Annotated in this window: 60 protein-coding genes; 31 read left to right on the top strand and 29 right to left on the bottom strand. The window is 59.0% G+C overall.

Annotated elements, in window-relative coordinates; all coding sequences use genetic code 11:
* Positions 1–1055: 1055 nt before the first annotated feature.
* From LAP85_19085 to LAP85_19055, 7 genes are all read left to right on the top strand, one after another.
* Entirely contained in the window at positions 1056–3875 is a 2820-nt protein-coding gene (locus tag LAP85_19085; protein MBZ5498510.1) for a hypothetical protein, read from the top strand.
* 15 nt (positions 3876–3890) lie between these two features.
* On the top strand, positions 3891–4733 hold the full coding sequence (locus LAP85_19080; protein MBZ5498509.1) for a class I SAM-dependent methyltransferase: 843 nt from the start codon (positions 3891–3893) through the stop codon (positions 4731–4733).
* A gap of 12 nt (positions 4734–4745) precedes the next feature.
* A complete protein-coding gene (locus LAP85_19075) occupies positions 4746–5489 on the top strand; it encodes a class I SAM-dependent methyltransferase (protein MBZ5498508.1) in 744 nt (247 codons plus the stop codon).
* 3 nt (positions 5490–5492) lie between these two features.
* Complete coding sequence (gene asnB, locus LAP85_19070; protein ID MBZ5498507.1) at positions 5493–7433, top strand: asparagine synthase (glutamine-hydrolyzing); 1941 nt, start codon at positions 5493–5495, stop codon at positions 7431–7433.
* 175 nt (positions 7434–7608) lie between these two features.
* Positions 7609–8562 (top strand): hypothetical protein, encoded by a 954-nt coding sequence (locus LAP85_19065; protein ID MBZ5498506.1) that lies wholly within the window; start codon positions 7609–7611, stop codon positions 8560–8562.
* A 261-nt stretch (positions 8563–8823) separates the two neighbouring features.
* Positions 8824–10266 (top strand): B12-binding domain-containing radical SAM protein, encoded by a 1443-nt coding sequence (locus tag LAP85_19060; protein MBZ5498505.1) that lies wholly within the window; start codon positions 8824–8826, stop codon positions 10264–10266.
* A gap of 68 nt (positions 10267–10334) precedes the next feature.
* Positions 10335–11210, top strand: a complete 876-nt coding sequence (locus LAP85_19055; GenBank protein MBZ5498504.1) for a glycosyltransferase family 2 protein — start codon at positions 10335–10337, stop codon at positions 11208–11210.
* A gap of 286 nt (positions 11211–11496) precedes the next feature.
* Here the strand turns inward: LAP85_19055 and LAP85_19050 are convergent, their stop codons facing one another.
* Positions 11497–13386 carry a hypothetical protein gene (locus tag LAP85_19050; protein ID MBZ5498503.1) on the bottom strand — a complete coding sequence of 630 codons (1890 nt, stop codon included), beginning with the start codon at positions 13384–13386 and terminating at the stop codon, positions 11497–11499.
* 510 nt (positions 13387–13896) lie between these two features.
* Between LAP85_19050 and LAP85_19045 the strand changes: the two genes are divergently transcribed.
* A complete protein-coding gene (locus tag LAP85_19045; protein ID MBZ5498502.1) occupies positions 13897–15024 on the top strand; it encodes a glycosyltransferase in 1128 nt (375 codons plus the stop codon).
* Between the two features lie 81 nt (positions 15025–15105).
* Positions 15106–17052, top strand: coding sequence for an asparagine synthase (glutamine-hydrolyzing) (gene asnB / locus LAP85_19040; GenBank protein MBZ5498501.1), 1947 nt, complete (start codon positions 15106–15108; stop codon positions 17050–17052).
* Between the two features lie 400 nt (positions 17053–17452).
* On the opposite strand, the gene LAP85_19035 is transcribed toward asnB (LAP85_19040), so the two are convergent.
* The 4 genes from LAP85_19035 to LAP85_19020 form a co-directional block, all read right to left on the bottom strand.
* On the bottom strand, positions 17453–18364 hold the full coding sequence (locus tag LAP85_19035; protein ID MBZ5498500.1) for a cyanophycinase: 912 nt from the start codon (positions 18362–18364) through the stop codon (positions 17453–17455).
* A 72-nt stretch (positions 18365–18436) separates the two neighbouring features.
* Positions 18437–20359: a polysaccharide biosynthesis protein gene (locus tag LAP85_19030; protein ID MBZ5498499.1), complete on the bottom strand. Its 1923-nt coding sequence runs from the start codon at positions 20357–20359 to the stop codon at positions 18437–18439.
* A gap of 101 nt (positions 20360–20460) precedes the next feature.
* Positions 20461–21528: a glycosyltransferase family 4 protein gene (locus tag LAP85_19025; protein MBZ5498498.1), complete on the bottom strand. Its 1068-nt coding sequence runs from the start codon at positions 21526–21528 to the stop codon at positions 20461–20463.
* 378 nt (positions 21529–21906) lie between these two features.
* Positions 21907–22227, bottom strand: coding sequence for a hypothetical protein (locus tag LAP85_19020; protein ID MBZ5498497.1), 321 nt, complete (start codon positions 22225–22227; stop codon positions 21907–21909).
* Positions 22228–22272: 45 nt separating this feature from the next.
* Here LAP85_19020 and LAP85_19015 point away from each other — a divergent pair, with 45 nt between their 5' ends.
* The 4 genes from LAP85_19015 to LAP85_19000 all read left to right on the top strand — a co-directional run bounded on the left by LAP85_19015 (position 22273) and on the right by LAP85_19000 (position 26019).
* Positions 22273–22830 carry a sigma-70 family RNA polymerase sigma factor gene (locus tag LAP85_19015; GenBank protein ID MBZ5498496.1) on the top strand — a complete coding sequence of 186 codons (558 nt, stop codon included), beginning with the start codon at positions 22273–22275 and terminating at the stop codon, positions 22828–22830.
* On the top strand, positions 22823–23587 hold the full coding sequence (locus LAP85_19010) for a zf-HC2 domain-containing protein (GenBank protein ID MBZ5498495.1): 765 nt from the start codon (positions 22823–22825) through the stop codon (positions 23585–23587). Before LAP85_19015 ends, LAP85_19010 begins: the two co-directional genes overlap by 8 nt.
* Before the next feature lie 135 nt (positions 23588–23722).
* A complete protein-coding gene (locus tag LAP85_19005) occupies positions 23723–24604 on the top strand; it encodes a tetratricopeptide repeat protein (protein ID MBZ5498494.1) in 882 nt (293 codons plus the stop codon).
* 374 nt (positions 24605–24978) lie between these two features.
* Positions 24979–26019, top strand: a complete 1041-nt coding sequence (locus tag LAP85_19000) for a tetratricopeptide repeat protein (protein MBZ5498493.1) — start codon at positions 24979–24981, stop codon at positions 26017–26019.
* Positions 26020–26096: 77 nt separating this feature from the next.
* Here the strand turns inward: LAP85_19000 and LAP85_18995 are convergent, their stop codons facing one another.
* Both LAP85_18995 and arfB read right to left on the bottom strand, forming a co-directional pair.
* A complete protein-coding gene (locus LAP85_18995) occupies positions 26097–27212 on the bottom strand; it encodes an aminotransferase class V-fold PLP-dependent enzyme (protein ID MBZ5498492.1) in 1116 nt (371 codons plus the stop codon).
* A gap of 133 nt (positions 27213–27345) precedes the next feature.
* Positions 27346–27780, bottom strand: coding sequence for an aminoacyl-tRNA hydrolase (gene arfB, locus LAP85_18990; protein ID MBZ5498491.1), 435 nt, complete (start codon positions 27778–27780; stop codon positions 27346–27348).
* A gap of 197 nt (positions 27781–27977) precedes the next feature.
* Here arfB and LAP85_18985 point away from each other — a divergent pair, with 197 nt between their 5' ends.
* Positions 27978–28355, top strand: coding sequence for a hypothetical protein (locus LAP85_18985; GenBank protein ID MBZ5498490.1), 378 nt, complete (start codon positions 27978–27980; stop codon positions 28353–28355).
* Positions 28356–28607: 252 nt separating this feature from the next.
* On the opposite strand, the gene dgt is transcribed toward LAP85_18985, so the two are convergent.
* The 4 genes from dgt to LAP85_18965 all read right to left on the bottom strand — a co-directional run bounded on the left by dgt (position 28608) and on the right by LAP85_18965 (position 33279).
* On the bottom strand, positions 28608–29948 hold the full coding sequence (gene dgt, locus LAP85_18980; protein MBZ5498489.1) for a dNTP triphosphohydrolase: 1341 nt from the start codon (positions 29946–29948) through the stop codon (positions 28608–28610).
* Between the two features lie 132 nt (positions 29949–30080).
* Complete coding sequence (locus LAP85_18975) at positions 30081–30926, bottom strand: LOG family protein (GenBank protein MBZ5498488.1); 846 nt, start codon at positions 30924–30926, stop codon at positions 30081–30083.
* A 203-nt stretch (positions 30927–31129) separates the two neighbouring features.
* Positions 31130–31909: a bifunctional hydroxymethylpyrimidine kinase/phosphomethylpyrimidine kinase gene (thiD, locus tag LAP85_18970; protein ID MBZ5498487.1), complete on the bottom strand. Its 780-nt coding sequence runs from the start codon at positions 31907–31909 to the stop codon at positions 31130–31132.
* A gap of 206 nt (positions 31910–32115) precedes the next feature.
* Complete coding sequence (locus LAP85_18965; GenBank protein MBZ5498486.1) at positions 32116–33279, bottom strand: hypothetical protein; 1164 nt, start codon at positions 33277–33279, stop codon at positions 32116–32118.
* A gap of 402 nt (positions 33280–33681) precedes the next feature.
* Between LAP85_18965 and LAP85_18960 the strand changes: the two genes are divergently transcribed.
* The 4 genes from LAP85_18960 (at position 33682) to LAP85_18945 (ending at position 38710) form a co-directional block, all read left to right on the top strand.
* The gene (locus LAP85_18960) at positions 33682–35931 is read left to right on the top strand and encodes a M28 family peptidase (GenBank protein MBZ5498485.1); all 2250 of its coding nucleotides are present in this window, start codon (positions 33682–33684) and stop codon (positions 35929–35931) included.
* A 216-nt stretch (positions 35932–36147) separates the two neighbouring features.
* Complete coding sequence (lysC, locus tag LAP85_18955; protein ID MBZ5498484.1) at positions 36148–37521, top strand: lysine-sensitive aspartokinase 3; 1374 nt, start codon at positions 36148–36150, stop codon at positions 37519–37521.
* A gap of 113 nt (positions 37522–37634) precedes the next feature.
* Positions 37635–38525, top strand: a complete 891-nt coding sequence (locus LAP85_18950) for an isoaspartyl peptidase/L-asparaginase (protein MBZ5498483.1) — start codon at positions 37635–37637, stop codon at positions 38523–38525.
* A 74-nt stretch (positions 38526–38599) separates the two neighbouring features.
* A complete protein-coding gene (locus tag LAP85_18945; protein MBZ5498482.1) occupies positions 38600–38710 on the top strand; it encodes a DinB family protein in 111 nt (36 codons plus the stop codon).
* A gap of 234 nt (positions 38711–38944) precedes the next feature.
* Here LAP85_18945 and nth read toward each other — a convergent pair whose 3' ends face one another.
* Positions 38945–39607 (bottom strand): endonuclease III, encoded by a 663-nt coding sequence (gene nth / locus LAP85_18940; protein MBZ5498481.1) that lies wholly within the window; start codon positions 39605–39607, stop codon positions 38945–38947.
* Positions 39608–39690: 83 nt separating this feature from the next.
* Here nth and LAP85_18935 point away from each other — a divergent pair, with 83 nt between their 5' ends.
* From LAP85_18935 to LAP85_18925, 3 genes are all read left to right on the top strand, one after another.
* Positions 39691–40569, top strand: a complete 879-nt coding sequence (locus tag LAP85_18935; protein MBZ5498480.1) for a hypothetical protein — start codon at positions 39691–39693, stop codon at positions 40567–40569.
* 126 nt (positions 40570–40695) lie between these two features.
* Entirely contained in the window at positions 40696–41091 is a 396-nt protein-coding gene (locus LAP85_18930) for a DUF2914 domain-containing protein (GenBank protein MBZ5498479.1), read from the top strand.
* A gap of 164 nt (positions 41092–41255) precedes the next feature.
* Positions 41256–41816: a NifU N-terminal domain-containing protein gene (locus tag LAP85_18925; GenBank protein MBZ5498478.1), complete on the top strand. Its 561-nt coding sequence runs from the start codon at positions 41256–41258 to the stop codon at positions 41814–41816.
* A gap of 557 nt (positions 41817–42373) precedes the next feature.
* On the opposite strand, the gene LAP85_18920 is transcribed toward LAP85_18925, so the two are convergent.
* Together LAP85_18920 and LAP85_18915 are read right to left on the bottom strand one after the other, a co-directional pair.
* Positions 42374–43708, bottom strand: a complete 1335-nt coding sequence (locus tag LAP85_18920) for a TldD/PmbA family protein (protein ID MBZ5498477.1) — start codon at positions 43706–43708, stop codon at positions 42374–42376.
* 31 nt (positions 43709–43739) lie between these two features.
* Positions 43740–45272: a TldD/PmbA family protein gene (locus tag LAP85_18915; protein MBZ5498476.1), complete on the bottom strand. Its 1533-nt coding sequence runs from the start codon at positions 45270–45272 to the stop codon at positions 43740–43742.
* Positions 45273–45553: 281 nt separating this feature from the next.
* On the opposite strand from LAP85_18915, the gene LAP85_18910 reads away from it, so the two are divergent.
* The 3 genes from LAP85_18910 to LAP85_18900 all read left to right on the top strand — a co-directional run bounded on the left by LAP85_18910 (position 45554) and on the right by LAP85_18900 (position 48701).
* Positions 45554–45898 carry a metalloregulator ArsR/SmtB family transcription factor gene (locus LAP85_18910; protein MBZ5498475.1) on the top strand — a complete coding sequence of 115 codons (345 nt, stop codon included), beginning with the start codon at positions 45554–45556 and terminating at the stop codon, positions 45896–45898.
* Positions 45899–45906: 8 nt separating this feature from the next.
* Complete coding sequence (locus LAP85_18905; protein MBZ5498474.1) at positions 45907–46737, top strand: arsenite methyltransferase; 831 nt, start codon at positions 45907–45909, stop codon at positions 46735–46737.
* Positions 46738–47264: 527 nt separating this feature from the next.
* Positions 47265–48701: an amidohydrolase gene (locus LAP85_18900; protein MBZ5498473.1), complete on the top strand. Its 1437-nt coding sequence runs from the start codon at positions 47265–47267 to the stop codon at positions 48699–48701.
* Positions 48702–48803: 102 nt separating this feature from the next.
* Here LAP85_18900 and LAP85_18895 read toward each other — a convergent pair whose 3' ends face one another.
* The 3 genes from LAP85_18895 to LAP85_18885 all read right to left on the bottom strand — a co-directional run bounded on the left by LAP85_18895 (position 48804) and on the right by LAP85_18885 (position 52655).
* Positions 48804–49883 carry a protein kinase gene (locus tag LAP85_18895; GenBank protein ID MBZ5498472.1) on the bottom strand — a complete coding sequence of 360 codons (1080 nt, stop codon included), beginning with the start codon at positions 49881–49883 and terminating at the stop codon, positions 48804–48806.
* A gap of 139 nt (positions 49884–50022) precedes the next feature.
* A complete protein-coding gene (locus LAP85_18890; protein ID MBZ5498471.1) occupies positions 50023–51036 on the bottom strand; it encodes a hypothetical protein in 1014 nt (337 codons plus the stop codon).
* Between the two features lie 308 nt (positions 51037–51344).
* Positions 51345–52655, bottom strand: coding sequence for an NCS2 family nucleobase:cation symporter (locus LAP85_18885; protein ID MBZ5498470.1), 1311 nt, complete (start codon positions 52653–52655; stop codon positions 51345–51347).
* Between the two features lie 544 nt (positions 52656–53199).
* Here LAP85_18885 and LAP85_18880 point away from each other — a divergent pair.
* The gene (locus LAP85_18880) at positions 53200–53661 is read left to right on the top strand and encodes a dual specificity protein phosphatase family protein (GenBank protein ID MBZ5498469.1); all 462 of its coding nucleotides are present in this window, start codon (positions 53200–53202) and stop codon (positions 53659–53661) included.
* Between the two features lie 113 nt (positions 53662–53774).
* Here LAP85_18880 and LAP85_18875 read toward each other — a convergent pair whose 3' ends face one another.
* The 4 genes from LAP85_18875 to LAP85_18860 form a co-directional block, all read right to left on the bottom strand.
* Positions 53775–54902 (bottom strand): hypothetical protein, encoded by a 1128-nt coding sequence (locus LAP85_18875; GenBank protein MBZ5498468.1) that lies wholly within the window; start codon positions 54900–54902, stop codon positions 53775–53777.
* A gap of 169 nt (positions 54903–55071) precedes the next feature.
* Positions 55072–55686: a DUF1579 domain-containing protein gene (locus LAP85_18870; GenBank protein MBZ5498467.1), complete on the bottom strand. Its 615-nt coding sequence runs from the start codon at positions 55684–55686 to the stop codon at positions 55072–55074.
* A 125-nt stretch (positions 55687–55811) separates the two neighbouring features.
* Positions 55812–56372 (bottom strand): permease prefix domain 1-containing protein, encoded by a 561-nt coding sequence (locus LAP85_18865; protein ID MBZ5498466.1) that lies wholly within the window; start codon positions 56370–56372, stop codon positions 55812–55814.
* A gap of 12 nt (positions 56373–56384) precedes the next feature.
* Positions 56385–56684 (bottom strand): PadR family transcriptional regulator, encoded by a 300-nt coding sequence (locus LAP85_18860; GenBank protein MBZ5498465.1) that lies wholly within the window; start codon positions 56682–56684, stop codon positions 56385–56387.
* A 612-nt stretch (positions 56685–57296) separates the two neighbouring features.
* Between LAP85_18860 and LAP85_18855 the strand changes: the two genes are divergently transcribed.
* From LAP85_18855 to LAP85_18835, 5 genes are all read left to right on the top strand, one after another.
* On the top strand, positions 57297–62354 hold the full coding sequence (locus tag LAP85_18855; protein MBZ5498464.1) for a tetratricopeptide repeat protein: 5058 nt from the start codon (positions 57297–57299) through the stop codon (positions 62352–62354).
* A 1-nt stretch (position 62355) separates the two neighbouring features.
* Positions 62356–63237: a VWA domain-containing protein gene (locus LAP85_18850; protein MBZ5498463.1), complete on the top strand. Its 882-nt coding sequence runs from the start codon at positions 62356–62358 to the stop codon at positions 63235–63237.
* 716 nt (positions 63238–63953) lie between these two features.
* A complete protein-coding gene (locus LAP85_18845) occupies positions 63954–67019 on the top strand; it encodes a glycosyl hydrolase (protein MBZ5498462.1) in 3066 nt (1021 codons plus the stop codon).
* 495 nt (positions 67020–67514) lie between these two features.
* The gene (locus LAP85_18840; GenBank protein ID MBZ5498461.1) at positions 67515–69854 is read left to right on the top strand and encodes a hypothetical protein; all 2340 of its coding nucleotides are present in this window, start codon (positions 67515–67517) and stop codon (positions 69852–69854) included.
* A gap of 415 nt (positions 69855–70269) precedes the next feature.
* A complete protein-coding gene (locus tag LAP85_18835; protein ID MBZ5498460.1) occupies positions 70270–72057 on the top strand; it encodes a VWA domain-containing protein in 1788 nt (595 codons plus the stop codon).
* 372 nt (positions 72058–72429) lie between these two features.
* Here LAP85_18835 and LAP85_18830 read toward each other — a convergent pair whose 3' ends face one another.
* The 5 genes from LAP85_18830 to LAP85_18810 form a co-directional block, all read right to left on the bottom strand.
* Positions 72430–73674 carry a hypothetical protein gene (locus LAP85_18830; GenBank protein ID MBZ5498459.1) on the bottom strand — a complete coding sequence of 415 codons (1245 nt, stop codon included), beginning with the start codon at positions 73672–73674 and terminating at the stop codon, positions 72430–72432.
* A 341-nt stretch (positions 73675–74015) separates the two neighbouring features.
* The gene (locus LAP85_18825; protein ID MBZ5498458.1) at positions 74016–74525 is read right to left on the bottom strand and encodes a hypothetical protein; all 510 of its coding nucleotides are present in this window, start codon (positions 74523–74525) and stop codon (positions 74016–74018) included.
* A 284-nt stretch (positions 74526–74809) separates the two neighbouring features.
* Complete coding sequence (locus LAP85_18820) at positions 74810–76156, bottom strand: efflux transporter outer membrane subunit (GenBank protein MBZ5498457.1); 1347 nt, start codon at positions 76154–76156, stop codon at positions 74810–74812.
* Positions 76149–79337 carry an efflux RND transporter permease subunit gene (locus tag LAP85_18815; GenBank protein ID MBZ5498456.1) on the bottom strand — a complete coding sequence of 1063 codons (3189 nt, stop codon included), beginning with the start codon at positions 79335–79337 and terminating at the stop codon, positions 76149–76151. The genes LAP85_18820 and LAP85_18815 overlap by 8 nt, the downstream gene beginning before the upstream one ends.
* Before the next feature lie 10 nt (positions 79338–79347).
* Positions 79348–80625, bottom strand: coding sequence for an efflux RND transporter periplasmic adaptor subunit (locus LAP85_18810; GenBank protein ID MBZ5498455.1), 1278 nt, complete (start codon positions 80623–80625; stop codon positions 79348–79350).
* 184 nt (positions 80626–80809) lie between these two features.
* Between LAP85_18810 and LAP85_18805 the strand changes: the two genes are divergently transcribed.
* Complete coding sequence (locus tag LAP85_18805) at positions 80810–82846, top strand: sigma 54-interacting transcriptional regulator (GenBank protein MBZ5498454.1); 2037 nt, start codon at positions 80810–80812, stop codon at positions 82844–82846.
* Between the two features lie 763 nt (positions 82847–83609).
* Here the strand turns inward: LAP85_18805 and LAP85_18800 are convergent.
* From LAP85_18800 to LAP85_18790, 3 genes are all read right to left on the bottom strand, one after another.
* The gene (locus LAP85_18800; GenBank protein ID MBZ5498453.1) at positions 83610–85400 is read right to left on the bottom strand and encodes an IS1634 family transposase; all 1791 of its coding nucleotides are present in this window, start codon (positions 85398–85400) and stop codon (positions 83610–83612) included.
* 138 nt (positions 85401–85538) lie between these two features.
* Positions 85539–85904 carry a hypothetical protein gene (locus LAP85_18795; protein ID MBZ5498452.1) on the bottom strand — a complete coding sequence of 122 codons (366 nt, stop codon included), beginning with the start codon at positions 85902–85904 and terminating at the stop codon, positions 85539–85541.
* Positions 85901–86185, bottom strand: a complete 285-nt coding sequence (locus tag LAP85_18790; protein MBZ5498451.1) for a transposase — start codon at positions 86183–86185, stop codon at positions 85901–85903. Before LAP85_18790 ends, LAP85_18795 begins: the two co-directional genes overlap by 4 nt.
* Positions 86186–86508: the final 323 nt, after the last annotated feature.

Genomic DNA, 86508 nt, shown 5'->3' with positions numbered 1-86508 from the left:
TATTAGAAGATGGATCAGATATAGATCGTCAATCCTGGGGCATTCTGGACGGTGATATTTCCAGCGAGGTGGGGCAAGTTCTCAGAAACGACATTAAATTCGAGTCAGAGGTGTCTCAAAATCATTGACAAGTTCCGACTTGCGATTGCGCTCAACGAGCCCGCGCGACGTGGGGGATGGAGAATATTCAGTGACGATGGGGCTCGGGCGCAAGGATTCGGCCCGTTAGCCGGACCCCCAAAAGGTTGAAATCCAGGTATCTGGCAGGCAGGCTGGAGAAGTGTCGGCGGGTCTTTAACTCTTCCGTGCGAGTTGGATGCCGCCGTTTCTCATCCAGTTCGATCGGGGTCATCGGCCTCAGAGGGCTATGGCAGCTCATCTGTTATCATTAAAAATCCTGTCGATGTGAGCACCCAGTTCCCTCGCCAGGCCGCGCCTGCAACCGTTTTGTGGATGGGAAAGTCAGACGAGCGGACGAAGCGACCGTCCATGGTTCTCGTGCTTGCGCGCAAACTGCCGGATCGTGCGGTGCGGGAGGATGTCAAGGGGCCCAGGCCGTCGGATAAGATTTTGTCGATGATTTTGACGAGATAGATTATATTTTGCCGCTGGGTATCAGGGAGCTTGTCGCATCGCCTGAGCAGTAGCCGCGGTGTTTTGTGTCAACGTTGCTCCTCATGAAACAAATGGCGGCGCGACCTCGTTTCCGGCACGAAGGAGCATGTCGCATTCCTGGTTTCATTGCAGCAGCAGAGAGATCCGGGTATGGAACCTGATCGACAGCCAACCTTGTCACCGTTGCAGAGGGTGCGCGGTCTCCACGATTGTGAAGAAGTCCGCAAATGCTTCTTCCGGGAGCAGCTTTTCCCGGCATTGGGCGACAATTGGTTTTTTCGCATCATCCTTGCGGCAAACTCTGTTCCCGATGGTGTTCCACGACCGGCCGAGTGTCGGATTGCTCCGTCCGTCAAGTGTCTCCGGCCGCGCGAACTGGCTCTGGCAGATTTCATTAAGGGCAGGCGGATGAGATCGTGGAACTCGGGAGGAGGGAATCCTTGTTGAAGTCGGTGGGACCCTCACTTTCATTGGTGATTGTGGGTTGCTGCCTCGCTTTCCTGGCGGGCGCGTCTTTGCTGGTGTATCTCAACAGAGCGCAGATTCTCCTTGGTTCCCAGCACAGCGCGCCGCTCACGGACATCCGAAAGGAGCATGGCTTCGCCTATACGGCAATGACGCACCACCCCGAGTTGAGTTCTCACGAACAACCCTCCAACGCACAGGTATTGGAGGACGGCAGGCCGCTGCCGGGGCCGGCGAACTCGCTGCACGAAGATATCCGCACAACCGGCAAGGGGCGCTACTCTTTCTGGCACGCATATGTGTATTTCGCGACCTCCGACAATACCGATCCGCGCACCAACGACCGTGTCTACACACTCCGTTACACCACAACCGTCGGAGCAGCTTGGGCCTCATTGCTGTATGCATCAACCATCCTGCTGTGCGCGGTGGCGGCAATTCTTGTTTTCAGGACGGACGGGATTTATGTGCTGTTTGCGCGGCTCAAGACGCCGGTTTGGATCATTTTGCTGGTACTCTTCCTGATCGCCGGAACTGGCCTGGCCGTCCACAATTATGAGAATGCGTCCAGAATCTATCTCGCTGTGGCGGCACTGTTGATTTTCGTGCTGGCGGGCGCGGCCACTCTGGGTACCTTCACCTTTTTCTGTATACCTCCCCTGGTACCTCTGCGAGCCGCCCTGCGGGCGGTCCTGTTGTGGTTCGCCTTTTTTTCGATGCTCTGCTGGCTGCTATGGTCAAACCCCGTCGTTACCCGACTGTACGGCGTTTTCGCGCTTTCACCGTGGCTGTTGCGCGCGGCTTTGCCCGGTGCGCTGACGGCTATGCTCTGCTTCCTCGCCCTCGAACAAGCCTCCAGGCGCCGGGTATGGGAGCAAATTGTTGCCTTGAGTTCCCATAAATGGTTCGGCAAGATTCGAGCCAGACACGTCGCGCTCGTCCTCATCCTGTTTATGGCCCTGTTATCAACGCTCCATATGATTATGCACTACTGGGACACTTCGCCTTGGATGGATTCGAACGGATATGACACACTTGCCCATGAGCTGGCCCTCGGCCACGGTTTCCACACACAGTTTTATATGCCCTTGTACGTCGTCTGGCTGGCGGGCCTGTTCTATTTCTTCGGGCATTTTTACTTTGTAGTACAGCTGGCCAATATCCTGCTCGTTTTGGCCACCATCGCCATTTTTTACGCGGCCATGAGGGCATGGACTGATAGTACGGCCGTTGCCTTGCTCACCGCTCTCTTCCTCGCAACCAGCATGAGCATCATCAGCGTCTATGTCCACGTCTCGCAGATTGAAACGTTCAACGAACTGCTGGTGGCTGTAAACTTCTATATATTTGTGATGCTATTGAAAAAGATCCGCCCGGAGATTTGGTTCCTTTGGGGACTTTCAGCTTCTCTGCTTCTCCTGAGCCGCATGCAGAATTTCGGCTTGTTGCTCGGTGAGTTGGTTGTTTTCCTGGTGATGATGAATTCCCCCCGCCGGGCTGGATTTTGGACCTCACTGAAGCAGAAAGTGGTTCCACTGTGCGTGGCGTTCCTCGGCCTCCTTCTGCCTCTTGCGGCCTGGGGCGTGCGAAACCGGATCGTCGAGGGCCAATTCAGGATCACAACTACGGCCGCCGTCTGGCAACTGGCATTAGGGAATCACCCCGACACGAGGGGAGGAGTTGACTATCGAAGTTATTATCATCTCCAAGCGGAGTACGATAGAAAGTATCCCGATCCTAAGGAGAAGGACGCTGCATACCGGCGCGACGGAATCCGCTTCTTGATTGAGAGCCCTCGCCGCACCTTGTACAACTTCTGGACCAGAACCAAGGTGTTCCTGGATCTCTTGGAACCGGGTTTTTGGCGAAACCGCCCAACTGTCTGGGCCACGGAGTGGAACTCCTTTGTCGTATGGCACCTGCAGCCCATCCTGGCGTTGACCGCTGTTTTGTTTCTCATCATTTTCCACCGGGGCCGCCTCCTATGGGTTTCTCTGCTTCTCGTAATCCTCTATTTATTGCCGTTTTTGCCGTTCCCCGCGCTTGAGAGCCGGATTCGGTTTCCGATCGATCACGTTTTCCTCCTGGGGATTGCTGCCATGATTCGCTATGCTGCGACCGAGCAGCGCACGAAGCTGGCCTGCTCCTGGCCTCCCGCGCCGGTATCGAATCTTGTCGGTCGCCGGGGCCTGCTTTCTTATTTGCGCCATCCCGATGAGGGAGAACCGCGCGCGCCCGATCTCCATCTTTATCGAAGAGTGGTGGCGGTTGTCTCTGTTGTGATTGTACTTATTTTGTGCCGCTCGCTGATCGGCGCACCCAATGCCCGCAGGTTACTAAAAGCCGCCGGTGCCACGAAGGTCGCCCAAGTTTCCAGTGACACTCAGTCCCCCGGTACGCGACCATGGGAGGATCTGGCACGGAGCGCTTCGAAGGATGGACTCCTCGGAGCCACGGTTGAAATGCATGCCACAGTGTCGAACCAGGGGTGGCCATCGGAATGGATCGCGCAGCTATCGCCGAACTATTTCCCCGAATTCTGCCGGGACGCTGGCAATGGATGTTATCAGGTTAGCGTTGTTTGGCGTCAGCCCCAGGTACCGGGCGAACCCCGCATGGATGCGGCCGCACAGGTGAGCGTATCCTACAAGGGCGCTTTGGTTGATCGCAGGCTACGAGAGGGGGATCGAGCCTGGATCCTGGGAAGAATCACTCAAATCCGAGATTTCGATGCTTATGAAAGCCCGTATCCCGCAATCTACATTGAAGTGATCAAGGCGAAAAAGATCGAATAGCTGTGGGAGCGATTCATGAATCCGTATCAGAAACCGGCGAAACAACATGTGAGGGAGTTCTGGGAAAAACACCCCTTGTGCAGTTACGAGATTGCCGCGAGCACGGGGGACAAGGTGTTTTTTGAGGAACACGACCGGCTCAAGCGTGAGGACACCGATTTGTTCTGCATGCACTTGTGGCGCTTCGATCAAATGGCCGGGAAGAAAGTTCTGGATGTCGGTTGTGGCCCGGGCTGGCTGGTGCGCAACTATGCACGCACAGCCGCTTTGATTGTCGGCATTGATTTGACGTTTCAGGCGGCCCAAATGACGAAACGCTCTCTGGATCTACAAGGTTTGAAGGGTTGCGTCGTACAGGCCGACGCAGAACGCCTGCCCTTCAGGAGCAACGCTTTTGATTTTGTTTCGAGCAGTGGGGTGCTGCATCACACGCCGGACACGCAAAAGGCCATCTCCGAATGCCATAGGACTCTCAAATCAGGCGGGGATTCCGTGATCAGCTTGTATTACAGAAACATCCTGTTGCGGCGAGCCACATTCCCATTGCTCAAGCAATGCCTCCGTCTGCTCAAAGATGTCCCAGGGCGCCGAAAATTGAAAAATCCGAAAAGCATCGAGGAGTTCGTCCGGGTATATGACGGTGACGACAATCCTGTCGGCAAGGCATATTCCAAGCCAGAGTGCCGTGAAATGTTCAGGCAATATGTCGTCGAAGGCATGGAAATCCATTTTTTCCCCAACCGTTTCCTTGCCCTACGGGTTCCGAGATTTGTGCATAAGCTTTTGGATTCCTGGTTTGGCACCATGATTTATCTGGTGTTGAAAAAGTCAAGCGCATCCCCGCCGGCTGAGCAATGAAGGCGCCCTGTCATGTCTCTTGACGAGTTGCTACGCGATAGAAAGGTGTGGGAGACCAAAGAGGTGCTCCGCCTCGTCTATACGCGACAATTCTTCCCGCGCTTGAGTCAAAATCGGGTGCCCGGCTTCCGCACGGTCGAAGTAGGCGCCGGCCCCGGCCTGTACAAACAGTTTGCCCCGGATGTCCTTTCTTCCGATATTACCGTTTGCCCATGGCATGACTTGGCGGCCAACGGCGAACACCTGCCGTTTGCAGCGGCCTCTCTCGACAATGTGATCGGGCTCGACGTGGTGCACCACCTAAACAACCCACTGTCGTTCTTTTGTGAATCCGCTCGTGTCCTGCGCGCCGCCGGCCGCGTCGTGTTGATTGAGCCTTGGATGACTCCGTTCGGCTATTTGGTCAATCGTTGCTTTATCCCTGAGGAGTGCGATCTGACCTGGCAGCCGGGAGAAATGCTGGTACAGGATCAGAACCGTCAAAAGCGAAAGGATCCGTTCGAAGCCAACAGCGCGGTTCCCTATCTTCTCTTTAACCGCTTCCGGCATCGACTCCGCGAACTGATGCCGGAACTGAGATTGGTGAAAATCGAGCGGTTTGCCTTGTTTGGCTATCTCCTGAGCATGGGTTTTCGCGAAACATCCCTGTTGCCTGCCCGGCTCTATCCCTACGTGGAACGTCTGGAAAGTGCCACTCGCTCCTTATGGGAACCCGTGGCGGCTCTAAAGGCGCTTATTGTGCTGGAGAGGGTGTAACAAATGTGCGGCATTTGTGGCTTTGTCGGCTTCCGTGATGAAGAGCTGCTGCGCCGCATGATGCGCCTGCTGCGCCATCGCGGCCCGGATGACAGCGGATGCTTTCTGGGAGGCCAGGCAAGCCTGGGGCACACCCGTCTGAGCATTATTGACCTGCAGACGGGACGACAGCCTATCTACAATGAAGACAATACTATGTGCATTGTGCTCAACGGCGAAATTTACAACTACAAAGATTTGAGAGCCGTCCTGGAAACGCGCGGCCACAAATTCAGCACGAAGACCGATACCGAGGTGATCGTCCACTCCTATGAGGAGACGGGCAGAAAATGTGTTGATCAGTTTAACGGAGAGTTCGCCTTCGCCCTGTGGGATGACAAAGAACAGCGGCTCCTCCTTGCGCGGGATCGGTTGGGGATTCGCCCTCTTTATTATTGCCTTGTCGGCGGCAACCTGATCTTCGGTTCCGAACTGAAGTCGCTGCTGCTTTGGAGTAAAACGCCGCGTGTGCTCAATCGCGTCGCGGTGGATTGCTATCTGACCCTCCGCTATGTGCCGGCAAGCATGACGATGTTTGAAGGCATCGAAAAGGTGCCGCCGGGGCATACGCTCACCTTCCAGGATGGCGAAATGCAAATCCAACGCTACTGGAAGGCGGGGCTCGCCGACACGGCCGGTGCCTCAGGCGAGGACTGTGACAATGCGTTCTACGAATTGTTAAGAGACTCGGTCCGGTTGCGCCTGATGAGTGACGTGCCCCTTGGAGCCTACCTGAGCGGCGGCGTGGATTCCAGTGCCATTGTCGGCATGATGAGCGAAATGACCACGGCGCCGGTCCGGACGTTTACCATTGGCGGCTTCGGCCTCCATGCCGACGAACTCGCCAAGGCGCGCCGCATTGCTGAGTTTTTTCATACGGACCACCACGAATTGATCGTAGGCCGGCAGGATTTCGACCTATTGCCACGCATTCTCCGGCACATGGACTCGCCGATCGGCGACGCTATCATAATTCCAGCCTATCTTCTCGCCCGCGAAACGTCCAAGCATGTCAAAGTGGTTCTCTCCGGCGAAGGCGCGGATGAAATCATGGCGGGCTATGTGCACCAGTTGACGCTGAAGTATGGCGAACTGTATCGTCGAATGATTCCAGGCCCTCTCAAAAGGGCAACGAATGGCGTTGTCAAGCTGTCCCCCGTGGCATTATTGAACCTGTTTTTTCTGTACCCGGCCGGATTGGGCGCGCGAGGGAAGAAACGCGTATTGGATTTCCTCGAGGCATTGGCAGGCGATTCCTTGGCTCAGGCCTTCCTGGTGCTGGCATCGCTGTTCACCGAGAATGAGCGGCACGACATGTATTGCGCTGGATTCAGAAATGCGCTGAGCGACACCCGGTTCCTGCGTCGCCGCATGGACGCCGTGCTCGCGGGCCCGGATAGCTTCCTCAACAACCTGCTCCTGTACGATCTGGAGAACTGGTTGCCGGATAACACCCTGATCAAGCAGGACCATCTTTCCATGGCCAATTCGCTGGAAGCCAGGGTCCCATTCCTCGACCACCGCCTGGTCGAGTTTTGTTCCGGCTTGCCTGCACGTTTCAAGATCAAAGGCCTCACTCAGAAGTATCTGTTGCGAAAAGCCGTGAAACGCCTTCTGCCACCGTCTGTTGCCAAGGCCCCCAAGCGGGCGTTCTACATGCCCATCGAAAAATGCTTTGGCGCTGAATTCGACAATTTTGCCCGCGAAATACTTAACAGCGAGAGCTTCAGAACGCGTGGCATCTTCGAAGAACAAGAGGTCGCCGCCAGGACCACGCACTTGCGTTCCCAAGAGCTAGTCGACAACAAGCAATCCATGGCGCTGTTGATTCTCGAGCTCTGGTTCCGAACATTTTGGGATAACGACGGATCCGCAGAGACGCTACAATGTTTGACCGAACATTAGGTGAGAAACCAGCACGCCGGCGCGAACATCCCGGCAAGGCGTCCGCGCGCCGCCGTCAGTTCAAAGCACTGTTTGCGGTCCCGAAGGCAGAGCATTCGGAACCAACTCGGAAAGCCGGTAAGGATTCTGAACATTTGCGGTAAGAGTCGCTCACAGACTCGATGGCGGAGTTTCGATGGAACACTTTCGCAATCTTGCCCTGGGACAAATACCGCGCATCCTCGGTTTGGGAGACCGGAGAAGCGGCTCCCCGACATTCGGGTGTTTCGACCGCTATCACTGGCATTATCAGTTCCTGGATTTCCCAAATGCTCGTTTTCAGGAGGCGGCGCTCCTGCTGGGTCTCCTTTGGCGCGAGGATTTTCCCGGCAACCTCTATTTCTCCAATGCCAGGATCTTGGAGTGGGTTCACGCTGCCCTGCAGTTTTGGCTGAAATCCAGAAACCGCGACGGCAGTGTGGCGGAGGCCTATCCGCTAGAACGCAGTTTCTGTGCGACGGCCTTTAGCGCCTATGCCGTCTCTGAATGCCTAGTGCTTCTCGGAGGTGCTCCGCCCCCATCCCTGGAAAAGACGTTTGACTGGTTAACGCGAAATGAAAACCTGGCAGTCGCAAATCAGATGGCTGTTGCCGCCCTCGCTCTGCACAATTGCTTTCGCCTGACCGGGCACGACAGGTATCGTGCTGCAGCAGCAGAAAAGGTCGAAAAACTGCTCGGTTCGCGGCATCCGACCGGCTATTTTCAGGAATATGGCGGTCACGACATCGGATATTCAAGCCTCACAATAAGTTGCCTCGCGCAGTACTTTCTCGGGACCCACGAGAATGAACTCTGGCGGGCTTTACAAAAAGCAGGTACACTTTTGGCAGAGAGGGTGCAAGAAGACGGCAGCTACGACCTTGGAGGAACCAGCCGGCAAACCCAGTTCCTTTACCCATTCGGCCTGGCCGTCATAAACAGTGACGTTGTGCGAAGGCTGCTCAACGGCTTGAACGCAAACAGGATCATTCACCCTGGCTGGCTGGATGACCGGTATGTAATCCAGCTTACGACAAACTATTTGCAGACCTATTTGAAGCTCTACCATGCGGATGACAACGACCAGGTTGATCGCACTGCGTCTGTATAACCTGACATTGGGACGGACCCTCTGGGGTGCCTCATTCCTCAGGGCCATCCTTGTAAAACTGCTCATCGGGAGCAAGGCCGACGAGGAAAGGTACGTGGCCTCTTCGCGTTATTTCAGTTTCGACGAAATGAATCCGCAGAAGTAACGGAATGCTCATCCGGCTCTAAGTGGCGGCCGTGAACAAACGTTCCGCAACCGTCACGTAGCAACAGGGATACTGCCTTCATGTGCAGGATCTTTTTGAAGGCGAGGTAGTACAAAATGAAAGTTCTTGTTCTCAATCCAGTGAGTCGTGTCAGCAAGAACGTGATCCGCGACGTCCTTTACGGCTGCTGGTGCAGCGGCAAGCGTATCGGGGGCGGCACCGTGCCGCCGTTCGGCTTGCTGCAGGTCGCAACCGTGCTTCGCAATGATGGGCAGGATGTGACCTTCCTGGACGCGCAGGCCGAACAGTTGTCCCATGATCAGGTCAACAACATGGCGCGCGGCATGGACACGGTCGTGATATCGACTTCGACCATGACGTTCCTCGAAGACGCAAACATGCTTCTGGGATTGAAAGAGACCAATCCGGGCTTGAAGACGCTCGCCTTCGGCTCCCATCCGACCTTTATGCCCAAGTACACTCTGGCCCATAAGGGCGTCGACATTGCCGTGCGTCACGAACCGGAGTTCATCACTCGGGATCTTCATCGAGAAATGCGCACGGGCGGCGAATGGAAACAGGTTGCCGGCATCGCATTCGTGGAAAATGGAGGCGTCCGGATAAACCCGGATTATCCGCTTTATGACCTGAACGAGTTGCCTTTCCCTGATGTGACGATGCTGCCCAAGGGCATTCATTATTTCAACCCGCTCGTCCGCCGCTTGCCCTATATCACAACGACCACTTCAAAAGGCTGTCCGGCAAAATGCACCTTCTGCACGGCGCCATACTTCGACGGCATGCGGACCCGCTTTCAGTTGGCTGACTATGTGGTGCGAGAGATCGAGTACTTTTTGCAGCAGGGTTATCGTGAAGTCTACTTTCGAGATGATACGTTTTTCGTCCACAAGAAGCGCGACACGGAAATCTGCCGCCAGATCCTCGAGCGCAAACTGGATGTGAGTTGGATCGCGAACGCGCGGGTCTCCATGATCGACAAGGAGATGATGGAATTGGCGCGCGCTGCGGGTTGCCACACCTTGAAGCTCGGAGTCGAATCGGGCGTTCAGGAAATATTGGACCGTGCTCGCAAAGGTTACAAGGTGGAGCAGGCGTATGATGTTTTCCGCTGGGCGAAAGAGGTTGGCTTGCATACGCATGCGCACGTGATGGTCGGTATGCCCGGCGATAACCAGGAGACGGTAAATAGAACGATTCAATTTGTTAAAGAACTGAACCCAACGACGGCGACATTCGGTGCCTGCACGCCTTATCCCGGCACACCACTGTTTGACGAGGTCGCGGCTGCGCACCCGGAAATCCAGGATGGAAGCGCGAGCAGTCTCCACAAGCTTCATGTGGAGGGAATTTTCAACGAAATCTATGCCGACTTGACGAAGGAGCAATTGAAAAAAAGCATCAGGCGGGCATATCGTGAGTTTTATCTGCGACCTTCCTATTTCTGCGATTCTCTGAGGCAGCTACACGGCGTCGATGATGTCAAGCGGCTGAGCATCGCCGCAACCAACGTCCTGGATTTTGCCCTGTTTGGTGGTTGACGGCGACGAGCGTGTTGCATGATAACCGAAGCCCTCGATTCGATGATTCTAAATCAAGCGGAGGATTCGTGCAGCCCAAGGTAACGGTCATCATTCCCGCCTACAACGAAGAGTTGACCATCGGCCCAATCATCAACGAAATCAAGAACCTGGAATCGAACTACGAAATCATTGTGGTGGACGATTGCTCCAAAGATGCGACTGTGGAGAGAGCCAGAGCTGCGGGCGCGCGCGTCATTCAGCATCCCTACAATATGGGAAACGGCTCGGCGGTCAAGACCGGTGTGAAAAACGCCGGAGGCGAGTATCTGCTCATGATGGATGCGGACGGCCAGCATTCGCCTGAGGATATCCCGAAACTCGTTGCAGGCCTGGATCAGTATGATATGGTCGTCGGGACTCGTGATGCCAGCGCGCCGGTTTCCGGTTTCCGGAAGATAGGCAATCGGATATTTGTGCTCTGGGCCTCGTACATTGCAGGCCGGCATATCCCGGACCTCACTTCGGGCTTTCGTGCCGTCAAGAGGCGCCGGATGTTGGAGTTTCTGCACCTGTTACCGAACGGCTTTTCGTACCCCTCGACAATCACGATGGCCTTGATCAAAACGGGCTATCCTGTCTCGTACGCTCCACTCACCACGATCGTCAAGCGCACGAAGGGCAAAAGCAAGATCCGGCCCTTTAGAGATGGCTTGACTTTCTTGATGATCATCCTCCGCATGGGTATGCTCTTCGAGCCCTTGAAGCTCCTCCTGCCCGTCAGCGTTTTCCTGTTCGCGATGGGGATTGTTGTTACAGTCATTCAAATCATCCGGGTGAGGACTGTCACAAATACAGCAGTTCTCTTCTATGTCACGAGCGTTCTGATTTTCTTTTTTGCCCTGGTGGCTGATCAGCTGGCACACGTCCGGCGGGAACTAAATCTCTTTCGCAAGGTGGAATGATCGGGTGGTTGCTGTTCCCCGGCACCCAGGGCAAGCCTCAAGGGAGCCGGTGCATCCGGATCTTCATCCGCATTATCGAGGCACTGCAGGCGAGACAGATTGAAATTGGCCTGTCAGACGTTTTTTAGAGATGGGAGATGCGCAAAAAACGGACATCCCGATTTTTCAGTTTGCGCGGCGAAGGCAGAGGGCAGAAAAAATCGGAAGATCCGAACGTCCTCTTTATATGGACAATGCCCGCAGTTGAGAGTACGCAACAAGTCGAGTGAGAACCGACGTCGCGCTGTTAGCCGCGGCGCCGCCGCAGTTGCCACCCGATCCCGCCTACCAGGACTGCGGCGCCGAGGAGAGCGAGCGGCAGAGCCCATTTCAGCTGGTAGGCAAGACGTTCCGTCGCAACCCACCGATCCCCCATCATCACATTTGCGTTTGGCGGTTCGATCGAGTTTCCTTCCGGCCCGTAAATCGAAACCATGATCTCCGAGGCTAGCTCTGGATAGTAGTGACTCTGGCGCCTGTATCCATCTTCATATATCGAGCGGATCGACGAAAGATCTCTTTCGATCTCCTTCAGGCTCTTGGGGATCACCACGCCGATATCAGGATCCAAAACATACCACTCGGCCGGCGCCACTTCGGCAGTAACAACAGTGTGCCCACCCAATTGAGCCACACGGGTATCCAGACCGCCCTCTCTCAACAGTGCCGTAACGATAAGAGACGTTTGGCTGCACATGCCGACCCCTCGCTCAAGAGCCTTGCGCGCGTCGACAAAGGTGTACCGGCGATAATCGTCACGGATTTCGCCCAAGAGCCAAAGGATGTAATTTTCCCAGATGGGTACATGAAGGCGAAGAACCCCCTCATTCGCGTAGTTCCAGATGTGCCGCACATTGCCTGACACAAGTTCATTGATGCGTATGGCGTAGTCTTTGTTCGATTCGCCGGCCCGTCTTGGCAGAGCCTGAAGGAGTGCCTGCCATTCCAGTTCAGTGCCGCCGGGCGTTCGCAGAAATGGTCCGGTAAGATGGCCGTCGTTTGTCGAAAACCCGCGCAGGTGCTGGAAATGGCCGAAAAGATTGATTCCGATGAGCATCACACCGAAAGCGGCGATGAGCACTGCCCACCAGGTAACGGCCGAGGCAAAAGAGGGACCCTTGGGACCGGAACCCAGACTCCATCGGGCCATAGCGAACAAGCCGAAAAGCGCACACAAAATGCCGATGCCGCCGACCGTCACACGGACAGGAAAGCGTATGACGACAGCTCCATTATTTGGTGGCGGTGAGGCTGCCCCGGGCCGCAAGAGAAGACCATCACCATACATCTTGTCGAGATCGATGAACGCCCCACCGGTATTGGTGCGCAACTCAGCCTCATCTCGCGCCTGCCGTAACTTCATTCGATACCAATCCACTCCAATCGAAACCGTGTCCTCGCCGTCCGCAGGTGAAGGAATCGTGATGAAGGGTGCAACGAGCCTCGGCAGCGGAACATAGTAGGCCTTGACATCAGGGAGGTCCGCAACGAAAAGAAAATTCCAGTTGTCGCGACTCACGGGAATCGCCGCATTGGCGGGCACACGAGTCTCCAGATGAAAAGGGAACAACCGAGACAAGGACGCGGCAATTGTGGCCAGCAACGCCAGTGTCGCGCAGAAACTGCAAAACAGCCGGAATCCAGGAAGCAGGGCACGGGAACCTGACCGCGAAATCCGAATCAGCGTCAGCGCTGCCACTAAAATCAGTGTCAGGGCTGCAGCTGCCGTAAGAAATCGGGCCGGTTTTACAGCAACGACTGCCTCATAGGACCGACCGTTAGCAGCTGGATTCGAGTTGTCGCGACTCGAGAATATGACAGCGCCGTTCCAATGCGAGTACCGGCCGTGTCCCTTCTCCACGATTTCCTGATGAAGGGCATGCGCCGGACCTAGAGGAAGCCCGTTCTCCAGGAGGACAAGCCCCGACCTTGTCGGTGCCGCAAGGAAGTCTTGCTCGATTCTTCGCAGCGGTCCAGCAGCTTCCAGCTGGAAGGAATAGGCATTGCCTCCCCAGCTTGTCAGGGAAGCGGGGTTAAAGTAAACATTGTGACTGGAGGGCCATAGCTCCCATGCGCACACGGCGAGCGCAGCCAGACAGACCAAAAGCCTCAAGGAACTTCCCGCTCGTACTTTCACCGGCAGCTCCCCAGGAATGCAGCCCAACTTCATCTCAACTGTCTTGCATCGGTTTAGAATTGTTCTTGGTGTGCGGGCAGCTGCCGGTTCGCCGAGCTGCCCGCCTTCTCGAGATCGAGTTGCGAGACTTGGGTCTCACTCCATTCAGACCCCAACATCCGGAGCAATCAGCAATGGGGGATTTTGCTCTTTGTTCCGAGTAATACTCAGGGCATGGTTTCTTTAAACTGCATGAGCTTGTTGCCGCCTCGGCTAGCAGCAACGCAAGCCGGGCAAAACAGAGCGTACCGCCCATGCAGACGCGGTGCAAGCATACTCTCAGAAATTTTCTATCACAATCAAAGAGTCGCAGGATTGGGGAAAGCTCCAGAATTTGGCTTGCCCGTTTGAATTGCCGCTACTCTGAAACGTAACTGACTTCCGAATCGACTTCTCAGGATGTCCTCTCTTCAATATACTTGCAGGCTGTCCACCTCTTAAGAAATCGTGCATTCAGGTTTGGAACTGAACATGTTCAGGATTTGTCACCTTATCACCAGCCTCGATGTCGGCGGGGCGGAAACGTCCCTGTTTCGGTTGCTCTCTGCCCTGGATAGGGACCGGTTCAGCTGCAGCGCGATCTCGCTGATCGAACCTGGACTTGTCGGGAGGCGCATTCGGGAGCTGGGGGTACCGGTGCGGTCGCTGGGACTGAGGCGCGGCGCGGTGTCACCGGCCGCGCTGCTGAAACTAACCCGCCGGCTGAGGCAGGATCGGCCGGATATAGTCATGACGTGGCTTTACCACGCAGATCTGGCGGGCTTGCTGGCGGGCCGGTTGGCGCGTGTGCCCGCGATTGTTTGGAATCTGCGGGCCTCGAATATGGATATGTCCAGGTACCATGCGCTGTCAGGCTGGACACTGTGGCTTTGCGCCCGTCTGTCTCATCTGCCGGCTGCGGTCGTTGTCAATTCCGAGAGTGGGAGGGCGTACCACTCTCAAATCGGGTATCGCCCGCGCGAGTGGGTGCTCATCAGAAACGGTGTCGATCCCGCGCAGTTCAAACCGGATGCGGCAGCGCGGGAGGAAGTGAGGGTCGAACTCGGCTTGCGGCAGGAGGATCTGCTGATAGGCCTGGTGGCGCGTCTCGATCCTACGAAAGACCATGACAACTTTCTGGCGGCCGCGCGCATGGTGGCACAACAGGACCGTTCGGTTCACTTCGCCCTCGCCGGCAGGGGCGCCGGAAGCGATAACTTGAGGCTGGCTGCCGGCGTGGAGGGGCCACCCTTTTCGGGGCGAGTGCATCTGCTCGGCGAGCGTGAGGATATGCCGCGTCTCACCGCTGCGTTTGACATCGCCTGCTCCGCCTCCCGCAGCGAGGCATTTCCCAACACGGTCGCGGAGGCGATGGCTTGTGAAGTTGTCTGCGTCGCTACCGACGCCGGCGATTCGGCAAAGATCCTGGGTGAAACGGGCATCGTTGTCCCTCCGGGAAATCCCGACGCCCTGTCCCAGGGTCTGTTGCGCGCCATCGCGCTCAAACCGTCCGAGAGACAGGCTTGGGGCAGCGCGGCCCGGGAACGCGTGATACAGCACTTCAGCCTGGATCGTTTCGTGGCCGATTACGAGGCTTTCTTTACCCGCATCGGCTCCTAGCGCCCTGGCGTGCCGGCCGTTGTTTTTGTTTTTCATAAATCGGCGCCGGGATGCCGGCGCTGAAGGAATTGAGGTTCGCGAATGTGCGGCTTGACCGGTCTTTTGCGGCGCCCGGGGACAGCCCGGGAGATTCTCCGCGACCAGGTCACCCGGATGGCGGACACTCTTGTGCACCGTGGTCCGGATGATGCCGGCGCCTGGGCGGACGAAGCGGCGGGTCTGGCCTTCGGATTCCGCCGCCTCTCCATCATAGATCTGTCCCTTGCCGCTCATCAGCCCATGCTCTCCGCAGACGGACGCTACGTGCTGGTCTTCAATGGCGAGATCTACAACTATCGTGATCTGCGCGCCGATCTCGAGAACGCCGGCGTGCGCTTCCGCAGCTCGTCGGATGCAGAAGTCCTGCTCGAGGGCACGGCAGCTTGGGGCGCCGAAGCAACTTTTCCGCGCCTCTGGGGAATGTTCGCCATTGCCCTCTGGGATCGCCGGGAATCTGTGCTGTACCTTGTTCGCGACCGCGTGGGCAAAAAGCCGCTCTATTATGCCGAATCGGGCGGACTTTTCCTGTTCGCCTCAGAACTCAAGGCGCTGTGCGCGCATCCCGCATTCGATCGTGCGCTCGATCGGGATGCCCTGGCTGCCTACTTCCGCTATGGCTATGTTCCTGCCCCTTACTCGATCTATAAAGCAGCCCGCAAACTCATGCCCGGTCATTATGCCGTGGTTCGAAGGGGGGGTCGGGCTGAGATCCGGCCTTATTGGGAGGCCGTCGGCGTGGCACGTCAGGCGCTGAACCGACGAGTTGTCCTTGGGGAGAATGAAGCGATTGCGGAGCTGGATGTGCTGCTCCGGGATGCGGTGGCTCGCAGGATGATCGCCGACGTGCCGTTGGGCGCCCTGCTGTCGGGCGGCATCGACTCGTCCGCCGTAGTCGCGCTCATGCAGCAGCTGAGCCCAAGGCCCGTCAAGACCTTTACCATCGGCTTCCGCGATGCCGCATACGACGAGGCCGAGTCGGCCAAAGCGGTTGCCGCGCATCTTCAAACCGAGCATACCGAGCTGTACGTAACCCCGGATGAGGCCCAGGATGTCATTCCGCTCCTGCCTCAGCTCTACGACGAGCCATTCGCCGATTCCTCCCAGATCCCCACCTACCTCGTCTGCAAGATGGCCAGAAAACATGTGACCGTCTGCCTCTCCGGCGATGGGGGCGACGAGCTGTTCAGCGGCTACACGCGCTATATGCTCGCGCACCGCATATGGACGATCATGCGCCGCACGCCCCGTGCGGCACGCCGCATTGCCGCCGGCACGATTCAGTCGATTCCGACCGCGACGTGGGATGCGGTGTATCGAGGCTTGGAGGGTCTTATCCCGGCCCGCTGGCGCCAGACGCTTCCCGGCGACAAAATGCACAAGCTCGCGGAATTGTTGCCCGCCGGGCATCCGGATGGCCTCTACCGCACGCTGATCTCGGTTTGGAAGAATCCGGGCGAGTTGGTGATCGGCGGAAGCGAGCCGGAGACCATCCTGAATGATCCGTCTCTGCGGGAGAGCTTTCCGGACTTTACCGAGCGCATGATGATCTGGGACCTGGTGACATACCTCCCCAACGACATCCTGGTCAAGGTAGATCGCGCCAGCATGGGCGTCAGCCTCGAGGCCAGAAATCCCCTGCTCGATCATCGCATTGTAGAGTGGGCCTGGAGGCTGCCTTTGAGCCTGAAGAGGCGCGAGAGCCAATCCAAATGGCTTCTGCGGCAGGTGCTCTATCGGTACGTTCCGCCCGGGCTGGTGGAAAGGCCGAAGATGGGCTTCGGCATCCCGCTCGGTGCATGGCTGCGCGGCAGGTTGCGTGATTGGGCCGAGGAGCTCCTCGCCGAGAAGCGCTTGCGGGAGGGCGGCTTCCTGAGGCCCGATCCGGTGCGGAAGGCCTGGGTTGATCATCTGGCGGGCAAGCGGAAGGCCGATCACGCCCTGTGGGCCGTCTTGATGTTCCAGGCGTGGATGGATCATCAACGGCCCTGATCTCCCGGCAGGCCCCGCGCGATACCGGAACCACGAAATACACGGCACGGCATAGCCGCAACAAAAAAATCTCAACTCAGAGCCGGAGAGAGGAAGAGCCTCGAAGAGGCGGCAATCCATAGACCCGGCCGTGAGGCCAGGGTTTATCAGACGAACCGAAATGAGCGCCAGAGGTGCGGCACAAGACATCTGTGCCGGTCCGTCGGATCTCGATTTCCTTTCTCTCACTACCCCGCCCTTACGGGCGGGGCTATTTAATGACGGCGCCTTGTGCCTCCCGGCTCTGCGTCGCGTGGCAAAAATCCTTGCCTTCCTGCAAAGCATCTGAGGGTAAGTAGTACGAAACACACGAAATCGGATTCGTGCGTTTCGTGGTCCCCTGAAGCAGATCAACGGATTGTCACGCTACTTTTTTTGTCGGCGGCTGGCGCCGGGTGCCGTCGCCGTACTTTACGACCTTACGTGCCTTCATGTCGTAGACGTCACCTGCTGAGAGCACGTAGAAGGGCTTCTCCCATGGCTGATAGAGCCTGGTGTTGTCGTGGATCGCGACCTTCCAGCTTCCCATGACCTCGAACGTGTCCCCCTTCACGATGATCGCCGTATCTTCGGAGAGCCCGATTCCAAGCAGGTCAGGAAACTTTTTGATTACCGGAATCAGATCGTCCCAGCGGTTGCGGGCGTTGATGTGCTGATCGATGGCGGAGCGCCGCAGGAAGGCGAACGCCTTCTGGTGTTCCGGTTCCGGAGCCATCACAACTTGGCTTCCTGAAATGGCACCTCTGACGAGATAGTCGCCCTGGATCGTGGCGCCGGCGGAGGAACCCCCGATCACCCCTCCGCGTTCGAGCACCTTGTGAAACTCTTTGAGGGTCAGCGTGTTCATATAGGAGTCGACACAGTTCCATTGCCGGCCGCCGTCGAACCACACGGCGTTCGCCTGCCTCAGGTTTTTGACGAACTCTTCGGTGTCGGCCACCTTCGGATCATGCGTGTGCAGCATGGTGACGTTTTTCAGTCCCCGTTTCTTCCACGCGGCGACCACATCTTCTTCCTTGTAGACCCTGATTGATCCGTCGGGATTTTTATTCCCGCCGGCAGTCGGAACGATTACAAAATTCGCGTCCGGCCCGCCTGCGAGCTGGATGAAACGGTCGTAGATCGCAGCGTCTTTCAAGTTGCCGCCGACGATCACCAGCGTGCCGTTGGGCGGGCCGTATTCGGGAACTCCCTGGCTGAATGAGGCGGCTGCCACAAGCAGCACGAGCATGATGGCGGTCTTCAAGGAATAGCGAATTGATTTCCTGGGCATTGATCCTCCTGTGAGATTGAAAGTTCCCAATGGGCGAACCACTCGAAACTCCTTCGCACCTTTCGTGGTTTGTCAGCGATCGTGTCCTTCCTGTCGCAACTCAGCGCGTGCCTGCTGGAAGGACACGAAACGATCGTGGCGGTCCACCTCGGCGAGCGCGAGGATCTCCGGGCTCGGCGTATATTCGGGGACAATCTCCTTCAGTCTGGTCACGAGCCCGTAAACGTTTTTGGCTGCGACCACGGCGGCAAGAGCGTCAAGCCAGGCACTGACCTGGCCGGCGTCGGGTTGACCTCCGTCGAACACACGGATCTTCTCGTGCGCCGTGGGCTTGAGTCCCTCTCCGTCGAATCGCAGCTCTTCAAACAACTTCTCCCCCGGGCGCAGGGCGGTGAATACGATCGGGATGTCCCGTTCGGGCTCCAGTCCCGAAAGCCGGATCAGATCGCGTGCCAGGTCCACGATTTTTATGGGCTCTCCCATGTCCAGCACGAAGATCTCCCCGCCTTTCCCCATCGCGGAAGCCTGAAGCACAAGTTGCACTGCCTCCGGGATGGTCATGAAATAACGCCGCGCTTCCGGATGTGTGACCGTAATCGGCCTGCGGCTCGCGATCTGCTGCTCGAACAGTGGGACGACGCTTGCGGCGCTCCCGAGCACGTTGCCGAAGCGCACCGAAACATAATGGGTCGGCCGGCCCTGCAGCCCGAGGATCAGGATCTCGGCGACGCGTTTCGTCACACCCATGATGCTGCTCGGCTTGACTGCTTTGTCTGAAGAAATGAACACGAAATCCTCGACGCCGCACTGCCGCGCGATCAGCGCAACATTGTAAGTGCCGAAAATGTTGTTGGTCACCGCCTGGAAGCAGTTTTTTTCCATCATGGGCACATGCTTGTAGGCCGCGGCGTGGAAAACCGAAGCCGGCCGGTGTGCGGCGACGACCTCCCGCAGCCGGTTGACGTCCAGAATATCCCCCACAATCGGAACACGCTCCAGCTTGGGAAATCTGTCGGCAAACTCCACATCCAGCCTGTGCAAGTCGTTCTCCGAGCGGTCAAAAAGCACAATCCGTTCCGGACCGAACCGGGCCACCTGCCGCGCCAGCTCCGACCCGATCGAGCCGCCTGCACCCGTGACAAAAACGACCCTGCCCTGAAACTTCCGCTGAATCTCCGCCAGATCCAGATGCACGGGCTCCCGTACGAGCAGGTCTTCCACAAGCACCCGCCGCATCAAGCCCACGGAAATGGAGCCGTTGATGATATCCCCCAGCGCAGGCAGGGTCTTGAAGTCCACCTTGCACTCGGCGCATTTGTCGATGATCCTCTGCATCTGCTTGCCGGTTGCCGAGGGGATGGCGATCAGGATCTGAGCAACTTCGTGCTCGCTTATGACTCGCGGCAGATCTTCGGTTTTGCCCAGTACCCTGACGCCGTGAATGCGCTCGCCCCTTTTGGCAGGATCGTCATCGATGAAGCCGACCAGGTTGTATCCGAGCTTTTCGTTGTCTTTGAGTTCGCGGGCAATGGCGCTGCCGGCGCGCCCGGCCCCGATAATCAATGCGTTGGCCTGAGCCATATAAGTGCGGGCCGATTCGGTATACGCGCGGACAGCGAAACGCGACCCTCCGATGACAATGATCGTAAGCACAAGGTCGATGCCGAAAACCGACCGCGGATAACCGTAGGGGCCGCGGGTTGCGTAAATCGGTCCATACAGCAGCACGGCGCTCGCAACTGCTGCCCTGATGATATCGAGCAGGTCGCTCATGCCGACATAGCGCCACCAGCCGCGGAAAAGCCGGAAATAGGCAAAAACGAGAAGCTTTACGATCAGGACCAGCGGCAGTGTTCTGAGAAATACGCCGACATATGGACCGGTCAGGCTGAAATCGAAGCGGAGAAGGAAGCTGATGTAATAGGTAAACGCCAGCAGCGTTATCTGCGAAAGGATGATGATGATCTTGCGGTACTTCAATATGCCCAAATTCATGGGGAAATGCCCTTCACGCCGCGTTCGTTACCACACAAACCCTAATTCATGCAGGCCGGCTCCACAACTGACTCAATCCGGCGCCGACTCGTAGGTCCTGCCTACACGTCCGCGAGCGACGACAGGTTCGAGGAAGTGTGAACCACCCGCCGCTCCTGGAGGACGACAAAAGCCCATAGGCACAGGCTCAGAAGCGGCAGGCCGATGAACCCCACACCGTGCCCAGTCCACCTGGTTTGCCGCTGCGCAAGGATGCAACCGACCAGCGCCAGGCTCACGTAGATCAAGGCGACGCGCCGGTGACTGGAGCCGGCCGCGATCAAGCGCTGGTAGAGATGCGAGCGGTGCGCCGAAAAAACGTTTTCGCGACGCAGCAGGCGCCTCGTGAAAGTGAAGGCCGTGTCGAATACAAAGGGCCATACCAAGGCGCACCCGACTACGGGAGCAGCTCCGCTTTCGCTGCCGATGCCCGCGAACATGACAGGCAGAACAGCGAGAGTATAGCCCAGGAAGGCACTGCCGACGTCGCCCATGAAGATGCGTGCCGGGGGCCAGTTGTGTACCAGGAAGCCCAGACAGCTGCAGGCAATCAGGAGCCCGAGCCCGCCCACCAGCAGATCGCCCGCCTCCCACCCCAGAAATGCCCACCCGAGCCCGGCCGCCAGGGCAAGCCCGCCGGCGATCCCGTCGGTACCATCCATGAAGTTGTAGGCGTTGGTAAGCCCAACGATCCACACAGCCGTCAGCACCGCTCCCCACCAGCCCAGAGCCAGTGGACCATAGAGCGGGAGGTCGATCACGTGCCAATAACCGAGACCTGCGATTGCGACAAGGGTCGCGAGCAAATGAACGGCAAAGCGCAGCGAGTTGGGCAGCGAGCGCAGATCATCGATCCAGCTGACCCCCGCCACGAGAAGCGCACCCGCCGCATAAGGCAGGTAGGCAGGCCACGGATAGGCTGGTGCCAGCGCTGCGACCAGAAACGCTCCACCCACCAGCGTGACTGCCACGATTATCACGCCACCGCCCCGGGGAGTGGGACGGGTGTGCGAGCTGCGCGCGTTCGGCAGGTCGAGAATCTGCCGCCTTTCCGCCCATCGACGAAAGCGCTTGACGCCGCCATAGGTCGAAACCGCGGCAACAAGGCCGAGAATTACTGCTGCAGACATGCTCGATATCCGGGGATCGCGGCCCGAGAACGCACGACCACCCCTTTCCCCTCGCCGTTATGCTTACAGGGAAAAGCTGGAAGCATAGCGAATCCAAGAAGATCAAAAGAAACCAGCGCCTCGGCGCAGACACCTCATCATAGGGAACCGCTCAATCCGGTGTCAATCAAATACCTCGCGTCGCACGCCGGCCCGAAGAGCGCGACTGTTTCTCCGGGCTCCCGGGTTTGCCGGCGGTAAACCTCTGTTTTCCACAGCGCGACGAAAATACCTGGCGCGGGCTGTGAAGAGAGTGCCGGGTGGAAGTTTTGATCATTCAATGAGATAGCACGCTGTGCTCGCACCCTCCACAAGAAAATCACATGGGGTCACAGTTTTTCAACAGTTTTTCCTCAGCATCTCCGAGACGCCTGGACTGATGCCGGAGAGCGCGTTGGGCTTGCCCTTGCCGACAAAAAAGATTAGCGTGCTGCCGTTGGAGTGAACCCTCCGTTTCCCGAGCGCGTAGAGAATGATGCGGGCTGCGAAATTCCTGCTCCCACGGGGCGAGGAGAAGAGATGGACGCAAAGGCGGACAACCGGTTCCTGGCGCGCGACTTGGACGACTGATTCAGCCGGCATCACCGTGTGCCGTTCAACACCCTTTCCCAGGTGGATGGCTCCACCGGGCAGGCACCACAACTGAACTCCATGGCCCAAGAAGGAATTCCCGAAGAGCCCGCCTCTTTCACGACTGAAGACCTGATGAAACGGGTCCAGCAAGGCGACATGTATGCGTATCAGGAGCTCATCCGGCGTTATCAGAAAAAGGCTTTTCGGGTCATCAACAGCTATGTGCATGACCCTGAGGACGCCATGGAAGTATTGCAGGATACCTTCCTCAAGGTCTATACCGCCCGCCATACCTGGGAAAACCGCTACTCGTTCGCGGGATGGCTTTACCGGATTGCGATCAACGCCAGCATCGATCGTTACCGCAGGTCGGATCGAGGGCGAACCTCGTCGCTGGAGGATGTAATGGAAACGCAGCTGCACCAATCTGCAACCGTGCACCCGGCAGAAGATCCTCTCGGCCGATTGCGCGAAGGAGAGCGACGCCGGCTCCTGGAAGACGCCGTGCGCCGCTTGCCGCAACGCCAGCGGGAAGTGGTATCCCTCAGATTCTTCGGGGATATGAGGTTGGATGAAATTGCCGAAGCGCTCGGCTGCCCCCTGGGCACGGTCAAATCCAACCTGCACAAGGCCGTGATGGGGCTCAAAGGGATGCTGATCGAGCAGGAGGGAGTGCTGAGTCATGAGTAACTGCACAGCGATCAGGGGTATGCTCGTCCTTTATGGCGAAGGCGCTCTCGATCCGGTGGAGAAACGCAGGGTCGAGGAGCATCTGGCCGGCTGCCCCGCCTGCGGGGTGGAAGCCGTGCAGATCGCAAAAATCCGAGGCTGGTTGTCCGACCCGGCACTGTTCGAGCCTGTGCCGGATATGAACTGGCAACTTCTGCCTGAGAAACTCGCCGGCCGCGCCCGACTGCTCCAGGAGAGGAAATGGAGCCTGTTGGGAGTGGGCTTACCGACATGGGCATTGAGTACCGCCGCTCTCCTGGCGCTGGCCGGCGGACTAATCTGGACGATTCGTTTTCAGGCGCCCGCGCCGCCTGCAGCCAGGCCGGCCCTGGTTGCCACAGGAAACGAAGCGTTCCTTGACCGCATCCACACCGTCTATGCCCGCGAGGCCACGGCGCGGTATCTCACTGGATGCCAGGACCTGCTGATCGACCTGACGAGCGCCGAAAAGACTTGCGCGGGGGACCGGTACGATGTTTCGCTCGAGGTAGCCCGCGCGCGCCGGCTCCTGCAGGAGAAGCGCATGCTGGACGCGGAACTGCGCGTTCCGGATGTGTCCCGCGCCAAGGGCCTTTGCGACGACCTGGAGCATTTCCTGGTCAACGTGTCCCTGTCGCAGGAATGCGAAACCAGCGAGAGCGTGCGCGGCATGGAGCGCTTCATTGAAAAAGAACAGCTTCTGCTTCGTATTAACCTTGTGCAATCCGGGATCTTATGACATGCGCTACAGATATCGGGTCGTTTCAAGATCAAACCGCAAAGACCGCGGGGGCCGCAACGAAACAGATGCGCCTTCTGGCAGGTATTTGGGGTTTCTGAGCTTCGCATTTTTCTGCCTCGTCAGGAGTTTGCCATGAATTGTGCGGGATTGCGGACTCTGATTCTGCTATCGGCGGTCTCGCTGGGGCCGCCCTCCTTGGCGGCGGCCGGCCCGGCGAAAGACCAGGAAATCCTGAATCAGGCGAAAATCCTTATGATGGAGCAGAAATGGGAGGAGGCGCGCCAGGTCTTCCAGCGTCTGATCCGCGAGTTCCCGCAGAGCCCCTTGTTGTCTCAGGCCTACTTCCACACGGCCTATTGCCTGCGGTTGCAGAACCGGCCTGAAGAGGCGCTCGTGGCCTACGACCAGTTCCTGAAAAAGTATCCCAAGGAACCTTTCCTTGCCGCAGAGGCGGGCAGAGCCGTCGTGAATCTGGCGGCATCGCTGGTCGAACAGGGGAAAGCCGTCTATCGGAGCCGGTTGGTGAGCGCACTGGCCGATCCGAACAAGGAGGTGCGCTATTTCGCCGCCTTCCGCTGCAGTTCCCTGAAGGATCGCCAGCTGAACTCCCTCTGCGTCCCCGTTCTCAAGGAGATTGTAGCCAAGGAGAAGGAGCTGGATCTGGTCACTCCTGCTTCCATTGCTCTTCTGAGAATCGATCCTGCGGCCCTGGCGCAGCCGGCAGAGTCAAAGAAGCAGGCGAAGGGCGGTTCCAAGCAGGGAAACACTGCGGTAAGGATGATTCACCTGCAGATTTTCGAAAGCGGAGAAAAAAATCCACCCACAGTCGAACTGAACTTTCCGGTGAGCTTTGCCCAGCTGCTCATTGCGGCGCTCGACGAACCCACCAAGGCAGAGATCCGCAAAAAGGGTTTCGACATTGAAAACATCAGTGAGAGCCTGAATCGACTGAGCCCCACCAACATACTCACCATCCGCAATGGCCCCAGGGTCGTCAAGCTCTGGATCCAGTAGGCCCGATTTTGGATTTCGGGCTTAGGATTTCGAGACTGCCCTGAATTCCACGGCAAAAGCTCCTGCACTCCGACCAAGACCGGACCGTCGGCGCCGGTCAGCGTTTTTCCGCGTCCCGAAAATTATGCTGCCGTAATTAGGCACCACAGTACTCAGCCGGCGAAGTCAAGATTAGAGAAAATATTATTGCAATCTAATTTCACTTGGTTATCATAGGCCCATCCAGGTCATGCCTGCCTGGACACTGTTTACCTCAAACGCGATCCAACAGTGCCTCACCTGGGAATGTGCCTGGAATCAGGGTGTCAGTCCGCATCGCACCACAGCCTGCCTGTAACGAAGCCTTGCGCTGACTGGCCAGGGAGAAGTAGCCTGTGTCTAAGGTATTGGTGCGCCCGCGCGTCGTGATCGGTTTGATCCTGTCCATTGTGCTCTTCGGTGGGGCTTGGGGTGCTGCACAAATGCAGCCGGCGGCACGCTCGGCACCAGCTATCGAGTTGAAATGCAAAATCTTAGGGAATCCCGATGAGCATACGCGGGGGCTCTGGCTCGTTGAGTTGCGCAACGCTGCGGGCGCGCCGTTGCGACAGGTTTTGCGCATGGTCGGAGACACCGTTCACTTCAAGGATCTGGTGCCGGGCATCTACAGAATCTACTTATCGGGCAGGGGAGGCCGCAGAAGCTGTGAGTCCGTCGATTTGACTCCCGCCCCCAATCAGCGATCGCTGGCAATTGCCAAAGAGATCCGAGTGCCCAAGTCCGCGGCCCAGGTGCCCGGTCAATATCAGGTGAGCGTGCACAACCTGACGGTTCCCAAAGAAGCACTCCAGCAACTGCAACGCTCTGAAAAAGCTCAGCTTGAGGGTGACGAGGAGGAGGTGATGCGCCGTCTCAAGCGGGCGATCGAGATCTATCCCGCTTACGCCGACGCATGGAACAACCTGGGGGCCCATTACCATCGAAAGGGCGACTTCGCGCAGTCCATCCAAAGCTTCACCAAGGTTACAGAGCTGAGCCCTGACTTCTACGTGGGCTGGATGAATCTGGGCGGCAGCCTCCTGGCGACGGGAAGGTTCAAGGGAGCGGTGGAGGCTAACCGCAAGGCCCTGAGCCTGGGCCCGGATGACGCCATTGCCAACTCACAGCTCGGATTGAGCCACTATTACCTGCATGAATATGGTGAGGCCAAGAAGTATTTCAAGCGTGTGCTGGCTCTCGATCCGGCCTTCGCGAATTCTCCGCATTTGTTCCTTGCTCATATCGCGATGGGGGAAAGGTCGTTTGTCGAGGCGATGGGGTATCTGCGCGGCTATCTGGAGCTTCACCCCAATGCGCCCGATGCCCCAAGGGTAAAGCAAACGCTCATGGAACTGGCCGAAGGCTTGATCATCACGGAACAGCCAATCCGTAGATAACGAAAGAGTGATGAGTGATGAATCTTCAAGGCCTGATTTGATACTCCATTATTCCTCGGTCAGACGCAATTCGACACTCATGACTCATGCGTGAGGACGCTTCGGAGGGCGGAGAGCAGCAGCAGGACGGTGTTTTCCGTGCTGTTTGATCCCATCAGGCCCACGCGCCAGATTTTCCCCTTCAGTGCGCCGAAACCGCTGCCGATCTCGATGTTGTGCTGATTGAGCAGGCGGGAGCGCACGCGCGCATCATCAACCCCCGGTGGAATCTTGACTGTGTTCAGAGACCACAACCTGTGTTCGGGCGCAACCAGCATGTCCAGGCCCATGCTTTCAATGCCGGCCACGAAGGCCCTGCTGTTGCGCTCATGTCGCTGCCAGCAGCATACCAGACCTTCCTCGAGGATGATCGCAAGGGCCTCGCGCAACGCATAGTTCATCAACGCCGGTGCGGTGTGGTGGTACACCCGCTCCGAACTCCAGTATTTGTCGAGCAGCTTCACATCGAGATACCACGTCTGGGGCGGTTTCCTGCGCGCGCGGATCTTCTCCAGCGCGCGCTCAGAGAACGTCACCGGCGCCAGTCCCGGGGGAGCACCGATTCCTTTCTGGCTGCAGGAATAGCTGGCGTCGATGCCATTCCGGTCGATGCCGACCGGATGGGCGCCGAGTGAGGTCACCGAATCGACGATAAAGACGGCATCGCGCACATCGCGCAACGACTGCAATTGTTCGATGGGATTGCGCATGCCGGTCGAGGTTTCCGCGTGCACCATCGTCAGGATGCGGGCGCTCGACTTTGCAAACGTTTCCCGTACCTTCTGCATGTCCAGCGGACGCCCCCAATCCGCCTCAACCCGCGCGACTTTGGCGCCCCAGCGCTCCGCCAGTTCGGCCATGCGCTGACCGAAGAAGCCGTTGACACAGACGACCACTTCCTCGCCTTCCTCAATGAGATTGGCCAGGCAGGCTTCCATGCCGGCGCCGCCGGTTCCCGCGATCGCGAAGGTAAGCCGGTTCCCGGTTTCGAACACGGCACGCAGCAGCGACTGGATCTCGTCCATGCATTCGAAATACAAGGGATCCATATGGCCAAGCAAAGGCGCCATCATGGCCTGCAGGATACGCGGTTCCACATTGCTCGGGCCGGGGCCGAGCAGAATCCTCTGTGGTGGATGAAATGATTTCGTCATGAGTCCGTTGACCTCCCGCGCGGATAATAGCACAGACCTCGAGCGATGAATCAGGAGTACCGAAGAACGAGTTACGAGCCATGATTGGAGTGCCGGCGCTCATCGCCAATCGGCACTCGTCGTCCATGACTCATCACTCGATTTCCCGAGGGGGCGGTTGCCGGCTTGCCTTGCGCGCAGCGTGGCGCTTCTTCTCTTCGAGGCGCCGATCGCGGCTCACCGGCTTCGGTTGCGTCGGGATCCGCCTTATCGGCTTCACCAGCGCCTGGGCGATCCAATCGTGAACCTTGCGCCGGGCATCCTCCAGATTTCTCTGCTGATCCCGCGTTCGCTGGCTCGTGATCAGGAGCCTGCCTTCGCGGTCAAGTCGCTTTGCCACCAGGCGCAGCAATCGCTGGCGGCTTTCGGCCCCCATGCCCTGGATGCGAGCGAGATCCACGTGGATTTCGACTTTGGTGGCGACTTTGTTGACGTTCTGCCCGCCCGGGCCGGAAGCGCGCACAGCCCGTACCTCGAGCGCCTCACCTGGAACCAGCACCCCTCCTTCTACAAAGATCGAATCCGGCATTGTTCCCCCAATAGCAAAGGCGATTGGCGAAGAAATCACCTGTCAATCTTCATTCGTCAACCGTCGACCGTCAATCGACATTATTTCATAATGTTGCAGCGGGAAACCGTCGATAAGTCGGATGTCCCACCGAAGCGCTGGCCCCTCGGCTCCAGCCCGCCGCGGTCACAGGTCCGGGCGGTCGCATCTAAGGACCCATGTCGTTAAACATCAGTGACGCTGTCAACGCACCGTCTCAGCACGGCCTGGCGCGCCCATCTGCTTCCGCCGGCCAGTCGATGAAGCGTCCCACGGGCCAGTTGCCGGAGGGCGCGGACGCTGTGCCCAAGGTCAGAAGCCCTGCGGAACTGCCGGACAATCCGCTCATGCGCACGCAACCGGCCGCCTCAACGGATGACTCACTCCAGCGGCTGCCGGAAACGTCCGAATCGGGCAGGCAGAGGAGCCGCGTACGGAAAGGGTCCGCAGCGCCCGACAAACCACCGGATGTGCAATCCGCCGTTCCGCAGCAGAAGATGCGCTGTCCCTATGATCCCCCGCCCGCCCGGCAACGCGACCTGGACCTGCTCGCCTGACCGCCGCCCTTTGGGTTGACCTTTCGCATTTCAGCAATATTTTCGGAGCAGCCTGTATCTTCGGTCCAACCATGCGCAGCCTGAATTATGCGTGAAACAGAACCCACCGCCGGTGAAAGGCAACAAAATTGGACGCGGATGAACGCTGGCAGGAGCTCCTGCACGCCGGCCAAGACCGAAGGGCCAGCGTCTGTCAGCGTTTTTCCGCGTCCAAGGGTTTCTCTTGTTCGCATACTCATGAATAATCGGGGGCTAGAGCAGGTCAAAAATCGAGGACGCCTTAGACCCGCGCAACAAGGCGTGCAGGCGGAGCGCGTCCATGTCGGTCAGGAGCGCCAGAAAATTGCACACGCCGCGCGCAGCTTCGGGTTCGCCTCCGCCCATGGACTCCTCGATGATTGGCCGGTAGTAGCGGGGGAAGACGGCATGGCTCTTTTTTTCCACAAGCTCTCCGAGCAGCAGGCAAAAGAGGTCATGCAGGATTTCTTTCCCCTTGGTGGTCATGGCGGCGACGCGTGGATCGGTAATCACGGCTTCCCAGATGACAGCCTTGCACAGGGCCGACAGTATTCTGGATTCGGCGGGCACTACCAGAGTCCAGGCATAATCGGAGCGGGTTACGCCGGGGCGCAGCCGCACTGTGACTTCGGTGATGAGCTCGTTGAGGATGTTCCGGAGGGCCTCCTTGCGATGGGCCCTTTCGTCGCCCCTTTCAGGCGGCTGAATGCGCCGCTTCAACGCGCGCAAACGTTCGCGGATCTCGTTGTGAGTCAACGGCGGGACCGATTCGCTCTCCCGGGTTTCCTGGTAGTGCTGCAGTACACGCTGCGCGAATCGCACATCCGTAAGATCTCCAGGCCTGAGGAACTGGGCCTGCAGCGCGTCTTCGATATCGTGAATCGAATAGGCGCAATCATCTGCCCAATCCAGAATATGGCAGGCGATCGATGTCTGCGGTTGCTCCCCTTTTTCGATCTGCCGTGCAGTCACGAGGCCTGCGCTGTTGCGTAGTGCCCAGCTTGCAGTGTCGGCATCGGAGGCGAAAATGAACTTGTCGTTGCCGGTGTCCTGCTCGTAGGGATATTTCATGACCCCCGCCAGGGTTGCGCGGGTCAGGTTCAGGCCCGGATAGGACGGCGATTTAGGCTCGGCAGCTACGAGGACATGGAAGGTCTGCGCGTTGCCCTCGAAGCGCAGCGCTCCTTTGCCTCGCAGGCGCGCGCGTGTGCTGACGTCCCTCATGCACGCATCCAGCGTTTTTTCGCCCCCATGCCCGAAGGGTGGATGCCCGAGGTCGTGCGCCAGGGCGACAGCCTCGGCAAGTTCCGTGGTCAGGCAGCGTGCCAGTCGAGGTTCCTCTACGAGCATGTTGTTGGCGATCGCCCGGGCAAGTTGTGCAACTTCAATGCTGTGGGTCAATCGGGTGCGGTAGAAATCGGCCTGGCCGATGCCGAAGACCTGGGTTTTGCCCTGGAGCCGGCGGAATGCCGAACTGTGCAGGATGCGGTCTCGATCCCGCTCGGTGGGGTGCCGATGATCCCTGGGGGAGGCCGGCGGTTCCGGATACTCCCGCTCGAGTAAGAAGTCGTCCATAGCTGAAGAAGGGAGTCAGGAGTCAGAATGGAGCACGTGACGCCGCTCTTTCTCAAAGACATTTTATTCAGATTTACAGCCCTTGGCTCGATGCACGAGTGCAATTACCAAGGCTTTGTTCTGACTCCTGCCTTACAGGTTCCATATTCTGGTCAACTCGCTTTTGAGGTACTCAAACGCCTCATGGGGATCGTCGGAGCGGTGAATCAGCGCCAGGTCTTCTTGGGCCACGGTTCCCCAGCGAACCATGGCATCAAAATTCAGGACCTCGTTCCAGTACTCCGAGCCGTACATCAAAACCGGCATATGCTTGCGGGTCTTCTGGGTCTGAACCAGCGTCAGCACTTCGAAGGCTTCGTCCAGTGTCCCGAACCCTCCCGGGAAAATGACCAGCGCTTTGGCCAGATAGATAAACCAGAATTTTCTCATGAAAAAGTAGTGGAACTCGAAGGACAGCTCGGGGGGGACGTAAGGGTTAACACGTTGCTCGGCGGGTAGACTGATCGACAACCCGATCGACTGTTCCCCGAGTTGGCTGGCTCCCCGGTTCGCGGCTTCCATGATCCCCGGCCCTGCCCCGGAGCAAACCATGAGCCGCTTCAGGCCTCCGTTCAGGGTCCTGGCCCACTGAGTCATCAACCGCGCGAGCACCAGCGCGTCCTCGTAATAGCGCGACAGCTTGACCTGCTGCTCCGCGTGCCGGATCTCGTCCTGCAGAGCCGGGCCTGGATCGGTGCCCGTGGCGGCCCGCTCCCGGAGAAGAGCCAGATGATTTTGGGACTCTTTGAGCGGGCATGCACGGGCGGAACCGAAAAAGACAATCGTGTCCTCCACGTGCTGCCACTTGAGTCGGCTGGCGGGTTCGAGATACTCGCTGAGGATCCGGATCAGCCTTGCATCCTTGCTCTTAAGAAAACGCAGGTTCTGGTAGGCCTTCTGCAGTTTGTGTTCCCTGGGCGCTGTTGACTCATCATCCATCATGATCTCCCGATGTCTCCTCATTTCACCAAGTAGATAAGAATACCAGAAGTCAGGAGTCAGGGGTCAGGGATTGGAATAAAGAAAATCCTGCGCGCAAATTCGAAGGAGGCACCCGACCGCTGATTTGATGGCGGCTTTTTCTTCCGACTTATGACCCCTTGCCGCTTGCTGCAATCGGCACGTGGTTGTTGGTGGGGGGCTCAAACTACCACGTGATGGTTCACCGGGCCGCATCCCTGACCCAGGCCCGGAGGCGACTGAATCGCCAGGGTGATGAACTTCTTTGCCCTCTCGATCGCCTGCGGGAGCGCAAGCTCCTGGGCCAGTCCGGCGGTGATCGCAGCCGAATAGGTGCATCCGGTCCCATGCGTATGCCGGGTCTCCACGCGTGGGGCAGCGAACTGCCTGATCCCGCCCTTCCAGTAAAGCATGTCCACGGCGTCCCCGGCGAGGTGCCCGCCTTTGATCAGCACCGCAGCTGCCCCAAGCGCTGCGATGCGATGCGCAGCTTCTTCCATGGTTTCGAGGTCGTGGACGGGCATGCCCGCGAGCACGCCGGCTTCGTGCAGGTTGGGAGTGACCAGAAAGGCATGCGGGAGCAGTTCCGCGGCCAGGACCGCACGCGCGCGCTCTGTCAACAGGGGCAGTCCGTGTTTGCTGACCATGACCGGATCAACGACCAGCGGAAACGTGAAGCCGGCCGCACGGCGGGCCACTGCGGCAATGATATCCGCGTCTCCAAGCGCTCCGGTCTTCGCGGCGCGCGGCGGAATGTCCTCGAGGACAGCATCGAGCTGTGCTCCAACCAGCCCGGCAGACAACAGCTCGACTGCCTTTACGCCCTGCGTGTTCTGGACCGTCACCAGAGTCAACACACTCGTGGCGTAGACTCCGAGCTGATGGAACGTCTTGATATCAGCCTGGATGCCGGCGCCGCCGGAAGGATCGGAACCCGCAATTGTCAATGCAACCGGAATCATGCGACTCGTCTCCTGAGCCACGAAACACAGGGTGCGGCATAGGCGCAACCTAAAGCCTCAACGCAGAGGCCGCAGGGGATTTTCGCTTCAGCAGGACTCTTCTCCGCGGCCCCTGCGTTGATCTTTTGCTTTTCTTGCCTGAATGGCAAGGGCCTGAAGGTAAATAGTTCGAAGGCCCTTTCGCGTTTTTCGCGGATTTCGTGGCTTTAGCGCGCGAAATCGACGACAAAGCGATTGTCACGCATCAAGGGGATCTCAGTCCCCGGCCCGCGCAGATCTACTCGGCGCACGTGCACCATCGGCTGCACGGACGGCAGATAGACGCGATCGATGTGCACCACTTCCTCCGGACGGGAGAATTGGGCTGCGCCCACGCGTCCCCCGAAATGATCGCTGCGGCCGAAGGCGATGTGAAGGCCGAGTTTCTCATCGAGCAGGAGCGAGCCGCAGGGCTTGACTCCGAAGTCCGAGAGCACCCCGAGCCCCAGTTCGGCGATGTTGCCGTAGGCGGGCTCGCGCGCGATGTGCTCCGCCTCGCGGCGTGCGGCGGCGCCCGAACCGGTGACCCGCACGGCGCTGTTCCGTTCAATCTCGTAGATGACCACTTCATTGCCGAACTGCACCGGAAGCCGGCCGGCTGAAGCACTGGGCGTTCCTGCGATTTCGCCTTCGTAGGGAACGATGTAGGCCTCGCCGGAGGGGAGGTTACCGGCCGTACCGGGTTCATGGAGCAGCCCACCCGAAGCGTGTGCAGGCCGGTGACGCAGATCAAGGAAGAGCGTGTACTCCGGGCCGCGTTCCACCTGGAAGGCCAGATCGGCTCCCTCGGCGCGGTCGAGCATCTCCTTGAGCTTCATCACCCTGCTGTTGATCTCTTCATAATCGAGGCGCAGCGAGGGAATCATCGCGGGTGAAAAGCCGGGCATGGTGGCGGCACGGAAGGCAAAGGTCCTGGCCATCAGTTTGAGCGGCGCAGTAGCAGAGAGCTCCGTAATGGCCATCAGAATGCTGTGCGCCCGAAAGATGTCGGGAAACGGCTCCTCGGCCAACGCGTCGAGCTCTTCCGCAGTTCGCGGCAGCGGACCGCCGCTGTGCAGCCACGCACCGCGCGGGAGATCGGCGTTGTTGGTTCTCACGTTGCGGTACAGGTAGAGATGAACCTCGAGACCGAGCCGCTGCCGGCAGGGAACAAGCCGGCGCACCCATTGCTCCGCCATTTCCCGGCGCTCCCGCCACTCGGCCGTGTCGCCGCGAGCACGATCGGGCAAGTCAACCAGGACCGCCAACGCGCGATCCGAGGGCCGCAGGCGAAAAACTCTCTCGATCAGCGCCGCCAGCTGTTCGCCGCTCAACTCTTCCTTCACAACCATCACCGCCTCCTTCATACAGAGCGTCAAAAATAGTGCCGCAAGCGAAAGATCATTGCGGGCGTGCGACAAGGATTGGGGGTGTCTTGAAAAATGGTTTGAGGCCCGGCCGTAAGGCCGGGATTGGATGCCGGATAAAAGTTCGAGCGCCAAAGGCGCGGCACCTGAAATATCAACAGTGCTGCACCTTCGGCGCTCCATCTCTCTGCAATCCCTATCCCGGCCTTACGGCCGGGCCTATTTATTGCCGGCCGTTCGGGCCGGAATGACGACAAAATCACACCGACTTGTTTTCCCATTTCTCGAGGTCCCGATCGCATTTGACGGGAAATTCGGATAAACTGGGCCGTCCCAAACAGGTCATTCATAACACAGCCCCTTCACAGATGTCATGAGGAGATATGTATGGCAAAGCGAACGGTTCTGCTCTTTCTGGCGGCGGTTCTATCCGTCGGCGCCATTGCCGTGGCACAGATGACGCCGTGGCTGCAGTGGACTTTCCTGGCGTCGAGCGTCATGGACGAGATCATCGGGGAATCCTCCGGTGAGAACGCATGGAAGGCAATCATGGAGACGGGCGGCTATGACAAGGTCCGCCCCGCGTCCGAGTATGGACCTTCGTCGATGTTCCATGAGACCAAATTCTTCCTGGATAAGTTCAAGGAATACGGCATTCCCGGCGCAGAGGTCGCGCGCTACCCCGGCGGAACTGCCTGGAACGGCATCAAGGGCGAGTTGTGGGAAGTCGAGCCCGGACATGACAAGCTGGCATCGTATCGCGATGCGACCGCGATGCTGGCGCAGGGGAGCCAGACTTCGGATGTCACCGCGGAGCTCGTCTGGGTCGGCTCGGGAAGGGCGCAAGAACTCCAGGGCAAAGACTTGAAGGACAAGATCGCCGTCACGGAGGGCTCCATGGGGGGCTTGTCGGCCACGGGCGCCGTGGGCGTGATCGGGATCGGCAACAGCCGTCCCTTCTTCGATCCGCTCCAGCTCAACTGGGCCTCGATCGGAGGCGGCAGAGGCGGCGGCAGAGGCGGGGGCGCCGGAACCACCAGTACCGTGAAGTTCGGCTTTCAGATCGCGCCCCGCGACGGCTCCTACCTGAAACAACGCCTTCTCGCGGGACAAAGAATCAAGGTGCGCGCGCAGGTCGCTTCCGAGACCGTGCCGACGGACATGCAGAACGTGGTCGCCTATATTCCCGGCACGGAGCCGAACGGCAACGAGGTCATCTTCACCGCGCACCTGTACGAGGGCTATGTGAAGCAGGGGGGCAACGACGACATCTCGGGCTGCGCCACAATCATGGAAATCGCCCGCGTGCTGAACACGCTGATCAACGAAAACCGCATCCCGCGCCCGAAGCGCACCATCCGCTTCCTCATAGGCCCGGAGATGTCGGGCACCGGCGCGTGGGCTCGCGATCACAGGGAGGTCATGAACCGGACCCTGTGCAACATCAACCTGGACATGGTCGGAGAGTGGCTGAGCAAGAACCAGTCCTTCTTCTGCCTGATGCGCACCACCTACGGCAATCCGCACTATATCAACGACGTGATGGAGAACTACTACCGGTACGTGGGCGAGTCCAACCGCGAGCACATCCAGAACCGCGGCAACTTTACCCCGCAGGCGCGCCGCATCGTGGCGCCGACCGGAGCCGATGAGCCGTTCATCTATAGCATCGAAACCTACTATGGCTCCTCCGACCACACGGTGTTCAACGACTGGGGCATGGGCGTGCCGGGCATCATGATGATCGCGTGGCCCGACCGCTGGTACCACACCTCGGGCGACCATGTGGACAAGTCCGATCCGACCCAGTTGCGGCGGGTCGCGATTATCGGGGCCGCGGCCGCCTACACGATCGCCGGCGCCGACGACAACATGGCGATGAAGATCGCCGGCGAAATCACCAGCAACGGCACGGGCCGCCTGGGTCACCAGCTGGTGCGTGGGCTGGAAGCGCTGAACCGCGCTGCCCCGGAAACGTTCGCGGATGCGTACAAGTCCGGGCGCGCCGATATTCTGGGCGCGGTGATCAATGAAAAGGACACGCTGGCGACTGTTAACCAGCTGGCCGCGGACAAGAAGGCGGTCGGCGACTACGTGGCCGCGATGCAGAAGTCGATCGATGACATCGGCAAGGCCCACCTCGCCGCGCTCGATACTCATATGAAGGCCGTGGCGAAGAAGCTCAACGCTGCGCCCATCGCGCTCCAGCTAACCGACCTCGAGAAGCAGGCTGCAAAGATCATTCCGAAACCCACGGCCAGGGTGAAGGAGCTGATCCAGGGCAACTATGGCTACCGGTATTATTTCCCCGCCGGCGGTGGGGCTGCCTTCCCCTCCGGCGGTGCAGCGCCGGCAAACGCGACTCCGGAGGAGATCAAGATCCGCGAGATCGCGGCGGCCGCACGCACGAAGTATCCATTGAAGGGAAGGCTGAGCAACACAGGCGAGCTGCAGCTGCTGATCAACGGCCAGCACAGCGCGCTCGACATCAAGTACCTGCTCGACGCCCAGGCTCAGCCCCAGGGACCGTCCCTGGCTCAGGGCCAGACTCAGCCCCAGACTCAGTCTGTGAATGACCTGCAGGACATCCTGAACTACCTGGAGCAGTTGCGGGCAGTAGGACTGATCACGTGGTGATCGCAGTGGGCGCCGGCTGCCAGACGGCGCCCCGTGATTAAGACACAGCAGGAATAGCTCAGCCAGGAAGAACCCCAACCGCACGAACCGGCTCGCAGGAATTCGATTCGTGCCGTTGGGGTTCTTCGTGGCTAAGCTTTCTATCTATGGTCGGAATAGGAGTGACTGTCCAGCTGGGGGTCGGGTCTGGCAGCCGCGACCCACGAGGAATTTCTATTGGAATTGAACGGACCTACCGTACTCAAATTCGGCGGCACGTCGGTCAAGGACGCGTCGGCGTTTCGGCGCGTGGCTGAAATCGTGGCGGCGCGCCGCGAAGCCATGCCGGTCGTGGTTGTTTCGGCCATGAGCCGGATGACGGATGCGCTGCTGGCGGGCTTCCAGACGGCAGCAGCCGGCGATGCAGCCGGGGCGATGGCTGCGCTCGATGCCCAATTCCAACGGCACGCAGCGGTAAAGGAAGACCTGCTTGGCAAGGAAGCGCCCGCGATGGAGAGATTCCTGACGGAAGCGCGCGACGCGGTCGCGCGGCTGCTCCAGTCCGCCGCGAGCGGCGCCGCGCCTGCGGCGGAGCTTCAGGACAAGGTCGTTTCCTACGGGGAACGGATGTCGTCCTGCCTGCTGGCGGCGGTTCTGCGCGCGCAGGGCCTGGAGGCCGAGCTCGTCGATGCGCGCGCATGCATCGTCACCGACGAGGATTACGGCCGCGCCACGCCCCTCATGGATCAGACCGAGTACAGGACCCGGAGCCGGATTGAACCGCTTCTGGCAGCCGGTCGGATCCCCGTGCTGGGCGGATTCATCGGCGCCACGGAGGCGGGCATGACCACGACCCTGGGGCGCGGCGGCTCGGACTATAGCGCCGCCCTGATCGGCGCGGCACTCGACGCGCGCGAAATCCAGATATGGACGGACGTGAGCGGAGTCCTCACGGCCGATCCGCGGGTGGTGCCGGCCGCCAGGACGATCCCGCGCCTCTCCTATGCGGAGGCCGCGGAGCTGGCATATTTCGGCGCCAAGGTCCTCCACCCAAAGACCATCCATCCAGCCGTGGCAAAGGGTATCCCGTTCCTGATCTGCAACTCCCACGCTCCGCAAGAAGCGGGAACCCTCATCTGCTCGGAAAGCGAGATGTCTCCGGGCGCGGTGAAATCGATCGCCCACAAGACCGGGATTACCACGGTGCTGATCACATCCGGCCGCATGCTCGGCGCTTACGGTTTTCTGCGGGCCCTGTTCGAAGTCTTCGACCGCCACCTCACCGTGATCGACATTGTCACGACCTCGGAGGTGAGCGTCTCGCTCTCGCTGGACGACGACAGCGCCCTCCCGGAAATTCTGCGGGACCTGCAGCCCCTGGGTGCCGTAGAAGTCGAGTGTCATCGCGCCGTGATCTGCATTGTGGGTGAGGGACTGCGGGCAACGCCCGGTGTTGCCGGGCGGCTGTTCAGCACCATCGCGGACGTCAACGTGTCGCTGATCTCGCAGGGAGCGTCGCGCATCAACCTCACCTTCGTAACCGATGAAGCAGTGGTAAACGACGTGGTTTGCCGGCTTCATCAGGCCTTTTTCGAATCAGGTCCGGAGTGATGAGTCATAGGTGATAAATCATAGAGAAGAAGGGATCTGATCCATCGCTCATCACTCATTTCCCTTGGCATTTTGGCTTGCCGGCCTATAAGCTTCCAGCTCGGGAGGTCTGGATGAAGAAGGCATTGATTGTGCACGGCGGCTGTGCCGCGGTCTCTGCAGAAGAAGAATTGGTTCGTGAGGCGGCATGCGAACGCTCGGCTGAAGAGGGGTGGAAGGTGTTGGAGGCGGGCGGAACCGCGGTCGACGCCGTCGACGTTGCCATCCGTCGGCTCGAGGATGAGCCGGTGCTGAATGCCGGCACAGGCAGCTACCTCCAGGCCGACGGCGTGGCCCGGATGGATGCGAGCATCATGGCGAGCGACGGCCGGGCGGGCGCGGTGGCCCAGGTGCCCGGTCTTAAGAATCCAATCCGGCTGGCGCGTTACCTTCTGCAGTGTGATGCCCATGTGATGCTCTGCGGAATCGAAGCCACTCAACTCGGATTGAAGCTCGGCCATGAATCGGGCGTTGTGGCTACACCCCAGAAAATCGCCTACTGGCAGCAGCACATGACCGACGCGTGCCTGCAGCTCGACTATGAGCGGATGGGCAAAGACTGGAAGAACGGTCATCCGCGTCTCGGGACTGTCGGTTGCGTAGCGCTCGATGGGCACGGCGATCTTGCGGCCGGAACCTCTACCGGCGGCACTGGACAGTGTTACCCGGGCCGCGTGGGGGACTCTCCGATCATCGGGGCGGGAACCTATTGCACGACGAAAGCGGCTGTTTCCCTGACGGGCGTCGGCGAGCGCATCATGGTGCTGCTTTCAGCCAAGCGGCTGTGCGACCTGGTCGCCGACGGCAAGTCGCTTGATGCTGCGGGAAGGGCCACAATGGCGGAGATCGAAACGCTGGCCACCGCCTCCGCCGGATTGATTGCTGTCGACGCCGACGGTACCCTGATCACACTATGGGACACCCCTTTCATGGCCACCGCGCGGCGCGGCGGCCGCATGGAATAAAAAGATTTTGGATTGCGGATTTTGGATTTTGGATTGAAATCTCAAATCCAAAATCCAGGGATTAGCCTTCACACCTGCTCAATCACATAATTCACCACCGCGGACAGCTCAGCGTTTACATCCGGCTCAAGGATGTGCCTGTTCCCATGATCTATGGTCCTTCCGCCGACGAACGCGGATTCTGAGCCAGAGAAACTGCCCCCGATAAACCGCGCAACGCACGAATCACGCAGGACCGGTTTCGTACTACTTCCCTGCAGATTCTTGCCATTTAGGCAAGAAAAGCGAAAGATCATCGCAGAGGGCGCAGAGGTCGCGGAGAAAAGTAACAGAGGCGAAAATCCTCTGCGGTCTCTGCGACCTCTGTTGAGGATTTGGGTTGCGGGTATTCCGCGCCGTGTATTTTGTGGTTTCTGTTCTCAGCGTATTTTAAAAGCCGAGGGGCAGAGCTTGTTGATCTTGCATTCGGCGCACTTCGGGCGCCGTGCCGCGCAGATCAGGCGCCCGTGCCAGATGAGCATGTTGCCGAGATCCGTCCAGTTCTTGCGCGGTGCCAATTCCATGAGATCATTTTCGATCCTGTCGCCGGCATTATCCCTGTGCCTGGTCAGCTTGAGCCGCTGGGCGACTCGAGTCACGTGGGTGTCGACGACGATGCCTTCGTTCTTGCCGAAGGCGCCGCTGAGAACCACATTGGCCGTCTTGCGGGCTACGCCCGAAAGCGTGAGCAACTGCTCCATGTTGTCGGGCACCTTGCCCCCAAAGTCTTTGGCGATCCGGGCTGCTGCACCCAGCACCGACTTTGTCTTGTTGCGGTAGAATCCAGTCGACCGAATCTCCTCCTCGAACACCTTCGGATCTGCGGCGGCGTAGTCGGCAGCGGCGCGATATTTCTTGAACAGGTGCCCGGTGACCAGGTTGACACGCTTGTCCGTGCATTGAGCCGACAGGATCGTCGCCACCAGCAGTTCCAGGGGATTGCTGAAGTTCAAGGCGATGCGCGCATCAGGATAAGTCTTTTCGAGGATTGCGATGATTTCAGCGGTTCGCCCCTTGCGTTTGGCCAATGATTCGACCGGCATGATTCCGCCTTTCCATGGGTGGCAGGTGCCGACGGTTACGTTCTCACTTCGATTCTACTACGATACCATGATAGTGAGGAAGCATGCCGGCTGAGGATCAGATTGTCGTTTCTCGTGAGTGGGAGCAGATCACCCGCGCGCCGCTGCGCGGGCTGGTGATGTTTGTGGGCGCTTCCGACACCGGAAAGAGCACCCTCGCGCACTGGCTCTTTGAACAACTGTTGCAGCAGTCTTTCGCTCCGGTCGCATTCCTGGACGGAGATCCGGGGCAGAGTGCTCTGGGACCTCCGTCTACGGTGACACTCACGATAGCGCGGGGGACGACACACTTTCCCGGCCGCGGTCGCCGCTGGCGGCGTTTTGTCGGATCGACCACTCCCCGTCACCACATGCTGCCGCTGCTGACAGGCGTCGCGCGCCTGGTTGAAGTCGCCCGGAGCAGGCGGATCGCGACGATCGTTTATGACACGACGGGCCTGATCGATCCCGGCGTTGGGGCGGTGGAGCTCAAGCTGGCGAAGATCGATCTGCTGCGCCCCGAGACCCTGATCGCGATCCGGTGCACCCAAGAGCTGGAGCCGCTGCTGGCGCCTCTGCGAAAGAGCGCGCGCACGCGCATCGTGGAACTCGATCCCTCGCCGGCGTTGCGCCCCCGCAACATGCTCACACGCAGGCGCTATCGCGTGCGCCGTTTCGCGGAGCACTTCGCCGGGGCGAGTTTGCGGGGGTTCAGCCTGAGAGATTTCGCTGTTTTCCCAGATGCCCCTCCCGGGCCCAATCAACTCCTGGCATTCGAGGACGCAAACGGTTTTACGCTCGCCCTGGGCATCGTCACGAAAACCGACGCGACGGCTGGGACAGCGACAATCTTGACGCCAATCCGTGACCTTTCCGCCGTGGATGCAATTCGTCTAGCCGATCTGACCGTTGACCCGGTCCGGTTTCGCGACCAGCGCCGCTGATTTCGACCATTGAACCTGCAGGAGATCTGCGAGAAGATGTTTCTATTGCGGCGAAGTTCGTTTGACGCGATGACGCGCAGGCAACGGGATCAGTGCGGAATCCTGATAGAAAGGGATGGGAATGCCATGAAACGAACTCTCTTGAGTCTTGCTGTGCTCTTTCTGATTCCTTATTTGATGGACGCTTCTGTCCGCGTGAAACCCGGGCAGGCAACGGGGATTCAGATCGTGGGAGCGAAGCTCGGAAAGGATGTAAAGGACCGCGAGATCACCGACGAAACCACTGAGTTCTCCGTCAACGACAAGGTCTATCTGTGGTTGAAGGTAACAGGCGCTGCGGGCGAGTCCTTGAAGGCCACCTGGAAGAGCGGGGATCACACCTATACCAGTGAATTGGCTATCGGCGGCAGTCCCTGGCGCACGTGGTGGTATATGACCGCGTACCTTGCGGGAGATTGGACCATTACGATTGCGGATTCCAAGGGCAACACCCTGAAAGAAATGAGTTTCAAGGTGAAATAAAAGCGATTCCCCAACGTGTTTGTAAGTGGGGGCTCGAAAAGGCTATATTCCGGGATGGGCTGTGAGGTTTGCCCCGTCAGCCCGCGGCTGGTGGGGACGGCAGGCCTCAGCATTTTTGAAGGAGGAGGATGTCTAACACGCGGAGGGCGCTGAATAGTTATGAGGTGAAGAATCTGCTCTTTTTTATGGTTTTCATCGGAGGGCTGTTAGTCCTGGGTGCGTTTGTTTTAAAGGGATTTAGAGATAAGGACAAGGTGCCTCCCAAGGAAATCGATCCATCCGGTATACTGGATGAAGTAACCTCTTCGACGGCCAACTCCTGCTATTTTTATTTGGGATCCAAACTCTCGGAAACTGCCCATAAATATCACACCCGGCAGGAAATCCCACCGGCGGACGAGCTGGCGAAGAAGTTATTCAATATACCCGGGGTCATTGAAGTGACGATTGATAAAACGATGGTGGTGCTTCAAAAAGCGCCCAAAGCGCATTGGGAGGAAATCAGGCCCGCCGCCAGGGAAATCATTACCGCGCACATCCATCCGAAAAAAATGGGATTCAGGAGTCAGAATCAGTCCTCTCGATATCTGAGCTCTGCTGAAGTAGAACAAGATTGCAGGCCCGAATGGCGCTTAAATGGGGGCGATTGGCATCGTCTTGGGCGTACCAGGAGCAAGGGCTTAAGCCCCGAAAGGGGTGTCCGCAGTCCGCAGCCCGGGGCGTGAGCCCTGGGAATGCGGAGCCGTTAACAAAGAGAGCCCTGTAAGGGCGATGCAAGGTCCTTGTAATCGGGGCATTGCAGGAGTTTCTGCATCGCCCTTACAGGGCTCATCCATCATTTGCGTCCTATCCCAGGGCTCGCGCCCTGGGCTATTCTGGCCGACCCTTTCAGGGTCGCGCTTACAGGGCTTGCTGTGATTTGTTCCTCTGTTCCCAGGGCTCGCGCCCATAAGCGCTAACTTAACCCACTTTCCCGACCTGGACTTGGACGTGGACCTTGACGCTCTGCTGCGCCGCAAGCGATAAGAAGCGACCCGTAGCCTGATAAAGGCTCGGCGTGCAAGAGTTTGTCTCCGCTCAAAGGGTCCACGTCTACGTCCAGGTTTAGGTCCAAGTCCACGTTTATTGGCAAAATCATTCCTATCTTAGCGCTTAAGGGCTCGCGCCCTGGGCTTTTCTGGCCGACCCTTTCAGGGTCGCGCTTTGATTACTTATCTAAGCGCCATTCATGGCAGGACCAATAGAGCTGGTCTACTGATTTCATCCTGACGCCGCTTTCCTGCTATTCGCCGCCGATCTGCATCTCCCGAACACGGAACGTGGGAGCTGTCATACCGCGGTTCAAGTCAAGATCGTCCCCCATCATATCGATGCCGTTCAGCATCTCGTCCGCTCTGCCAGCGATCGTGAGTCCTTTGACAGGGAAGGCAATTTTGCCTCCTTCGATCCAGAAGCCGGAAGCGCCGCCGCTGAAATCTCCGTTCACGGGATTGATCCCATATCCGGTGACCTCGGTCAGCAGCAGTCCCTTCTGGGTCGAGGCGATGATGTCTTTGCGGGAACTGGCCCCGGCTGCGGCGTAAAAATTGTGGGGTCCGATGCCCGGCACGCTGGTAAAGCCTCCTCTGGAGGCGTTGCCGGTGGTCTGCACACCTGCCCTGCGCGCGGTGGTGGTGTTGTACATGAACGCTTTCAACACTCCCAGGTCCACAATGGTGCGCTTCTGCGTGGGGACCCCTTCGCCGTCAAAGGGCCGGCTTGCCAGGCCTCGAGCGCGGGTGCCGTCGTCGATGATGGTCAGAAGCGCTGATGCGATCTTCTGATTCATCCTGGCTCCGAGAAAGCTGGCCCCCTGGAGCACGCGCTCCCCATTCACAGCTGCCAGGATTCCGCCTAGAAGGGCTCCGGCCACATCGGGATCGAAGACCACCGCAGCCCTCTGGGTTTTGACCATGCGGGGATCAAGCAGCTCGTAAGCCTTGCGGGCCGCCTTGGCTGCAATCTCCTCGGGCGTCTTAAGATCGGCGAAGAAGCGCCGGGAGCAGGATTCATCCCCGGACGACTTCTGATCCCCTTTCTCCGCAACCACGGAGACCCCCAAGGAACAACCCGACACCTTGTAGCTCTTCGATAAACCGTTGGAGTTGGCGAGGAAGATTTCCCCTTCCGACTCAGAGTACCCGGATCCCGCGCTCTTGGTGATCCGGCTGTCCTTCATGGCCAGCTTTTCAAGGGTCTTTGCCAGCTCGATCTTCTTTTCTATCGCAATCTGGCTGATCCTGGCATCGTAGAGTCCTTCCACGGCCGTAACCCTCTTGTCATCGGGGAGCACGTTGTTCGGGTCGGCTGTCGTTTGTTGGGCGAAGCGGACGGCGCTTTCAATGGCGCTGGCAGTCGCGGCAGCATCGAAATCGTTGCAGCTGGCGAAGGCCATCTTTCCCTTGGCAAAGATCCTGAAGCCGATCCCCTGAGAGGAGGCTTCCTGCACGGTTTCGATCTCGCCCTTGCGAACCTCGATGCTCAGGCGGCGCCCTGTCTGGACGTACACCTCAGCGCTGTCGGCCCCCTTTTTCAAACAGGTTTGTACCAACTGTTCGGATAATGCCTTGTAATCCATGATGATTTCCTCCTTCTCGATTGCCCGGCAATCATGCCCGGGATCCGCCCACGTTGATGCTGCGAATGCGCACCGTGGGCTGGCCTGCGTTCACTTCGGCATTCTGCCCCTTTCCGCAGATGCCGGGGCCATGATCCAGGTCGTTTCCCACGGCGTCGATGTTCGAGATGATGTCCGTGCAGCTGCCGATCAGGGTCGCTCCCTTGACGGGTCTGGTCTTCTTCCCATTCTCGATCAGATAGGATTCGCGGCAGGTAAAATTGAACATGCCCGTCGTGGGATTGACGCTCCCGCCGCTCAGGCTCTGTACGTAAATGCCCTTGCTGGTCGATGCGAGGATGTCCTCCGGCTTGTCTTTTCCATTATCGATGAAGGTATTGGTCATGCGCGGGATAGGGGGGAAGCGGAAGCTCTCGCGCCGGCCGTTACCTGTACGTTCCATTTTCAGCTGCCTGGCCGAAAGAATGTCCGTCATGAATGACTTGAGCACCCCCTTCTCGATGAGCACGTTGCGCTTCATCGGAGTGCCTTCATCATCAAAATTGGTCGTGCCCCGCGAATTGGCCAGAGAACCATCGTCGACCATCGTAAAGATATCACTGGCCACCTTCTGCCCCATCTTGCCGGTGAAAGTGCCGACCTGCTTCGCGATGTTGTCGGCTTCCAGGGGATGCCCCACCGCTTCGTGCACCAGCACTCCGCCCCATCCGTTCTGCATGACGATGTCCATTTTCCCCGCGGGGCAGTCTTCCGCCGAGAGCATCGCGATCGATTCGCGGGCGCACCTGCGCGCCACCTCCTCTGGAGTGACCTGGTCGAACATCTCGAAGCCGGCGTGCATGCTGAGGCGCTCACGGCCCATGTGTCGGGTGTTGTTGCCCACGCCGAGAGTCTGCACGATGAAAAAGAGCAGAGGCAGTTCGTCGCTGAGCAGCAGACCTTCGCTGTTGGCAATGGTCCGGCCCCGGACTTCGTCGTAATAGGAGATCGATGCCATCTTGATGCGCGGGTCGTAGGAGAGCGCGGCTTGGTCGGCCCGCTTCATGACTTCAATGCGCCTGGCGTCGGCAACGTTTTCGAGAGGGACTTTCACCGTGATAAAGGACGCCCTGCCGGCCCTGCGGACGTTTACAGGGTTGGACGCTTTCGATCCCTGTGCGACATAAGAGGCTACCTCGGCAGCCCTCTTCAGCTTGTCTTCACTGATTTCGTCTGTGTAGGCGTATCCAGTCTTGTCGCCCGAGATGACGCGCACGCCCGCCCCCTGGCTGATGCCGAAGACTGCCTGCTTTACTTTGGACTCTTCCATCAGGATGTCTCTCGAGATCCTGTTCTCTACGTACACTTCCGCAAACTCGCCCCCCTTCTGAAGCGCTGCCTGGATGACGCGGTTCAGCATCTGGGGATCCGGGGCCGGCTTCGCACCGCCGGCCGTGGATTCCATGGCGGACAGCAGATTCGTCATCAGGGTGGGGGTTGCCGCCAGGGCGATGCCTCCCTTGAAGCTGGCCTGGAGGAATTCCCTGCGGGGCATATCTGCAACGAAATATTGCATCGGTCTCATAGCTCCTCCTGCTTTTCAATGACGGCCAGTATAGATCGACTCTTGGCAGACCCGCAATTTCCTTCGGCGCCCCTGTGGGTCGCGGCTGCCAGACGCGACCCGGGATGTCAGCATCGGTCAGACGTTGCCCGGATATTGCCGGCTACTCCAAATTCGCCGCTTTCAGGGCGCCGTCGGGCCCCCGGCGCCCACTTCGTTTCCCCCTGCTGGGGGTTGACAAATTCTATATTTCAATTATATTTGAATTATAGAATAATGGACCGGGTACTGGAGTGATACCGATGGCAAGAGAAGAGTCTGAACTGATCGCGCGCTACGCCGACATGCTCGCCGCCATGGGGACCGAGTCGCGGCTCCGGATCGTGCGGGTGCTGCTGGCGGCGCACCCGGAAGGCATGGTCGTGGGAGAGATTCAGGAGGAGCTGGGGATCGCGCCTTCCAACCTGTCCCACCATCTTGAGAAGCTGAAGAACGAGGACCTGATCGCAGTAAAACGGGAAGGCACGTTTTTGCGTTACACTGCCAACACGGAGACTCTGCAGGAGCTGTTGCGCTTTCTTTATGCCGAATGCTGTACGCGCTCGAAAGCAATCGAGCCCGAAAAAATCATCCATATCAGCAGGTAGGAGGACTCATGAGTACCGAAGACGTCAAAAAAGTGGTGAGAGAAAAATATGGGCAAGCAGCCCTCAAAGTCATCAGCGGCAGCAAGGGTGGGTGTTGCGGAGCGGCTCCGGCGGAACAGCGTTGTGCCGATCCGATCACGAGCAATCTGTATGATCCCAACCAGGTAGAGCACTTGCCGGATACCGCCGTGCTCTCATCCCTTGGTTGCGGCAACCCCACCGCGCTGGCGGAACTGAAACCGGGCGACGTGGTGCTCGACTTGGGATCGGGTGGCGGCATCGACGTTCTGCTGTCCGCGAAACGTGTCGGTCCGGCGGGGAAGGCCTACGGTCTGGACATGACCGACGAAATGCTGGCTCTTGCGGAGGAGAACAAACGCAAAGCCGGAGTGGCCAACGTGGAGTTTCTGAAGGGCGAAATTGAAAACATCCCACTCCCGGATAATTCGGTCGACGTGATCATCTCGAACTGTGTCATCAACCTTTCGGCCAACAAGGACCGGGTTCTGGCGGAGGCGTTTCGGGTATTGAAGCCTGGCGGCCGCTTCGCGGTATCCGACGTGGTCACCAGGGGCGAAATGCTCCCGGCGATACGCAAAAGCGTCCTGTTGTGGGTGGGATGCGTAGCCGGGGCCCTGGAAGAGAACGAGTACCGGACCAAGCTGGCCGCCGCGGGCTTCGAGCAGATCGACATCGTGCCTACCCGCATCTATCGGACCAAGGACGCCCTCTCGTTCCTCCTTGACAAAGGCATCGACGTGGATGCCATCGGGCCGCAGGTAGACGGGAAATTCCTGAGCGCGTTCATCCGCGCCACCAAGCCGGCCACGGGAAGGTGAGGCGGACGGATCCAGAACCAGGAGCATCGGCGTACGACGCGTCCGCGGGCGCAAAGCACGATCGTGCCAGAGCCGTGCTTTCCCTTGAATCCAAGATAATCTGGAGTGGCCATGTTCAGTTCTTGATTTGCCGTACCTTAATGAAAGCCTTAAGCACCTTAGTCCACGCTTCATAAGTGCCCTGGTGCAGATACCGCTCGCTGACTATGCCGATTCCTTTTTAAAACCACACGTCCATCAAGCCCCCGCTGCCGAGGTGGCCAGAACGAATATCAAAGGCATCCGCATACTTTGGCGGCAAAAATAAAACAGTCGGATCACCTCGACGCTCGATCCGCCAAGGGACATCCGCTGTGCCCCATTGCTTCCTGATTTCAAGCGGAAAGCAGAGATCGGGCGACAGAATCCCGTCGGCGAGATCCTGTCTATATGCCGAACTCAATTGGTGCGTTGTCTTAGCAGTGGTATGCTTTCCCCACCGCAGAAAAGCAAGGTAACATCCAACCTCATTTCGGGCGCGAGGAGAGATGAAAACAAAACGAGTCGCATTCTTCCTGCTTGCATCGTTATTGATTGCTTTTGGCGCAACCGCGCAACGGCCGGATGCGGGGACGCAAGTCGTCGAAGGCATTGAAGCGCAGCACCAAGCCTACGCCGATGTCGCGCTTCAAATCTGGAAGTTTGCCGAAACCGGCTACCAGGAAGTGAAGAGCAGCGCGTTGCTCGAAGCCAGGTTGGCGGCGGCTGGATTCTCAGTCCAGAAGGGCGTTGCCGACATTCCAACCGCGTTTGTGGCGAGCTATGGCAGTGGCAGGCCGGTCATCGCATTCGTCGGCGAGTACGACGCTCTGCCGGGACTCTCGCAAGAGGCCGTACCCGAGAAGAAGCCTGTCTTAGCAGGCGCCCCGGGACACGGCTGCGGACATAACCTGCTCGGCACTGCTGCGATGGCTGCAGCCGTCGCGGTGAAGGACTGGCTGGCATCCGTCCATCGCGAGGGTACTGTGCGCTATTATGGAACGCCCGCAGAAGAGGGAGGTGAAGGCAAGGTATACATGGTCCGGGCCGGCCTTTTCCGGGACGTGGACGTAGTGATCTCCTGGCACCCGGGCGACACCAATCAGGCAAGTACAGGGAGCAACCTCGCGAACATCAGCGCCAAATTCAGGTTTCACGGCGTTGCGGCCCATGCCGCGGCCGCACCCGACAAGGGGCGCTCGGCGCTCGATGCCGCAGAGGCCATGGACATGATGATCAATCTGATGCGTGAGCATGTTCCGCAGGAAACGCGCATTCATTACATCATTACCAATGGCGGCGCGGCGCCGAATGTCGTCCCTGACTTTGCCGAGGTCTATTACGTAGCACGGCATCCCGACATGCAGGTGCTCAATGGAATCTGGCAGCGGATTACCGACGCCGCCAAGGGGGCAGCGCTCGGGACCGGCACCACAATGGATCTGGAGATCTTGGGCGGCGACTACAACATCCTGCCGAATGCTTATCTGGCGGGCCTGCAAAATAAAAACCTCCAGCGGCTGGGCGGCATCAAATACACGAACGAGGAGCGGGCGTTCGCGGAGGCGCTGCAGAGGACAATGCTTGGTCCAGTGCTGCCGCTGGGATCGGAGGAAAAGATTCAGCCTCAGAGCACGAACATCACCCCGGCATCTACAGACCTGGGCGACGTGAGTTGGAATGTGCCCACGATCGGACTCACAACGGCGACCTGGGTGCCCGGCACTTCCGCGCACACCTGGCAGGCGACCGCATGTGACGGCATGACGATCGGGATCAACGGAATGATGCTGGCAGCCAAGACGATGGCACTGACTGGCGTCGACCTGTTCAGCGACCCGGCCCACGTTCAGAGAGCGCGCGCTGAATTCGAGCAGCGCAAGGGCAACATTTCTTACAAGCCCGTCATCGGCGATCGCAAGCCGCCGCTCGACTATCGCAAGTAGAGATCACAGGAAAGGAACACGCCGCCGTGAAAGTTATGCGGCTATGGCTCCAGCCTGATAGTCTCTGCCGACGCTCATGACCCGCAGCACTTGCTCACTTCTTCACCGCAAGCCGTCCACCGCATACAGCTCGCTCAGTGTGCGGCTGAAGGCGTATGCATAGTACTTGCCGTCCGCCGTGGGGACCATGCCGCGGACCCCTTCCGGCGAGATAGCGCGCGGGCCGCCGGCACCAATCGCCTGCGTGTAAATGCGCGGCTTGTGACCGGGCTCGATGCCGGTGAACACAACTCCTTTGCCCTCCGGAAGGAAGTGAGCGTCAGCGTGGTCGATCGAATCTTGCGTGATCTGCTGCGGTTCTCCGGGCCCGAAGGCCATCGCAACGATGCGGTCATTCTTGTGGCTCAGCAGTGCGTGTCCATCATTGGCAATATCGTGGATGACGATGCGTCCCGGAACACGCGCCACGACACGTTCGTGGCGCGAAAGGTCCACCGATTTCAGTGGAGCGGCGGCACCGACCTTGGACCCGCTGAACCAGACCTCTTTCCCCGACGGAGCCCAGGCGAGGCCGAGGATTTGCACCTGTGGTGTGGAAAGCGTGCGCTTGCGGCCTGAAGAATCCACGACGGCGATGGTGCCGCCATTGTCACCGAGCGCGGGATGGTCTGCGAAAGCCACCAAGTCTCCCTTGGGGGAGACGCGTACGTCGCTGGCATAGCCGCTGGTCTCATACAGCACGCACCCGAACGAGAAAACGTCGCTGCGATGGTCCGCCGTTTGTCCCCGCATTTGCTCGGGCGACATGTACCCAACGGTACCGAGCACCGTGCCCGCTTGCGTCGCCTCTGTTTCCGTGGTGGCTCTTGAGAGTTCGTCCGTGTTTCTCGGTGCCGCCAGCTTGGCAAGGCCTAAATCCAGGATCTTGACATGACCGTCCTTTGTGAGGAAGACGTTGCCCGGTTTGAGGTCGCGATGGATGATGCCCTTATCGTGTGCCGCCGCCAGGCCCTGGGCGATCTGAACCGCCGTCTCTATGGCCTTGCGGACCGGCAGCGCGCCGCTGCCCAGGCGCTCCCGCAGCGACTCGCCTTCCAGCAATTCGGTGACCATGTAGGGAGCGGCCTCGTGGGTGCCGACGTCGTGGATCGCGAGGATATTAGGGTGGTTGAGAGCCGCCACAGCCCGTGCCTCCTGCTCGCGTGGTAGACGAACGGGAGCAATGGGAACCAAGACGTGCTGGGGGCTGCCAGTACTACGGCCCTTTGATGAAACTGGAAGTGCCGTGGGGCATCCAGTAGAGTTCTGGCGGTGGACGCGCTCACCGCAACTCGACAACTCGCTCAGCAGCGCGCACAAGGGCGTTGTAGGCTGCCACGAACGAGCGCGGTCCCTTGTTGATGGTCTCGATGAGAGCTCTTCGTCCGGCCTTGCCTTCAATGGTCCTCGCCATGTCTGCACCGACAACGTAGTAGACGCGCTGGGTGACACCGATGTCCCAGGAGCGCTTCTGCAGTTCGTCTGGGGAGAGAGAGGCCGCCTGTTGGAACAGCGCATTGAGCTGGCGCCGAAGGTCGGCGACATCCGCCGGGTTCGCCAGCAGCTGGTAGTCTTTCTCACCCGCCGCCGGGTAAATCGCGAGCGCCTTGTAGGACACATATGTGGCTATTCCCTCGTTATGCAGCTGCCTGAGTATCCCGTAGAAGCGATCGTTGGTCTGTTGTGCGAGCGCCAGGGAGGTTGGGTTAAGGCCATAGCCGATGTGGAAGACCTCGTGCGCGATCGCATTCAGAATATGCTGCCGGTCCCCCTGCCAATACGGGTGCATGATGTTGACGACGATGTTGCTTTGGGTCATGAAGGCGCGGGCTCTCGTGTAGGCGGTGAAGTAGACGGTCGTGTCCAGCTTCACGTCGGCGTCTGGCAGGTAGGAGCAGACGTGCGGGATTGCGCGTTTCATGAACTCGGTGTAGCTGTCCGCCAGCGCCTTGGCCAAGGCAAACACAGGGTGAGTGGAGCGCTCTGCAGCGGGCGTGCTGGCGATCCGCTTAAGGTTCTCGCGCCATTCGTCGTAGGGGATCGGGATGTTGTTTCGTTCGTGCCACAGCTTGGCCAGCCTGTAGGCACCGTCCGCCTCCCAGAAGCGTTCATCGTTCGCAAGGACGTCTTCTGGCCGCAGGAAGATGTGCTCGATGGAAGAGATATCGAACACGATGTGGGCGCCGGCGCATTGTGGCGAGTTCGTGCCGGCGGCCCGGGTCGGCCCTTGTGCCGCGAGCGCGGACGAGAAGAGCAGGAGCAAGCAGAAGGGCAGGGCTTGTGAAGGTCTTCCCATGACTGATCTCCGATGTGAACACCAAAGTGCCGCAGGCGGGCCCCGCCCGGGTCGACGAGGTTCCGCACTATTTGACGAAGTTCGTCGACGGATAACAGATAGGTGAGATAACCTGCCGAGTTGGTGGTCTCCTCTCCTGGGCTGCGTCCCTTGCAGCTTCCAATATGGGGCTTTGTGCCAGCTACGAGGCGTGAACGACGCCCGGCGAAGGATTGTCAGCCCTGACGATACCACAGGATACTGATTTTTTGCATACTTCCAGGGCAGGAGATCTGCGTCGTGACCGACACGATGATTGAAGGCCGCATTTATGCCTGCATATCAGGGGACTCCTGATGGTCCTGCTCCGGGCGTTTGGGCGACGCCCCGCCGATAGAGAGGCACAGGTTCAGGACCAGGGCAATGAGGGTTCCAAAAGCGATGCCGGCAATATTCACGCCCGCCACCGTCAGGCCCTTGATCCCCAGGCCGGTGGCGGCCACGAGCGAAGCTCCGGCCACGACGAAATCTTTGTGGTTGGAGAAATCCACCTTGGCGTCGATCCATATGCGGATCCCCATGAGGGTTATCAGCCCGTAGAGGATGACGGTGATGCCGCCCAGGACCGGATTGGGGATGGATTGGATGAGGGCGCCGAACTTGGGGCAGAGCCCGAGCAGGATCGCGATGCAGGCCGCCACGATGAAGTTGCTGGTGCTGTAAACTCGCGTGATGGCCATAACGCCCATGTTCTCGGCGTAGGTCGTCTGCGGCGTTCCGCCGCCGAGAGCGGACAGGAAGGTGGCGAGAGCATCGCCAAGATAAGCTCGCCCCAGGTGCGGATTGAGATCGCGGCCCATGTAGCCGGAAATGGCGGCAATATGTCCCTTGTTCTCAGCAATGAGCACAACGAAAATCGGTGCGATCACCAGGAGCGCGTTCAGGCTGAAAGCCGGCTTCTGAAACGGCGGCAGGCCGATCCATGCGGCACTGCGGATAAGGGCAACGCTCCCAGGATCGAGCATGCCGACAAGCGCAAAAAGCGTGTAACCCACAATTACCCCAATCAGAATCGGTAAGAGCCGTAAAAACCCCTTCAGATGGATGCAGACCACGGCGGCGGTGAGGAAGGTGGCCGTGGCGATGGCCAGCCGTTTGAGGTCCGCGGTGCTGTTTACCGTCAAGTCGGCATTGATGGCGTTGGTCACAGCTGAGGAGGCTAGATTGAGGCCGATGATGGCCACCACCGAACCTGTGACCACGGGCGGCATGAGACGGTCGATCCAATTCGAGCCCCATCGTATCGTGATCAGCGCCGCAACGGCGTAAAGCACGGCGGCAGCGGCAATCCCAGACAAAGCGAAGGGGATTTTTGCCGCATCGCCACCGGTTACCGCAAGCACAGGTCCTATGAAGGCGAAGCTCGAACCAAGGTAGCTCGGGACCTTAGAACCGGTCGTGAGGATGAAGAGGAGTGTTCCAATGCCGGAGAAGAACAAGGCCACCTGCGGATTGAATCCCATCAAGATGGGGGCCAAGACGGTCGCTCCGAACATCGCCACCACGTGTTGCAGGCCCATGGGAATCAGACGGACCAAAGGAATCTTGTCTTCGGGATAGTAGATCCTGCTGCGAGACATTACGGATTTCTCCTTATCGGGAAAATTGGCGGCAAGTACCATTTCACCAGTTTCCGTAAATATCGAGAAAACCGACGGCGGACAGGAAGGCTTGGCTGCGTATCCCACGTCAGGGAACCCGCGCGCCTTCCCCCTTGGAGTCGTCAGGTTCATGCTTGGGGCATCATGTCAACTCCCCGGGCCCCTCCGCTGCCCTCGCCCCGATCAAATCACAGCTCAGGAGTCGCCATGGCAAGATTCTACACCTGGGAGAGGTCTGCACGGGGCAGACAAATTCCCCGTCAGGCCTGAAAGTCATTCTTCTCATCGATATCGGAATCGGGAACGCCATTCCAATCGGCTTTTCCGGTCTGGGAAGACCGATTGCGACTGCGATAGCGATACCGATCCCGATACCGAAGTCTGCCGGTCTTTTTGCCAGTTTCGGAGCACGTGGATGTCCGAACATCGAGGAATTGATCGAAAGAGGCGATAACATCCCAGACCGGTGGCGATCGCGCCGGCTCCTTGCATTCGCCACGCGTCCTGGGATAAGGTCTTTGCCATGGAACTTGTGCCGCTCGATGAAGGGGGAAGGCTCTACCTCTCGCCGGCCATTGACGACTGGGAAACGATCCGCAATAACGGGATCACAGCCGTTATTGATCTCGACGGGGATGTCGATCTCGGCATCCCGACGATTCCCAACCAGATGCTGTACATCTACTTCCCGATCTATGACGACGAACTGCCCGACACTGAGAAGCTGCACGCCGTCGCCAAACTGGCCGCGGGGCTGGTGGAGCGGGGGGAACGAGTCCTCAGCCATTGCGGGCTCGGGCTGAACCGGTCGGCGCTCGTCGCCGGCCTGACCCTGACCTACCTCGGCATGAGCGGCAAGGAGGCGGTCCGGCTCTTGCGCGAGAAGAGGCCGGGCGCCCTCTTCAACGAGAATTTTGCCAACTATCTTCAATCGCTTGAGAGCAACGACACGAAAAGTCAGGGAAGCGGAGAAACGGGTTCCTGAAAGTCGCCGCCGTTAGGATTGGCCGCGGGATGATTCGCGCCGTCGTGGCCGGCCTTGCGGGGCGTCCTTCCGTTCCAGCCGTCTTTCTGCGCCTTGCTTGCGGTCAAGGATTGTCAGCGCTTCCTGGCTTCACCGGAAGCGGGCGGGACCAGCTGTATGCCGCCGCATGACTTGGTCTCGGCAAGCATGCTGCCGAGGGACGTGGTCAGGCCGCCGCCGGAGCCATACCCGAGACCGCCGCCGCGGGATGCGCGGATGAAGGTGCTCTTCTCATCCAGAGGCAGGCTTGCCACGTTGGTGCAAAAGGTGTTCCAGGTGCCGCCGAGATACTGCTCGACGTTGGAAAGATAGAATGCCGTCACCGTGGCGCCGTGCTCCTTGAGGTACTTGCCGACGGCCCGGATGGCCTTTGGCCCGGCAAAATTCCCGACGAGCGGAACGATGAGGTTCTTTTCCTCGAGATCCTTCAAGATTTTGTAGTTTTCCTCGTTGGCGAGATAACCGCGATTGACGCCGTTTCCGTCAGTCTGGGTCATCAAATCGGCATAGGTGGAAGATCTGCCGCCGCGCCCGCCAAAACCCTGGCCCGTCGAGCCGTAGTTGATACCCGGGCCGAAGGCGTAGAAGCTGTGGTAGACGTACTCGATGCCCGCGAGGTCTTCGTCCGAAAGTGGGAACTTGTGCTTCTGAACCAGCAGGTCGTTGATTGCCTTCAGGTTTCCCTTGCAGGCGGTCTCGTCGCCTGCCGAAACAGCGGAAATTGCCCCGAGAAGATCCTGCGCAGTTGCTGAGGCGCCCAGTCCATCCGGACGCTTCCTGGTAAACAGGCGCGAAACGAAATCAGCGCGGTCCGCAGAGAGCTCGAAAAGAGCCTTGTACATCAGCTGAGTGTGCGTGTTTCCACGCCGGATGTCCGTGATGAACGCGATCTTCGGCTTCACGGCGGCGATGTAGGTGAAATTCTGTTCCGGACCTACGCCCAAGTATGCGCCCCCAGGCCGCGTCCGCAGGAGGAGGTCCGGGATGACATACTGCATCGACATCTCGTTGGAGAGGAGATTGTCGGAGCGGAAATAGCCGTCAGGCTCGGAGAACTCCGTGGCTATCCGCCAGAACTCCTGGTCTTCGAGCCGCTCCGGCAGCGTGTCGGCAACGCCCGGAATCTGCGGCGCTCCCGACAGGCCCGCGATGCAGAGCATGAAGACCAGGCCGGCAAACAGGAAGCGACGATTTCCAATCATATTCTTTGGCAAATCCATGATACCACGCGAGGAAGGCATCCCGTAAGACGGGGAAGCCGTGTGCCGCGGCCGCCGGACGCGGCCGAGGCTTGCATAATTCCCAGGCTGGGGCACCGTCTGGCAGCCGGCAGCCACGTTGGGCTGCTTCGTATCGCTCGCGGCCGAGGACCTATTTGCCCCGCACGTAGCGGATTTCCATCATTTTGTACTCCTTGCCGTCGGGCGCCGGCCCGTACATTTCAAAGAGCACGTCGTCATTGTTTACCTTGGTCATCTTCTCCCGGATGGTGATGACCTTGCCAGTGGTGAAATCGTCCATGCTTCCGCTGGTGGTCAAGATTTTTCCCGCAGGATCGAACGAACCGGATGTGTGCAGCATGGAAGTGCCGGACGAGTCCATCCATATCGAGTCATATTTCTTCTTGTAGTTATCGTAGCCGGTGTAGCCCAGACCGGAGAACGGCATAGTCATGAAGGTTCCTTCGAAACGCTGCTCGAGGAACCGGCCGCCCAGGACCCACGTGTTCTTCGACTTTCCCTCGGAAACCGAGGGCGGCTGCCCGGGCTGCATCCACGCGCTGACCTTCGCCGTCCAGGTGCCTGCCAGGAAATCGATTTTCTTATGACCGTCTCCCGGCGTCGCCAACTTCTGCATCATCTCCATGGCGGCCTTTTCATCCATGGGCGGACTGGCCGCCTGCTTCTTGGTCTGTTGCATCGCGAAGGCTAAACCCGCAGCCAGGACAGCCATCAGCGCCAGCGCGGGGACATTCAGGTTCCTCATCTCCCTCCTCCTCTCCGTGATGCGGCTGCCCCGGGAACGCATGGCGCCTTGCCGGCACCGACGGGACCTTCTGAAACAGGGCAACCGACCATCCCCGTGGTCGAGGCGACACCGGGACCCTATCATCAAACTTTACCTGTTCCTTCCGGTTGTGCCAGATGTTTTTGTCTTTGAAGGAATCGAGAACTCTTGAACTGATGCACCACGTTTGCGGCCTCAAAACCGAGATTGACGCTCTCGAGGTTTTGAAAGCTGCGAATAAACAGGCCGGCAGCTACCAGTAATGGCAGGCAGATCATGACTTGAGGCAGCGGCCTGAGGAGAACGGAATCCAGCAGGCTGAAGATGGCCGTGTTGGCGCCGATGCCGAGCGCCAGAGTCAGCACGGCCACGGCGGCAAAGCCGCGGTTCTTGCGCAGGACACGGAAACCGTAGCGGAGATCCTGCGCGCATGATTCGAGCCGGGCGCCCGCGCGCACGCTGCGCACTTCCTCCTTCACCTGCTCGACGCCGCCGGCTTCGAGCCGAGCTGCCCGCTGCGCCTGCCCCGGTGTCATGCCGTTCTCGATCTTCTCTTCGGCGAGCATGTCGATGTAGGAGCGCACCTCATCGTCAAGTGCGCGTTCGACCCGGGCGCGTCGGAACAGATTGCGGCCCAAACTGCGAGTTCGCGCCACCCACTTCATCGGCCTTATCCTTTAATTCGCCGCGAGGGCACGCGCGATAGCCAGCGAAATGCGCCCCCATCGGTCCGTTTCAGTTTTGAGCCGGCGCCGTCCCGCCGCTGTGAGGCGGTAATACCTGGCGCGGCGGTTCTTTTCCGAGGCGCCCCACTCCGATGCCAGCCAGCCCTGCTCCTCCATGCGATGCAGCGCCGGAAACAGCGAACCGGGACCCACCAGGAACGTCCTGCGGGTAACCTGTTCGATGCGCCGCGAGATGCCGAGGCCATGCAGCGGGCCGAGCGCGAGTGCCTTGAGGATCAGCATGTCGAGCATGCCTTGCAGGAGTTCTGTCGATTTTGATGTATTCACATCTTACGAGCACCGGGGCCCCTTTTAATTTAAGGAATGCGAGTATGTACCAACAGACATGCAATTTAGGAGTTGAGTAGTCTGTCCCGGAAATTCCCTTGACCTGACCATGGCCCTCACCGCGTTTGAGGCGGGCGCCGGTGAGATCTGGACCCACGATCTCGTCTTCCTCTCAGTTCCCGGACTGCGAACCGTGTTCCCGCTGACACGATCCGGCCACTGACGTCGCCGAAGCTTGCATCTCTTCGAAAGCAGGCAACTCATGCTATTCCTCACCAAAGAGTCCGGTATCGTGAACCGCATCATGCGCCATCTCCGGAGCGGCCGCTGCCGGGCGCGGGATCCCATGGATTCCCACCCGCACCCCCGCACCATGGTGTCCTCGCTGCAGTGATCCCCACGCCAACCCGGACCCATCTTATTCCCGATCCCTCTCCCGAATCCCCCTGTTTTCCCGACATCCCTGCCGCTTTCCCCTTGCCTGCCCTGGATAGAATGTCCTATAAACAGGCCAGGAAGATGGATCTCTGAAGAACGAGTTCTTATCCCCTGCAGGCAAACTCAGGAGAATGCCAAGTGCCGCGAATTCTAAGGCCGTTACGCCAAAGTCTGCTCGGCATCATCTTTGTCTTTTATCCTCTGTCCCTTATTCAGGGTGCCCAATCCGTCCTGCTTCGCGCGGACACTGCCGAACCACCGGCTATCGCCTCAGCCAGGACCTACGCGGGCATAGTCGCAGCGGTCTCGCGCCCGGTCGAGCCTGCGCCCGAACTGACTGTCCTGATCCTGGCCGATACCCTGTCAGACCGGGAAATGCCGAAGCTAAGAGACCAGTTGACTGCTCTCTGGCAGGCTGTCGGCAGTTCGCATCCGCTCACCCTGGTGCTCGTTAAAGACCAAGTCGTCCGGCGCCAGGGTCCTTTCAAAAGCCTGGCCAGATTCCAGGCGGCGCTCAACGACCTTGGGAAACTGCTCGCTGCATCTCCAATCCGCTGCAAGGCGCAGATCTTCGACGCATTGCTGTCGACGTCACTGGACGAGCCGAGATCGAACTGGCCGTCAGTGCTTGTGGTGGGAAGATTTGAGGAGGTGGTTCCTGATCTGCAGCCGGTGGTTGAGGCTTGTCTCTTCGAGCGATTTCGAGTTCACCAGCTGAGGCTCACATATTGGGAACCCAGTGGGGAGCGCTGGCTTCCCCTTGAAGGAGTGGCCCGGTCCACGGGTGGAATGGTTGCGCCTCTCCAGCTGACCCACTATGCGGATTTTCTGGATCGAAAACCGCAATCATTCACAGAGCTCAAATGGGCCGATCCGCCGCTCAAGAGGGGCTTCCATTTTTATCGGGCGGCACTGCTTGATCGCTCGGGCAACACCGTGGATGTTGTATCTGCGCTCGCGGTTGCTGCCGGAGGCAATGAACCGGACCTCGCTCTTTGCTTCGAATTACGAGAGCGTGTCAAGGCTCTCACTGAGCTTGCCAAGGAGGCGGAGCTGACGCCGGATCGGCGCGATCGTCTCCGAGTCGGCCTCGACCAGGTGCTGACGATCAATCCTTACGATGCCGAAGCATTGCACCTGGCGGTGAGCTTTTACCGGCGCGTAAACGAGACTGCCAGACTTGCGGCTCTGCTGGATGATCTGACCCAGCTGGAGCCGGATGACGCACAGCACCTGGCGGAGCTCGGCCACACGCGGTTTGTGATCGGAGATCCGGCACAGGGAGAGGTTGCCCTGATGCGCGCCCGTGAACTCCAGCCCGGCAATTCGCAGGTGTCGGAAGATCTGGCCAGGATCAGTGCCGCCCGACAGGACCTTAGGGCTGCCATTGCATTCGCCGAGGAGAGCCTTGCAGCAAACAGCAGGAATCAGGATCTCTGGTTTTGGTGCGCGGGCCTGTATGGCCAGATAAAGGACTGGACGCACTCCGCGGATGCTCTCGAGCACGGTCTCGATCTTGGGGGAGCGCCTCTGACCGAACGCACCAATCTTATCCGCCTGTATCTGCAGCATAACAATCCTGAAAAGGCTCTCAGCCATATCCGGAAGGCAGTCGCCGTCCTCCCGGAAGACGCCGCCGTATGCGGCACGTACGCAGACTTTCTGGAGCAGCTGGGACAAAAACAGGAGGCGCTCCAGTTATGGGAAAGGGCCCTGGCAGCCAACCCCGGGCTGGAGTCCGCCCATTACAGCAGAACGCGTCTGTTCTTGGATATGGACGATCCTGCGGGCGCGGTGCGCGCTGCAGACGCCGGTCTGGCTGCTGCGCCGGAGTCCGCCCGGATCCACCTTGCGAAATCTTATGCGCAAGAAAAGCTCGGGTGGTGGTACGAAGCGCGCCGCACATTGCAGCGGGCCGCTGCCTCAATCCAGGATCTGCAGCTGCTTCGTCGCTATGCACAAGTGGAAGACTCTTACGGCCGCGACGCGCCGAGGTGCTATCAGATGCTGGCGCAGGCCCTGGAGAAGATTCCTCCAGAGTCGGACTATCTCCCTACGCTGGTGCGCGGTTTCCAGGTGGCTCTCCGTGATGCCGACCTGGAACGTGCGCAATGGTTTGCCGTCAGGATCGAAAAGGTCGGGCACAAGGAATACGCATCCATGCTGGGCAGCGTCGCCGCGCACAACGGCCAGGGGGCGCTGATTCCCGGTGGCATACAAGCTCTCATGTTTGCGGCCCGGGGAAAAGAGCAGGGGGCACAGGAACAATTCTTCGCACGATTCAGCCGGACTGTTCTGGATTACCTGGCAGTGGTGAGGGTGAAGGAGGCACAAGATTATGTGGACGGGATCATCGAGCATTTCAGGCGGATCACCGAGCTGGAACGCCACGGCACGCGCGTCGGTTCCCGGGTCACGGTCGTTCTTTCCACGCAAGATGAAAAGTCCCGCAAGGCCACGGAGGAAGTGCTGCGCTTGATCGGCTGGAGGCTGCAGGCCTCGAAGAATGCCGTTAAGGTTGAGATCGCGGAGAAGGGCCCAGCAGCCGACCTCCGGCTTACCGCGGCTTCCTTGCATATTGACGAGCTCGCAATGCAGGAAGACCTCCAGGCAGGCCATGCTTTTAGTATTGGGATCGTCGATGACAAGGTCGCGATCTTGTTTGGGGAAGATCTCTGGCGCAATCAATTCTATGCGAACAGGAATCTGGCGGGCGGTTTTGCGGAGGCCCTGGTGCGAAATCCCAACCTGGCCAAAATATATGTCGGGCTTTCAGCGCTCGATGCAGAAAGCGCGACGGCGCTGCTGCAGGACGTCGGTTTGAAGCAGCTGTCGGAAAGATATGCGGACCTGCTTCACTCCTATTCCTCGGCGATGGCTGTAATCGGCAGGCATGTGACACTTCCGGGGGGAGACAAGGCAGCGCCGGTATGGGAGCAACTGGTAGGCGCACGGCTCAATTCGCCAGGAGTGTTCTTTCGGACTCTGCTCAAGAAGGACGACGGCAAGATGTTGGCCTTCTACTTCAACCTCGCCCAGCTCGACGCACAACATCAAGAGTTCTTTACGCAGAACGCCGCCCGCGCCATGCAGTATTACGAGCTCTTCCAGGAATCTCCCGATCTGCAATCAGGCGCCGCTCGCTCCCAAAGGACTGCCCCCTTTATTGAGTTCATCCGAGGTGTGCCCCTCGACGCCGACCTGCATGTGCGTTTCCCCGGCAGTCCGCAGGTGTGGATGGTGGCGAAAGGGCAGTCCGACTCCCTTGCCGGGACGGCGGCGCTTCTGCGCAAGGCAGAAAAACTGGTTGCTCCTGAGGAAGAGGACCGGATTCTGACACGCCTGATGCGCACCAGCTACACGACGAACCGCGTCAAGCAATCGGAGTTGGACAATTTTCTCGCGGTCGCCAGCATCGAAAACCATCGCAGGGTGCCGCTTGACGAACAATCCGCCCTCATGCTGGCGCAGGAATTCGGGCATTACAAGCCCGCCTGGCCCTACTTCGCCATTCTCACCGGGCTGAGTGCGGCTGAGTTTCAGAAGTTTTTTGCGCTCGGAACTCAGGTGCGGGACTACGAGACTGTGCGCTTGAATGATTTGATGGGTCAACTGCATTCGCTCATCGAGTTGCTCTGCCTTCTGCGGCAGGCCGGGAGGATCGACGAGCAGCAAAGCACCAAGCTGTTCAGCACTGTCTGCGACCGGTTCGCGCGGGCCCGAGACCCGGGGGATCTGACGGCTGCATCTCTCGAGATCACCCGCGAAGTGTTGCGGCAGGCGCTGAAGGAAGCGCCCTCGGATCCGGATGAAGCAATGGAGGGGCTTCTTCTTGATTCTCCAATCGCGGGGACCCTGGAGGCGGCTGACAAGAGCCGACGGCTCGCTGCCACCAAGTCCCGGCGGGAGAACTACCGGCGCGTGCTGGAACTGCAGAAGGTCACCTCACTGCGCACGCTCTTCAGCATCTACGACGCGGCCGGAAGCCTCGCGGCAAGCACCGCGGGATGGGAGATGCAAATCAAGCTCCTGGAGGAAAGCAGTCGTGGCCTGCTGACGGTCGAGATCCCTGAATCGATCAAGTTCGAGGGGAAGCTTAAGAACAGCCTGCTCAGCTTTCAGCCCGCGGAGGTGACGAATCTCATCGCAAAGCTGCAGCAGACCTTGGCCAAGCGGCCCGCGACCCCCCAAGATGTCCAGAAGCTCACCGCGGAACTGCTCCGTGTCATTAATCCCCAGGTCAAGATCGCGCTGGCAGGCATAGTCTATGCTTATTACTTGAGCCCGGACGATCTTCCGGTTTCGGCGGATCCTCTCTTACTTCGCAAGCATCAGTTCGTGCATCTGCAGCAAGCTCAAACAGCTCCCATACCTTTGTATGAGGCGCAGGTCCTCACCGACAGCACGGCCGGAAGTTGTTTTCTCGGAGGCTTCGCTGATTTCAGCGCCATCGCCGGCAGAGTCGCCTTTGCGGGTTTCAAGCGGGAGGACGAAAGGATCGAGCCCTTCTTCATTTCCCAGATCGGCTCCATTCGGGCCTCCCGTTGGGGCGACTTGCAGGACGAGGATTTGCGCCTCGTCGGTCTGAAGATACGAAGTGCGCGCGAGTGGATTGTGCAGGCAGCCGGGCGGCCCGAGATCTTTGCCGATCTGGCTGATGCGGTCCCGGGCCTGCTTTCATTCTCCCGCAGAGCCGATCTGCTGAAGGCTCTCCTTTCCAGGGATTGGAAGAATGTCTGGGATTCGATCACGCTGGGCGATCTCTACCATCTTGGGGAGGAGTACCTCCGTCGATACCAAGCCAATCCCGCTGACTCCCCCACGGTCGTTGCCCTCCGCGGATTTGCGGCAGCGAATGATGGATTGCGCCTTCAGACTCTCGGGGCCGACCTCCAACCCATAGGCTACTGCAGCCATCCCCACTTGCTGAGGCTCGCACCCTATGAGTATTTCGAAAGATTTTTGTTTCCCGACAAGCTTGCTGCGCGCACCTCTGAATTCAAGATCTTCCTCGCCGAATTTTTTGACCGGGCAGGAATGCCTGCCTCCCTTCTTGGCACGCTCGCGGAACCCCTGGCGCTGGGGATCTTTCGCTCGATGCGGCTCACCGACCTGCGCGACTGGTCCTCCGTGGTCACTGATTATTCGAAGCTCAACGACGAGCTGGTAAAAAAGCTGGTCCAAAGGCAGGAGTGAGATGCTCAACAAGGTTGCCGTCTCTGCGTGTGCGCTGCTGGGACTGGGCGGGCTCTTGTCGGTGTCGGGCCAGGATCAGGTCCTGGTCTTTAAGACCGAGGTACGGCAGGTTGTAGTCTACGCGACTGTGACCGACCAGAAGGGGAGATATCTGGCCAATCTGACAAAGGATCAATTTGAGGTCCGTGACAATGGGGAGCGCCAGGAGATCGCCGCGTTCGAGGCTGCCACCGCAGATTTCTCCTGCGCAATTCTGCTCGATAGCACCGGCAGTATGCAGGCCGGCCTCCCGGTGGTGAAGAACGCGATACTCAGGTTGATCGATAGCCTCCGAGCGGACGACTCGTTTGCTGTGTACACCTTCACTACCTCGCTGGCACAGTTGCAGGAATTCACCCGAGACAAGTATGCCGCCAAGAAGGCCGTATTGGGCATACGCGCGGGCGGGGCTACCGCTCTGTTCGATGCGATTGCCCAGATCTCGACGGACCTGTCCAGGCAAAAAGGGAAGAAGAGCATCATCGCATTTACGGATGGCGGAGAAAACGCCAGTTTTCTCAATGCGAGCGCAGCCATGACGCGCGCCCGGAGCGCTGGAACGCCAATCTATACAATCGCACAGGGCGAGGCGCTCACGAGCCCGAGATTCCTGGGACAGCTCAAGCTGATTTCGTCATGGACCGGAGCATCTACCTATACTATCCGGCAGTCACGCGACATCGACGAGATCTTTCAAAAGATCACGCAAAGCCTGCAAAATACATATATGCTTGCCTACGAGGCTCCCCCCGTCGTGGATTCAAAATGGAGAACCATCCAACTCGCGTTGAAGGGGATAAGCAACGTCAGAATCCACGCCAAAGAAGGCTACTTCCCGAAATAAGATAAGCTGGTAGACTTCGATATCGCAGTCGCAGCAGATCTTGTCAGTCCGAAAAACCGATTGCAATTGCGGCTGCGATCCCGATACCGACGATCCCCGCCGAAGGACTGGATCCCTGCTGTTGGCCGCGTGCTGGTGCTGACGGGCGGCAGCGACCTGCTGCCGCCCGTCAGCGGCATCCGCGCTCTCGTTCAATTAGCGTCTGAACTGCAATTGAACTTCTCTGGGCCCGAGGGGCCCAGATCGATGCGGTCGTGAATGGTCCTGGCGCGACATGATGCGCAGGGCGCCTGCTCGTTCACGGCCCGAATATAGACAGGATTTTCCGCGCCCGGCCGTCTGCCGGTAGTGTGCCACAATCCTATATCCTGCAGCATCGTTTTGAGTTATGATCGCAGCCACTGCCGGAGAGGCGGTGCAAGTGGACAGCAGCCCCATATCAGGCCGGAGCGAGGTCCGCACGAATACGGATCAGAATCAAAACGGCAGCTTGATTTCCATATCCGTCCTATCCGTCTATGCCGCCCACTACGAGCCCTGGTGAGAGATACCGGTTCAGGTCCTTGCGGATTCAGAGGTGCCGGTCGGGCCCTCACAGATTTTCGTTGCGCGAGCGCCGCCACGGTAATGACAGGCACTGTGGCGGGAAGCCATTTGCCGAGGGGAGAATGGCCCACCGCGGGCATCCTCCCAAGGCGTTTCCGGGAGACAAATCCATGAGACGAATTGTGTTTCTTGCAGCAGTGGCGGCGCTGTTTGCCGTGGTCGGCATCGTCACAGGTCAGCAGTCGGGCTCCGATCGGCTGACGGCCGACATGTTCTCCGCGATGGAGGTTCGGAGCATCGGTCCGACGCTGGTCACGGGCCGTGTGGTCGACGTCGAGATCGACCCGAACGATTCGAATACCTACTATGTGGCGTCCGCCTTCGGCGGCCTGTGGAAGTCGGTCAATCGCGGATTTACGTTCACCCAGATTTTTCCGCGATCAGGCGAGGTCGAAGCCTTTTCGCTGTGCTGCGTGGTCGTCGATCCGAAGAACTCGAAGGTCGTATGGCTCGGCACGGGGGAGAACAACAGCCAGCGCAGCGCCCATTTCGGCACAGGACTCTACAAGTCGACGGACGCGGGCAAAAGCTGGGTGCGGGTCGGGCTGGAGAAGTCCGAGCATATCGGCAAGATTCTGATCGACCCGCGCAACTCGGATGTGGTGTGGGTTGCGTCCCAAGGCCCGCTGTTTTCGGCCGGCGGCGATCGGGGTCTGTACAAGACGACCGATGGCGGCAAGACGTGGACCCGGCCGCTGTTCATCAATGACGACACGGGCGTAACCGACATCGCCTTTGATCCAGCCAATCCGGATACGCTGTTTGCCGGCACATACCAGCGCCGGCGGCACGTCGGTCAGATGATCGGCGGCGGCCCGGACGGTGGGGTGTTCCGGACGACCAACGGCGGCAAAAGCTGGGATAAATTAAAGAACGGGCTGCCTCCCGGTGAAGTCGGCCGAATCGCGCTGGCGACCGATCCCAAGGTCAAGGGACGCGTCTACGCGCTGATCGACGCAAAGATGCCCGGCGGCGCCCGTGGGCGTGGCGAAGAGCCGCCGATGGACGCGGAGGCCCGTGGCCGTGGCGCAGCGGCGGCTCCGCAGGCCCGTGGTCGCGGCGCCGCGCCTGCGGAACCGCCACCCTTGCCGCCTGCGCCGACGGCAGACAACGCACGCGGGTTCTACCGCTCCAATGACAACGGCAACTCGTGGACACGGATGTCGGATTATCGCGGCGGCGGTCCCGCCTACTACAGCGAAATCTTCGTCGATCCCCGGCATCCCGACACGATCTGGTCGGTCAACGTGAATTTCCAGTGGAGCCGCGACGGCGGCCGCACGTGGACCAACATCGGCATCGAGAACAGCACCGCGGACATGGGCGTCGGCGGCGCCTTCAACGTGCACGTCGATCATCATGAGGTTGCCTTCGATCCCAAAGATCCGAAACATATCATCATCGGCAACGACGGCGGCGCGTACGAGACCTACGACGACGGTGACACTTGGCGCTTGTTTGCCAACCTGCCGATCACCCAGTTCTACCGCGTCTCGGCCGGCAACGAGGAGCCGTTCTATACCGTCTGCGGCGGTACCCAGGACAACTTCTCGCTGTGCGGTCCGTCCCGCACCACATTCGTCTCCGGCATCCGGACCAGTGACTGGTACATGACTGTGGGAGGCGATGGCTTCGTGAGCCGCCATGATCGGGGCGACCCGAACATCATCTACGCGTCGTCGCAAAGCGGGGGCATTGTCCGCTTCGATCGGCGTACAGGCAGGTCGACCGGCATCCGCCCCGGTCCCAACAATACTCTGAATTTGAGCGCACCACCCACACCCGAAGCCAGGGAAGCCGGTGCGGGTGCTGCGGCTCGGGGCGCCGGCGGTGCCGGCCGGGGTGGCGGCGGTCGCGGTGGCGGCACCGGCGACCGGGTCAATTGGGATACGCCGTACATCACGAGCGCTCATTCGAACACGCGTCTGTATTGGGCGTCGAACTTCGTCTACCGCTCCGACGACCGTGGTGATACGTGGACGCGCATCAGCCCGGACCTGACCCGCAACCTCGACTATCGCACTCTGCCGATCATGGGCAAGGTCTGGCCTGAGGATTCGATCGCATACCATGAATCCACGACTCCGCTCAGCAACGTCGTGTCGATTGACGAATCGCCGTTGCTTGACGGCATGATCATCGCCGGTACCGATGACGGTCTGGTGCAGATCACGGAGGACGGCGGCGCCAACTGGCGCAGGGTCGAGGACTTTCCCGACGTGCCGAAGTGGACCTATGTGTCCGATGTCGCGGCGTCGCCGCGCAACGCGGACGTCATCTTCGTCACGCTCAACAACTGGCAGGTCGGCGACTACAAGCCGTACATCGTCAGGAGTGACGATCGCGGCCGCACCTGGAAGAATATCTCGGGCAACCTGCCGCCGCTTCACGACGTGTGGGCGATTGCCCAGGATCACGTAAACGGCGACCTGCTGTTTGCGGGAACCGAGTTCGGATTGTTCTTCACTGTGGACGGCGGGAACCGCTGGATCCAGGTGCGCGGCGGCATGCCGCCGACGCAGGTGCGCGACCTGGAGATCCAGAAGCGCGAGAACGATGTGGTCATGGCGACCTTCGGCAACGGCTTCTGGATTCTCGACGACTACAGCGCGCTGCGCGAGGTGAGCGCCCAGGCGTTGGCCGAGGATGTGCGGCTCTTCCCGCTGCGGCCTGTCTACCAGTTCCAGCCCTGGGGCGTTGCCAACGCCGGCGCGGCCGGCGTGGCGACCCTGGGCGGCAACTACACCACCCGGAATCCGCCGAACGGGGCGGTCTTCACGTATCACGTGCGCGAAACCCTGCCCGAGGGTACCGAGCTCGTGCTTACAATCCGGAACACCCAGGGGAACCAGGTGCGGCAAATGACCCTCGACAAGACTGCCGGCCTGCGGCGCATCGAGTGGGATCTGCGGGGAGATCTGCCGCCCCAGCCGGCAGCCGAGGCCCAGCAGGGTCGTGGTGCCCAGAGCGGCGCCGGAGCCCAGCAGGGCCGCGGCGGCCAGGGTGCGGCCGGCTTCGGTCAAGGCGGCCGGGGACGCGGCGGTCCGGCGGTTGCGCTGGGCCGTTATTCGGCCCAGCTTGGCCTGAAGAAGGGAGACACCGTCACCTACCTCGGGCCCATCCAAAGTTTCCAGGTAAAGCCGCTGCCGGCGCAGAACTACATCCTATACCGATAGCGCACCGCGGACAGATGCAGGGACGGGCACGGAGCCCGTCCCTGCACGTTTTCTCAGCAGACAAAAGCCCGGACTCATCGATGGGTGAAATAACCTGCCAAGTTGGTGGTCTCCTCTCCTGGGCTGCGTCCCCTGCAGCTTCCGAGGCACACTTCTGGCAGAAGGTCCGGGCCACATTCCCTGCCCAGTTCACGATGTTTCCATCCTTCTGATTTTTGCCAGGGAAGGGGTGTAGAAGGGATCAACTTCTATTTCCCGCCATGGGACCAGGCTGGCCTGCCATGCCAACGTCAGTTTCCAGGCGACACGCCGGGTCGAGCTGCGCTACGGAATAACAGACCAATATTTTGCGCCGCCGGAAGTGTTGCCGCAGTGCCCGGTAATAAGCCCATCCAAGCCCAGGAGAATGTTTATTTGAAACGTCGGTAGTGACGATGAGTCGCTGTGACGAGTAGTCGGCTGTGCTCGAATGTTTGAATTGAGGGGGGGTATTGCGTGGCTCTTTCTTTCATCCGACTTGTCAAAATCAGCTTTCTGCTGAGTTGTTTGCTTCCGCCTGTGTTGGCAGGGTGTCACAGCGGTCTTTTTGAGTCTGGGCTCGATGCAATTCTGATTCTCCGATTCGTCCGGGATGTGGTTATTGCCCTCGCAATCGGCGCCTCATTCGACTGGTTTCTTCGGAAATCTGGACCTGCCATTGATTCTCTGTGCCGGAAACAGGTCGAATTCATCGATTTTCTCCCAGACACGTATCTTGTTCCCGCTATTGTCGCCGGAGCTGCACTAAGCCTGTTCCTCGAGCTTGCGGTCATCCGATGGCAGGGAACAGTATGGGAGTTCTTCGCTTTTTACAAGAATCTCAGCCTCCTTGCCTGCTTTGCCGGCTTGGGGCTCGGTTATGCTCTTGCCGGACGCGACCGGATACCCCTGGTATTTGCCGCTCCTTTACTCTCTCTACAGATGGGCTTGCTGATCTTTCTGCGATATGGCTTGCCTGCCGAAGGCACGCGAAGCCTCTCTCTGACTCCCTTCCGGGAGCAGCTCAACATGGGTGTCGGCACGGCAAGCACTCTTTCTCAATATGTCGCGGTCTACTTCTTTCTGGCTGTGGTGTTTCTCCTGACTGCGTTGGCCTTTGTGCCGATTGGGCAGGTCTGCGGGCGGCTGCTCGAGCGGACCGAGAAACTCCGCTCCTACGGTTTAAACCTCTTGGGAAGCCTGCTGGGGGTAGTATTGATGTTGGGCGTCAGCCTCTTGTGGACACCACCGGCCATTTGGTTCGTCCTTGCCTTCTCCGTGCTCCTCCTTTTCCAGGTCTTTCAACGACGCGCCCTGTTGATTGCGGTGTTCTCTTCATTAGCGGGCCTTGTGATCCTGGTATGGCCGGTGTCATTCGGCTGGGAGCGGATCTACTCACCCTATCAACTCCTCGAGCGCGGGAGTGACGAACGCGGTCTCGCAATGATTCGAGCCGCGGGACACTATTATCAGCGCGTCCTCGATTTGTCGTTTGCCAGCCAGTTGGCATCTCCTAGCCTCCGGAAAATCGGCAATTATTACGAACTGCCGTACCGTCTTCGCGCTGGCGTAGGGAAGGTGGCAGTCGTGGGAGCGGGCACTGGCAACGATGTGGCCGCTGCGCTGCGCGCGGGCGCGGAGCGAGTGGACGCGATAGAAATTGATCCTGCCATTCAGACTCTCGGCAGCAAGTTTCATCCGGAACGACCTTTCTCGAATTCCCGGGTGTCGTGCATCACCAACGATGCTCGGTCATTTCTGCGAACAACGGACCGGTTTTATGATCTCATCGTCTATGGTCTTTTGGATTCACATACCCTGCTCAGCCATGCATCCAGTGTGAGGCTGGACTCTTTCGTCTACACTGTAGAAGGCTTGCAGGAAGCCCGGGCACGCCTCACCAAGGATGGCATTGTCAGCCTGTCTTTCTCGATATTGTCCAAGGAGATCGGGCGCAAGATATATCTCATGATGGAGAAGGCATTCGACGGTCACCCGCCGGTTTGCGTGCAGGCCAAATATGATAACTCTGTCATATTCTTCCAGTCCAAGGATGGCGCGTTGAACATCTCCCCCGATATTATTGCCCGCGCCGGCTTTGTGGACATTTCCAGAGCATATGGGGATTCCAGAGTCCAAGCGGACGTGTCAACGGACGATTGGCCCTTTTTCTACATGCCGAAGCGTGTGTACCCGGCGTCGTACCTGATCATGGTGGCATTGGTGCTGTTTTTGTCCGTCGCTTTCTTCACCAATTTTCTTCCGGAACGGCCTTGCCTCAGTGAAGCTTCTTTCTTCTTTTTGGGCGCCGGTTTCATGTTGGTGGAGACCAAGGGCATAACGGAGATGGGTCTCGCGTTCGGCAACACGTGGCAAGTCATTGGCATTGTCGTGGCGGGGATTCTCATTATGGCATATCTGGCGAACACCGTTGTCCGATGGCTGGCCATTTTGAAACCCACCATACCGTACCTGTTGCTTTTGGCCAGTCTGTTGCTGGGCCTGGTGATTGCGAGGAGCGGTGGCCTGCCGTCGACTCCGGTCGGCAAGCTGGCGACGGCGATTGTCTTAACCTGCCCTGTCTTTTTCTCGGGAATTGTGTTTTCGACTTTGCTTGCGAACACGGGAAGAATTTCGGGTGTTATGGCGGTCAATCTTTTGGGAGCGATGTGTGGTGGGCTCCTGGAATACAACTCGATGTATTTTGGTTTTCAGTCTCTCTACTGGCTTGCCATTGGTTTGTATTTGGCGGCATTCCTGAGTTCCACGGTTCTCAAGTTCGGCCACTCTCCGGCCCTGGCACGCGAATTATCCTGACCAGATAACATTTCGCGGCTCCATATGGGCTTCTCGCACGAAAAGGATTTCTTAGTGCTCCTGCGGAGCCGGTCTCCCATCCCGTACGGTCAAGAAACTCGAACGTCCGGCAACCAAATGGATTTTCCGGTTCCGCCTGCCTGACGGGGACTTCTTTACGGATCAGGCTGCGATCCAGGATATCCATTTGCCCGTCGCTTCCACTGAGACAGGATCGGGCGGGAATCGGCTTCTGAGCGGCACAAAGCCCCGCAATTCACTGCCGGGCTGCGATTCCCCGATTTTCGCCAGGCGCAGCCTGTGACCGGATTTCACAACCGTGAACAGTTGCGAGGTTGGGCGCATCAAATCCAATTGGAATCCCGTTCTCATGGATGTAGATTAATTACGCATTCAGGTTGTCCAAAGAGGGGCTATGCGATGTCTGCGGCACGCCGTCCTGATCATGTTTGTTTTTGGTCTTCCAGTCTCTCTGCCCATTGCGTTGGTGCTCGGCCAAGGCGCGCCTAAGGGCCAGCAAACCGCCCCTCCGGGAACTTACCGGGCCCGCGTGCGCCTGGTTCCGGTAGATGTGATCGTCACAGACTCGCGCGGCCGGCCGGTGACCGGTCTCAAGCAGGAAGACTTTCGCATTTTCGAAAATGGGAAACCTCAGGAGATCCGGCATTTTTCCGTGCAGAATTTCGACGCAGCCGCCCCCATGCCGGAACCGGCGTCCGTGCTCCGTCCGATTCCGGCGGCAGAACTTTCCCCCCAGACGTCTCGCGTATTTCTCATTCTGATGGGCCGGGGCCGCTACCAGCTGCCGTTCAAGACGGTTGATGTTCTGATCCAGTTCGTCCGCAAGAATCTCTTGCCCCAGGACCGGGTGGCTCTGTTCGCCTACAACCGTGCCACGGACTTCACCACCGACCATGAGAAGATCGCTCAGGCGCTCGAGGCCTACAAAGGCGCGCACGAGAGCATAGAATACCGGCTGCAGAATTTCAGCGCAGGCCTCGCCTCGCTGTTCGGAAGCAAGGAGTTTCCCAAGACGCTGCAGCCCGACATCGACAGGATTTTCGAAAGCGCGCGGGGGCTGGGTTCCCGCCAGGTGCCTCCCGGCCAGGTGACCGGGGAAGCCGAGGCTTACCGGCAATGGCAGAGGGCGGCGGGCGTGGTGCTCGGCACCGTGGAAGGCTCCGCGACTACGGAGCTCGAATCGTTCGCTGCGGATGCCGCCATGCTCTGGCTGCCGTTTGACGAATTCGCTGTCCGCTCCAGAAGCACGATGGCTGATGCGGGCAATATTTTCACATGTATCGAATATCTTCGCTATGTCGAAGGAGAGAAACACCTTTTGTTTTTCAGCGAACGTGGCCTGACCTTCCCTTTTGGAAAAACTGAGTACGACCAGGGCATCGCAGCCGTCGCCAACGACGCTCGCGTTGCCATCGACACGTTCCAGACCGGCGGCCTCTCCGGCGCCGGATCGGTTCCCGGAGCGGGCCCACGCGGTGTGCCTGTGGCAAGGGATTGGGCGGAGACGTTTGCCATACAGAGCATGAGCAACGTCTCTCAACTGACGGGCGGACGTTCCTCGGCCTATCAGAATGTCGGGGATGCCCTTTCCCGCGTTCTTGACAGTTCCCGGGTCGAGTACCTGCTTGGTTATTATCCTGACAATGAAAATTGGGACGGAAAGTTTCGGGGGATCAGCGTCAAAGTGAACCGGTCCGGGGTGAAAGTCCAGTACAGGCACGGCTACTATGCCCGTGAAAAGTTGCAGCGCTACGATCCTGTCGAGTTTCTGGCCTGGACCCGCATCAACGGTGCGGGCGTTCAGGGCACCCGGAAGGTGGAATATACCGACATCCCTCTCGACATCAAAGCGTCGAGAATCAAAGACGACGCCGGACAAATCCAGTTCAAGATCGACCTGAAGGTGGATCTGACGAAAGTTAGCTTCAAGACCATCGGCGGCATCCATGCCGCGCGCCTGCGCATTGCCGTCTTTTACGCCGATGCAGACTCAAACTATCTCGGTGCGGAGTGGAGAACCGCGGACGTGCAACGCACTGACGAGCGTTATCAGGCGGCCTTGCGGGAGGGCATCCCCATCTCCGTGGTTATTCCGCGCAAAAGCAACACAGAGTTTGTCGTCGCTGTGGTCTATGACATGCAGGGCGACCGGCTGGGCAGCAGGTGGGTGATCGGGCGATGACAGTGGGGATGGGGGATGGGGGACTGACGACGGCAAGGTGCTGGCCGGACGATATTTCGACAATTCTCCACCCTTCAAATTCCCGTTTATATCGAAAAAACAAGCCTGATTATTGAACATAAGACCGATGACCATGCGCGGCGATTTTCGACAGCCCGGGAGAGTGGGAGACGCACAATCGGGAATTACCCCAGCATCTCGGATACAGTCCTTAGATTGAAGAATAGGAATGGGGGACGCTCCCCTCAATGTTGATGGATCGAACGGGTATATTGAGGAAATTGGCGGCTGACGGGATCCTTCCAGGTCGCACGGTCAGAGTTCGTGGTTTCAGACTCGAAATGAGAAAAGCTCTCGAAGATGCGTTTAATCTTACCGTTTGATCTCCAGCGTGAGATGTCCGCCAACAATGGATACCCAGCGGTCAAAATCGATTTTCGACGCGGATTCCGTGTGTGGGAAGAAGCATTGCAGGGTTCCTATACGACTACCTTCATGGGTCTTCAGGTAAATGACAATCGATGCAGCCTCCAAGCTGTTTCTGTCGAATCCTTCCGCGGAGTACGAAACATTCGCATCAGGCTCGCTTGCCAGCAAAAGGTCCACAAGATCCGCAGCCGCTGGATGCCAGGTGCAATAGTCTTCGCCTTGCTGCAGTTTGGCCGATTGCGGGCTCGACAGTTTCTGATCCGCCAAGATCTCGGAAGAACGGATCTTGCCGGTCCAGGTTTGAGAGTTGAAGCGCAGCCTGAATTCGTTGTTTCCGACATCGGCGAATTTAGAATGCACATCCGGCACCTGCCAAGACCCGCGGCCCGTGATCGCTCCCTTTCTTATGAGGACCGGGCGCGCACGGGAAGGATCAGACGGCACGGTGTCCTGGGAACTATCGGTACGACGGCCGGCATCGCCGAACGACAGATGCACACTTGTCTGCGCTTCCATGCCGTCAGACAGAATAAAGTAGGCAGACGCGCCGAAGCTCAGTTCCCGCTTCTGGTTCCTCACTGCCGGGTTGCGTGGCACAGTCGCCGTCCGGCAAATCAGAAAACGGTAGGTCAAATCGTCTGATTTTACTATCTTGCATTCCCAGCGGCTCGTCACGTCCGTGGCATACCTGTCTTCGGTGCGGGGTGCGACGAGGCTGTAAATGTTCCCGGAGCTGCGTTGTCCTGTCAGGAAAAGGTAGGGAAGCTCGAAGATATACGCCTGAGTGCCCGGATCAAAGGTGGCATTCACCGGCGCGTTAACATTGACATCGATCTGATCCAGGCCGATTTTCGCTTCGTTATAGAGTTCGATGCTTGCGCCCACCGGGAATTCCGTTGTCACCTGGACCGCCCCTTGCTCTCCATTACAGGATCCGGAGAAGGTGTAGACGGATAGATCTGCTTTCACTTCTTCAATGGTGTTGCGGCACCATTCGCCCAGGCTGCGATCCTCATTAAAAAACGCAACGGTTTTCCACTGCCCCTTGCTGGCTACCAGCTCGGAGCATTGGATCGGTTGAGCCCTTTGAAATACACGTTGAAGATCTTCATTTCGAAATATGCCAAAGATGCTGTGCAGCTGATCGAAGAATTTTGACCCATAAGCACTTTCGTCAGGAGGAGGCATCTGCCGTTTCTGTTGCGAATAAAGGCCGACGGGCACGAGCACATAACACAACAGGACGAGAACGCGCAGGAATCAAACGGTGGTTCTTATCACCACAAAACGCGGCGGGAACCTGTAGTCAGGGCGGGGAGCGAGCCGGGGGGCGGATGCATCGATTTCAGGCTGTGCCACGTTTCCTATTTCCTTTTTACCCAGCGGGCCAAGCGAGATACCTTATTCAGGATTCTTCATTTGAAAGAATTTGCGCCTCTGAGCGCGGGATAGAGCGCATTCTGTTGCATTTTCCGCCGAGCATCGGGCCCGCAGCTGTCGGCGGGCCCGTTCCACAGTTATGGCAGTCGTTACCTTCTGAAAGGCGTTGGCGAAGCCGGCCCGAGGGCGCCACGCGCTCCCCTCATCCCGCCCGGGCCTCCCGCAAGGGCTTCAATAAAACGGACGATCTGTTCGTCGCTAAACTTAGCTTGCAGTGCGGTCATCTGAGCGCTCGTCAAAGCGGCGGCGACACCCGCGGCAAAGTTGATTCTTGCCTGCGCTCGTGCCTGAGCCTGCGCATTCTCGACGGACATCAGCGCCGGCAACAATACCACGGCATCCGTTGCATCGCCGCTGAGGATATAGTTATAGTAGCTGGCTCGCGTCGCACTGACAACGGGCGCGGTTTGGGCCCGGAAGTCTGTGATCAAAGCCATAATTGCCGCCTCCTGATCGCTGGTGAGAGCGGCCACGCCGGCCTCACCCAACGCTATCTTCAATGGCCGCAACAGATCCGGAGCCTGCGCTGCCGCAGCCGTCTGTGCCCGGACGATTCCCGGCATTGCATTCAGGCAGAGTCCCAGTACTGCCGGCAACATCAGGTAACTCCACCTTCTTTTCCTTGTCGTTCCGAACTTCTCCTCCTAATCCGCAGGTCAAGTGCCTGCGGGGCCAGTTTATTTGCGCCGGAACCCACATCCGGCAGCAATATTCAGATGCTTGGCAGGAATAAGAGTTCATCCAAAAGCCGTGTTTGATTGTTAACTTCAATAATCAGGCCTGTTTTGTTGATGTAAGCGGGAATTTGGAGGGTAGAGAAGTGTCAAAGTACTGACTGGTCAGCACCTTGCCGTTGTCAGTCCCCCATCCGCATCCCCCACCCTCAGGCTCCGCCACCCAGTACCTTATAAAGTGTGACAAGATTGCTCAGTCGTGCCAGCCGTATGCCGACCATCTGCTGTTGAGCGGCATACACGGAGCGCTGGGCGATGAGGACACTCAGATAGCTGTCGATCCCTCCCTTGTATCGGGCTTCGGAAAGCCGATAGGTTTCCTGCAACGCATCGATGAGTGATTGCAGCGCTTGCTGCTGGTTGGCCAGCGCGGTGCGTTGGCTCAAGGCGTCGCTCACCTCCCTGAAGGCCGACTGAATCGATTTCTCGTACTCGGCCACCGCGATATCCCGATCCACAGTTGCCGCCTTGTACGCGGCCCGCCGGGCCCCGTAGTCAAATATCGGGAGGGTCGCCTGCGGTGCGAAGTTCCAGGTCCCAGCAGCGGGTTTGAACAGGTTTGTCAGATCACTGCTGGTGATCCCGAGGGCGGCGGTAAGAGCGATCCGGGGGAAGAACGCAGCGCGCGCCGCGCCGATATTCGCATTGACAGCCATCAACTGGTGCTCGGCCGCGAGAATGTCGGGGCGGCGCAGCAGCACGTCGGACGGCACGCCGGCCGCGATTTCCTTTAAATCTGAGACCTTGCTCAGTGCATCGGCCAGCATGCCCGGGGCTACGGGTGTGCCGACCAACAGGTTGAGCGCGTTTTCGTCCTGGGCCACCTGGCCCGAAAAGCCGGCAATATCGAGGCGAGCCGCTTCCACCTGGCTTTGCGCCTGTCGCACATCCAGGTCAGACGCCATGCCGAGTTCCGCAGTGCGCTTGATCAAATCGAAGGAAGCCTGTTGGGCATCGAGAGTATCTTGCGCCAGCTTCAGGCCTTCCCGGTCGGCGGCCGACCGTGCCTGATCGGTCGCCAAATATTGTTCCAGTACCTGAGTCTTCAGGCTACGGATCCGTCCGAAGAGATCCAGTTCCCACGAAGTCGTGCCCAGTCCCACGGTGTACTGCGAGATCGTTTCCGCGTGGTCCTTGCCGGAAAGGTTTTCCGGCACCCGGTAGGCATCGCCGCTGGCCGAGGCGATAACGGTGGGGTAAGGTTGGGCGCGCTGAATCCGATACAGAGCCTGGACCTTTTCGATGTTGAGCGAGGCCGCCCTGAGATCGCGGTTGTTCGCCAGCGCCAGCCCGATCACAGACTGGAGCCGCTGATCGGTGAAGAATTCCTGCCACTTCAGATCGCCGGCGGCCGGCGCACCCCGCGCACCGGCCCCGGCGGCAGAGCTTTCCGGCCAGGTCGGAGGGACCGGCAATCCGGGGCGTACATACTGGGATGGGCGAGGACACCCGTACAGGAAAAACGAGAGCGCCAATAGCGGTACGAGTTTACGCATGTTGCGGCCCCTCCATCTTGGTTTCGGGATCTGGATCGACCATCACGGTTCGACCCCCCGGTTTTTTCCTGCCGAAGACCTGAGTGATCAGCACGAAGAACAGAGGGATAAAAAAGATCGCCAGGAATGTCGCCGTTATCATGCCGCCGAGGACGCTGGTGCCGATGGCCTTTTGCGCCCCTGCTCCGGCGCCGGTGGCGAGCGTCAGCGGCAAGACCCCGAAGCCGAACGCCAGCGAGGTCATCACGATGGGTCGAAGCCTGAGCCTCGCCCCCTCGAGAGTGGCTTCGATCAGGCCCGCGCCAGCCTCCACGCGGATCTTAGCAAACTGCACGATCAGGATCGCGTTCTTCGTTGTGAGCCCCAGAACCGTGAGCAGCCCGATCTGGAAGTAGACGTCGTTTGGCAACCCGCGCCAGGAAGTGGCCAGCACCCCGCCGATCACCCCGAGCGGCAGGGCGAGCAGGATCGAAATAGGAATCGACCAACTCTCGTACAGGGCCGCCAACACCAGGAAAATCGCGAGGATGGAAAAAGCATACAGGAGTCCCGTCTGGGATTGGCTCAGCCGCTCCTGGTACGAGATGCCGGTCCATTCGTAGCCGATGCCGCGTGGCAGTTTCGACGCGATTTCCTCCATGGCCGCCATGGCATCCCCGGTGCTTTTTCCGGGCGCAGCCTCACCCAAAAAGTCCAGGGCTGGGAAACCGTTGTAGCGCTCGAGCCGGGGGGAGTTGTACGTCCAGCGCCCCGACGCGAGGGCGGAGACAGGAACCATGCGGCCAGCAGCGTTCCGGACGAAGAGGCGGTCCAGATCCTCCGGCAGCATCCGGTAGGGAGCGTCGGCCTGCACATAAACTCGATGGACGCGTCCGCCCTGTATGAAGTCGTTGACATAGGAACTCCCGAAGGCAGTCGAGATCAAACTCTGAATCGAAGGCACCGACACTCCCAAAGTGCCGGCCTTGGCCCAGTCGACATCCACCTTGTGCTCGGCCTGGTCCGGCATGCCGTTCGGGCGGACAGCGGTCAGCCGCGGATCGGGCATCGCCTGGCCAAGAAGCTGGAGACGGGCATTCATGAGCGTCTCGTGGCCGAGGCCGCCGCGGTCCTGAAGCATGAAATCAAATCCCTTTGATGTGCCGAGTTCGACGACGGCAGGAGGCGGAAAGGCAAAGATCGTCGCTCCCCGGATACTGCCGAGGACCGGCGCCGCCTTCTTCAGGATGCCTTCCACACGCAGGTCCGGCCTGTTGCGCAGGTCCCAATCCCGAAGTTTGATGTAGGCCATCCCCTGGTTTTGTGCCTGGCCCGCCATGCCGAAACCGCTCATAGCCATGCAGGATTCCACCGCCTCCTTCTGGTCTATGAGAAAGTGGTCTTGCACCTTTCGCATCATCACTTGAGTCTGCTCCATCGTCGAACCCGGGGGCAGTTGCACCATAGCAAGGAGTACCCCTTGGTCTTCGTCCGGCAGGTAGCCTGTGGGCATCTTCACGAAGAGGTAACCCATCGCCGCCACGATCAGGACAAAAACGGCGATGTAGCGGAGCCGAGTCCGAAGTATGTGCCCAACCGCGGACTGGTAGCGTCCCCGAAGGCGGAGAAACATGTGGTCGAACCACAAGAAAAACGGCCGGAGTAGACGGAATCCGGTTTCGGCCGCTTCGTGCCCCTTGCCCATCGGCTTTAGAAGAAAAGCGCAAAGCACCGGCGTCAGGATCAAAGCTACCATGACCGAGAGAAGCATGGAGGAGATGATCGTAATGGAGAACTGGCGGTAGATGACGCCGGTCGAGCCGCCGAAAAACATCATGGGGCCAAATACGGCCGAAAGCACAAGCCCGATGCCGACCAGGGCGCTGGTAATCTGGTCCATTGATTTGCGGGTGGCTTCCAGCGGCGAAAGGCCCTCTTCGGACATCACACGCTCCACATTTTCGACCACCACGATGGCATCATCCACCAGCAGCCCGATCGCCAACACCATGGCGAACATGGTCAACATGTTGATGGAATAGCCGAACAGTCCGAGAACGCCGAACGTGCCAAGAATAACCACCGGCACGGCAATCGTGGGGATGAGCGTGGCCCGCATGTTTCCCAGAAAAAGGAACATGACAAGGAACACAAGAAAGATCGCCTCGAGGAGGGTCTTGACGACCTCGTTGATGGCTACACGCACGAAAGGAGTCGTGTCGAAGGGGTAAACGGCCGTCATGCCGTGAGGAAAGTAGCGGGACAGATCCGCCATCTTCGCTTTTATGGCGGCGGCAGTGTCCAGCGCGTTAGCCCCGGCCTCCTGCCGGATGGCTAGACCGGTCGTGGGATGTCCGTTATAAAAGGCCCTGAAATTGTCAAATTCGGTCCCCAATTCCGTCCGCGCCACGTCCCGTACACGCACGATGGATCCGTCCGGGTTGTTGCGCAGAGGAATGGCGCCGAACTCCTCTGGAGTCTTCAGCAGCGTCTGAACGACGATCGAGGCATTGAGCCGCTGGCCCGGCACGGCGGGCATCCCGCCGAACTGGCCGGCCGACACCTGCACGTTGTAACTCCGGACCGCCGCGATTACATCGTCCGAGGTCATGCCGTAATTCGTGAGTTTGTTCGGGTCCAGCCAGATTCGCATGGCATAGCCAGCGCCAAACACCTCCACTTCGCCCACGCCGGGCACACGGGCCAGCGAATATTGAATCTGCGAGAAAGCGTAATCCGAGAGGTCATTCTGGTCGAGACTGTCGTCCAGGGAAGAGAGTCCGACGATCATTAGATAGTTGCGTGTGGACTTGCTGACTCTGAGACCCTGGCGCTGAACCACCTCCGGCAACACCGGCATGGCCAGCTGAAGCTTGTTTTGCACTTTGGCCCAAGCAAGATCGGGATCGGTGCCCGGGGCGAAGGTCAGCTCGATCTGTGCCATACCTGCAGAATCAGAGGTGGAATGGATGTAAAGCATCTTGTCCAGCCCGGTCATCTGCTGTTCGATGATCTGAACCACGCTGTCTTCCACCGTTTTCGCCGATCCGCCGGGGTACACACATCGAATGGATATCGAAGGCGGAGCAATCGGGGGATACTGGGAAATGGGCAGATTGTAGATAGCCAGCCCGCCGGCAAGCATCATCCCGATGGCGACAACCCAGGCAAAAACAGGACGATCAATAAAAAATCTAGCCATTGAATTCCTCCTACCTTGCCTGAACCTGCGATTGGCCTGCGCCGGATTTTGCGCCGGTGGCCGCGGGCGCTACAAAATCGACAGCCCTGACGGAATTGCCCGGGCGAACCTTTTCGATGCCTTCGACGATCAGCCGGTCTCCAGGAATCAGCCCTTTCGTCACCAGCCATTTATCTCCGATTGCACGGTCCAGCACGATCGCACGCGCCTCGACCTTGCCGGCGGCGTTCACCACCAGGGCGATGGGATTCCCCTTCGGGTCGCGGCTCACACCCTGTTGTGGAATGAGAAGAGCTTGTTCATCCGCGCCCTCCTCTACGACCGCCCGCACGAACATGCCCGGAAGAAGGACCTGTTTCGGATTGGCAAATACGATGCGCAGCGTGACCGAGCCGGTGGTCGGATCTACGGTTACGTCCTGGAACTGCAGCGTGCCTGACATGGGGTAAGGCGTACTGTCTTCGAGAAGCAACTGGACCTTCCGCCGGCCCAAACCGTTCTTGAGATTTCCGCTCTCCAGTGCCCTCCTGAGGCGCAGCAGGTCCGCGCTGGCCTGGGTCACATCCACGTAGATCGGGTCCAGTTGCTGAATGATCGCCAGCGGAACGGGTTGATAGGCGGTCACCATCGCGCCGACCGTGATGTCGGATCTTCCGATCCGTCCGGATATGGGAGCCTTGATGGGTGTGTACGATAGGTTGATGCGGGCGCTCTCCACAGCCGTCCGGCTTACCTCCACGGCCGACCGGCTTGCCTGCACCGCCGTCCTTGTCACCTCGAGGTTGGCCTCGGCTTGCCGCAAAGCAGCAGTGGCATCGTCGTAGTCTTGCTGGCCGACGGCGCGGATGGCTGCGAGCTCCTTCAGGCGCTCAGCACGTGACCGGATCGCCGGCAGGTTGGCCTCAACCATGACGACGTTCGCCTCGGCCGTACCAACGTTCGCCTGAGCCGTGACCAACGCGGCTTTGGCCTGGTCGTACGCCGCCTGGTAAGGGGAGGGATCAATCTGGTAAAGCAGGTCACCCTCATGGATATTGGCCCCTTCTTCGAACAGCCGCTTCTGCAAAAGGCCATTCACCTGCGGACGGATTTCAGCAACGAGGTACGCGGACGTCCGGCCCGGCAGCTCGGTCGTCAGCACGATCTTTTCAGGACGGAGCGTCACAGTCGCAACCTCCACCGGACCTGCCGGCGGAGGGGCCGTCTTCGATGCGCAGCCGGAAACGAGCAATCCCGCCAGGATGAGGCCCGCGGGGCAAAGGGTCTTGCAAAAATGGATAACGGGCATTTGTCTACTCCTTTTGACCGACCGGTAGATCACAGAATCACGCTATTATGCAACGGATGTACCAATCCCCGATGCAGCTTTTTTGAGCGTTTCTGCTGTGAACAATGCCAAGAATCGGCAGGTGCCGTCGGCAATTGCCGAAATCGGCGGCCGATGATATTATCGGATTCTTCGGACGGGAAACATGGATTTGGAACCTACTCGGCTATATCAGGCACTCCTGGACTTGGGCAGATCACTGGATGCCTGCACAGGCCCGGACAGCGTTCTTGGGGAACTTTTTCGGATTCTGCAAACGGTTGCTCAATTTGACCATCTGGCACTGCTACTCTATGACGGAACTCCGGAATCGCTGCGTCTGCATGCCGTAACGGACAATGGGCATGCAGGCGATTCGAGTTTCCAGAGATTCAATCTCGGGGATACGCCGGTAGGCTGGGTTTGGGAGAAGCAACAGGCTCTCGTCGTAGGTAAAGCCCGCGAAGAAACCCGCTGGCCTGAATTCATACGTCAGATGGTTTCTTGTGAAGTTCATTCTCTTGTTGCATTGCCGCTCAAGGCAGGGGATCAGAAGATCGGGGTTTTGGGATTTGGGCGGCGCACGGAATATGAACCCGACGAATCCGAGCTGGCATTTTTGCGGCGGGTTGCGGCTGAACTCGCCGTTACGATGAAGGAATACCTGAGCCGTAAAGCGCTGGCGCTTGAGCGCGACCGGCTGCGGGTTCTTCACGAGATCACGAACGCACTTGTCTCCAAGCTGTCCCCGGAGGAGCTGTTCGCCGCCATTTCCAGCCAGCTCGACAGAATCATCCCGCATTTCAGTGCGAGCATCGCTCTGTACGACAGAGAAGCAGACGAGCTGCAACTCTATTCGCTGCAAGTAAGAGGTGAAATTAGAAACGCCGACATCCCCAGCCGCAGTCCTCTTGTCGGCACCCCTGCGGAAGAAGCCATTTCCAAGCGTCGCCCTGTGGTTGTCAACGACATCGATCTGGCAAAGTTTACTCCGGAAATCCGCAACATCCTGGCGGACCATGGTGTCAGAACCATGTGCTGCGTGCCGCTCTTCACTCCAAACAGCATGCTTGGTTGCCTGAATCTTACCAGGATCGAGGCGGAGGCCTTCACCCCCGAGGATGTGAAGCTGCTGTCCCAGGTTGCCGGGCAGATCGCCATCGCTCTCGAGAACTCGCTGATTTACCAGGAGGTCACGAGGCTGAAGGAGAACCTTGCTACCGAAAAACTGTATCTGGAAGAGGAAATCCGGTTCGATAGGAACCTGGCCGAGATGGTAGGCCAGAGTCCGGCACTGGAGGCGGTCATCAAGGGCATCCAGATTGTCGCCCCTACCGATGCGACGGTGTTGATTCTGGGGGAGACCGGAACCGGCAAAGAACTGGTCGCCCGCGCAATCCACGATCTGAGCGGGAGAAAACAGCAGAGCTTTGTGAAGCTGGACTGTGCCTCTATTCCCTCCGGCCTGTTGGAAAGCGAGTTGTTCGGGCATGAAAAGGGCGCCTTCACGGGAGCCATCGGTTTAAAAATCGGCCGCTTCGAACTGGCGCATCGCGGGACTCTGTTCCTCGATGAAATCGGAGAAATTCCCCTCGAGCTGCAGACGAAGCTCCTGCGGGCGATCCAGGAGCAGGAGTTTGAGCGGCTTGGCAGCAACCGTACGATCCGGGTCGATGCCAGGATTGTGGCTGCCACAAATCGTGATTTGAAGCGAATGGTGGACGAGAACCAGTTCCGGAGGGACCTGTATTACCGTTTAAATGTCTTCCCCGTCCGCGTGCCGCCCTTAAGGGAACGCCGGGAGGATATTCCCCTGCTGATCCGTCATTTTACCCAAAAATTCGCCAAGCGGCTGGGTCGTACCGTCGAGGTCATTCCATCCAGGGTGATCGAATGTCTCACGCAGTACAGCTGGCCGGGAAATGTCCGGGAACTCCAGAACCTCATTGAGCGGTCGGTCATCCTCTCCACCGGACAAATCCTTCAGGTCTCCCTGGCAGAGATCCGGAAAGAGCCGAAAGATCGCGCATTCACAATTGAAACGGAGGCGTATTCCGCCGAACGGGACCGCATTATTCGTGCCCTTAGAGAGGCCGACGGGATCGTCGGAGGCCCCGGCGGAGCCGCCGCCCGCCTCGGACTCAAACGGACTACTCTTCAGTCCAGGATGAAAAAACTGAACATCAGCCGTGAGTACCGTTGAGAGGCGAACTGCCGGAAGAGAGCAACTCCTGCTTTTGATACTGCGCCACGGTAGTCAGCGCTTCACATGGATAGGCGAAATAAGCTGCGTGATTGCGGTCGTCCTCCCCGGCAGGACCTCCTGCATGTGATCCCACCAGCTTCCGACATGGAGGTCTTATGTCAACCAGGCGCGCGGATTCGCCCCAAACCGCCACCGATGGTTGATTTTACGCCCAAACAAACCAGACCTGGTGGGAATCTAAATGGGGACGTCAACCCATTTCTTTCTGCAGAAAGGGGCTCGATCGAACCGGGAACTTCCAACAAAACATCCACGCGTTTCCGGATCGATCGTCATTCGGAGTACTCACGCCGGAAGGGCACTCCAACCGGTGCGGGAATGGCAGTGGGAACGAGGCTCGTTACCCCAGGCTGTCCACCGGGCGCCTCACTGCAGGGATTGGAAAGAGGACAGGCAGTCTTAAACACAAGGCCGAGGCTTGGGAGGCGGCTTGAAGCTTGCTCTTGGCGAAGGAATGTTGCACCTAGTCCGGCGCCGCCAATGCAAACCTGGTCAAAACCCAAAAACGGACCGGCTTTTTGCGTCTAAGCGGGTCCTGGAGCTCCTGAAACCGCGTATTGCTTTTTCGGGTCCATAGGTTGCTGTCGTCAGTCCCCGTTCCCCCGTTCCCGATGCAAATGCCTTAGCCCGACTTTGACAACTGGGGCTCAAAATCTCTCTAAGTCATTGATTCTGCGTTCAAGAAACTCGTAGGTCTTCACTACAAAGCTATGGGCTCGGTGGCGTCATTTTCGCCCTGTTGAGAGATTTTGGGCGGTGGCTGCGCCGGCAGCATCAGGTGGAGCCGCTGCAGCAGCAGTTGGTGATCTGGTTCCGGTTGCGTATATCGGGAGAGGATAAGCATCCTGCCGTCCGTGGTTGGTAGGTGAACGTCAATCATCTGGATGGCGGTCATCTTCTCGATTACGGCTCTGCTCGTGAGCCCGGGCGCCAAAGCCCGCAGCCGCTGCTGTAACGTGACGTAGAGACAGTAGGCCAGAAACGCAATGAAGATGTGTGCCTCGATGCGCGGATCCTTCTGATGGTGAATCGGCCGGATGGCCAGATCACTCTTCAGATTGCGAAAGGCCGCCTCGATTTCCGTCAGCTGAATATACCGCTGCCACAGGATTGCCGGGTCCTCGCCCGAGAGATTCGAGCGCAGTAGATAATCGCCTTCAGTACGCATGGCCGCTCGGAGTTTCTCTTTGCGCACAGAAAAGGTGAAGGTCTCGGCATTGACTGGTTCTTTGGCGCTGGGCACATGAACTTCCACCAGCCGATAAGCTTTGCCGGCTTCCGCCTTGGCTGCCCCAAGCTTCAACAGTAATTCATCGCGCGTCAGTTTCTGCCGTTGCAACTCATGAAGACGGTGCCACAGTTTTTTGAGCCGGCGCCGCCGCATCGCGCGCTCCTTCTTCCTGCGGCCTTGGCTGCGGGCCAGGATGTACAGCTCTCCCTCCTGCGGCAAGAGTTTCACTTCCAGAGAGTCCTTCACCCTCGCCCATGGCAGTTTCAAAAACTCTCTTTCCAGTTTCGTCAGCCGCCCTCGTTGCGTCCCGACCAAATAGGATACCGGCGTGGTTGCCGTCCGCATTTCACGCAGAATGTCCTCGGTCGGGATCCCGCGATCCATGACCCAAACCCGATTGGCTTTCCCATACTGGTTTTCGATCTTCTCGAGGAATGCTTTGAGCGTGGTCTTATCGCTGGTGTTTCCCGTCATCACCTCGTATGCCAGCGGAAATCCTTCCGGCGTGATCACGAGCGCGATCACCACCTGCACACAGTCCGGACGTTTGTCGCGGCTGTAGCCATGCCGTCGCTTGCCATGCTCGGGAGGATCGCATTCAAAATAGGTGCTGGTCAGGTCATACAGTAAAACTTCGTATCTGGCCTCAAACAGATCTTGCCAGCGCTCGGTCAGAAAGCTGAACAGGTCGCGCTTGTGATCGAGCAGCAAGTCCAGGCATCGGTACAGCGACTGCAACTCGACGGTGTCACCGGTGCGCCCAAGGAGGTCACGCATCGCCGAACGGTGATACCACTCACGGTGCAGCCGCCATTCACTGCCGGGATCGATCAAGCGATAGCTCACAAGAATCTTCAACACGTCCAGCCAGTCGGTTCCTTCACGACTCGGCCTGAGCTTCTCGCGCCAAAAGTCATCCAGCGTCAGCTGTCGCCATAACTCAGATGCCAACCAGCACGCTCCCCATTGCCGCGGCCGTCTAAGCTGCAGTTGATCCAAACAAACGTGGACAACCTCATGCGCCAGTTCCGGTGCTTCACGATCCTCGGGGAAAAGTGAAACCTGACGCCAGTGGCCCGTCCCCGACTCAAACACCTCGATGCTTCGGCACCAGGCTGCTTCTTGGCTGTCGTTGATCTCGCCCAGGTAGAGTACCTGTCGCTGGACTACTCGTCTGCCCTCACCACGGTGATTCTCAACGATGCTCCAGTAGCGGTGCAGTTTCCCGTCTTTCTTTCGCTGCGTGTAACGAAGAAACATGGCGACATTTTCCACGTCCCAATGGGCAGGTCAAGAGGGTGGGTCTTCACTACAGAGGCTTGGCGTAAACCCGCTGTTGGCAATAGAAGAGTTACAGACACGAACAGGTCAAAAATAGAGAAAAGCGGGGTCGAGTTGTCAAAGTCGGGTTAGAACAAAAAAAGAGGCCTGAAAATCGGGCGCAACGCCGATTTTCAGGCCTCCCTTTGCGCTAACGTCTTTTGGTTTTAGAGACTTACCGTCGTCAGTCCCCGATCCCCCCTCATCCAGCAGCGAAGCGAAGATCTCTGTCGGAGCCCGATCCACAAACCGGTCCTCGTGGAGAATCTCCAGCACCCGCTCCCTTTCCCTGGTATCCAGAGCCCGCGGCGGTGTCGGCCGCTTGCCAGCGACATTTTCACTGTCGCCCTCGAGCCGGCGATAATAAGTCGCCCGGGCAATGTCCAGAGAATGACAGGCAGCAGCGGTCCCCACCTGCGGCGACAGATCCTGACACGCAATCATTCGTCGCTCCCGTTCTGCTCGATCGGGGGTACCGTCAGCCCTAGTAGATCGCAGAGTTTTTTTTGGACGTCGATGATGGTTTCGGCCTGGCGCAGGCGCTTCTGCAGCCGCTGGGTTTCACGGTGTAGACGTTCGTTTTCGGCGGCCAGTGGATTGCGCGGAAATGGCTTCTTGCCGCGCTTACGGGGCTCCAAACCGGCGATTTCTCCCGACTTGCGCTGCTTACGCCAGGTGGTCAGGTGCGACGAATACAACCCTTCACGCCGGAGGAGTAACGCAATTCCTCCAGGGTCGCGCTGGTCGGCCTCCTGCAGTATGCGACGCTTGTACTCGGCTGAGAAACGCCGCCGTACGGCTTTAGGCCCGACCTCCGGGTCGGCAACCGCGGGACCTGGGCCCAGGGCCGCCGCCACGGGGATGGATGCCCCGGAGCGGAGTGAAGGCGAGCGCAGCGAGCCTTCGCGAGTGTGACTGGCATGGCCAGGAGATCGGAGGTGAGCGCCAGCAGGCGCAAGTCCTGTCCTGGGGCCCTGACGAAGGGAACCCGACACCGATGGGGCAAGGGCATTGACCTGGAGTACCAGGGCGAACCGGGACCTGCAAG

The organism is Terriglobia bacterium (genome assembly GCA_020072565.1).
Taxonomy (GTDB): domain Bacteria; phylum Acidobacteriota; class UBA6911; order UBA6911; family UBA6911; genus JAFNAG01.
The sequence above is the reverse complement of the archived record's forward strand: the minus strand, read 5'-3'. Positions and strand labels throughout refer to the sequence as shown.

Excerpts from the sequence above, each read along its gene's own strand:
- LAP85_19080 (MBZ5498509.1), top strand. The coding sequence starts at position 3,891 with ATGAATCCGTATCAGAAACCGGCGAAACAACATGTGAGGGAGTTCTGG.
- LAP85_19075 (MBZ5498508.1), top strand. The coding sequence starts at position 4,746 with ATGTCTCTTGACGAGTTGCTACGCGATAGAAAGGTGTGGGAGACCAAA.
- asnB (MBZ5498507.1), top strand. The coding sequence starts at position 5,493 with ATGTGCGGCATTTGTGGCTTTGTCGGCTTCCGTGATGAAGAGCTGCTG.
- LAP85_19065 (MBZ5498506.1), top strand. The coding sequence starts at position 7,609 with ATGGAACACTTTCGCAATCTTGCCCTGGGACAAATACCGCGCATCCTC.
- LAP85_19060 (MBZ5498505.1), top strand. The coding sequence starts at position 8,824 with ATGAAAGTTCTTGTTCTCAATCCAGTGAGTCGTGTCAGCAAGAACGTG.
- LAP85_19045 (MBZ5498502.1), top strand. The coding sequence starts at position 13,897 with ATGTTCAGGATTTGTCACCTTATCACCAGCCTCGATGTCGGCGGGGCG.
- asnB (MBZ5498501.1), top strand. The coding sequence starts at position 15,106 with ATGTGCGGCTTGACCGGTCTTTTGCGGCGCCCGGGGACAGCCCGGGAG.
- LAP85_19035 (MBZ5498500.1), bottom strand. The coding sequence starts at position 18,364 with ATGCCCAGGAAATCAATTCGCTATTCCTTGAAGACCGCCATCATGCTC.
- LAP85_19030 (MBZ5498499.1), bottom strand. The coding sequence starts at position 20,359 with ATGAATTTGGGCATATTGAAGTACCGCAAGATCATCATCATCCTTTCG.
- LAP85_19025 (MBZ5498498.1), bottom strand. The coding sequence starts at position 21,528 with ATGTCTGCAGCAGTAATTCTCGGCCTTGTTGCCGCGGTTTCGACCTAT.
- LAP85_19015 (MBZ5498496.1), top strand. The coding sequence starts at position 22,273 with ATGAAACGGGTCCAGCAAGGCGACATGTATGCGTATCAGGAGCTCATC.
- LAP85_19010 (MBZ5498495.1), top strand. The coding sequence starts at position 22,823 with ATGAGTAACTGCACAGCGATCAGGGGTATGCTCGTCCTTTATGGCGAA.
- LAP85_19005 (MBZ5498494.1), top strand. The coding sequence starts at position 23,723 with ATGAATTGTGCGGGATTGCGGACTCTGATTCTGCTATCGGCGGTCTCG.
- LAP85_18995 (MBZ5498492.1), bottom strand. The coding sequence starts at position 27,212 with ATGACGAAATCATTTCATCCACCACAGAGGATTCTGCTCGGCCCCGGC.
- arfB (MBZ5498491.1), bottom strand. The coding sequence starts at position 27,780 with ATGCCGGATTCGATCTTTGTAGAAGGAGGGGTGCTGGTTCCAGGTGAG.
- LAP85_18985 (MBZ5498490.1), top strand. The coding sequence starts at position 27,978 with ATGTCGTTAAACATCAGTGACGCTGTCAACGCACCGTCTCAGCACGGC.
- dgt (MBZ5498489.1), bottom strand. The coding sequence starts at position 29,948 with ATGGACGACTTCTTACTCGAGCGGGAGTATCCGGAACCGCCGGCCTCC.
- LAP85_18975 (MBZ5498488.1), bottom strand. The coding sequence starts at position 30,926 with ATGGATGATGAGTCAACAGCGCCCAGGGAACACAAACTGCAGAAGGCC.
- thiD (MBZ5498487.1), bottom strand. The coding sequence starts at position 31,909 with ATGATTCCGGTTGCATTGACAATTGCGGGTTCCGATCCTTCCGGCGGC.
- LAP85_18965 (MBZ5498486.1), bottom strand. The coding sequence starts at position 33,279 with ATGGTTGTGAAGGAAGAGTTGAGCGGCGAACAGCTGGCGGCGCTGATC.
- LAP85_18960 (MBZ5498485.1), top strand. The coding sequence starts at position 33,682 with ATGGCAAAGCGAACGGTTCTGCTCTTTCTGGCGGCGGTTCTATCCGTC.
- LAP85_18950 (MBZ5498483.1), top strand. The coding sequence starts at position 37,635 with ATGAAGAAGGCATTGATTGTGCACGGCGGCTGTGCCGCGGTCTCTGCA.
- nth (MBZ5498481.1), bottom strand. The coding sequence starts at position 39,607 with ATGCCGGTCGAATCATTGGCCAAACGCAAGGGGCGAACCGCTGAAATC.
- LAP85_18935 (MBZ5498480.1), top strand. The coding sequence starts at position 39,691 with ATGCCGGCTGAGGATCAGATTGTCGTTTCTCGTGAGTGGGAGCAGATC.
- LAP85_18930 (MBZ5498479.1), top strand. The coding sequence starts at position 40,696 with ATGAAACGAACTCTCTTGAGTCTTGCTGTGCTCTTTCTGATTCCTTAT.
- LAP85_18920 (MBZ5498477.1), bottom strand. The coding sequence starts at position 43,708 with ATGGATTACAAGGCATTATCCGAACAGTTGGTACAAACCTGTTTGAAA.
- LAP85_18915 (MBZ5498476.1), bottom strand. The coding sequence starts at position 45,272 with ATGAGACCGATGCAATATTTCGTTGCAGATATGCCCCGCAGGGAATTC.
- LAP85_18910 (MBZ5498475.1), top strand. The coding sequence starts at position 45,554 with ATGGCAAGAGAAGAGTCTGAACTGATCGCGCGCTACGCCGACATGCTC.
- LAP85_18905 (MBZ5498474.1), top strand. The coding sequence starts at position 45,907 with ATGAGTACCGAAGACGTCAAAAAAGTGGTGAGAGAAAAATATGGGCAA.
- LAP85_18900 (MBZ5498473.1), top strand. The coding sequence starts at position 47,265 with ATGAAAACAAAACGAGTCGCATTCTTCCTGCTTGCATCGTTATTGATT.
- LAP85_18890 (MBZ5498471.1), bottom strand. The coding sequence starts at position 51,036 with ATGGGAAGACCTTCACAAGCCCTGCCCTTCTGCTTGCTCCTGCTCTTC.
- LAP85_18885 (MBZ5498470.1), bottom strand. The coding sequence starts at position 52,655 with ATGTCTCGCAGCAGGATCTACTATCCCGAAGACAAGATTCCTTTGGTC.
- LAP85_18880 (MBZ5498469.1), top strand. The coding sequence starts at position 53,200 with ATGGAACTTGTGCCGCTCGATGAAGGGGGAAGGCTCTACCTCTCGCCG.
- LAP85_18875 (MBZ5498468.1), bottom strand. The coding sequence starts at position 54,902 with ATGATTGGAAATCGTCGCTTCCTGTTTGCCGGCCTGGTCTTCATGCTC.
- LAP85_18870 (MBZ5498467.1), bottom strand. The coding sequence starts at position 55,686 with ATGAGGAACCTGAATGTCCCCGCGCTGGCGCTGATGGCTGTCCTGGCT.
- LAP85_18865 (MBZ5498466.1), bottom strand. The coding sequence starts at position 56,372 with ATGAAGTGGGTGGCGCGAACTCGCAGTTTGGGCCGCAATCTGTTCCGA.
- LAP85_18860 (MBZ5498465.1), bottom strand. The coding sequence starts at position 56,684 with ATGCTCGACATGCTGATCCTCAAGGCACTCGCGCTCGGCCCGCTGCAT.
- LAP85_18850 (MBZ5498463.1), top strand. The coding sequence starts at position 62,356 with ATGCTCAACAAGGTTGCCGTCTCTGCGTGTGCGCTGCTGGGACTGGGC.
- LAP85_18845 (MBZ5498462.1), top strand. The coding sequence starts at position 63,954 with ATGAGACGAATTGTGTTTCTTGCAGCAGTGGCGGCGCTGTTTGCCGTG.
- LAP85_18835 (MBZ5498460.1), top strand. The coding sequence starts at position 70,270 with ATGCGATGTCTGCGGCACGCCGTCCTGATCATGTTTGTTTTTGGTCTT.
- LAP85_18830 (MBZ5498459.1), bottom strand. The coding sequence starts at position 73,674 with ATGCCTCCTCCTGACGAAAGTGCTTATGGGTCAAAATTCTTCGATCAG.
- LAP85_18825 (MBZ5498458.1), bottom strand. The coding sequence starts at position 74,525 with ATGTTGCCGGCAGTACTGGGACTCTGCCTGAATGCAATGCCGGGAATC.
- LAP85_18820 (MBZ5498457.1), bottom strand. The coding sequence starts at position 76,156 with ATGCGTAAACTCGTACCGCTATTGGCGCTCTCGTTTTTCCTGTACGGG.
- LAP85_18815 (MBZ5498456.1), bottom strand. The coding sequence starts at position 79,337 with ATGGCTAGATTTTTTATTGATCGTCCTGTTTTTGCCTGGGTTGTCGCC.
- LAP85_18810 (MBZ5498455.1), bottom strand. The coding sequence starts at position 80,625 with ATGCCCGTTATCCATTTTTGCAAGACCCTTTGCCCCGCGGGCCTCATC.
- LAP85_18805 (MBZ5498454.1), top strand. The coding sequence starts at position 80,810 with ATGGATTTGGAACCTACTCGGCTATATCAGGCACTCCTGGACTTGGGC.
- LAP85_18800 (MBZ5498453.1), bottom strand. The coding sequence starts at position 85,400 with ATGTTTCTTCGTTACACGCAGCGAAAGAAAGACGGGAAACTGCACCGC.
- LAP85_18795 (MBZ5498452.1), bottom strand. The coding sequence starts at position 85,904 with ATGATTGCGTGTCAGGATCTGTCGCCGCAGGTGGGGACCGCTGCTGCC.